The 115343-nt window shown below is 39.0% G+C and carries 96 protein-coding genes and 1 tRNA gene (1 of these 97 only partly in view); 49 read left to right on the forward strand and 48 right to left on the reverse strand.

Going from position 1 to position 115343, the window contains the following annotated elements; all coding sequences use genetic code 11:
• The 14 genes from ACOQO1_RS02780 to ACOQO1_RS02845 form a co-directional block, all read left to right on the forward strand.
• Nucleotides 1–183, forward strand: the final stretch of a protein-coding gene (locus tag ACOQO1_RS02780) for a carboxymuconolactone decarboxylase family protein (RefSeq protein ID WP_420601337.1). It extends 423 nt beyond the left edge of the window; only the last 183 of its 606 coding nucleotides appear in the window; its start codon lies beyond the left edge, outside the window; its stop codon occupies nt 181–183.
• 5 nt (nt 184–188) lie between these two features.
• A complete protein-coding gene (locus ACOQO1_RS02785; RefSeq protein ID WP_420601338.1) occupies nt 189–1358 on the forward strand; it encodes a heparan-alpha-glucosaminide N-acetyltransferase domain-containing protein in 1170 nt (389 codons plus the stop codon).
• Between the two features lie 136 nt (nt 1359–1494).
• Nucleotides 1495–4857 (forward strand): glycoside hydrolase family 2 TIM barrel-domain containing protein, encoded by a 3363-nt coding sequence (locus ACOQO1_RS02790; RefSeq protein WP_420601339.1) that lies wholly within the window; start codon nt 1495–1497, stop codon nt 4855–4857.
• A gap of 18 nt (nt 4858–4875) precedes the next feature.
• Complete coding sequence (locus tag ACOQO1_RS02795) at nt 4876–5457, forward strand: hypothetical protein (protein WP_420601340.1); 582 nt, start codon at nt 4876–4878, stop codon at nt 5455–5457.
• 1 nt (nt 5458) lies between these two features.
• The gene (locus tag ACOQO1_RS02800; protein ID WP_420601341.1) at nt 5459–6559 is read left to right on the forward strand and encodes a family 20 glycosylhydrolase; all 1101 of its coding nucleotides are present in this window, start codon (nt 5459–5461) and stop codon (nt 6557–6559) included.
• 41 nt (nt 6560–6600) lie between these two features.
• Complete coding sequence (locus ACOQO1_RS02805; protein ID WP_420601342.1) at nt 6601–7284, forward strand: SGNH/GDSL hydrolase family protein; 684 nt, start codon at nt 6601–6603, stop codon at nt 7282–7284.
• An 86-nt stretch (nt 7285–7370) separates the two neighbouring features.
• A complete protein-coding gene (locus tag ACOQO1_RS02810) occupies nt 7371–9155 on the forward strand; it encodes a tetratricopeptide repeat protein (protein WP_420601343.1) in 1785 nt (594 codons plus the stop codon).
• Nucleotides 9156–9240: 85 nt separating this feature from the next.
• Entirely contained in the window at nt 9241–10020 is a 780-nt protein-coding gene (locus tag ACOQO1_RS02815; protein ID WP_420601344.1) for a sterol desaturase family protein, read from the forward strand.
• 14 nt (nt 10021–10034) lie between these two features.
• Nucleotides 10035–10487, forward strand: coding sequence for a hypothetical protein (locus tag ACOQO1_RS02820; RefSeq protein WP_420601345.1), 453 nt, complete (start codon nt 10035–10037; stop codon nt 10485–10487).
• A 38-nt stretch (nt 10488–10525) separates the two neighbouring features.
• Complete coding sequence (locus tag ACOQO1_RS02825) at nt 10526–11533, forward strand: glycosyltransferase family 2 protein (RefSeq protein ID WP_420601346.1); 1008 nt, start codon at nt 10526–10528, stop codon at nt 11531–11533.
• A 117-nt stretch (nt 11534–11650) separates the two neighbouring features.
• The gene (locus tag ACOQO1_RS02830; protein WP_420601347.1) at nt 11651–13573 is read left to right on the forward strand and encodes a BatA domain-containing protein; all 1923 of its coding nucleotides are present in this window, start codon (nt 11651–11653) and stop codon (nt 13571–13573) included.
• On the forward strand, nt 13570–14823 hold the full coding sequence (locus ACOQO1_RS02835) for a dihydroorotase (RefSeq protein ID WP_420601348.1): 1254 nt from the start codon (nt 13570–13572) through the stop codon (nt 14821–14823). Before ACOQO1_RS02830 ends, ACOQO1_RS02835 begins: the two co-directional genes overlap by 4 nt.
• A 3-nt stretch (nt 14824–14826) precedes the next feature.
• Nucleotides 14827–15150: a hypothetical protein gene (locus tag ACOQO1_RS02840; RefSeq protein WP_420601349.1), complete on the forward strand. Its 324-nt coding sequence runs from the start codon at nt 14827–14829 to the stop codon at nt 15148–15150.
• Nucleotides 15151–15159: 9 nt separating this feature from the next.
• Nucleotides 15160–15819 (forward strand): alpha/beta hydrolase, encoded by a 660-nt coding sequence (locus tag ACOQO1_RS02845; RefSeq protein WP_420601350.1) that lies wholly within the window; start codon nt 15160–15162, stop codon nt 15817–15819.
• On the opposite strand, the gene ACOQO1_RS02850 is transcribed toward ACOQO1_RS02845, so the two are convergent.
• Both ACOQO1_RS02850 and ACOQO1_RS02855 read right to left on the reverse strand, forming a co-directional pair.
• The gene (locus ACOQO1_RS02850; protein WP_420601351.1) at nt 15816–16310 is read right to left on the reverse strand and encodes a hydrolase; all 495 of its coding nucleotides are present in this window, start codon (nt 16308–16310) and stop codon (nt 15816–15818) included. The two genes, ACOQO1_RS02845 and ACOQO1_RS02850, sit on opposite strands and share 4 nt — an antisense overlap.
• Before the next feature lie 4 nt (nt 16311–16314).
• Nucleotides 16315–17079, reverse strand: a complete 765-nt coding sequence (locus ACOQO1_RS02855) for an MBL fold metallo-hydrolase (RefSeq protein ID WP_420601476.1) — start codon at nt 17077–17079, stop codon at nt 16315–16317.
• An 87-nt stretch (nt 17080–17166) separates the two neighbouring features.
• Between ACOQO1_RS02855 and ACOQO1_RS02860 the strand changes: the two genes are divergently transcribed.
• Nucleotides 17167–18633 carry a TonB-dependent receptor gene (locus tag ACOQO1_RS02860; RefSeq protein ID WP_420601352.1) on the forward strand — a complete coding sequence of 489 codons (1467 nt, stop codon included), beginning with the start codon at nt 17167–17169 and terminating at the stop codon, nt 18631–18633.
• 28 nt (nt 18634–18661) lie between these two features.
• Here the strand turns inward: ACOQO1_RS02860 and ACOQO1_RS02865 are convergent, their stop codons facing one another.
• Nucleotides 18662–19384 carry a carbohydrate-binding family 9-like protein gene (locus ACOQO1_RS02865; protein WP_420601353.1) on the reverse strand — a complete coding sequence of 241 codons (723 nt, stop codon included), beginning with the start codon at nt 19382–19384 and terminating at the stop codon, nt 18662–18664.
• A 53-nt stretch (nt 19385–19437) separates the two neighbouring features.
• Nucleotides 19438–19896: a thioredoxin-dependent thiol peroxidase gene (bcp, locus tag ACOQO1_RS02870; RefSeq protein WP_420601354.1), complete on the reverse strand. Its 459-nt coding sequence runs from the start codon at nt 19894–19896 to the stop codon at nt 19438–19440.
• A gap of 43 nt (nt 19897–19939) precedes the next feature.
• Between bcp and ACOQO1_RS02875 the strand changes: the two genes are divergently transcribed.
• A complete protein-coding gene (locus tag ACOQO1_RS02875) occupies nt 19940–20605 on the forward strand; it encodes an endonuclease III domain-containing protein (protein ID WP_420601355.1) in 666 nt (221 codons plus the stop codon).
• 29 nt (nt 20606–20634) lie between these two features.
• Here ACOQO1_RS02875 and ACOQO1_RS02880 read toward each other — a convergent pair whose 3' ends face one another.
• Nucleotides 20635–20778 (reverse strand): hypothetical protein, encoded by a 144-nt coding sequence (locus ACOQO1_RS02880; RefSeq protein WP_420601356.1) that lies wholly within the window; start codon nt 20776–20778, stop codon nt 20635–20637.
• Nucleotides 20779–20850: 72 nt separating this feature from the next.
• Nucleotides 20851–21432 carry an RNA polymerase sigma factor gene (locus ACOQO1_RS02885; protein ID WP_420601357.1) on the reverse strand — a complete coding sequence of 194 codons (582 nt, stop codon included), beginning with the start codon at nt 21430–21432 and terminating at the stop codon, nt 20851–20853.
• A gap of 247 nt (nt 21433–21679) precedes the next feature.
• On the opposite strand from ACOQO1_RS02885, the gene uvrA reads away from it, so the two are divergent.
• The 7 genes from uvrA (at nt 21680) to ACOQO1_RS02920 (ending at nt 34550) form a co-directional block, all read left to right on the forward strand.
• Nucleotides 21680–24457, forward strand: a complete 2778-nt coding sequence (gene uvrA / locus ACOQO1_RS02890; protein ID WP_420601358.1) for an excinuclease ABC subunit UvrA — start codon at nt 21680–21682, stop codon at nt 24455–24457.
• Between the two features lie 196 nt (nt 24458–24653).
• Nucleotides 24654–26099: a T9SS type A sorting domain-containing protein gene (locus tag ACOQO1_RS02895; protein ID WP_420601359.1), complete on the forward strand. Its 1446-nt coding sequence runs from the start codon at nt 24654–24656 to the stop codon at nt 26097–26099.
• 64 nt (nt 26100–26163) lie between these two features.
• Nucleotides 26164–26334: a hypothetical protein gene (locus tag ACOQO1_RS02900; protein WP_420601360.1), complete on the forward strand. Its 171-nt coding sequence runs from the start codon at nt 26164–26166 to the stop codon at nt 26332–26334.
• 256 nt (nt 26335–26590) lie between these two features.
• Nucleotides 26591–30217 carry a gliding motility-associated C-terminal domain-containing protein gene (locus tag ACOQO1_RS02905; protein WP_420601361.1) on the forward strand — a complete coding sequence of 1209 codons (3627 nt, stop codon included), beginning with the start codon at nt 26591–26593 and terminating at the stop codon, nt 30215–30217.
• Nucleotides 30218–30262: 45 nt separating this feature from the next.
• Nucleotides 30263–31204 carry a type IX secretion system membrane protein PorP/SprF gene (locus ACOQO1_RS02910; RefSeq protein WP_420601362.1) on the forward strand — a complete coding sequence of 314 codons (942 nt, stop codon included), beginning with the start codon at nt 30263–30265 and terminating at the stop codon, nt 31202–31204.
• Between the two features lie 30 nt (nt 31205–31234).
• Nucleotides 31235–33163, forward strand: a complete 1929-nt coding sequence (locus ACOQO1_RS02915; protein WP_420601363.1) for an OmpA family protein — start codon at nt 31235–31237, stop codon at nt 33161–33163.
• A 115-nt stretch (nt 33164–33278) separates the two neighbouring features.
• On the forward strand, nt 33279–34550 hold the full coding sequence (locus tag ACOQO1_RS02920) for a hypothetical protein (RefSeq protein WP_420601364.1): 1272 nt from the start codon (nt 33279–33281) through the stop codon (nt 34548–34550).
• Between the two features lie 112 nt (nt 34551–34662).
• Here ACOQO1_RS02920 and ACOQO1_RS02925 read toward each other — a convergent pair whose 3' ends face one another.
• The 4 genes from ACOQO1_RS02925 to ACOQO1_RS02940 are packed head-to-tail and all read right to left on the reverse strand — an operon-like array spanning nt 34663 to nt 40111.
• A complete protein-coding gene (locus ACOQO1_RS02925; protein WP_420601365.1) occupies nt 34663–36123 on the reverse strand; it encodes a lipopolysaccharide biosynthesis protein in 1461 nt (486 codons plus the stop codon).
• Nucleotides 36108–37391 carry a glycosyltransferase family 4 protein gene (locus tag ACOQO1_RS02930; RefSeq protein ID WP_420601366.1) on the reverse strand — a complete coding sequence of 428 codons (1284 nt, stop codon included), beginning with the start codon at nt 37389–37391 and terminating at the stop codon, nt 36108–36110. The genes ACOQO1_RS02925 and ACOQO1_RS02930 overlap by 16 nt, the downstream gene beginning before the upstream one ends.
• Entirely contained in the window at nt 37391–39826 is a 2436-nt protein-coding gene (locus tag ACOQO1_RS02935) for a YfhO family protein (RefSeq protein ID WP_420601367.1), read from the reverse strand. Before ACOQO1_RS02935 ends, ACOQO1_RS02930 begins: the two co-directional genes overlap by 1 nt.
• A 24-nt stretch (nt 39827–39850) precedes the next feature.
• Entirely contained in the window at nt 39851–40111 is a 261-nt protein-coding gene (locus tag ACOQO1_RS02940) for a DUF4834 family protein (protein WP_420601368.1), read from the reverse strand.
• Between the two features lie 84 nt (nt 40112–40195).
• Between ACOQO1_RS02940 and ACOQO1_RS02945 the strand changes: the two genes are divergently transcribed.
• The gene (locus ACOQO1_RS02945; protein ID WP_420601369.1) at nt 40196–41179 is read left to right on the forward strand and encodes a transporter; all 984 of its coding nucleotides are present in this window, start codon (nt 40196–40198) and stop codon (nt 41177–41179) included.
• Nucleotides 41180–41245: 66 nt separating this feature from the next.
• Nucleotides 41246–42370, forward strand: coding sequence for a GTP cyclohydrolase (locus ACOQO1_RS02950; protein ID WP_420601370.1), 1125 nt, complete (start codon nt 41246–41248; stop codon nt 42368–42370).
• 39 nt (nt 42371–42409) lie between these two features.
• Here ACOQO1_RS02950 and ACOQO1_RS02955 read toward each other — a convergent pair whose 3' ends face one another.
• The 3 genes from ACOQO1_RS02955 to ACOQO1_RS02965 form a co-directional block, all read right to left on the reverse strand.
• The gene (locus ACOQO1_RS02955; RefSeq protein WP_420601371.1) at nt 42410–43669 is read right to left on the reverse strand and encodes an aminotransferase class I/II-fold pyridoxal phosphate-dependent enzyme; all 1260 of its coding nucleotides are present in this window, start codon (nt 43667–43669) and stop codon (nt 42410–42412) included.
• A 127-nt stretch (nt 43670–43796) separates the two neighbouring features.
• Nucleotides 43797–44837: a PLP-dependent cysteine synthase family protein gene (locus ACOQO1_RS02960; protein ID WP_420601372.1), complete on the reverse strand. Its 1041-nt coding sequence runs from the start codon at nt 44835–44837 to the stop codon at nt 43797–43799.
• A 73-nt stretch (nt 44838–44910) separates the two neighbouring features.
• Nucleotides 44911–47049: a S9 family peptidase gene (locus tag ACOQO1_RS02965; RefSeq protein WP_420601373.1), complete on the reverse strand. Its 2139-nt coding sequence runs from the start codon at nt 47047–47049 to the stop codon at nt 44911–44913.
• A 59-nt stretch (nt 47050–47108) separates the two neighbouring features.
• Between ACOQO1_RS02965 and ACOQO1_RS02970 the strand changes: the two genes are divergently transcribed.
• The gene (locus ACOQO1_RS02970) at nt 47109–47435 is read left to right on the forward strand and encodes a YbaB/EbfC family nucleoid-associated protein (RefSeq protein WP_420601477.1); all 327 of its coding nucleotides are present in this window, start codon (nt 47109–47111) and stop codon (nt 47433–47435) included.
• A 1-nt stretch (nt 47436) separates the two neighbouring features.
• On the opposite strand, the gene ACOQO1_RS02975 is transcribed toward ACOQO1_RS02970, so the two are convergent.
• Nucleotides 47437–48462 carry a threonine aldolase family protein gene (locus ACOQO1_RS02975; RefSeq protein ID WP_420601374.1) on the reverse strand — a complete coding sequence of 342 codons (1026 nt, stop codon included), beginning with the start codon at nt 48460–48462 and terminating at the stop codon, nt 47437–47439.
• Between the two features lie 86 nt (nt 48463–48548).
• Nucleotides 48549–50951, reverse strand: coding sequence for a zinc-dependent metalloprotease (locus ACOQO1_RS02980; RefSeq protein ID WP_420601375.1), 2403 nt, complete (start codon nt 50949–50951; stop codon nt 48549–48551).
• 82 nt (nt 50952–51033) lie between these two features.
• Between ACOQO1_RS02980 and prfB the strand changes: the two genes are divergently transcribed.
• The 6 genes from prfB to ACOQO1_RS03010 all read left to right on the forward strand — a co-directional run bounded on the left by prfB (nt 51034) and on the right by ACOQO1_RS03010 (nt 57869).
• Nucleotides 51034–52129, forward strand: a protein-coding gene (gene prfB / locus ACOQO1_RS02985) for a peptide chain release factor 2 (RefSeq protein ID WP_420601376.1) whose coding sequence is annotated in 2 segments (ribosomal slippage) — nt 51034–51096 and nt 51098–52129 — 1095 coding nt in all. Because the reading frame shifts where the segments join, the coding sequence is not laid out codon by codon here.
• Between the two features lie 114 nt (nt 52130–52243).
• A complete protein-coding gene (arsC, locus tag ACOQO1_RS02990; RefSeq protein ID WP_420601377.1) occupies nt 52244–52585 on the forward strand; it encodes an arsenate reductase (glutaredoxin) in 342 nt (113 codons plus the stop codon).
• A gap of 118 nt (nt 52586–52703) precedes the next feature.
• Complete coding sequence (locus ACOQO1_RS02995; protein WP_420601378.1) at nt 52704–53174, forward strand: hypothetical protein; 471 nt, start codon at nt 52704–52706, stop codon at nt 53172–53174.
• Nucleotides 53175–53519: 345 nt separating this feature from the next.
• Complete coding sequence (fumC, locus tag ACOQO1_RS03000) at nt 53520–54917, forward strand: class II fumarate hydratase (protein WP_420601379.1); 1398 nt, start codon at nt 53520–53522, stop codon at nt 54915–54917.
• A gap of 243 nt (nt 54918–55160) precedes the next feature.
• Complete coding sequence (locus ACOQO1_RS03005) at nt 55161–56084, forward strand: helix-turn-helix domain-containing protein (RefSeq protein ID WP_420601380.1); 924 nt, start codon at nt 55161–55163, stop codon at nt 56082–56084.
• Nucleotides 56085–56168: 84 nt separating this feature from the next.
• Nucleotides 56169–57869 carry a S41 family peptidase gene (locus tag ACOQO1_RS03010; protein WP_420601381.1) on the forward strand — a complete coding sequence of 567 codons (1701 nt, stop codon included), beginning with the start codon at nt 56169–56171 and terminating at the stop codon, nt 57867–57869.
• 71 nt (nt 57870–57940) lie between these two features.
• Here the strand turns inward: ACOQO1_RS03010 and ACOQO1_RS03015 are convergent, their stop codons facing one another.
• Complete coding sequence (locus ACOQO1_RS03015; RefSeq protein WP_420601382.1) at nt 57941–58828, reverse strand: hypothetical protein; 888 nt, start codon at nt 58826–58828, stop codon at nt 57941–57943.
• A gap of 169 nt (nt 58829–58997) precedes the next feature.
• Here ACOQO1_RS03015 and ACOQO1_RS03020 point away from each other — a divergent pair, with 169 nt between their 5' ends.
• Nucleotides 58998–59774 (forward strand): MBL fold metallo-hydrolase, encoded by a 777-nt coding sequence (locus tag ACOQO1_RS03020; RefSeq protein WP_420601383.1) that lies wholly within the window; start codon nt 58998–59000, stop codon nt 59772–59774.
• 65 nt (nt 59775–59839) lie between these two features.
• Entirely contained in the window at nt 59840–60523 is a 684-nt protein-coding gene (locus ACOQO1_RS03025; RefSeq protein WP_420601384.1) for a hypothetical protein, read from the forward strand.
• A 10-nt stretch (nt 60524–60533) separates the two neighbouring features.
• Here the strand turns inward: ACOQO1_RS03025 and ettA are convergent, their stop codons facing one another.
• From ettA to ACOQO1_RS03040, 3 genes are all read right to left on the reverse strand, one after another.
• Nucleotides 60534–62225: an energy-dependent translational throttle protein EttA gene (gene ettA / locus ACOQO1_RS03030; protein ID WP_420601385.1), complete on the reverse strand. Its 1692-nt coding sequence runs from the start codon at nt 62223–62225 to the stop codon at nt 60534–60536.
• 30 nt (nt 62226–62255) lie between these two features.
• On the reverse strand, nt 62256–62432 hold the full coding sequence (locus tag ACOQO1_RS03035; protein ID WP_168796318.1) for a CAL67264 family membrane protein: 177 nt from the start codon (nt 62430–62432) through the stop codon (nt 62256–62258).
• A gap of 76 nt (nt 62433–62508) precedes the next feature.
• Entirely contained in the window at nt 62509–63492 is a 984-nt protein-coding gene (locus tag ACOQO1_RS03040) for a Gfo/Idh/MocA family protein (RefSeq protein ID WP_420601386.1), read from the reverse strand.
• Nucleotides 63493–63559: 67 nt separating this feature from the next.
• On the opposite strand from ACOQO1_RS03040, the gene ACOQO1_RS03045 reads away from it, so the two are divergent.
• Nucleotides 63560–65188, forward strand: a complete 1629-nt coding sequence (locus tag ACOQO1_RS03045) for an acyl-CoA carboxylase subunit beta (protein WP_420601387.1) — start codon at nt 63560–63562, stop codon at nt 65186–65188.
• Here ACOQO1_RS03045 and ACOQO1_RS03050 read toward each other — a convergent pair whose 3' ends face one another.
• The 15 genes from ACOQO1_RS03050 to ACOQO1_RS03120 all read right to left on the reverse strand — a co-directional run bounded on the left by ACOQO1_RS03050 (nt 65189) and on the right by ACOQO1_RS03120 (nt 83143).
• A complete protein-coding gene (locus ACOQO1_RS03050) occupies nt 65189–67357 on the reverse strand; it encodes a TonB-dependent receptor plug domain-containing protein (protein WP_420601388.1) in 2169 nt (722 codons plus the stop codon).
• 1 nt (nt 67358) lies between these two features.
• Nucleotides 67359–69107, reverse strand: coding sequence for a hypothetical protein (locus ACOQO1_RS03055; protein WP_420601389.1), 1749 nt, complete (start codon nt 69105–69107; stop codon nt 67359–67361).
• An 87-nt stretch (nt 69108–69194) separates the two neighbouring features.
• Nucleotides 69195–70541: a M24 family metallopeptidase gene (locus ACOQO1_RS03060; protein ID WP_420601390.1), complete on the reverse strand. Its 1347-nt coding sequence runs from the start codon at nt 70539–70541 to the stop codon at nt 69195–69197.
• A gap of 22 nt (nt 70542–70563) precedes the next feature.
• Entirely contained in the window at nt 70564–71649 is a 1086-nt protein-coding gene (locus tag ACOQO1_RS03065; protein WP_420601391.1) for an AMP-binding protein, read from the reverse strand.
• Nucleotides 71624–72562 (reverse strand): CPBP family intramembrane glutamic endopeptidase, encoded by a 939-nt coding sequence (locus ACOQO1_RS03070; protein WP_420601392.1) that lies wholly within the window; start codon nt 72560–72562, stop codon nt 71624–71626. Before ACOQO1_RS03070 ends, ACOQO1_RS03065 begins: the two co-directional genes overlap by 26 nt.
• Complete coding sequence (locus ACOQO1_RS03075; RefSeq protein WP_420601393.1) at nt 72553–73605, reverse strand: o-succinylbenzoate synthase; 1053 nt, start codon at nt 73603–73605, stop codon at nt 72553–72555. The genes ACOQO1_RS03070 and ACOQO1_RS03075 overlap by 10 nt, the downstream gene beginning before the upstream one ends.
• A gap of 137 nt (nt 73606–73742) precedes the next feature.
• Nucleotides 73743–75704: a sensor histidine kinase gene (locus tag ACOQO1_RS03080; RefSeq protein ID WP_420601394.1), complete on the reverse strand. Its 1962-nt coding sequence runs from the start codon at nt 75702–75704 to the stop codon at nt 73743–73745.
• A gap of 456 nt (nt 75705–76160) precedes the next feature.
• The gene (locus ACOQO1_RS03085; protein ID WP_420601395.1) at nt 76161–76916 is read right to left on the reverse strand and encodes a LytR/AlgR family response regulator transcription factor; all 756 of its coding nucleotides are present in this window, start codon (nt 76914–76916) and stop codon (nt 76161–76163) included.
• A gap of 33 nt (nt 76917–76949) precedes the next feature.
• A complete protein-coding gene (locus tag ACOQO1_RS03090; protein ID WP_420601396.1) occupies nt 76950–77858 on the reverse strand; it encodes a 1,4-dihydroxy-2-naphthoate polyprenyltransferase in 909 nt (302 codons plus the stop codon).
• Between the two features lies 1 nt (nt 77859).
• Nucleotides 77860–78459, reverse strand: coding sequence for an SPOR domain-containing protein (locus ACOQO1_RS03095; RefSeq protein ID WP_420601397.1), 600 nt, complete (start codon nt 78457–78459; stop codon nt 77860–77862).
• 154 nt (nt 78460–78613) lie between these two features.
• Entirely contained in the window at nt 78614–79444 is an 831-nt protein-coding gene (locus tag ACOQO1_RS03100) for a S1 RNA-binding domain-containing protein (protein ID WP_420601398.1), read from the reverse strand.
• A 76-nt stretch (nt 79445–79520) separates the two neighbouring features.
• Nucleotides 79521–79862, reverse strand: a complete 342-nt coding sequence (locus ACOQO1_RS03105; protein ID WP_420601399.1) for a DUF2853 family protein — start codon at nt 79860–79862, stop codon at nt 79521–79523.
• Nucleotides 79863–79899: 37 nt separating this feature from the next.
• Nucleotides 79900–81624, reverse strand: a complete 1725-nt coding sequence (menD, locus tag ACOQO1_RS03110) for a 2-succinyl-5-enolpyruvyl-6-hydroxy-3-cyclohexene-1-carboxylic-acid synthase (protein WP_420601400.1) — start codon at nt 81622–81624, stop codon at nt 79900–79902.
• A gap of 54 nt (nt 81625–81678) precedes the next feature.
• Nucleotides 81679–82740: a chorismate-binding protein gene (locus ACOQO1_RS03115; protein WP_420601401.1), complete on the reverse strand. Its 1062-nt coding sequence runs from the start codon at nt 82738–82740 to the stop codon at nt 81679–81681.
• Complete coding sequence (locus tag ACOQO1_RS03120; protein ID WP_420601402.1) at nt 82721–83143, reverse strand: PaaI family thioesterase; 423 nt, start codon at nt 83141–83143, stop codon at nt 82721–82723. The genes ACOQO1_RS03115 and ACOQO1_RS03120 overlap by 20 nt, the downstream gene beginning before the upstream one ends.
• Before the next feature lie 47 nt (nt 83144–83190).
• On the opposite strand from ACOQO1_RS03120, the gene ACOQO1_RS03125 reads away from it, so the two are divergent.
• Together ACOQO1_RS03125 and ACOQO1_RS03130 are read left to right on the forward strand one after the other, a co-directional pair.
• Nucleotides 83191–83835: an alpha/beta hydrolase gene (locus ACOQO1_RS03125; protein WP_420601403.1), complete on the forward strand. Its 645-nt coding sequence runs from the start codon at nt 83191–83193 to the stop codon at nt 83833–83835.
• A 3-nt stretch (nt 83836–83838) separates the two neighbouring features.
• Entirely contained in the window at nt 83839–84234 is a 396-nt protein-coding gene (locus ACOQO1_RS03130; protein ID WP_420601404.1) for a VOC family protein, read from the forward strand.
• Nucleotides 84235–84239: 5 nt separating this feature from the next.
• On the opposite strand, the gene ACOQO1_RS03135 is transcribed toward ACOQO1_RS03130, so the two are convergent.
• Genes ACOQO1_RS03135 through ACOQO1_RS03150 form a run of 4 tightly spaced genes read right to left on the reverse strand, consistent with a single transcriptional unit; the run spans nt 84240 to nt 88379 of the window.
• Entirely contained in the window at nt 84240–85160 is a 921-nt protein-coding gene (locus tag ACOQO1_RS03135; RefSeq protein WP_420601405.1) for a hypothetical protein, read from the reverse strand.
• Nucleotides 85161–85204: 44 nt separating this feature from the next.
• Nucleotides 85205–86461 (reverse strand): NAD(P)/FAD-dependent oxidoreductase, encoded by a 1257-nt coding sequence (locus ACOQO1_RS03140; protein ID WP_420601406.1) that lies wholly within the window; start codon nt 86459–86461, stop codon nt 85205–85207.
• Between the two features lies 1 nt (nt 86462).
• The gene (locus ACOQO1_RS03145) at nt 86463–87473 is read right to left on the reverse strand and encodes a 4-hydroxyproline epimerase (RefSeq protein WP_420601407.1); all 1011 of its coding nucleotides are present in this window, start codon (nt 87471–87473) and stop codon (nt 86463–86465) included.
• The gene (locus ACOQO1_RS03150; RefSeq protein ID WP_420601478.1) at nt 87474–88379 is read right to left on the reverse strand and encodes a dihydrodipicolinate synthase family protein; all 906 of its coding nucleotides are present in this window, start codon (nt 88377–88379) and stop codon (nt 87474–87476) included.
• Nucleotides 88380–88510: 131 nt separating this feature from the next.
• On the opposite strand from ACOQO1_RS03150, the gene ACOQO1_RS03155 reads away from it, so the two are divergent.
• Nucleotides 88511–89353, forward strand: coding sequence for an AraC family transcriptional regulator (locus ACOQO1_RS03155; protein WP_420601408.1), 843 nt, complete (start codon nt 88511–88513; stop codon nt 89351–89353).
• A 72-nt stretch (nt 89354–89425) separates the two neighbouring features.
• Nucleotides 89426–90985: a M28 family peptidase gene (locus tag ACOQO1_RS03160; protein WP_420601409.1), complete on the forward strand. Its 1560-nt coding sequence runs from the start codon at nt 89426–89428 to the stop codon at nt 90983–90985.
• A gap of 56 nt (nt 90986–91041) precedes the next feature.
• Here ACOQO1_RS03160 and ACOQO1_RS03165 read toward each other — a convergent pair.
• A tRNA-His gene (locus tag ACOQO1_RS03165) sits at nt 91042–91117 on the reverse strand.
• A 334-nt stretch (nt 91118–91451) separates the two neighbouring features.
• Here ACOQO1_RS03165 and ACOQO1_RS03170 point away from each other — a divergent pair.
• A complete protein-coding gene (locus ACOQO1_RS03170) occupies nt 91452–93527 on the forward strand; it encodes a tetratricopeptide repeat-containing sensor histidine kinase (RefSeq protein ID WP_420601410.1) in 2076 nt (691 codons plus the stop codon).
• On the opposite strand, the gene bshB1 is transcribed toward ACOQO1_RS03170, so the two are convergent.
• The 6 genes from bshB1 to ACOQO1_RS03200 form a co-directional block, all read right to left on the reverse strand.
• A complete protein-coding gene (gene bshB1, locus ACOQO1_RS03175) occupies nt 93524–94246 on the reverse strand; it encodes a bacillithiol biosynthesis deacetylase BshB1 (protein ID WP_420601411.1) in 723 nt (240 codons plus the stop codon). The genes ACOQO1_RS03170 and bshB1 overlap by 4 nt on opposite strands.
• A gap of 10 nt (nt 94247–94256) precedes the next feature.
• Nucleotides 94257–95426: a trans-sulfuration enzyme family protein gene (locus ACOQO1_RS03180; RefSeq protein WP_420601412.1), complete on the reverse strand. Its 1170-nt coding sequence runs from the start codon at nt 95424–95426 to the stop codon at nt 94257–94259.
• Between the two features lie 33 nt (nt 95427–95459).
• Complete coding sequence (locus ACOQO1_RS03185; protein ID WP_420601413.1) at nt 95460–96869, reverse strand: MATE family efflux transporter; 1410 nt, start codon at nt 96867–96869, stop codon at nt 95460–95462.
• 440 nt (nt 96870–97309) lie between these two features.
• Nucleotides 97310–100480: a cytochrome c biogenesis protein CcsA gene (gene ccsA, locus ACOQO1_RS03190; protein ID WP_420601414.1), complete on the reverse strand. Its 3171-nt coding sequence runs from the start codon at nt 100478–100480 to the stop codon at nt 97310–97312.
• Between the two features lie 203 nt (nt 100481–100683).
• On the reverse strand, nt 100684–102009 hold the full coding sequence (locus ACOQO1_RS03195; protein ID WP_420601415.1) for a hypothetical protein: 1326 nt from the start codon (nt 102007–102009) through the stop codon (nt 100684–100686).
• A gap of 151 nt (nt 102010–102160) precedes the next feature.
• Nucleotides 102161–102853: an RNA polymerase sigma factor gene (locus tag ACOQO1_RS03200; RefSeq protein WP_420601416.1), complete on the reverse strand. Its 693-nt coding sequence runs from the start codon at nt 102851–102853 to the stop codon at nt 102161–102163.
• A 105-nt stretch (nt 102854–102958) separates the two neighbouring features.
• Between ACOQO1_RS03200 and ACOQO1_RS03205 the strand changes: the two genes are divergently transcribed.
• The 4 genes from ACOQO1_RS03205 to ACOQO1_RS03220 all read left to right on the forward strand — a co-directional run bounded on the left by ACOQO1_RS03205 (nt 102959) and on the right by ACOQO1_RS03220 (nt 105339).
• The gene (locus tag ACOQO1_RS03205) at nt 102959–103330 is read left to right on the forward strand and encodes a hypothetical protein (RefSeq protein ID WP_420601417.1); all 372 of its coding nucleotides are present in this window, start codon (nt 102959–102961) and stop codon (nt 103328–103330) included.
• Between the two features lie 141 nt (nt 103331–103471).
• Nucleotides 103472–104233 (forward strand): Rossmann-like and DUF2520 domain-containing protein, encoded by a 762-nt coding sequence (locus ACOQO1_RS03210; RefSeq protein ID WP_420601418.1) that lies wholly within the window; start codon nt 103472–103474, stop codon nt 104231–104233.
• On the forward strand, nt 104217–104744 hold the full coding sequence (locus tag ACOQO1_RS03215; RefSeq protein ID WP_420601419.1) for a KdsC family phosphatase: 528 nt from the start codon (nt 104217–104219) through the stop codon (nt 104742–104744). The genes ACOQO1_RS03210 and ACOQO1_RS03215 overlap by 17 nt, the downstream gene beginning before the upstream one ends.
• Nucleotides 104737–105339 (forward strand): Maf family nucleotide pyrophosphatase, encoded by a 603-nt coding sequence (locus ACOQO1_RS03220; RefSeq protein WP_420601420.1) that lies wholly within the window; start codon nt 104737–104739, stop codon nt 105337–105339. The genes ACOQO1_RS03215 and ACOQO1_RS03220 overlap by 8 nt, the downstream gene beginning before the upstream one ends.
• Nucleotides 105340–105352: 13 nt before the next feature.
• On the opposite strand, the gene ACOQO1_RS03225 is transcribed toward ACOQO1_RS03220, so the two are convergent.
• Nucleotides 105353–105583 carry a ferredoxin gene (locus ACOQO1_RS03225; protein WP_420601421.1) on the reverse strand — a complete coding sequence of 77 codons (231 nt, stop codon included), beginning with the start codon at nt 105581–105583 and terminating at the stop codon, nt 105353–105355.
• The gene (locus ACOQO1_RS03230) at nt 105583–106827 is read right to left on the reverse strand and encodes a peptidase U32 family protein (RefSeq protein WP_420601422.1); all 1245 of its coding nucleotides are present in this window, start codon (nt 106825–106827) and stop codon (nt 105583–105585) included. Before ACOQO1_RS03230 ends, ACOQO1_RS03225 begins: the two co-directional genes overlap by 1 nt.
• A gap of 117 nt (nt 106828–106944) precedes the next feature.
• Here ACOQO1_RS03230 and ACOQO1_RS03235 point away from each other — a divergent pair, with 117 nt between their 5' ends.
• The 3 genes from ACOQO1_RS03235 to ACOQO1_RS03245 all read left to right on the forward strand — a co-directional run bounded on the left by ACOQO1_RS03235 (nt 106945) and on the right by ACOQO1_RS03245 (nt 112360).
• Nucleotides 106945–107910: a septum formation inhibitor Maf gene (locus ACOQO1_RS03235; protein WP_420601423.1), complete on the forward strand. Its 966-nt coding sequence runs from the start codon at nt 106945–106947 to the stop codon at nt 107908–107910.
• 101 nt (nt 107911–108011) lie between these two features.
• On the forward strand, nt 108012–110543 hold the full coding sequence (locus ACOQO1_RS03240; RefSeq protein ID WP_420601424.1) for a PIG-L family deacetylase: 2532 nt from the start codon (nt 108012–108014) through the stop codon (nt 110541–110543).
• 110 nt (nt 110544–110653) lie between these two features.
• A complete protein-coding gene (locus tag ACOQO1_RS03245) occupies nt 110654–112360 on the forward strand; it encodes a sodium:solute symporter (protein ID WP_420601425.1) in 1707 nt (568 codons plus the stop codon).
• A 49-nt stretch (nt 112361–112409) separates the two neighbouring features.
• Here ACOQO1_RS03245 and ACOQO1_RS03250 read toward each other — a convergent pair whose 3' ends face one another.
• Nucleotides 112410–113252, reverse strand: coding sequence for a DUF2911 domain-containing protein (locus tag ACOQO1_RS03250; RefSeq protein WP_420601426.1), 843 nt, complete (start codon nt 113250–113252; stop codon nt 112410–112412).
• A 209-nt stretch (nt 113253–113461) separates the two neighbouring features.
• On the opposite strand from ACOQO1_RS03250, the gene ACOQO1_RS03255 reads away from it, so the two are divergent.
• Both ACOQO1_RS03255 and ACOQO1_RS03260 read left to right on the forward strand, forming a co-directional pair.
• A complete protein-coding gene (locus ACOQO1_RS03255) occupies nt 113462–113959 on the forward strand; it encodes an SRPBCC family protein (RefSeq protein ID WP_420601427.1) in 498 nt (165 codons plus the stop codon).
• Nucleotides 113956–115266 (forward strand): cryptochrome/photolyase family protein, encoded by a 1311-nt coding sequence (locus ACOQO1_RS03260; protein WP_420601428.1) that lies wholly within the window; start codon nt 113956–113958, stop codon nt 115264–115266. Before ACOQO1_RS03255 ends, ACOQO1_RS03260 begins: the two co-directional genes overlap by 4 nt.
• Nucleotides 115267–115343: the final 77 nt, after the last annotated feature.

Genomic DNA, 115343 nt, shown 5'->3' on the forward strand with positions numbered 1-115343 from the left:
GATATTGTTCATCTAAAATCCCAAGGTTTTAGTGATGGAGAAATCTTGGAGATAAACCAAGTGGCCAGTTATTTTAACTATGTTAACCGTACAGTTGTTGGACTTGGGGTGAACACGGAAGGAGACATTTTGGGGCTTTCCCCAAACGATAGTGACGACCCCAACAATTGGAACCATAATTGAACGATATGAGAATTGCTTCCATTGATATCCTTCGGGCATTGACCATGGTCTTAATGATCTGGGTAAACGATTTCTGGACTTTGACCAATGTACCCAAATGGCTACAGCATGCGTCTGCAACGGAGGATTATTTGGGCTTTTCCGATGTGATTTTTCCTTTATTCCTTTTTATTGTTGGACTTAGTATTCCATATGCCATACAACATCGACTCAGCAAAAATGAGGGGACCGCTTCCATCGGAAAACACATTTTAATCCGATCCGCATCACTATTGTTGATTGGCTTTTTCATGGTTAATTATGAGACACATAACGAAACATTGGGCCTGGGTAGATATCTATGGTGCTTTTTAATGGCCCTAGCAGTGGTTTTGGTATGGATGAATTGGAAAAAAAGTCCTGTTCCCAAAAAATGGCATATTGTGTTTCAACTTGCTGGACTATTCATTTTTATCTATCTCGCCATTGCATATAAAGGAGGTGATTCCGGGGAAGTAGGTATGAAACCCCAATGGTGGGGCATACTAGGTTTAATTGGGTGGGCTTATCTGGCCAATGCATTGGTGTATTTGTTTACCAAAGGCAATTTATACGCCATGTTGTTTTTATGGCTTCTGTTCAATGTGCTGTCTGTTTTGTCCACATCCACTGGTTTACTACAGTTTGAAGGGGTTTTGAGCCATATTTCACCTTTGTACTCTGGAACGATTCCTGCATTCACGTCAGCTGGTGTTGTGGCAACCTTACTGTTCAAAAGACTGAGCAAATCCAATTTTAAGTGGTCCTATGTTATTCTCATTGTGTTAGGCGTGCTTTGTCTAACCTTTGGTTTTTTAACAAGACCGCTCTGGGGCATTTCAAAAATCCAAGGAACTCCCTCGTGGTTGGCCATATGCACTGGTATGGGCTTTTTATCCTTTGTATTGCTGCATTATGTGACCGATGTTTTAAAACTGACTCGTTGGGCCATTCCGATTGCACCTGCCGGTACAGCTGCCCTGACCTGCTATATGATTCCCTATTTTGTTTATCCACTTCATAATATGACCGAAATTAGGTTTCCACAACTGCTCAATTCGGGAAGTTTAGGGTTGATAACATCTTTTGCCTTCGCACTTTTAGTGGTCTTTTTTGTTGGATGGATGGAACGCAAAGGATTCAAATTAAAACTGTAGACCGTAAAGGTCCCTAAAATCTGTTTTCGCGTATTGTTTGAGTTCTTATAAACGTAAAAATTACGTTTACATGCCGTATATTAGTAGCTCTTTTTCCGTTCACTGAATTTTAATATTGAAACAATACAAATTTCCGATGATTCCCTTAACCACCAAACCAGTTTTACCGACCATTTTTGCCATTATCCTTGCTCCTTTCCTATACGCCCAGGAACTCACCAAAGACATATCCCATTATATTGAAAATCCACAGGTGATTTCTGAAAATAAAGAAGAAGCGCATGCCGGTTTTCATGCATTTACTTCGGATGCATTGGCAATGGAAAACAATATTGAAGCTTCCAAAAACTACCTCTCACTTGATGGGCAATGGAAATTCAAATGGGTTAGAAAACCAGAAGATAGGCCCTTGGATTTTTTCAAGCCTGAAATTGATGTAAATAATTGGGATAATATCAAAGTACCCGCCAACTGGGAAATTGAAGGGTATGGAGTTCCCATTTATGTGAACCATCAGTATGAATTTGCGGATTACAAAGCACCTGTTTCCCCTGAAATGGAATTTGTGGACAGAATCTATCCTAAAAATCCGGGAAAAGTCCCTTATGATTACAACCCTGTGGGTTCGTACCGAAAAGAATTTACCATCGAGGATTCCTGGACTGAAAGAGAAGTGTTCTTGCACATTGGAGCCATGAAATCTGGAGGATTTGTCTGGGTAAACGGAAAATATGTGGGCTATTCCCAAGGAAGTAAACTTCCTGCCGAATTTAACATCTCTGATTATCTTAAACCTGGCAAGAATACCATAGCACTTCAAATTTTCAGGTGGACAGATGGCTCTTATTTGGAATGTCAGGATTTCTGGAGAATAAGCGGAATTGAAAGAAGTGTGTTCCTGTATGCCCAACCCAAAGTCCGCATCAAAGACTTTGAAGTAGTAAGCCTTTTGGATGAATCCTATAAAAACGGAAATCTTGAGGTTTCCGTTCAACTTCAAAACCATACCAACAAAAAGAAAAAATCCAAGGTTTCCTTCCGCCTACTCGATTCCGATGGCCGGGAAGTTGCACAACAAGAAAAGGAAATCTCTCAAACCGATTTGGTATCAAAAAGTACATTTTCAACCCAAGTTCCAAATGTTTTGCCTTGGTCAGCAGAGCACCCCAACCTTTACACACTGCTGATCACTTCCAAAGATCATAAGGGAAATACCTTGGAATCCATATCTCAAAAAATCGGGTTTAGAACCGTGGAGATAAAAAACGGATTGTTGTTGGTCAATGGCCAACGAATCACCCTTAAGGGTGTAAATACCCAAGAGGCCGACCCAGAAACCGGCCATGTTATGAGCGAGGAGCTCATGCTCAAAGATGTCCAACTTTGGAAAGAGAACAACATCAACGCTGTACGGTTAAGCCATTATCCCCGTATAGACCGCTTTTATGAGCTATGTGATGAATATGGAATCTATGTGGTTGACGAAGCCAATATTGAATCGCACGGAATGTATTACGGTAAACACTCGCTTGCCAAAAAACCAGAGTGGGAAAAGGCACATTTGGCTCGTATGACGGAAATGGTGGGTCGCCATAAAAATTATCCCTCAGTAATCATTTGGTCCATGGGGAACGAGGCGGGAAGCGGCGTCAATTTTTATGCGGGCTATAAAGCTATAAAAGCACTGGACAAATCCAAAAGGCCCGTGCAGTATGAGCGTAGCTATAAAGAAACTGACGGAAATCTCCTCGATATGGATTCCAATACGGACATCATTGTTCCGCAATATCCCTCACCAGCAACTTTTGAATGGATCGGGTCCAACAAAACGGACAGACCTTTTATTCCAAGCGAGTATGCACATGCCATGGGGAACAGTACCGGGAATTTTCAGGATTATTGGGATATTATTGAAAAATACGATAATCTTCAAGGAGGCTTTATCTGGGACTGGGTAGACCAATCCGTTTGGAAAACCAATGAAAAAGGAGAGCGCTTTTATGCTTATGGCGGAGATTATGGCGAAAATATGCCTACCGACAACACCTTTCTTAACAACGGGATTGTTTTCCCTGATCGGTCTCCACAGCCTGCCCTTTACGAAGTAAAGAAAGCTCATGAATTCATCAACTTTAAGCCCAAAGGTGTTAACAGGACAAATGAATTACGGGTTTTGGTGGAGAACCTTTACGATTTCACCAATCTTGACCAGTTCACGATCACCGCAAGCATCAAAGCCGATGGAAACTTAATCCAAAAAATGGATGTTGAGGAAATCAGCGTGGAACCCCATACGGGAAAATTGATTCGAATTCCTTTGGACAAAATCACTGTCTCACCCAATACAGAATATTTTGTACAGTTTTCTGCAACCTTGAAAGAAGATTGGGGCATTCTTAAAAAAGGATTTGAAGTGGCGCGTGAGCAAATAAAGCTGAACAACACGGAATGGAAATCAAATCCAATAGAAAGCAAAGGCAAGCTAACATTCAAGGAAACTGTAGGTGGTGTGACCTTTTCCAATGAAAAAATGACCTTGGTGTTTGATAAAAAAGAGGGGCGAATCACATCTTACATTTTTGAAGGCAATGAACTCATAAAGGATGGAAAAGGGCCAAGACCTAATTTTTGGAGACCGCCTACGGACAATGATTTTGGAAATCAGATGCCCAGAAAGAATATTGAATGGAAAAAAGCTTCGCTTTTTGCCAAGGTAAAGTCATTTGATGTGGAAGCACCCAAAGATGGTTGCTTCCAAGTACTCATTGAATATGAACTGCCTGGGGTTGAAACCCAATTTACCTCGGTCTATACTTTATATAATTCAGGCGTAGTCAGAATTGATAACACATTGGGCACCACAACTTATGAAGCTGATATTCCCAGAATTGGAATGCGTATGCAATTGCCCAAAAAGTATGGCAATATGACCTATTTTGGCAAAGGTCCATGGGAAAATTATCAAGATAGAAATGCTTCAACTTTTGTGGATTTATATGAAAGCTCGGTAAAAGATCAGTTCGTTTCTTATATCCGTCCACAGGAAAACGGTTATAAAACTGAAGTGCGTTGGGCAGCATTTTCCGATAAAAATTCGAATGGTCTGTTGGTTGTATCATCCTTGAAAAATGAAAAAAATCTTGGTATTGGTGCACTACACATGCCCAATGAAGATTTTGACGCCACTGCTGGTTTGGCTTACGGAGGTAATCAAAAAGTAGACGACGAATACCAAATAGATGGCATCCCTGAAATCAACATAAGTAAGCATACTACGGACATCAAAGAACAAGATTTGGTACAACTAAATATAGATTTAACCCAACGGGGCGTTGGTGGTGATGACAGCTGGTATGCCAAACCTCAGGAAAAATATATGCTAAAAGGAGATAAGGAACATAAATATACCTTCTGGTTGGTACCTTTTAACAATGCAAATAAAGAATTTTTCATTGAAAACAGTAAATTGTACTATCCCCTTGACCATCAAGGAGATTAAACAAATATCCTTAAGACCATGAAAAAAATAATCGTTCTTAATATCGTCTTGATGTTGGGCTTTCAATCTATGATTTCCCAAGAAGTCCCATCCAAGGAATGGCAGATAAAAACCGCTTTAATGGCTGTTCCCCAAGATTATAAGGAAGGGGCTAAAGTATACGGCTATAACTCCGAAGGAAAATTTACAACTTTAAAAGAAGGTACCAACGATTATATTGCCATCGCATCTGACCCCAAAAGGGAAAAATTTTCAACTGCAGCGTACCACAAAGATTTGGAGCCCTTTATGGCCAGGGGAAGGGAATTGCGAAAGCAAGGAAAAGATGGTCAGGAAATCTTCGATATCCGTGAGGAAGAGGTGAAATCTGGAAAGCTAAAAATGCCGGATAAAACAACCTTATGTGTATTTACCGGAACGGTTGATCCAGAAAGCAAAGAAATTGAAAACCCATATGTTCGCTATGTTTTCTATATTCCTTATGCCACAGGTGAATCCACTGGATTGCCCACAACCCCTACTCCACCAGGTCACGCTTGGATAATGAATCCGGGTACGCACAGAGCTCATATTATGATAACTCCACCAAAAAGTAATTGATATGAAACGGCTAACAAAAATTCTATTCGTTCTCCTATCTACAGTTCAACTGGCCACTTATGCCCAAGAGACCTTTGCGGTCAAGGGCTTTTGCGTAGCGGCTCCCCAACCTGAATCTCTGGATAATTTCATTGATTTTGCCAAGAATCAATTGGCTCCGAATGGCATAAACACTTTAGTCCTGCGCGTAGACTATAGGTATGCCTACGAATCAAGACCTGAACTCCGTGGAGAAAACCCTTTAAGTAAAGCACAGGTAAAGAAACTGGTAAATGCATGTAAAAGTCTGGGTATTGAAATTATTCCCCAGGTGAATCTTTTAGGACATCAAAGCTGGCATAGCAAAGCTACCAAATTGATAGAGGTGTATCCAGAATTTGATGAAACCCCAAATATTCAATTACCCGAAAAATATGAATGGCCCAATGATGATGGGCTTTACTGCAAAAGCTATTGTCCTTTGCATCCAGATGTACATGCCGTTGTATTCGATTTGGTAGATGAAATAACCGAAGTTTTTGAGGCCAAGGCCTTTCACGCGGGAATGGATGAGGTTTTTTACCTTGCCCATGAAGATTGCCCTAGGTGTAACGGTCATGATCCTGCTGTGCTTTTTGCCAACGAAGTCCGTAAAATAAATGACCATCTACAGAAACAGAACAAGCGCCTGTGGATTTGGGGAGACAGGCTTATTGATGGAGCTGAGACTGGTATCGGGATGTGGGAAGCGAGCATGAATAACACCGCTAGAGCAATAGACATGATTCCCAAATCAGTGGTTATCTGTGATTGGCACTATGAAAAAGCATACCCCACCCCGGCGTTATTTGCCATGAAGGGGTTTGACGTAATTGCATGTCCATGGCGCAAACCGGGAGTAGCTCAGGAACAAGTGAGGATGATGGCCGATTTTAAGGTAAATTCCACAAAAAAAATGGCATCCCATTTTTTGGGAACCATGCACACCTACTGGTCTTCAGCTGAAAGATTTATGGAAGAGCTTAAAAACCCTCCCAAAAATGAAGGTGAAGAACACATCAGTGCAGTCGATACCTTTAAGGCAATGTGCAAGTCAATTGCCAAACTAGAACAAAGCAATTAGCTTGGGCTATTCAAAAAACATATCTTCAAAACAAAAACAATATGAGGGTTTTACTAATGGTCATTTTGACATCAGGTATAATGACTACTATTGACATTCAGGCACAGGATTGGCCCAACTTGCAAAAATATCAGGAGTCCAATTCAATGATGGATGCGCCAAAAGATGGTGAAAATAGGGTGGTGTTTATGGGAAACTCCATAACGGAAGGCTGGTCCGTGGCAAATCCAGAGTTTTTTGAAGGTAAACCTTATGTCAATCGAGGGATTAGTGGGCAGACCACACCTCAAATGCTTTTACGGTTTCGCCAGGATGTCATTGACCTACAGCCGAAGGTTGTATTGATTCTAGCCGGTACCAACGACATAGCTGGAAATACAGGTCCTATGTCCCTTGAACAAATCCATGATAATATTCTTTCCATGGTGGATCTTGCCAAAGCCAATGGTATCCACCCAATTATCTGCTCCGTAGTGCCTGCTTTTGACTATCCATGGCGCCCTGGCCTAGAACCCAACCTGAAAATTCCCAAGCTTAATGCCATGCTAAAAAAAACAGCAGAGAAACAAGAAATAGTTTATCTGGATTATTTCTCGGCTATGACAGATGAGCGTAACGGGCTTCCAAAAGAACTGGCAGAAGATGGTGTGCACCCTACCAAAAAAGGATATAAAATTATGGAAAGCCTTGTAGTAAAAGCTATTGCCAAGGCATTGTCAAAATAGTAAGGTACTTTTACCTTGAGAGTGAAATAAGAGCATTTCCGTATATTTGAATACCAAGCATAAAGGTCCCCGCAAAGTGATTCAAAGTGGAGTTGGTAAGCAACAAAGAAACTACAGTTGCTGTTTTGCCTTTTCAAATTTTAGGTGAAGCAGATAAATTAAGCCCTGTTATCCTAGGGTTTACGGAGGACCTTATTGTAAATTTCTCAAAATTTATAGGACTTTCGGTCATCTCTCAATATTCTTCATTGGGCATTTCCAGTATTTCAGATACATCTTCCATTTCCCAATTAGGAACGGACTATATCATAACAGGGAGTTTTAGGTCATTGGAAAAGGGTTTTAGAATTGGGATAAAACTGATTAGAACCCGGGACAATAAAGTCGTTTTTGCGGGTAATCATGATGAAAACCTCGAAACAATCTTACACACACAAGATACTGTTACCCAACAAATAGTAAATGTATTACAACAGCAAATCAATCATGATTTGCTCTCCTATTCCTATAAAAAGGAATCTGTTGATCTTGCGGCGTATGAAAACTGGCTATTGGGCATGAATCTTTTAAAAAAAGGTTCTGTGGAAAGTGATCTTAGGGCCAGAGCACATTTTGAGGCTGCTTTGCGAATAGATCCTCAATATGCTCGAGCCTACTCCGGGATTTCGCTATCCTACTTTAATGAATGGAGCTGTCAACTATGGGACCGTTGGGAAATAAGTCAAAAAGGGGCACATGAATATGCACTTAAGGCCATTGAACTGGATGAAAACGACTATATATCCCTAGCCGTATTAGGAAGAACATTTTTGTATTTGGGAGATTATGATAAATCGGAGCATTTCTTGAGAAAATCGCTTAGAATGAATCCTAACGATGCCGACAATCTTATTCTCATCGCATTTTGTTTGGTTTATTTGGGCCATGCCAAAGAAGCAGAAGCACTCTACCTTAAAGCCAAGAATCTAAACCCCTTGCACCCCGATGTATATTTTCCGCATGCTTCTTTTATTTATTTTGAGTTAGGGGATTATCAAAAATCGGTGGAGTTTGCTGAAAAAGTCTCGGATGCTTCTGTTTGGACGGATTTTTCGGCATATGTAGCTGCTGCCTATTACCATCTTTCCGAACCGGATAAGATGAATAGCTACTGGAAGAAATACTTGGAACTCTTCCAAAGGAATATCAACAAAGGAAAAGAACCCAACAACCAAGAGGCGCTTGAATGGCAAATAACCGTCAACCCCTATAAGGTGAAATCCCATTTGGAACCCTTTTGGGAATATATGGGCAGAAAAAAAACATTATCCCTTGATACAATTACGTCTACAAACGCTTCCATAAGCACTAAGGGAAGTTTTGTGAACACGGGAGAATTATGGGAACTGGATTATTCAGGGGAATCTGCATTACTTAAAGACTCGAAAGGCCTTCATGATATTGCCAAATTATTGGAACAGCCGGAAAAGCAAATTCATTGTGCCGAATTAATGGGTTCAGTTTTGGAAAGTGAGGGTGCCGACGTGATAGATGGTAAGGCCATGAAGGACTATAAATCCAAAATTCAGGCGCTACAATCAGATATTCTTGATGCGGAAGAAATGGGGCATACTTCCAAAGCTGAAGAATTTAGGACAGCATACGAAACGCTGCTCAACCATCTCTCACAGGTTACGGGGATGTCAAATAAAACCAGAAAAACAGGTTCCTCATTGGAAAAAGCCAGATCGGCGGTTACCTGGAGAATACGTAGTTCAATAAAAAAAATTGAGAAAGTACACCCCAAATTGGCCAAACACCTGACAAATTCCATAAAAACAGGGACTTTTTGCAGTTATGTTCCGGAGTCGCCCCATGCGTGGAGCATTTAACAACTTACAAAGCTCCCTCACATTGTAAGGCAAAAACTTTTGCCTATATAAGTGAAAACATGATCTAACATTTTAAAAAGTAAAAATGGAAACTATTTTACAGAATTTACCAAACCCTTGGGAGGTACTTATTGACCCAATATCACTTATTGTATTGGGCATGTACGGGGTATTAATGGTATGGGAGGCCGTTTTTCCGGCCAGAAAGCTCCCAAAAATGAAATTTTGGAAACTAAGAGGACTTACCTCCTTTGCAGTTTTCTTTTATTTATCCACTTATTTCCCACTTATTTGGGATACGTACCTAGTGGAGTACCAAATTTTTGATCTAACCGCCTTGGGTGCCGGATGGGGTGCTTTTGTGGGTGTCATGATCTATGAATTTGGCCTTTACATCTGGCATAGGAGTATGCACAAGAATGATAGACTTTGGAAGATATTCCACCAGATGCACCACAGTGCAGAGCGCATGGACAGTTATGGAGCATTTTATTTTAGCCCCATGGACATGATCGGGTTTACCTTTTTGGGGAGTCTATGTTTGGTTGTTGTTGCCGGTTTCACTCCTGAAGCGAGTACTTTGTTTATCTTGATTACCACTTTTCTGGGAATCTTCCAGCACAGTAACATCAAGACCCCGGCTTGGATCGGATATATTATCCAAAGACCAGAAGCACATACAGTGCATCATGCCAAGGGAGTCCATGCCTACAATTACTCCGATATTCCACTTTTTGATATCATCTTTGGAACCTTTAAAAACCCAAAAGGTTATGAAAATGAGACCGGATTCTATCATGGAGCATCGGCTAAGGTCTGGGATATGCTAACTTTTAAGGATATCAACAAAAAAGAAACTGCATAAAACAAGCTGTACAAATGTCCTGTTCCAATCCAAATCAATGGTATAAAAAACCAATCACCAATCATTCAGAATTGAGCGATGTCCAATTTGAAAACTTGTTTGAAAAAGGAGACCTCCCCCCTTCGCTTTTTGATCATGAAGCGCATTTAAGATTGGCTTGGTTGTATATCACTAAATATGGAGAAAAAGGTGCTGTGGACAAATCTTGTTCAGAAATTAGGCAGTTTGATAAACTACATGGCGATGGAACCAAGTTCAACACAACAGTGACCATAGCCGCGGTCAAAACGGTTCAGCATTTTATGAAAAAATCAAATGCAGATGATTTTTATGGGTTCATCAAAGAATTTCCACGGTTGAAGCATGCGTTTAAGGCGTTATTGGACCAACATTATGCCTTTGACATATTTTCCAACGAAAGGGCAAGAACCAGTTATATGGAACCCGATATCCAGCCTTTTGATTAATTTGGATGTATACCTTGGGATTTTGTTTACTTTGCACAATGCAAAACCCCAAGGTCAGCATCCTTATTCCATTTAAGAACACTGCTCATTTTCTTCCAGAGTGTTTAGATTCCATATTGAATCAGAGTTATGTCCATTGGGAAGTGTTGGCCGTTAATGACCATTCAGATGACGAAAGTTTTGAACTACTTTCAGCGTATTCCCAAAAAGATTCAAGAATAAAAGTGTTCACCAATGAAGGTGAAGGTATCATTCCCGCTCTTCGCACTGCCTATGCCAATTCCACAGGAAATTTTGTTACCCGCATGGATTCTGATGACATAATGGAACCCAATCGATTACAATTCATGTGGGATGTACTTATTAAAAATGGTAAGGGACATGTAGCCGTAGGTCAGGTAAAATATTTTTCGGACAGAGGTATCAGCAATGGATATGAACGATATGAGGCTTGGTTAAATGAATTGACTTCAACCGGTAAAAATTATTCGGAAATCTATAAAGAATGCGTAATCCCCTCTCCATGCTGGATGACCTATCGAGAGGATTTTGAGTTTTGTGGTGCATTTAAGCCAAACAGATATCCTGAAGATTATGATCTTACCTTTCGGTTTTATGAAAAGGGCTTAAAGATAATTCCATGTTCGGAAATCTTGCATTTATGGCGTGATTATGACAGTCGTACTTCACGAACGCATGAGCACTATGCCCAAAATTACTTTTTGGATATAAAACTTCATTATTTTTTAAAATTGGATTATGATGAAAGTCGCCCATTGGTCATTTGGGGAGCTGGATTCAAAGGAAAAACCATTGCTAAAAGTCTTGTTTCCAAGAACATTGATTTCAACTGGCTATGTGATAACCCCCAAAAGATTGGCAAGAAGATATATGGTAAGGAATTGATTCACTTTACTGCATTGGAAAGTATAGAAAATCCGCAGAGTATTGTTACGGTAGCGAATGAAATTGCCCAACAAGAAATCAGAGCTTTCTTTTCTGGATTGGAACAAGAGCCCATGCTGGATTATTTTTTCTTTTGTTGAATTCAATGGACAATAATCAATCCCTAATTGCTGTCAACTAAATTATCAAAGTCTTAACAGCCAAAATCTAATAACAAAACTGTTTTAATCCCTATATTTGTCCAATCAAAGTTGGGAATGCAATTCAAACATCCGGAAATCCTTTGGGCCTTAGCACTTCTTATCATTCCCATTTTAATACATCTTTTTCAACTTCGCAGGTTTAAAAAAACACCGTTCACCAATGTGGCAATGCTACAAAAAGTGATTGCTGAATCCAGAAAAAGCAATACACTTAAAAAATGGCTGTTACTCCTAACAAGATTGGCACTATTGGCCTGCATTATAGTTGCATTTGCTCAGCCTTTTTCTGCTTCAACAACAGCTTTGCAAGAGAAGGAAACCGTTGTATACCTAGATGATTCTTTCAGCATGCAGGCGAAAAGCAATGGATTGTCATTGTTAGAGAAATCTACCCAAGAGCTGATAAAAAATATTGACCCTGAAAGTGTTTTTAGCCTTTTTACCAATGAGAAAACTTTTCTGAACGTAACAATCAAGGATATTCAAAATGATCTATTGTCACTGCCCTATTCCCACAAACAATTGAATCTTGATGAAATTCAATTAAAGGCAGCTTCCCTGTTTTCCAGAACGGGTAATAGCAACAAGAACTTGATCTTAGTTTCTGATTTTCAAGAAAGAATAGCTTCTTCCAATTATGAAAGGGATTCAATAGTCAATACATATTTTGTTCCCCTACATCCTAAGACAGCGGAAAATGTTTCCATTGATTCGGTGAGCCTTCAAGTCAACCCAACGGAACAATCCAAACTTTCCGTGTTTCTTTCAGGTGAAGCTAATGCAGGGAATTTGCCCATATCATTATACAATGATGAAACGCTGATTGCCAAAAGTTCGGCAAGTTTTAAAGTAAGCGGTTCTTCGGAAGTAGTGTTCTCTGTTCCTTCCAATCAAGAAATAAACGGCCGCTTGCATATTGTTGATAATGGTTTGGCGTATGATAACCAGTTCTTTTTCAACATCAACAAAAAGGAAAAAATAAAGGTTTTGGCGGTGAGCGATTCCAACGGTGATTACCTGAAACGCTTGTTTACTCCGGACGAGTTCATTTTCAATAGCTATACCCCGTCACAACTTGATTATAGTGCCCTGGACAAGCAGAATGTCGTGATTCTTAATAATTTGAAATCCATTCCCAACAGCTTGCAAAAAGTGCTTCGCACCTTTAAACAAAATGGAGGGACGGTAATTATTGTTCCGTCCATGGAAAGTGATTTGGTGTCGTACAATCAATTTTTATCAGGATTCTTTGCTTCGGGTTACTTGGAAAAAAGCAGCGTTAGCAAAAAAGTGACCTCTATAGCCTTTCAGCATCCTATATATAGCAATGTTTTTGAAAAAGAGGTTTCCAATTTCCAATATCCAACCGTCAATGAGTACTTCAAAATACGATCAAGAGCACCCATATTACTTTCTTTGGATGGAAATGATCCCTTTTTGTGCGGTATTGATGGGTTTTACTTTTTTACCACATCTCTGGAGACAGAAAACTCCAATTTTAAAAATTCACCTTTGATTGTGCCCACATTCTATAATATGGCGGCTTTCGGTCTTAAGGCATCCGATGCTTATCATATATTGGGCAAACCCACTACTGTTGATATTCCCATTACGCTTGGTAACAATGCTATTCTTAATCTATCCAAAGAAGAGTATGAGTTTATACCATTGCAACAAAATTTTCCGAACAAAGTAAGGCTTACTTTTGATGAAAATCCTACTATGGATGGTATTTATGGTATTAATAATGGTGATGAAAGACTTGGTAATATCAGTTTTAATTTTCCAAGGGACGAGAGCAAACTCAGCTATATGGATATTGAAAATATACCCAATGTCAACTCACAGGATACCATTGCTTTACTTTTTGAACATTTGGAAGAGGAGCGCAGTATTACTGCTTATTGGAAATGGTTTGTTATTTTAGCACTGTTTCTGATTCTTGTGGAAGTAATCATTCAAAAATTCGTTACATGAACATTCTGCTGAAGTCCGCAAAAATAGTATGCTCGGAAAATAAAGCGTTACATCTAAAAAAGCGGGATATTCTCATAAAAAAGGGGATTATTGAAAAGATTGCCTCATCCGTTGACCTACCTTCCAACACTAAATTGGTAAATCATAAAAACCTCCATGTTTCTTTAGGCTGGTTTGATAGTGGCGTGAGTTTTGGGGAGCCTGGATTTGAAGAAAGGGAAACCATTGCCAACGGATTGCATGTAGCCAGTAACAGCGGTTTTACGGATGTTGTTCTAAATCCAAATACCAATCCACTACCTGATACCAGTTCCGATGTTGTCTTTTTAAAGGACAGAGCCAAAGGAAATAGCACCAATTTGCATCCGCTGGGAAGTTTGACCGTGAATTCCGAAGGAAAAGATCTTGCAGAACTTTTCGATATGAAAAATGCAGGAGCCGTAGCTTTCTATGATTTTAAAAAGCAGATTTCCAATCCAAACCTGTTAAAAATAGCATTGTTATATGCTCAAAATTTTGATGGTTTGGTCTTTTCGTATCCTCAAGATGGTCAAATACAGGGGAAAGGTATCGTTCATGAAGGAGAGGTTTCTACTTTAATGGGATTAAAGGGAATACCAGCTTTGGCGGAAGAACTTCAAATATCACGAGATCTGTTCATTTTGGAATATACAGAAGGGAAATTGCATATTCCAACGGTTTCAACAGCTAATTCCGTAAAATTGATTGCCGCCGCCAAAAAGAAAGGACTGAACGTAAGCTGTAGTGTAGCGATACATAATTTAATCTTTACGGATGAAAATTTAAAAGGTTTTGACAGCAACTTTAAGGTTTCGCCGCCTTTGCGTGGCAAATCCGATACCAAGGCCCTTATTAAAGGATTAAAGGATGGAACTGTGGATTTTGTTACAACCGATCATTTGCCCATTGATATTGAAGAAAAAAGGGTTGAATTTGATAATGCCGTTGATGGGACCATCGGATTGGAATCGGCCTTTGGAAGTTTAAACCAGATTTTTGGTTTAGAAGATACCATTGCTTTATTGACCAAGGGTCGTGAACGCTTTGGATTGGAATCTCCTATTTTTAAAGAGGGTGAAAAAGCTTGTTTAACACTATTTGACCCTTCTGAAGAAATGACATTTACTATGGATTCCATTTTATCCACATCCAAGAACAGCATGTTTTTAGAATCCCAATTAAAAGGAAAAGTTTTTGGGATCATCAATAACGATCAAATTTCAATTTAAGTTTTGAGTGAATCAAAATCAGGAAAAACAACCGCAATAGTTTCATACATTACCATTGTTGGATGTTTGATAGCTATTACCATGAATATTGAACCCAAAAGTGCTTTTGCACGTTTTCATATCCGTCAGGCATTTGGAATTCATTTGCTGTACCATTCCTTTGCCTTTTTCCTGAACTATTCAGCAGTAGATTCAGGGTGGATGGTCCTTTATGCGGTATACCTGTTCTGTTTAATATATGGGTTGCAAGGAGCCATCAGGCAAAAAAAGCAATTGCTGCCTATCTTGGGACCTTATTTTCAAAAATGGTTTACCTTTATTCCATAATTTAGAACGATGTCCCCCACCCCATTATCCCTTGAATATTTAATACGTCCGTCTACAATACAATCTGGTAAAAAACCAGTAGTTTTCATGTTCCACGGCTACGGAAGCAATGAGGAAGATTTGTTTTCGTTTGCTTCAGAGCTTCCAGAGGAGTTGGTAGTGATCTCAGTTAGGGCTCCCTATGATTTAGACCCCTTCGGTCATGCGTGGTATGCCATAAATTTTGATGCTGAATATGGAAAATGGAGTGATGATAAACAGGCAATCGAATCCCGGGATAAGATAAAACACTTCATTGGAGAAGCTTGCACGGCACACGATTTGGATGAGGAAAACATAACACTTTTGGGCTTTAGCCAAGGGACCATACTCAGTTATGCCGTAGCACTTTCATTTCCGGAAAAAATAAAAAATGTAATCGCGCTCAGTGGGTATATCAACGAGAACATTCTTCAAAAAGGATATGAAAGTAAGGACTTTGGTCAACTGAGTATTTATACTTCACATGGTCAGGTTGATCAGGTCATTCCCGTGGAATGGGCTCAAAAAACACCCGACTTTCTAAAAAAACTAAATGTCCAACATGTTTATGAGGAGTTTCCCGTTGGGCATGGCGTGTCCCCTCAAAACTTCTATTCTTTTAAAGAATGGTTGATCAAGCATATTTAATTGCTCCGTGTATATAAAAGGTGATCCATTAGGGTGAAATCCACTCCCAAATCATCCTTAAGCTCGTATTTAATGACCAGGTCTCCCCAATATTTGCCATCGGAAAAATCGGCCAACAACCATTTATGGTTTAGTATTTTGATTTTGTTGATTTTAAAATCGCTTTCCATACCATCATAAGGCACCAATGGGTTGTTTCCTTTTTTTTCGTTGGTTTCCAAAAGTTTATCCTCAATATATCTAACCGGGTCCTTTAGATTTAGGTGATCATAATACGCCAAGGCATCATCATTGTTCTCCAGGGAGAAATATTGGATATCCAATATTTTCAATTGCGACTGCTGCAAAGAGTCCTTTAAACCTGTTATCTCTTTTTCTAGTTTTTCAACATTGGTATTCAAACTATTTTGCATATTGTTCGCACTTATAAATTGGTACAAAACAATCAACGCGGCAAAAACAAATAGATAAAGGAAAATTTTACTTTTCATGTTATTAAATTTTCAGTTGCAAATTATCATAGGCCAAAAAGATGTTATCCGGAAGTTCTTTTTCCACTTCTTCATGAAAACCCAACAAATAGCTTATATGTGTAAAATAGGTCTTCTCCGCCCCTATTTTTTGTGCAAAGGTAATGGCTTCTTCCAAATTAAAATGTGATTGGTGCGGTTGCTGACGTAGCGCATTGACCACCAATATCTTTGCTCCCATGATTTTTTTTATCTGGTCTTCATCCACACGTTTTACATCTGTCAGATATACAAAATCACCAAAACGATATCCGAATACCCGTACTTTGTCATGGTGTGCCTCAATGGGAACCACTTCAATATCACCTAGCACAATGGACTTGTCCTTTTCAACTGTATTCACTTCCACAGCAGGAGCACCTGGATATCTATTTTCGTTTGCAAAAACGTAATCAAAGCGTTGTTTAAGGGAATCTATTACTTTTTCACTGGCATATATGGGAATATTGCCCTGCCTAAAGAAAAAGGGACGAATATCATCCAATCCTATGGTATGGTCTGTATGCTCATGCGTGAACAGTATTCCGTCCAATCTTGATATTGGGTTGGCAAGCATTTGCTGCCTAAAATCAGGGCCACAGTCTATGACGTAATTATAATCTTTCCAAGATATTAAAACAGAAACACGAAGCCGCTTATCTTTTGGGTCACTGCTTAAGCAGACTGGATGATCGCTGCCAATTACAGGAATACCCTGTGAGGTTCCGGTTCCCAGAAAAGTAATGGTCATCACATCATCCATTAAATTCAAAATTATAACTTATTTATTTAATAGATTTGATGAAGAGTGTAACTTTGTCTTTATAAAATTCAGGCTATGTCCACTGCATCCAGCAATAAAAATGCTTTTGAAAATATTCCTTCAATAAAGGCAAAAACGCTAAGAATAAATCTTAATCCAAATATCTATGGAACCTTCGCCGAAATAGGTGCAGGTCAAGAAACAGCCAGACAATTTTTTAGAGCTGGTGGTGCTTCTGGCACCATTGCTAAGGCTATGAGCGCCTATGATAAATCCTTTAGTGATGCTATTTATGGTTCTGAAAAAGATGGTAGATATGTAACCCAGGCCAGATTAAAAACCATGTTGGAGCATGAAATGCGCTTGGTGGAGGAGCGGATAAGCCGTAAAAACAATCCTGACTACCTGTTTTTTTCTTATGCCAATACAGTGGCCACGATAGATTTTTCTAAGCGATACAAAGGGCATGGCTGGATTGGTATTCGGTTCCAGTTAGATCCCGAGCAAAAAGAGTATGATGAAATTGTACTCCATGTTCGCTTTAAGCAGAATGAAGCTCGTTTACAGCAGGAAACCCTTGGAACGCTTGGGGTAAACCTTATCTATGGAGCGTTTTTCAAATATCATAAACCAAAAAAGCTCCTAAAATATTTATACGATCACATTGACAAGGATACCATTGAAATTGATATGATCAATTTTACGGGACCTAATTTCAAGGATGTTGATAATAGACTGATGAGCCTTCAGCTTATTAGAAATGACATGACCGATGCGGTGATGTTTGGTCCTGATGGGAACAATCTATTACCAGCCGCAGTGCTTTACAAAAAGAACATTTTGGCATTGCGAGGTAGTTTTAGGCCAGTGACCAAGGTAAACATGGACATGTTCCAAAAATCGTATGACATTTTTATACGGGAACAGACGGTTGAATACGAAAATACCATAGTTGTTTTTGAAATTACGCTCTCCAACTTAAAGGCTGCCGGTGAAATTGATGAGCGGGATTTTATGGATCGGGCTGAACTTCTGTGTTCTCTGGGACATACGGTATTGATTTCCAATTTTCAGGAATATTACAAATTGGTAGAGTATTTCAATAATTACACCAAGGCCAAAATTGGATTGACCATGGGAGTCAACAATTTGGTTGACATTTTTGATGAAAAGTACTACCGGGATTTAAGTGGAGGCATCTTGGAAGCCTTTGGAAAATTGTTCTTCAAGGATTTAAAAGTTTACCTGTACCCAATGAAAGATGCGGCTACTGGACAAATCATGACCAGCAACAATGTGAAGGTGCACCCACGTATGAAGGAATTGTACAAGTTCTTTAAATACAATGGCAAGGTGATGGATATTATTGATTACGATCCAGATGTCATGAACATTTTCTCAAGGGATGTTCTAAAAAAGATTACCAAAGGTGAAGATGGTTGGGAAGAAATGTTGCCTGAAGGGATTGCTGGAATGATCAAAGAAAAACAGTTGTTCGCCAAAAAAGCACAGCCAAAAAAAGAGGAAGAGGTTAAAGGGTAAACCGGTATTCCATTCCTAAAAAACCTGGTTATTCTGCCAATAATAGTTTACCAAAAGATGTTGGGACGTGAAAATCTGGGTCTTCTGTTTTTGGGTCTACCCAGGTAATCCATTTAAAATCCCCATCTGGGTTTTCAGCATCCGGTAACAAATCTGTATCTGCTCGAAAAATTCCTGCTTCCAATACGTTGTTGACAATCAGCCCTAAATCTTCCAAAGATTCTTTACTGATCATCATATCCAATCTATATCCACCATCCAAAATAGTTCCTTTGGTAAACAGGTGGCCCTTAGGCCATGTCCAATCATCATCAAATTGTCTATAATGGGTAGCGGAGAAATCCAATATAGCTCCATTAGGGTCTACCTCCAAGCAATAATAATTTTTAAGGCCAACATCCTTTCTTAAAAAAATTTCAACCCTATCAGATCTAACAATATCCCGTTTTCTCTTATAATCATCGTAAATAATTAGATTGGTGTCCTTTACGTCATATCTCAGGTATAGATATTTATCAGAATGCAAGGCCTTAAAACTTGTTTCCTGCATTGGCTCCGTTCTCCATGGCTGTGAGAAATCTGTTAGCGGAATTGCTTTTTCCCATTGCTCTTCAGTCAAAGGCACTATCGTTTCACCCTCATCCATTTGGGTTTTTAAAACGGTATAGGTTTTCATATCATCACTCATTTTACTTTCAAAAAAACAAAAACTGGAAACTGTTGCTATAATATAAAGAACTATGTTTTTCATGGTAATGCTACAAGTTTATCATACTTCAATATGTTGAGCAAAACCAATACTCATTAAGCTTCGTCCAAAATTTGTTGCGCATGATCTTTGGTCTTTACTTTGTCTATTACCTTCTCCACTACACCATCTTCATCAATAATAAAGGTTTTACGGTGGATGCCATCAAACACGCGACCCATAAATTTCTTTGGTCCCCAAACGCCAAATGTCTCAATAACAGTATGGTCTTCATCGGCCAGTAACGGAAATTGAAAATTATATTTGTTTCTAAAGTTTGTCTGTTTTTTTGGAGAATCGGCGCTCACGCCCAAAAGTTCATATCCCTGCTCTTGCAATACTTCATAATTGTCCCTTAAATTACATGCCTCAACGGTGCAACCGGGCGTATTTGCCCTCGGATAGAAAAAGACCACCAGCTTTTTTCCTTTGTAATCACTAAGATTTATAGCATTCCCATCTTGGTCTATTGAAGAAAATTCAGGTACTTTATCACCTACTTTTAGCGTATTCATGTATTTTCAAGCTTTTAAAAAATTTATTCAAAGCTAACTTAATATGACGAAACAAGACAAGGTAAATTTCACACTGAAGACATTGGATGAAATTTATCCCACAATTCCAATTCCCTTGGACCATAAAGACCCCTATACCTTGTTGATTGCGGTATTATTATCGGCACAAAGTACGGATGTCAGGGTCAACCAAATAACTCCGCTCCTATTTGCAAAGGCTGATAATCCCTATGATATGGTCAAACTCAGTGTGGATGAAATTAGGGAGGTCATAAAGCCCGTTGGTCTATCACCAATGAAATCGAAGGGAATATATGGGCTATCCAAAATTTTGATTGAAAAATATAATGGAGAAGTCCCAAAGGAGATTGAACTGTTGGAAGAATTACCAGCTGTAGGCCATAAAACGGCTAGTGTTGTGGTGTCCCAAGCTTTTGGCATTCCTGCTTTTCCTGTGGACACGCACATCCATAGGCTCATGTACCGTTGGGGATTCAGTAATGGCAAAAATGTGGTTCAGACCGAAAAAGATGCCAAACGTCTTTTCCCAAAAGAGGTTTGGAACAAATTGCATTTACAGATTATTTGGTACGGGAGGGAATATTCACCAGCGAGGGGCTGGAACCTGGAAAAGGACATTATAACCCAAACTATTGGAAGAAAAACAGTTCTGAACGAATATCATAAAAACAAAAAGAGCCGCAATTAGCGGCTCTTTTTCGTGTTTTCTTGAAGCTCTTAATTTAAGGTAACTTCAAATTTGTGTCGTTTGTAATCAACTACTTGAATCGATTTAGAGTAGCTAAGCAAGAAATCAATGGTTTCTCGTCTAGCTTTTACCGTTTTTACGGTTTCTTGTTCTTCAGAGTAAATGTTTTCCATATTCTAGCATTAATGTTACAATTAGATAACGCCGCTAAAATGGAAATATTGCTGTGTTCGATGGAATACCGATTAATTCGTTAAAACGATATTATTACGTTCCACTATTTTTCTAAGGTTAATGAGCGCGTAACGCATTCTTCCCAATGCCGTATTGATGCTAACCCCAGTGTTTTCGGATATTTCCTTAAAACTCATATCCTTATAGATTCGCATGATCAATACTTCTTTTTGATCTTCAGGTAATTCCTCGATCAAAAGTGTTAAATCGCTATCAATCTGATTTTTTATGATCTGTTTTTCAGCATTTAGCTTTTCATCCTTGATAACAGAGAAGATGTTGAAGTCATCGCTACCCTCAAACTTGGGCATCCTCTTGTTTTTACGGAAATGGTCTATAATAAGGTTGTGCGCTATTCGCATTACCCATGGCAAAAACTTGCCTTCCTCACTATAAGAACCCCTTTTTAATGTTTTAATTACTTTAATAAAAGTATCTTGGAAGATGTCCTCTGCAACATCCCTGTCCATTACTTTAGAATAAATAAAACTGGAAATTCTTTGGTTATGCCTGTTGATAAGTGCCTCTAAGGATTTCTCATCTCCGGCAATGTAATTCTTTACTAATATCGAGTCGTCAATCTGTAGTTCCATACAAATTACTTTTTTGGTTAAAATTAGTAGCCATCCTTTACCAAGAAGGGCTAGAGTTGTAAGCTTAATTTTAAAAAAGTAATTATTTCTGTATAGGCCTATCAGCTTTTTAATTACACATCAAATATAGAAAAACAGCATGCCCGTAAAAAAACAATGTTGTGATTTGGGCATTTTCCGATGTTAACTGATACAATATACGTATTAAGTGCGGTGTAGCGTATCTTTGAAACGCAAATTTTAACATATGACCACTATCAAGAACGTAGATCCCAAGCAAAATATTATCATTAAGGGTGCTAAGCTTCACAATCTGAAGAACATAGATGTTGTAATCCCAAGGAATAAGTTGGTGGTCATTACCGGACTTTCCGGTTCTGGGAAGTCAAGTCTTGCTTTTGACACCCTGTATGCAGAAGGTCAAAGGCGATATGTAGAGAGTCTTTCATCTTACGCAAGGCAGTTTTTGGGGAAATTGGACAAACCAAAGGTTGATTATATAAAAGGTATAGCTCCGGCCATTGCCATAGAACAAAAAGTAAATTCAACCAACCCAAGATCAACTGTGGGTACAACAACAGAAATTTATGACTATTTAAAGTTGCTCTACGCGCGCATCGGTAAAACTCTATCCCCTATTTCTGGGAACGAGGTCAAAAAAAATACGGTCACCGATGTCATTAATTATATAAAACCGCTGCAAGAGGGAACCAAGCTTCTGTTATTGGCCCCCATAACCATAAAGGAAGATAGGGATTCCTTAAAATCTTTGGAGCTTTTTTCCAAGCAGGGCTATGCACGAATCAAATATAAAGGAGAAGTCCTCAGAATTGACAAAGCACCTAAAGATATAGGTAAGGAGTTTGATTTGGTCGTGGATAGAATTGTGATAAAAGATGATGAGGATTTTTACAACCGCTTGGCCAATGCGGTGGACAATGCCTTTTTTGAAGGGAAAGGACAGTGCGCCCTTGAGAATTTGGAAAATGAGGAAATCAAGACTTTCAGCAACCAATTTGAGTTGGATGGGCTGAAGTTTTTAGAACCCAATGTACACTTGTTCAGTTTTAATAACCCTTATGGAGCGTGTCCCAAATGTGAGGGCTACGGAGATGTTATAGGTATAGACGAAGATTTGGTGGTTCCAAATACAGCCTTGTCAGTTTTTGAGAATGCTGTTTTTCCTTGGCGGGGAGAAAGTATGGGTTGGTACCGAGATCAACTGGTCAACTCCGCTTACAAATTTGGTTTTCCCATCCACAAACCTTGGTTTGAGCTGACCGATGAGCAAAAGCAATTGGTCTGGGATGGCAATGAACACTTTACTGGTATCCATGCTTTTTTTCAACAGCTGGAAGAAAAGAGCTATAAAATCCAAAATAGGGTCATGCTATCGCGCTACCGCGGAAAAACCAAGTGTACGGTATGTAAAGGAAAACGATTACGAAAAGAAGCCAATTATGTAAAAGTGGGCGGTCATTCCATTTCTGATTTGATTGAACTACCCATCAAAAAACTGATTCCCTTTTTTGAAGAATTGCAATTATCAGAACACGATAACACCATTGCAAAGCGATTGCTAAAAGAAATAACCACACGACTGGATTTTTTGAGCAAGGTTGGGTTGAGCTACCTTACCTTAAATCGAAAATCCAATACCCTTTCTGGTGGGGAAAGTCAGCGCATTAATCTCGCCACTTCTCTGGGGAGTAGTCTCGTGGGCTCCATGTATATTTTGGACGAGCCAAGTATTGGTCTTCACCCCAAGGATACCGAAAACTTGATTGAAGTACTGTTATCCCTTCGGGATTTGGGCAATACCGTGATTGTTGTGGAACATGATGAGGATATTATGAAAGCCGCTGATGAAGTCATCGATATTGGCCCGGAGGCCGGAACCTTGGGCGGGGAAGTGGTCGCAACCGGAAGTTTGGACCAAATATTAAAGGCCAATTCCCTAACAGCCGATTATTTAAATGGAAACAAAGAAATAGCAGTTCCCTCTGAAAGGCGTATTTCCAAAAACCATATTCAGATTATTGGGGCAAGGGAAAATAATCTCAAAAACATCAATGCTACCTTTCCATTGAACATGCTAACCGTGGTAACGGGGGTATCTGGGAGCGGAAAAAGTACCTTGGTCAAAAAAATATTGTATCCTTCCATATTAAAAGAAGTGGGTGGTTATGGTGAAAAAGCCGGACAATTCACTAAAGTAGAGGGCAAATATGCACATATAAAACATGTTGAATTTGTAGACCAGAACCCCATTGGGCGTTCCTCTCGCTCTAACCCCGTTACTTACATTAAGGCTTACGATGACATACGGGCACTTTTTGCCTCACAAAAGTTGAGCAAGCTGCGTGGCTATCAAGCCAAGCACTTTTCCTTTAATGTTGATGGAGGCCGTTGTGAAAAATGCAAAGGAGAAGGTGAGATTACCGTAGAAATGCAGTTTATGGCCGATGTGCATCTGGAATGTGATGTCTGCAATGGTAAACGCTTTAAAAAAGAAATCCTGGAAGTGCAGTTTGAAGGCAAAAGCATTGACGACATCCTCAATTTAACCATTGATGAGGCCATAGATCATTTCAAAAACTTTGATCAAACCAAGGTTGTAAACAAATTACAGCCCCTACAGGATGTGGGTTTGGGCTATGTTACTTTGGGGCAGTCCTCCTCCACCCTTTCCGGCGGAGAGGCACAACGAATAAAGTTAGCTTCATTTCTTGTTAAGGGAAATACCAAGGAAAAAGCATTGTTCATCTTTGATGAACCCACAACCGGACTGCACTTCCATGACATTAAAAAACTATTGAAATCTTTTGATGAACTCATAGCCAAGGGCCACTCTGTAATTGTTATTGAGCACAATATTGAATTGATTAAATGTGCAGACTACATCATAGACCTTGGTCCGGAAGGTGGCGAAAATGGAGGTTATCTGGTTGCTGAGGGTACCCCAGAAGAGTTGGTTCAAAATAAGAAATCATATACAGCTACTTATTTGGCATCAAAATTATAAGTGGGTTCTCTACCATTTCCTTTTTACCTAACACAGCCAAAATTCGTATCTCTTTTGATATCCGTCAACTCAAAGTAGCCATTCATCAATTGACAATCAATCAAATAGGTCCTGACATTTATCTTTAGAGTATTATTATGGAAACGTAGTTATTTCTACTTGACCTGTTTTATAAACGCTCCAAAAAAAATGTCCCATGAAAAAAATTACACTTATTTTACTTGTGCTCTTCTGCAATCTAGCAATTGGTAAATCATGTCCCCTTTCGGAAATTGAGAATGTTCCTGATGAATTAATAATCCCAGATGTAACCATTGATGATCCAGCCTTTTATTTAGACGCAAATTACCTCGTACCAACAAAACTGATATTTCCCAATTTAGTTTCAGTCAGAGCCTCCTTGGATATTCGCAGAAATACAAATCTGATTGTGATAGAGGCTCCATTATTGGAAGATGTAGGTGGCACATTATATATTGATGAAAATCCAGACCTGTTGGAAGTCACATTCCCCAAGTTACGGCACGTTAGCGCAAATGCGGTAATTGTGGAAAATCCACAATTGGAACATATACTTGTACCAGAGTTACAACGCACAGGTGGTGATCTTCATATTTATGCGAATCCTAATTTGATCACTTTGGATACTTCCCAGTTACAAAAAATTTGTGGGGGTTTTGGGTTTCACCTTAATCACTCCATGTTGTCCCTTAACTTGCCCAACTTGATTAGTATTGGTCATTTTTGCAACGAACATGCTGGGGCCTTCCTTCATATTTTCAACAATGATAATTTAGAGATTGTTGATGCTCCAAATCTAGGGAAGGTTGATTTTGTAACTATCACTAATAATCCACAGCTTAAAAAACTAAACTTGTGCAGCCTAGTGGTGGATGAAGATTTAACAGTGAACAATAACAATCCTGGCCTGAACGCAGGGCCACCTTACTGCCTAGAAGAAGATCAATTGAACATTATTGAAATTACCGACCAGTCGCTCGAAAACATCTTCTACCATCAAGAAGATTTCCAAGAGCCTACCAAGTTGGTGTTTACAAACCTAACCTCGGTGGAGGGTTATATTTACTTCCATCAAAACGATAATCTGGTAGAGGTCGATTTTCCACTGCTGGAAACCACCGGAGGTTATGTGTACTTCCACCAGAATCTAGACCTTAAGGCCATAAATGCCCCAAACCTGACAACAGCAGTCGATTATCTATATGTATATGGCCACAGCCTTTTGGAGCAACTTAATGTTTGTAACCTCGAGGAAATATTACCTAGCGAAGACGCCCCACCTCCATATCATTATATAGCCAACAATACTATCCTTATTGATGAAAACCTGTGTTTTGAATTAACAGAAGAGGAAGAGGAGGCTGAAAATTTTATGTCGGAGGAAGGTCCATCCAATAAGATAACCATCTATCCCAACCCTAGTGATACACATTTTCACGTGGTTCAGTCCAAAACGGAGTTAATGGGTATCCATTTATTTGATTTTTCTGGAAATGTTATAAAGGCTTTTCTTCCTGATCAAAATAGATACGATGTCAGTGATGTTCCCACAGGGACTTATCTAATGATGATCTATAATAAAAATGGCACATCGCAGTCCAAAAAAATAATCATACGTTGATGCATTTAAGCTAGAACATACACTCTATCACCTTTATTCCTTAATTGTTCATAGCTCATCAAATATGCAGACTATATTATTAGTCCCGATTCTGCAGGAGGTAAACGGCCATCCAATTGCTGAAGACACCCTAAGGGAGTTGACCCAAAGCAAGAAATCGCATACAGCTTGGTATTTGATGGAAAAAATGCACTTTTTTGGAAAGTACATTACCCCAATTTTTGTTGACGAGTGATTTTCACCAATGGGTAACTTTCTTTTTCCTATTGATCAATTTGTAGGAAATTACCTTGATATTTCCAAGCAATCACCGCTATCTCTGTATTTGAGTTACAATGAACTCATCAATCAGCAAAAAACGTGTGTCAATTCATATCCTACATTCATCAAACCTCTCCCTGTATCTATCAATCACTAACGCATAAATACGCTAAAAGCGCATATTCTTGTGAGAAATTACCAAAACGTAAACCACTCGCAAACTTTAAACCATGTCTTCCTACCCTACTGTCAAAAAAACAAAACAAAAAAGGAATCTCGCTTTACTTTTTCTATGTCTACTGGCGCTTTTTTCATTATGTCATGTATTACTCACCGACACTTCTCAGCAACAAGAGCTTGTTGAAAATTATACCATACCATCTACCATTGCTGAAAATGAAAGAGGTAAAAGTTCCACCAGTAAAATGGGTCTCTACGTTCCCAGTATTGAAATTACAAAGGTCGGAAACCCTAATGGAGAAGAACCTTGTACAAAATTCGATTATGTCTATACCGTATCCAACACGAGTACGGCTGCAGAAGTTTTGTTAAATGTAGTGCTTACCGATCCACAGTTAGGAGGAGTTATTAATGGCCCTGACTCTGGCGACGCGGGAAATGACAACATAATGGGGCCTGGAGAAGTTTGGGAATATTATGAAACATACAATATAACGACTCAGGATAGGATTAATGGTCAAATTCTTAATGAGCAAGTCTTGGTAGAAGCCGATGTTCAAGGACAGGGAATAAGCGTAAACGACTCATCCACAGAAACCACAACTGATTTAATGGATTGCCAACCTCGCATTGGAATGATAAAAACTTCCATGATGTTGGACAATTGTTTGGGCATTGTTTACACTTTTGATGTCCAAAACCGAAGTCCCGGTGGTGATGAACTTGAAAATATTGAGATTATTGATCCTCTTTTGGGGCCAAACCCTATTGCTGTACTACCCGTTGGTGATAATGGTGATGGTCTTATGCAACCATTTATTGAAACATGGACTTATACCGTAGTGTATGATGTAGACGAAACCGAAATATTATCAGGACAGATAATAAACCAAGCTACAGTCACCACCAACGTAGTAGGTTTCCCTAATGAAGAATTCAGTGACCTTTCCGATGATGATAATTATCTGCAGGATGATCCTACGTTGACCGACCTTACTTCTTGCCAACCTTTTATTGCACTGGTGAAAGAAGGGAATTTGATTGATAACTGCGAGGATATTGTTTACAGATTTTATGTTTCCAACCATAATATTTCAGGCTTACCGCTGGAAAACGTGGAGATAGTTGACCCCCTTTTCGGTCCTAATCCAATTATGTTCCCTGCAGTAATAGTGGGTGATGATGGTGATGAACTATTGGAAATTGGGGAAACATGGGAATATGAAATAGTCTATAAAATCACACAATCAGACAGAAATGCCGGAGAAGTCAAAAATCAGGCCACTGTTACCGCCAATCTCCCGGGCTTACCCAATTTAGTGGGCACAGACCTCTCAGATGACAATAGCATCTTAGAGAATGATCCTACCATAACTGATCTTAGTATTTGCCAACCAAGGATTGCCTTAAGGAAAACAGCAATGATAAATGACTTCTGCGATGAGATTACCTATACTTTTGAAGTTCGCAATCAAGGACCACAAGTCTTGACCAATTTGGTGTTGACCGATCCTTTGTTCAACGCCCCAATAGCTGGCCCCGATTCAGGTGATGACAACAACGATGGAAATCTGGATTTAGCCGAGGTCTGGTTCTATGAAGCGGTGTACAACGTCACCCATAATGATTTGAACCAAGGGTTTGTTGAGAACCAAGCCACTATAACCTCAAACGTAGAAGGATTTCCAAACAGTCCGGTTAGTGATCTTTCCGATCATACGGACTTTGTAGAAGATCGTCCAACCGTAACCGATATCAGTTCCTGTCAAAATATTGACATTGGGCTCATTAAAACCGCTGCATTATTCGACCTTGATGGAAACAACTGTGATGATCACATTGAATACACCTTTGTCGTTAAAAATATCGGTAATGTAGATTTGGAAGAAGTAACCCTTGAAGATACCCTTTTGGGTGGTGAGGTGTCCGGGCCATTTTCAGGGGACATTGGGAACGATGGCATTCTGTCTCCAAATGAAGAATGGACCTATATTGCTTTCTATGACATTACCCAACAGGATATTGACAATGGTAATGTCGACAATCAAGCCGAAGTAAAAGCAATCCTAATCAACGATCCCAATACCCAAATAGATGACGAATCGGACGACGATAGTTATTTTGAAGACAATGGCACCACAATTGATTTGGAGGAAGATGTCTGTGATGATTATGAATTACCTTTGGGGCTAGTTAAAACAGCTCAGCTTTTGGACATTGACAACAATGGCTGTGATGATCACATTCACTATACTTTCACCATTAAAAACTTGAGTGATGTAAATCTAACGCAGGTGACCTTTGAAGATAACCTTTTGGGTGGAGCGGTGCCTGGGCCAGATTCCGGTGATTTGGGTAACGATGATGTCCTATCCCCAGATGAGGAATGGATTTACAATGCGCTTTACGATATCACTCAAAATGATATAGATCAGGGGCAAGTACAGAACCAAGCAATTGTAAAAGCTTTCCGACCGAACAACAATCAAATACAAGACTTGTCCGATGATGATAGTTTTTCTGAAAACCAGCCAACCATTACTCCTGTGGATGGAAGCTGTGACAATCATGGTTCACCTATTGGAATCATAAAACAGGGGCAGCTTCTAGATCAAGGAGGAGATGGATGCGATGATACCATACAATACACCTTTACCGTAACAAACGTAGGGCCTATTGACTTGGCTTCTTTAGTATTGACCGATGACCTTTTAGAAAATGATTTGTCCAATCCAACATCTGGGGATACCAATGAAGATGGGATTTTGTCCACGGACGAAGTATGGACATTTGTTGCTTTCTATGGAATTACCCAAAATGATGTTGATGCAGAAGAAGTAGTTAATCAAGCTATGGTAACTGCCAACCTTACAGGGTTCAATATTGAAGTCTCTGACATTTCTGATGATGATAGTTATCTTGAAGATGACCCTACCACAACCATCATTGATTCAGAAACATGTAAGAATGCCTCAAGTGGTTTGGGTCTCATTAAAGAAGGAGAATTGATAGATCAAAATAACGATGGGTGCAATGAGACCATTTCGTATACATTTACCGTAAGGAACACTGGAACATCAAACTTGGATGCCGTTGTACTGAGCGATGAGCTTTTAGACAACATCTCAGGCCCTGGAGATAGTGATGTGGGCAATGACGGTGTGCTTTCCATAGATGAGGAATGGACCTACACTGGTTTTTATACCATAGTTCAAGCTGATTTACAAATTGGTACAGTAGAAAATCAAGCTACGGTAACGGCCGAACCTGTCAATACAGACAATCAGGTTCTTGATTTGTCAGATAATAACAGTTTTAGTGAAGGTCAACCTACCATCACTTCCGTCGTTGGTGCATGTGTAGATGGTTCCAATTTTGAGATTTTTAATGGTATTACTCCCAACGGAGATGGCGTAAATGACTATTTCCATATTGAGGGAATAGAAAACTACCCAAACAACACTGTAAAAATATTCAACAGATGGGGCGTGGAAGTATATAAAGTGGATGGTTACGGACAAGGCACCAATCTTTTCTATGGCATTTCCCAGGCCAGGGCCACCATATCTGAAGAAAGGGAATTACCTAGTGGAACCTACTTCTACATTTTGGAATTCCAAGAAGACAATCCTGGTCAAGCCAATTATTCAGGATACATATATATAAATCGAGATTAGCCAACCTTCAGAAAAACCATTCCAAAACATTCGAATAAACCAATTATGCAAAAAAATAATTTTTTGGCCTTGGCATTCTTTGCCCTCTTTAGCTATGCCTGCTTTGGTCAGCAAGATGCCCAGTACACCCAATACATGTACAATACACAAGTGGTAAACCCTGCTTATGCAGGTTCAAGGGAAACATTGAGTTTTGGAGTGCTAGGGAGAACACAATGGGTAAACTTGGATGGCTCTCCACAAACCGGCACTTTCACCATAAACTCCCCCATAGGATTGTACAACAATATGGGATTGGGCTTGTCCATATTATATGATCAGATTGGGCCGGCAACAGAATCGAATATAGTAGTGGACTACTCCTACTCCATCAATACTGGACTTACAGGAAAGCTATCTTTTGGATTAAAAGCAGGACTTGACATTCTAGATGTGGATTTTGCCCAGTTGAACATATTCGAGCCCAGTGACCCTTTTTTCCAGAACAATGTTGATTCTAAGCTACAACCTCAAGTAGGTACCGGAGTTTATTACAATACAGATAAATTTTATGTAGGACTTTCTGTCCCCAATTTTTTGAATTCCAAACATTTTGATGAAAGTGATGTTCAGAACGTAACTAGTGAAAGTATAGCTGTAGAACGGCTCCATTACTTTCTTATAACCGGGTATGTTTTTGATTTGAATGAAAACCTGAAGTTTAAGCCGGCAACTTTATTGAAAATGGTCAGTGGATCACCATTACAATGGGATTTTTCCACAAACTTCCTTATCAATGAAAAATTTACCGTTGGAGCCTCATACCGTTGGAGTGCCTCATTGAGTGCACTGGCAGGATTCCAAATCACGGATTCTTTTTTTGCAGGAGTGGCCTATGACTATCAATCTACCAATATTGAAAACTATAGCGATGGATCCTATGAAGTGTTTTTACGGTTCGATATTTTCAAAAAATCTGATAAAGTGGTAACTCCAAGATTCTTCTAAACAATGACCAGTCTTATGAAAACAAATCAAATGGCAAAAGTGATATTGGTTCTTTTCACAATTTTAATCGGCGGTAATTGTTTCGCCCAAAAGAACATCATAAAAAAAGCGGATGAAGAATTTGACAGCTATGCCTATATCGATGCAAGAAAAATTTATCTGAAAGTTGTTGCCGACGGTTATGAATCTGCACAAGTATTCAAAAAGTTAGGGGACACCTATTATTTTAACAGTGAGTATAAAGAGGCCGCAAAATGGTATCAAAAGCTAATTACAAACTACCCACAAGAATCAGAACCAGATTATTATTATAGAGCTGCACAATCATTAAAAAGTATTGGGAGCTATAAAGATTCAGATAGGCTTATGAGTTTATACAAACAGGCAAAAGCGAACAGTTCCATTACCAAAAACAATGGAAACAGCTCAATTGTCATGGATAGTCTGTTAAACTTCAATTCCGAAAAACATGTGGTTCATAAAGTTTCCAATAATATGACGGGGTCAGATTTTGGGCCTTCCTTTTTCGGGAACAAATTGGTCTTTGCTTCGTCTTCCATGGTTACAAATGGAGATAAAATCCATAATTGGACAGGCCAACCCTATTTGGACCTATACGAAGCTGAGATAGATGAGCAAGGGCAATTGTCCAATCCTATGCCGCTTAAAGGAGAAATAAACACACCTTACCATGAATCATCTGCGGCATTTACAAAAGATGGTAACACCATTTACTTTACCAGAAACAACTACATCAACGGAAAAAAGAAAAGAGGTAAGGATAAATTGGTTAGCCTAAAAATCTATAAGGCAACAAAAGACACCTATGGAGCTTGGAATAACGTAGTGGAACTTCCCTTTAACAGCGATACTTATTCCACTGCCCACCCTGCATTGAGCAAAGATGAAAACCGCCTGTACTTTTCTTCTAATATGCCAGGTACCATTGGTATGTCGGATATCTGGTACGTAGATATTCTTGAAAATGGGTATGGAAAGCCCATTAACCTAGGAACCAAGGTTAACACTGAGGCACGGGAAACCTTTCCATACATAAGTAAAAGCAACAATCTCTACTTTTCAAGTGATGGGCATCTTGGACTCGGAGGGTTGGATATTTTTATGACTTCTTTGGATAAAAACGGTGGGATTGGCATGATAATTAATTTAAAACAACCTATAAATACAAATCAAGATGATTTTGGTTTCATTATTCATGAGAGTAAAAAAATGGGGTATTTATCTTCGAACCGAGATGGAACTGAAGGAAGTTTATCAGACGACATTTATCTGGTAAGAGAAAGTTGCAATATTGTAATCAATGGTCTTATTACCGATAGAGAAACAGGAGATGTATTATCCGGTGCACAGGTTTTATTGTTGGATGAAGAAAACAAAATTGTATCACAGGCCACAATTGATTCGGACGGCACCTATAGCTTTGAAGGTATTGCAACTTGCGATAATAGCTACACTATTAGAGGGACTTACGATCAAAAAGAATATCAGCCAAACGAAAAAATCACTACTACACCATACGGAAATGTGTCTCTTACTGTTGATCTATCCCTGGTTCCACCAGATTGCCCGGTTGACGACCTTGGTTGCAGAGTAGGTCTTGAACCTATTTATTTTGATTTTGACAAATCTAATATCAGACCTGATGCGGCATTGGAATTGGCAAAAATTGAAATGGCCATGAAAGAGTACCCACAGATGAAAATCCACATTGAAACACATACCGATTCAAGAGGTAATGATGCCTACAATGAAGCTTTGTCCGATAGACGAGCAAAATCTACCATGGAATGGCTTGTGAACCAAGGAATCGATCGTGGTAGACTTTCTGCTAAAGGATACGGAGAAACACAACTGTTGAACAAGTGTTCAAATGGTGAAGAGTGTTCTGAAGACGAGCACCAACTTAACCGAAGGTCAATGTTCATAATCAAAGATTAATATTTTAATTCATTGATAAACAGACATCTATACTGATTTAGCTTTTTTTGGCACGCTGTTTGGTATTTAGTTTTCGGAATGTAAATAGTTGCATTCAGAATTTAAATCGAATAGTATGAAAAAGTTAGTACTCATTATAGCAGCAGTTCTGTTGGGTGTTCCAAGCATCCATGCAGCCAAAATAGAGGATAAGTCATTTGTTACTAATGCTTATCGATATGGGAACTCATTCATTTTTGTAGAAAATGGGGTAACTTTTTCGGTATACCCAGATGGAGAGTTCGATTTTTACATTGACAATCAAGTAAATGTTGGTATCGGAGCCCGAATTGGTAACGTTGGAATTACTTTCAACTCAGGATACAACTATAACCCTTATGTACAGTATGATGATTACGGGGCCATAATCCAAGTGGAAAATATTCCCGTATACTACGACTATTATGGACGTGTTTCTCAAATAGGGGGTGTTGACGTTTGGTACAGAAATGGTCGTGTGCGTAGAGTTGGTGGACTAAATGTCTATTATAACGGTGGGATTTTTAGTCACTGTACGGGATATATCAATATTTATAACAGACACTATGTATACAGACCTTTCCACAGGTATTTTGTAAGACCTGCAATATCATATTGTAATGTATATACGAGACCATACAGGAGGTATTACAGACCTATTAGATATACCTACTATAGACCTTACAGAAACAATTATAGAAGAAGTTATGCTTCTGTTGGCAAAACATATAGAAACGACAGACACTATAGAAGGGACAATATTTATAGAAATGACAAAAGAGTAACCAGACGTAACCATAGTGTTAGAAGAGATGGTAGCGATTATGGAAGAAGTAACAGAAGTGTTGGACATAACGATTATAGAAAAGGAAATGCAGTAAGTCGTTCCAACAACAAAGTGAGGAGAAATAATGGAACGAGTAGAACTGTAAAACAAAGTGATTACAGAAGAGGAAGTACAGCTTCCCGAAGTAATAACAGTGGTAGAGCGGTTACGCGTAAACCAAACAGTAGAACAGTTAAACAAAGTGATTATAGAAGGGGAAGTACAGCTTCGCGAAGTAACAATAAAGGTAGGACCGTTACCCAAAGACAGGTGACCAAAAGACCAAATAGTCGTACGGTTACTAAACGAGAGGTAACTTCTACTCCAAGAAGTAGAACGGTTACCAGAAGTACCACCAGTACCTACAGAAAGCCACAGGCTAGAAAAAGTACAGGTAGGTCGGTAGCAAGCAGAAGCAGTGCCCCAAAAAGAACAGTTTCCAGAAGCTCAAAAACAACGGTTAAGAGAAGCTCAGGAAACACGAATTATAGAAGAAGTAGCAACTCGGGTACTAGATCAAGAAGCTCTAGACGAGTGCAATAAAGATAGTTTTTAGGTTGGTTAGTTGTTTACCCCGTAGTTGGATTTATCCGCTACGGGGTTTCTTTTTTAATTCAATTTTGTCGTGCTGAGTTCGCCATGCGCCGTTGATGAACTACTCTTCCCTCCTTTTCAACCATTTTGACAATACCCCGGAAACATCTTCTGAAATTTCAAAACGAAACAATATGCCCAAATACATGGCTCCTATTAAAATCGATTTTAGAACGATGTTAATAATGGGATGAAATGGAAATTGCAACATATAAAACAATGCCCCTATCAATAGCAAAGTTGCAAAAACCTTAAAGGTAGCTCCGGAAAAAGGCAAAAATCCAAATTTGAGCTTCACAAAAATTAATTTGGAAAGATTGAACAGAAAAATAGCCATAAAACTGGCCAGTGCAGCACCTTCTATACCGTAAAGTGGAATCAACCAAAGGTTGAGGACAATGGTCACAACAGCAAAACAAATACCCATTACCAATACCCATCTGTAATATTCAGAATAATACAAAATGGCGTTGATGTTGCCCAAGAGTGAATCAAATACCTTAGCCAGACCAATTAAAGCTATAATGCTAAAACCTCCTCGATATTCCTCTGGAAGCATCAGAAACAAATCATCGATGTTCATAATAATCAACACAAACAAAATACCCGATGCTATAAAAGAAGTAAGGGAAGTTTTTTTATACAGACTTTCCAATTCAAAAAAATTACCCTCATTCAAATAGTTGGCCGTCATGGGGTAGGTAATTTGGTGCATGGCCCGTGCAGGAACAATGATACTGGTGGCTATATAAATTGCAACGCCATAAAAAGCCACATTATCCAATGCCATAAACTGATTGATCATGAATTTATCGATCTCCAAAAGGATAAGGGCAACAGAACCACCAAGGACCATTAGCATCCCATAACCCACAATAGGTTTTGTGTTTTTTGGAAACTTAAAACTCAAAACAGGTCTATGAAGACTGTACGCATATAACGTCATCAATAGGGTTCGAAGCACGTATACCCCAACAATTGCCTTCAAAAAGAAATCCAAGTCAAGCACTTCAAAGTACAATAGCGCCAATAATACAGAGGCGCAGATTCTGGCAAAAACCTCTTTTAAAAAATTACCAAAAACCGATTTAAGGTGGACCTTGCTCCAAGCATAAAACACTTCAAAATAGGCCATAGCAATACCAACCAAAAACAAATACCATAAATAATTTTTGACCAATACATTTTTTATGGATAGAAATTCTCCAATAGCATCATATCCCAACCAAACAAGTAATGTTAAAGGCAAAATGATCAAAAGTGGAGAAATCATCATCAAGGTTAAAAAACCATTCTTTGAATCTTCTTTTTGTGCACTATAATATTTTACCAAGCTATTATGTGCTCCTGCAGACATTACCGGCATTAAAATAGCTCCGGTTGCCAATATAAAAGTGACCAACCCATAGTAGGTTGGTTCCATGATATTGGTATAAAGAAAGAGGGTGTTTAGGGCGCCAAATCCAAACCCAATAAAAGTGACAATAGTGTTTTTAAAGGATTGCTTTAAGATGATTCCCATGAGATAAAATTAGCCAATTGTTGGGTCAGTTCCCTTCTATGATATTGTTCAATGCCTTTAGAGTGGCATGTAAGGCTACCATTTTGATAAGCCCCAAACCAATCTAAAAGTACATTTTTAAGTTCCGATTTGGTTTTCTTAGCACAAAATACACCCGCCTTACTGGCTTCTACAATTTGTCCAGCCTCCCATCCTTCTGGGCCTACTGCCAAAATTGGTCTTCTGGCATTGAGGTATTCAAACAATTTTCCTGGGATTATCCCCTTGGTTTCTTCCGAATCAATCTCCAACAACAAAAGAACTTGTGATTTCTGCTGCACTTCCAACACTTGATCATGCGAAAGGTAGCCCAAGCTTGACACATAAGGCTCCAATTGATTCTCACGAATAGATTCCAACACTTCTTCCCCCACTACTCCAGCCAACTGGATTTGCAAACTCTTTCTGAACGATTCGTTTTCATTCACCAATTCTTTTAAAGCTTCCCACAAAACTCTTGGATTTCTGCCAGTTAACAACGATCCAATATGTGAAATGGTAAACTCAGAATCCGATTCCTTGGCGACATAGGCATCGTCAAACCCATTCGTAATGGTTTTGATGGGTTTGTTGGTGAGCTGGCCGAATTCTTCTTTTGTGGTATTACTGGTAACCACAATCTTATCGGCATTGTTCAGTACTTCCAATTCCATCCGCTCGTGCTTTTTTTGTGAAGCACTGGTCAAACGTAATTTTTTATGGTAACCAATGGAGGTCCATGGGTCACGGAAATCGGTGATCCACTGAAGGGAAAATTTCTTTTTAAGCCCAAGCCCTATCAAATGCACACTGTGTGGCGGTCCCGTAGTGATGATAGTATCTATATTTTCCTCTTCAATAATTTTAGAAAGAAATTTCAAAGAAGGTTTTACCCAGAGCTTGCGGGCATCAGGTATAAAAAAGTTACCGCGAACCCACAACAATAACTTCTCCAAAACCGAAGGGTCCTTTTCCTGAATAATTCCCGAACTGATGGTCTTGGTTTTCTTTTTGGAAAGCAATCCTGCCCAGGCATACGGTTCTTTAATGGGCTGTTTCAAGATTTTGATTTCCTCGTAAACCTCTTTGCCCAGGTTTTCATCAATAATGGGATAGGTCGGATTTTCAGGGATGTATACCCACGGTTCAATATCAAAGTCTGGAAGGTATTTTACAAATTTTAGCCAACGCTGTACACCCGGCCCTCCAGCAGGAGGCCAATAGTATGTTATGACCAAAACCTTGCGCATTATTCCTCTTTGGATTTTTTGGGTCGGGCGGCATAGGCAATTCCCCCAAGAATAATAAGGCCAAGCAAAATGTTGCTGCCCAAAGCTATTTGACTTCCGGTTTTTACCACTTCAGGCTCAAACTTAAACTCAATTTCGTGGTCTCCAGCCGGAACCTTCATCCCCCGGAGTGCATAATTTACTTTGTATTGTTGCTCAGGCTTCCCATCAATATAAGCTTGCCAACCAAAGGGATAGTGCATTTCTGAGAATACGGCAAAACCTGCATTCGCATTGCTGGATTGATATTTCAAGTAATTGGGTCTATAATCGACCAAATTAATGGAAGCCAAAGAATCTACTTCATAACCTAATTTGGTGACTGTTGGATATGCCTTGGTATTAACCACTGCTCCAAACTTCGAATCAAATTCCTTAAGTGCTTGAATCTCTTCATTTGCGGATGTAACTGGTACAATCTCTTTTACAAACCATGCATTTCCATTGGCATCGTCGTTTACCGCCGGAAAACTGTTGCCCTCATCATCTTGTTGAATAATATACTTTACATTCAACATGTTGAGGACCTCCAAATTATTTTGATACAGATGATGTTCAACCAAATCTTGTAATTGTCTAGGTTTAGCGGCGTGATAGCCCCCTATTGACTTATGAAAATAAGATGTCCTGGCTCCATTCAAGCCCTCTTGCGGATCAAAAACCCTAAAAATGGAATCGTCTTGTTGAATTAACTGATCTATTTGACTTGCCTGAAACGGGGTGTTTACATTTCGTTGACGAACAAAATCATCTTTATTCACATATCGAAGGGCCACTCCCACCAAATCAAACAAAATCAATATGCCCAGTGCAATGGCAACAAGATTTTTTCCAATCTTATCTTTAATAAAAAACCAAAGTGCAACAGCTGCCAAAGTAACATAAATCAACGAACGAATGGTATCATTAATGTAAACCGCCTCACGGTCGCGTCTAAGAATATCCAAAACCGCGTCTCCAAAATATTGGCGGTAGGTATCATCATTTGCACCCTCAAAATCAAAAAAGCCTTTGATTAAAAAGATAAAAATCCCTAGTCCAAGGGTTACAAAAAAACTTAGCTTTAATGCCTTAAGTTTTTTAGACTTTTTCAAGTTGGACTTAAAAAGCTCTCGAACACCTAAAATTCCCAAAACTGGTATACACAGTTCCAACACTACTTGAATGGAGGAAACGGCACGGAATTTATTATAAAGTGGAAAATAATCAATCATAAAATTGGTCAGCGCCGGAAAGTTTTTCCCCCATGATAGCAGCAATGCCAATAAAGCTCCTCCCAACAGCCACCATTTTCTTCTTCCATCCACCAAAAACAACCCAATCACAAACAGAAAAATAACTATTGCCCCAATGTACGCAGGACCAGCAGGTCCAGACATTGGATGCGGTCCCCAATACAAATAGAGTCCTGAGACTTCTTTAGCTCTGGTGGGAGATAATCCCTGCCCTGTCAAATATTCATAAACTTTAGAGCTTTTTCCCAAATCTTCCTTGCCAGAACCGCCAAACATCCTTGGAACAAACAAATCCAAGGATTCTGCTATACCATAACTATAATATGTGATATAATCCCTATCCAGTCCTGTTTGAACAGCTTTGGGCGTTCCATCCGGGTTGATTGTCAATTCCGATTTACCACGTGTACTCCAATCAGCATATTGCTTGGTTGCCAAAAGTCCAGTGGCATTGGTTGCAATGGAAAGCGCCACGGCCAAGACCAAGATACCAACAGAGGCAAAAAAATGTTTCAGTTCTTTCTCCTTTATCGCATAAACAAGGCGTACCAGACCCAAAATCAACACCAAAAGCATAAAGTAATAGGTCATTTGATAATGGTTGGCACTGATTTCCAATGCCATCGCCAGAGCGGTCAATACAAATCCCAGCAAATACTTTTTTCGGAATACCAGGACAATTCCACCTAAAACCATAGGGATATAGCCCAAAGCATGTGCTTTTGCATTATGTCCTACCCCCAGAATGATGATAAGATAGGTTGAAAATCCAAACGCCAATGCTCCCAAAATACCCAAACGATAATCGACCCTCAAGCAGAGCATCAAAATGTAGAACCCAATAAAATAAAGAAAAAGATAATCCGCTGGTCTTGGTAAAAAACGAATCAACCTATCCAGTTTTTTTATATAATCGTGCGGATAATTAGCGCCCAATTGATAAGTGGGCATTCCCCCAAAGGCACTATTGGTCCAGTATGATTCCTCCCCAGTTAATTCCTTGTAATCATTACGCTCCTTGGCCATTCCCTTATACTGGGCAATATCCGATTGATAAATAGCCTTACCCTGAAGGACAGGATAAAAGTATAATAGTGAGGCAACAATGAAGAAAGCAATTACACAAACACTGGTGATAACGGCTTTTAGGGAAAGTTTCATGGATTGATTTTGAAAAGACAAATATTAGTCAATTTCTTCAAAATCTATATATTCTCCAACTTTTTTTGATGGATTGGATTTTCTAAAAGGTTTTTTGGAAACTGTAGTTTCTCCTTCATTAGGTGTATTGCTCCTAAAATCCTGATAATTGCCAAATTGCTGTCCAAACCGTTCTTGGGTTTTCTTGACGGCATAGTTCATTAGCTTGGGCGCCAACCATTTTAGTAGCAATTTAAGCCCATAGTATACTAATATGACTATTAAAATCGTTTGTAATAAAACCATATAACAGAGTTATTGAGTCAAAATTACATTGTAAGTCTCTTATTAGACCCTAAAGTATCATAAAATAGTATTAAAATAAGTTATATGGATCTCCGCTTTTTTAAAAAGACGCTTTTTTCACTCTGTTTAGTTCCTTTTTTATCCAATGCACAATATACCGATGTCATTAATTCTAATAGACCAGGTAGAGCAGTAAGTGCCTACGCTGTGGGTAAGAATGTAGCACAGATGGAAATGGGTTTGCTTTATGAGCAACAAGACAATGCTACATTGAATACCGATTCCAATATTTTTGGGGTCGATTTTGCTTTTAGATACGGATTACTTTTTGAATCTCTGGAAGTTAACGTGGAGGGATCCTATATAAGTCAGGGCATAACATATACCCAGACAGGAACGGATGATAGACTAACCGATTTTTCAAGAAGCAGGGCCGGTCTTAAATACTTGGTTTTTGATCCCTTTAAAAATCCTGAAAACAATAAGCCAAATCTGTATAGTTGGAGGGCCAACAATGTTTTTCAATGGAAAAACCTGATTCCGGCGGTATCGCTTTATGCGGGAGCCACTTTTAATTTGGGGGAGAATCCATTTTACGTGGGCGACCCCACCATTTCGTATCGCGGAGCTGTTGCCACCCAGAGCAGGCTTTCCCCAAGGTTTGTCCTAATTTCCAATATTGCCTATGACCGTATTGGCACCGATTTTCCCGAATGGAGCTACGCTGTTTCTGTCACCCATGCGTTTAGAGACCCTAAATGGAGTGTTTTTATAGAGAATCAGGGCATAAAGAGTGATCGATATTCCGATATTTTGCTTCGCACAGGTGTTGCTTACCTAATCAGTCCGGATTTCCAGGCCGATTTTCATTTAGGCTCAGGGTTTAAAAACTCGCCATCACGTATTTTTGCCGTTCTCGGTTTTTCGTACCGTTTGGATTTTCATAAAGATACACTTGTACCCATCGATAGTCAGAAATCTGGTCAAAACGGAAAAATCAAGAAAAACGCAGCAAAGAAAAAGCGAAAGAAAAAAGGCAAAAAGAAAAAGGATAAACTAGATTTCTAAGTTTCACAAATAACATTTTTCTGCTGTAGAGAATATTGCTAATATTGACCTTGCAAAAAATCATGTATGGTCACTATAAAGCAGGTTCAATCCAAGACCGATTTAAAAAAATTCGTAAAATTCCCTTTCAGCCTATATAAAGATTCCCCGTATTGGGTTCCTCCCATTATCAAAGACGAACTGGAATCCTTTAATCCTGAGAAGAATCCGGTATTTAAAAGTGCGGAGGCCACTTTCTTTTTGGCATATAAAGAAGGGCAAATAGTTGGGCGCATTGCCGCTATTATAAATTGGATTGAAGTTAACGAACAGCAGTTGCAAAAAATGAGGTTTGGCTGGTTCGATTTTATTGATGATCTCGAAGTTTCCAAAGCTTTATTGGATAAAGTTTCTGAAATTGGCCAACAACATCAGTTGCAATATATGGAAGGTCCTGTAGGTTTTTCCAATTTGGATAAAGTTGGGGTTCTTACCGAAGGTTTTGACCATACCGGCAATATGATTACCTGGTACAATCATCCGTATTACCAGTCGCATTATGAGCAACACGGTTTTAAAAAGGAAAAAGAGTACTTGGAGAACAAATTTTTGTTTGCCAATGCTGATCCTAAGATATTTTATAAGGCCAATCTTCTTATAAAAAAGAGATATGGTTTAAAAGCGCTTAATTTCACCAGTAGTAAGGACATAATGCCATGGGTTGATAAAATGTTTGATTTGTTCAACGAAACCTACTCTGCACTTTCCTCTTTTGTAAAGATCACCGACATACAAAAGGAATATTTTAAAAAGAAGTATATCAGCTTCATAAATCCGGAGTATATCAAGTTTGTTGTTGACTCCAAAGATGAATTGGTGGCCTTTGCCATTGTGATGCCCTCTTTTTCAAAGGCGCTACAAAAGGCAAAAGGAAAATTGTTTCCAACCGGTGTATTTCATCTTCTAAAAGCCAAAAAGAGCAGTAAAGACGTTATTTTTTATTTGATAGGTATTCATCCCGAGTATCAAAACAAAGGAGTCACCGCAATCATATTTAACGAATATTACAAGACTTTTCAAGAGAAGGAAATTGTAAACTGTATTCGCACCCCTGAATTGGAGGAAAATGTGGCCATTAGACAACTATGGAAACATTTTGACCCCGTTATCTACAAAAGACGTAGAACCTACCGGAAAAATCTAGAATCTTAAGGTCGGAAATTTATAAAAATAGGTTGGTAGAAAGACTTTTTATTCTCCCATTGCTGCCGCTACTGCCGCAGATAACCTTTTATAAGTTCCATTTTGCAATCGCTCTCTAATAGCAGAGAAAGCATCCAAAGTTTCCACGATATCCTGCATGGTATGTGTGGCGGTTGGAATCATTCGAAGTAAAATCAATCCTTTAGGTATTACCGGGTAAACTACTATGGAACAGAAGATTCCATAATTTTCTCGAAGATCTTTTACCAAGGCCATGGCTTCGGGGATACTACCGTTTAAATAAACCGGAGTAACACAGCTTGAAGTGGTTCCTATATCAAATCCACGCTCTTTAAGTCCGTTTTGAAGTGCATTTACATTCTCCCAAAGCTTCGCTTTGAGTTCTGGCATGGTACGCAACATATCCAAACGCTTCAATGCGCCTTTTACATACACCATAGGTAACGACTTCGCGAACATTTGTGATCGTAAATTATATTTCAAGTACTCGATAATCTCTTGATCAGCTGCTACAAAGGCTCCAATTCCAGCCATAGACTTGGCAAAGGTGGCCAAGTATACATCAATATCGTCTTGAATTCCTTGCTCCTCACCCGCTCCAGCACCGGTTTTTCCCAAGGTACCAAAGCCATGGGCATCATCAACAAGCAATCTAAACTTGAATTTTTGTTTAAGCTCAACTATTTCCTTCAAGATACCTTGCTCACCACGCATTCCAAAAACACCTTCCGAAATCACCAATATCCCTCCACCTGTTTCGGTGGCCAATTTGGTAGCACGTTCCAAGTTTTTCTCCAGACTTTCTACATTATTGTGTTTGAAAGTGAATCGTTTGCCCATATGTAAACGAACGCCATCAATAATACAAGCATGGCAGTCCACATCGTACACAATAATATCATCCTTGGAGACCAAGGCGTCTATAACAGACATGAAGCCCTGATATCCAAAATTCAGTAAATAGGAAGCCTCCTTATTCACAAATGCAGCCAGTTCCTGCTCCAATTGCTCATGATAATCGGTATGGCCACTCATCATACGAGCTCCCATTGGGAAAGCTGCACCATGTTCATATGCAGCATCTCCATCAACTTTTTTGATTTCCGGTAGATTGGCCAACCCCAAGTAATCATTGATACTCCATGTAATGACTTCCTTTCCCTGGAACTTCATTCTGTTGGAGATAGGACCTTCCAATTTTGGGAACACAAAATAACCTTCCGCCTGCGACGCCCATTTTCCCAACGGCCCCTTGTTCTCAATGATTCTATCAAATAAATCTCTCATCTACCTTAAAATTGATTCAACTGCAAAAATATATATTTTTGCCAAGCTCACATAACTAATATCCCTATATAAAAAAACGACAACGTAAACCGCTGTCGTTCTGATATATATAAAAAGAGTTAGTAGTTTACTTTATATATTCTATTTTTTCTGGTGCCTCAGCATTCTGAATATCAAAAAACCCTTGGTTTTCCATCCACTCATTACTATATACCTTGCTCATATACCTTGAACCATGGTCAGGAAAAATAACCACAACATTGCTGTCCTTGGAAAATTCGCCTTCGGTATTCAACTGATATAGAGCCTGCATTGCCGCACCACTGGTATAACCAACAAACATACCCTCGGTATGGGCTATTTTTCTGGCCATATGGGCACTCTCCCCATCGGTTACCTTTACATAGCGATCTATGCAATTGAAATCGGTGGCATCTGGAATCAGGTTCTTTCCTAATCCTTCAATTCTGTATGGGTATACCTCGTTATGGTCAAACTCTCCAGTTTCATGGTATTTTTTGAGCACGGAGCCATAGGCGTCCACTCCCAGTACCTTAACTTCTGGATTTTGTTCCTTTAAATAGCGAGCAATACCAGAAATGGTTCCACCTGTGCCGCTACATGCTACCAAATGAGTAATGGCGCCATTTGTCTGCTTCCAAATTTCCGGACCTGTAGTATGGTAATGTGCTTCAATATTTAGCTCATTGAAATACTGGTTGATATAAATGGAATCCTTGGTTTCTTTATGCAAACGTTTGGCCACTTCGTAGTATGATCTTGGATCATCAGCGCTAACATGGGCCGGGCATACATATACCTTGGCACCCATGGAACGAAGCATGTCTATTTTATCTGGAGATGATTTTGAGCTTACCGCCAAAATGCATTTATAACCTTTAACAATGCTCACCATAGCCAAACTGAATCCTGTATTACCAGAGGTAGTCTCTATGATTGTGCTTCCAGGCTTAAGTAGTCCTTTACGTTCGGCTTCTTCTATAATATAAACCGCAATCCTATCCTTAGACGAATGTCCAGGATTAAACGCTTCAACTTTTGCATAAAAGTTTCCGGTAAGGGGGGCGGCTATTTCATTAAGCTTAACAAGGGGAGTATTTCCAATTAAATCAAGAATATTGCTGTGCGCATCTATCTGTTTTCTCATAACTGGGTTTAGGTAAGGGACAAATCTTGAATTTCTTCTCGATTTATCAGGGACAAAAATAGTATTTTTTATTTTAAGGAGCTTTTCCTTCCAAATCAAGTATAAAAGCATATTCTTTCGCAGTCTCCTTTAAGGATTCAAATCGACCTGAAGCTCCTCCATGTCCTGCATCCATATTGGTATCCAGAAATAGCAGGTTATGATCAGTTTTGTGCTCCCGAAGCTTTGCCACCCATTTGGCGGGTTCCCAATACTGTACTTGGGAATCGTGCAAACCTGTGGAGACATACATATTTGGGTAATTCATCGCTTCTACGTTATCATATGGTGAATACGACTTCATATAATCGTAAAACTCTTTTTCATTGGGATTGCCCCACTCATCATATTCACCAGTAGTCAAGGGGATGGATGAATCCAGCATTGTGGTGACCACATCCACAAAAGGAACCGCAGCAATCACTCCTTTGTAGAGCTCTGGTGCCATATTGACCACTGCCCCCATTAAAAGTCCACCCGCAGAGCCACCACTGGCATACAAATGCTCAGCGCTGGTATACTTCTTTTCTATTAAAAATTTAGAGCAATCAATGAAATCGGTAAAAGTATTTTTCTTTTTTAGAAGTTTTCCATCTTCGTACCAAGGTCTTCCCAAATATTCCCCACCACGAATATGGGCAATGGCATATATAAAGCCCCTGTCCAACAAACTCAATCTAATTGATGAGAAGTAAGGGTCAATTGTACTCCCATAGGAACCATAGGCATATTGCAACAATGGGCTGGTACCATCAAACTTTGTGTCCTTATGATAAACCAATGAGATGGGAACTTTTGCCCCATCCCTGGCAGTGGCCCATAACCGTTCTGTGCGATAGTTTGCTTTATCGAACTTACCCCCCAAAACTTCTTGCTCCTTCAGGGTTTTTTTGGTCTTTTTTGCCATATTAAAATCGATAACGGCATAGGGAGCGCCCATTTCGTTATAGTAGTAGCGGAGCTCCTGGGTATCAAAATCAAGGTTTACGGACGTCCCTGCCACATAGGTTTCACTCTCAAAGGGCAAATAATAATTATCCGACCCGTCCCAACGAACGATTTTAAGCTTGTTCAACCCATTTTCTCGCTCTGAAAGCACATAATAGTCCTTAAAAATGTCGACATCCTCCAAAAGCACATCATCCCGATGCGGAATAAATTCCTCCCAAAATTTTGCATCGGTTTTTTCATCCGTAGCTCGCATCAGTTTAAAATTGGTAGCGGAATCCTTGTTTGTAAGTACAAAAAAGTTACCATTATAATGTGCAATGGAGTATTCCACTCCCCTTTCCCGTGGAGAAAATATCTTAAAATCGCCCTCAGGGTCATTTGCATCCAAAATCTGATATTCCGAAGTCAATGTACTTACAGAGCCGATAACCAAGTACTTTCTGGATTTGGTTTTGTAAACAAAGGTGTTGAAGGTAGAATCTTTTTCATGAAAGACCAGAACATCCTCCTCTGCAGAGGTCCCCAAGGTATGCCTGTATATTTTATCGGAACGCAAAGTAACTGGGTCTTTTTTGGCATAGAACAAGGTTTTTCCATCATTCCCCCAAACCGAACTTCCGGTAGTGTTTTCTACCTTATCGTCATATATTTTTCCCGTTTCCAAATTCTTTACCTGAATGGTGTACTGCCTTCTAGAAACAGTATCTGTGGCAAAAGAGGCTAATGTATTATCTGGAGTAATTGCAATTCCCCTTAATTTGAAGTATTCGTGGTCTTTTGCCATTTGGTTGCAATCAAACATGGGTTCATCCTTTGATTCCATGCTATCTTTCCGCCTCAAGTAAATGGGGTATTCTTGACCTGTTTCATACTTGGTAATGTACCAATAGCCATTGTATTTATAGGGAACCGAAGAATCATCCTCCTTAATTCGTGATTTCATCTCCTGGAAAAGTGAATCTTGGAATTCCTTGGTATGGGAGGTCATCTCCTGATAGTAGGCATTCTCTGCATTTAGATAATCCAAAACTTCTTGGTCCTCCCTATCATTCATCCAATAGTAGTCGTCTACCCTTATATCTCCATGTTTTTCAAGCTTGGTGGGTTTCTTTTTTGCAATAGGAGGTGTGATACGCATCGGCTTTTCTTTACTGTTTTGACAAGAGCCTGCAAAAATAAGGCATAATATGAAAAAACAATTTCTAAGAACGAGTAGTTTCATGGATTTTGATTTGTGCCAAATTATTACTTTTGAACCTGAAAAACATAATAAATAGGGACATGTTTGGAGATTTAATGGGAATGATGGGCAAATTGAAGGAGACCCAGGAAAAAGTTAAGGCCACCAAAGAGCGATTGAATTCGGTTTTGATTGATGAAAGCTCTTCGGATGGGCAAATTAAAGTGACGATAACCGCAAACAGGGAAATTAAATCCATAGCCATAGATGATGCGCTTTTACAGGATAAGGAACAGCTTGAGGATTATCTGGTTTTGACCTTGAACAAGGCCATTGAAAAAGCAACCAATGTCAATGAGACAGAACTGGCGGCTGTGGCCAAAGAGGGTATGCCCAATATTCCTGGAATGGATTCATTGTTTAAGTAGTCTAACCAATCCCCTTCAGTACTTTTAAAAGGTGCGAATGCATTTCTTGCGTATAATCCAAATGCGTAACAATACGCAGTTTGCCTTGCCCCATGCCTATAATGGAAATGTTGTTTTCTTCCAATATTTTCAAGAAGTTATCAGAGGATATTTTAGCTTCATCCAATTCAAAAATGATGATGTTGGTCTCAATGGGTTCCACTTTTTGAATGAACTCTAACCCCATTAAAACTTTCCCAATATCTTTTGCACGTTGATGGTCTTCGGAAAGTCTATCAATATGATAGTCCATGGCATAGATTCCAGCTGCCGCCAAAAATCCCGATTGCCGCATTCCCCCTCCCAATACTTTGCGAACACGGAGAGCATTGTCAATAAGCTCTTTGTCGCCCACCAAAACGGAACCCACCGGGCAACCAAGGCCCTTGCTCAAACACACACTAATGGAATCGAAAAGTTTTCCATAATCCTTAGGGTTTTCTTGCTTAGCAACCAAGGCGTTCCATAAACGCGCTCCATCCAAATGGTATTTAAGGTTATTATTTGTGCAAATCTTTTTGATTTTTTGGAGCTCTGCAAAATCCCAACAAGCACCTCCGCCTTTATTGGTCGTATTTTCAATACAAACCAGCGAGGTCAACGGACTATGGTAAAAATCAGGGGGATTTATGGATTCCTCAACCTGTTTCGCTGTCATCATACCCCTATTTCCATCCACCAACTTGCACGACACCCCACTATTAAAACTTACCCCGCCACCTTCGTAATTGTACACATGTGCATATTTATCACATATTAACTGCTCACCAGGGTTGGTATGTAATTTAATGGCGGTTTGGTTGGCCATGGTACCACTAGGAAAAAACAAGGCCGCCTCCATGCCAAAGTAATCGCTCACTTTTTCTTCCAAGCCATTGACACTGGGGTCATTTTTAAACACATCGTCTCCCACTTTCGCAGTCGTAATAGCCTCCATCATGCCAGGCGTGGGTTTGGTAACAGTATCGCTAATCAGGTTTATTTCCATTTAGAAAATTGGATTGTTGGATAATTCGATTATTGGAATTTGGATGATGCTATATTGTTCATTGCTAATTGCCCTTTGTAAATTGTCTAATGAAAACAGTCCATTCCAATAGGAGATCCATCAGGTATTTTTGGAGCTGGAATCACCTTGAAATTGTTTGGAGCTTTGGCAAAAGCATCTATTCTACGGACCATCTCAGCAGCAATTGGATTCCTGCCGTTACTCAACAGCGAAACTTTAAGTGATCTCAAGGTTTCGTTGGCAATCGCATTCACCTGCGGATGAACATCCTTATGGGCTGCCAAATTCATGATATGATAAAGCGTCCTAAAATTGATGGTATTCTGAACTTCATTCACATAATCATCCCTATGGCTCATTTCTATTGTGTTTTTTATCAATTCGTCCAATAATTGTTTTAGACCCATTTGGTCTTTGTCCAAGCTTTTTTGTTGAATCAACCGTGAGGCACGTTCTGGGTGAAGTAAAAGTCCCAAGGTCATGTCCGCAGCAGTTTCCGAAGCTGATAATGCATCAAAAGCTACTCCTATCCTTCCATTAAAAGACTCCCTGGATTTTCCATAACCAATAGCTCTGGGAGGAAAAAGCTCCAATTTCTCTTTGGGAATGGCAATGGTGCTAGCATCCAATGTCTTTAAAATAGTTTTTAGTGCATTTTCCTGGCTTGCCAAACTAATAGGATACACTGTTCGCTGTCCATCACCTTTTACACTATAATTATAATCCAATCCACCAATAAGTTTGGAAACCGCTTCGGTTTGGTATCTGTGGAAAAAATATAAAGGCGCAAATACATCTTCCAATACCGAATTAGGCTCTCCAGCCCTAATATTGTCCATAGAAAAATTATCAATAGCCGTTTTTCTGATTTTCAAGACATTTTCAAGCTCCTGGGAGGCATTTCTACCATTGTCCCACAAATGTGCCAGTACATGAGCTCCTCCCCTTGGTCTTGCATCCTGATCCGAAATGTATCGCAGACCGTCTGTTTGGGCTTGTTGTAGAATAGCATTCAGGCTTTCCTTTTCATTGGCTCCCTTCGGGAAATCTGAATAGGAATAAGCTACCGTAACTTTATCCCATTCACCAATTCCAGTATCATAGGCATTGGAAAAATCAATGACACCACCATTCAATTCAAATTGAGGGTGCGGATAATCCATTACCGATGCTCTGCCATTTGTGCTTGCCGCAAAATTGTGGGCAAAACCTAGGGTATGTCCAATTTCATGGGCAGAAAGCTGACGGATTCTAGCCAGGGCCATTTCCAACATGGGTTGATAGTTATCATCGCGTTCGGCAAAAGGTTTGTTCATCAAGGCCTGGGCTATCAAAAAGTCCTGACGGATACGTAGGCTCCCCAGACTCACATGTCCCTTAATGATTTCTCCCGTTCGTGGGTCTTTGATGCTCATTCCGTAACTCCAGCCACGCGTTGACCTGTGTACCCATTGAATCACATTGTACCGAACATCCATTGGGTCGGCATTGTCAGGTAAAATCTTAAGCTGAAAAGCATCTTTATATCCAATGGACTCAAACGCCTGGTTCCACCATCTCCCACCTTCCAGTAAAGCTGAACGCACAGGTTCAGGAGTCCCATTGTCCAGATAATAGATTATGGGTTCAACTGCTTCGCTTACTTCCGCATTTGGATTTTTCTTCTTTAGGCGGTGTCTTGTGATATATCGTTTTAGAATGGGTTCTTGAACCGGAGTGGCATAATCGTAGTAAGAGAAAACATTGGAGCCACTACGTGGGTCGAACACTCTTTTTTCATAACCGTCATCGGGTAGTGCTATCAAAGAGTGGTGTTGGGCTACCGTCACCAGGGAAGGATCAGGAGTCACTGAACGAATCCAGCCGCCCTCAGGGTTACCTTTAAAGGTAAGGGTAACATCAAATTCCACATTTTTTGGAAAAGCTTTGGTACGCTCAAAAGCCAAGGCGCTCTTGGATACATCCAAACTGTAAGATCCTTGTTTTGTATTCTTCAACCTAGCCGACACTCCATGGGCATCGCGCATTAAAAATTCCGTGATATCTATTAAATAATTCCCTTTGGATTCTTCTTCAATCTTGAAACCATGTAAGACCGATTTTGCAAAAGCTTGTTCAACTGACTTTTTTTCCAATTCATTTTGGGTAATTGCCCTAAATTTCAAATTGGGTTGAATCAACAATAATTTGTTCCCGGCCTTCTTAAAAAAAACCACCTGTTCATTGCCCAGCTGTCCCCTATCCAATCCAATATCATTGCTACCAATACCGCTACTCAAAGAATACACATATAGGAATTCTTTTTCCAGTTCATCCACCTCTAAAAAAATCTTGTCAGTGGCATCATCAAAATAAAAATTATAAAAGCCATTGAATTTTTGGAAGTTCTTGGTCTTATCAAAATTTTGGGCGTTTAAAAATGTGATTGAGCCCACAATTGCAAGCAAATAGGAAAGAAGGTTTTTCATGTTACATAGAGTTCTTGCTAAAATTATATAATTTTCGTTGCCCGACTATACTGAAATAGTATTTTTGCCTGAAATAATTTTTATGGTTACCACAGATCAACATAAAGATCTTATTGAGCGCCTTGGTGCGTTAAGGAGGTATCTTTGACATTGATGCCAAACTTATAGAAATAGAGAACGAAGAGGAGAAAACTGCTGCTCCGGGCTTTTGGGACGATCCCCAAAAGGCCCAAGTTCAAATGCAAACGTTAAAATCGAAGAAAAAGTGGGTTGAAGAATACAACTCCGCCGAATCTTTGGTGGGTGACCTTGAAGTTTTGTTGGAATTCCAACAAGCTGGTGAAGTGCCTGAGGACGAAGTGAATTCGCATTTTGAAAACTCCAAATTGGCCATAGAAAATTTGGAATTCAAAAACATGCTTTCCGAGGAAGGGGATGAACTTACGGCCGTACTCCAAATAACTGCGGGTGCCGGAGGCACGGAAAGTTGTGACTGGGCTTCCATGCTTATGCGTATGTATTTGATGTGGAGTGAAAAGAACGGTTACAAAGTCAAAGAGCTTAATTATCAGGAGGGTGATGTCGCTGGAATTAAAACCGTAACCCTTCAAATTGAGGGCGAATTTGCCTTTGGCTGGTTGAAGGGAGAAAACGGGGTACATCGTTTGGTGCGTATTTCTCCATTTGACAGTAATGCTAAGCGGCACACTTCTTTTGCCTCGGTCTATGTTTATCCTCTGGTTGATGATACGATTGAAATTGAGGTGAACCCTGCTGATATTGAAATTACCACAGCGCGTTCCAGCGGTGCTGGCGGACAAAATGTGAACAAGGTGGAAACCAAAGTGCAATTGGTGCACAAACCTACTGGTATACAAATTTCCTGTTCAGATTCTAGATCGCAGCACGATAATAGGGCCACGGCCATGAAAATGTTGAAATCACAGCTCTATGAAATAGAGCTTCGGAAAAAACAGGAAGCTAGGGCAGAAATTGAATCCTCAAAAATGAAGATTGAATGGGGTTCCCAAATTCGAAATTATGTGATGCATCCTTATAAATTGGTCAAGGATGTAAGAACAGCGGAAGAGACGGGTAATGTTGATGCGGTAATGGATGGGGAAATCAACCAATTTTTGAAGGCATTTTTGATGATGATGGGACAAAAGGAAGAATGAGGAGATTAGAGGTTAGAAACTATGCAATTGAAAATCATTAACTACTCACTGATAATTGTGCATTACTAACTGTCCATCGATTATTGTACATTGACAACTGATAATTGAATATTTATGATTAAAATTTATCACAATCCAAGATGTAGTAAGTCCAGACAAGGGGTAGAATATCTTGAAAAATCAGGTGCTGAGTTTGAAGTGGTACGGTATTTGGATAACGTTCCCACGAAAGAAGAACTGAAAAACATTATCTCATACCTTGGCATTACTCCTGCGGAATTGGTTCGTAAAAATGAAGCGGTTTGGAAAGAAAATTATAAGGGAAAGGAGTTATCGGATGATGAGATTATTAGCGCCATGGTTGAAAACCCTAAACTAATAGAAAGGCCTATTATTATTAAAGACAATAAAGCAGTTATAGGTCGACCAGCCGATAACATAGCATCATTATTATAGTTTATGGCCAATTAAAGCGGTTTTTAAGTGCCTTTTTTCCTTAGCAAAGCCGTGTTTGATGGCTATTTGTCAACGCTTTGCCAATAAATTTTAATTTTGAAATTGTACTTTTAACGTTATGAAGAAGATACGGACAATTTTATTTGTGCTGCTTGCCATATTTGCCACGGATTCCTTGATTGCACAATACGGTTATGGAAATCCTTATGGATATGGCAATAGATATGGAAGACAGCGAAGTTCAATACCACAGGCCCAGGCACCACCAAAGGAGCCAGAGAAGTTAACAGCCGAACAAATTGTTGATGAACAATTGCCTTCAATAACCGAAGCCTTGGGGTTGGATGCCTTTGAAGAGGCCGTTGTACGCACCACGCTTATAAAATCAGTACAACAACGTATCGAGCTTCAAATACTTGAATTGGAAGCTACCAAAATGCAAGAAGCTGTTGAAAAAATACGGAACCGACAGAATGAAGAATTAAAAGCGGGACTTCCTGAGGATAAGTACGAGGCTTTCCAGGAGCTTCAGAAAAACAGGTTCAAAACCAAGAAGAAAAAGAAGAAGAAAAAGAAATCCAAAGAATAAAAAAAGAGGCTTAAAGCCTCTTTTTTCTTTTATTCGTTTCGCTTAGCTCGTTTAGCTTCGCGTCTTTCTTTGTACATCTCCATTAAGTTACCAAACAACCAGTAAGGCACTACAAAAGTCAGTAGAAAAATCATTAACCAGAAACCTATGGTAAGGATGGTCAAAAAAGCTAAAAAACCTAAATATTGGTCAAAGTCGAACATGATTTATTCCTTTTGTTGTGCAAAGATACCTTCATTTGGTCAAAAAAAACAAATCTCCTTGCAAAAAATCTTTAATTGCTGACATCTTTCATTAAATATGAAAGTCCGAAGACCTAAATTTGCATATCAAAAAAAATAAGAAATGGGTTTTAGAATAGAAAAAGACACCATGGGCGAGGTTAAGGTACCCGCTGATAAATATTGGGGAGCACAAACTGAACGATCCCGTAACAATTTTAAAATTGGGGCACCCGCATCAATGCCTTTGGATGTGGTTTATGGATTTGCCTATTTAAAAAAAGCTGCTGCATATACCAACCATGAGTTGGGTGTTCTGCCTGTTGAAAAAAGAGATTTAATCGCTAAAGTATGTGATGAGATACTTTCAGGCCAGCATGATAACCAATTCCCTCTGGTGATTTGGCAGACCGGTTCCGGTACCCAAAGCAATATGAATGTAAATGAAGTTATTGCCAATAGGGCCCATGAAATAGCTGGAAACAAGATTGGAGAGGGTGAAAAAACCATTCAACCCAACGATGATGTAAATAAAAGTCAATCTTCCAATGATACCTTTCCAACGGGAATGCACATTGCTGCATATAAAAAGATTGTAGAGGTCACCATTCCCGGGGTTGAGCAATTACGTGACACCCTGGATAAGAAATCCAAGGAGTTTAGAGATGTGGTAAAGATTGGTCGTACCCATCTTATGGATGCCACTCCCCTAACCTTGGGACAGGAATTCTCTGGGTATGTTTCCCAGTTAAACCATGGTCTTAAGGCCTTAAAAAATACCTTACCTCATTTGAGTGAATTGGCTTTGGGTGGCACCGCAGTAGGTACCGGATTGAACACTCCAAAAGGCTATGATGTGTCGGTTGCCAAGCATATTGCTGAATTTACCGGTTTGCCTTTTATTACCGCGGAGAATAAGTTTGAGGCCCTTGCTGCACATGATGCCATTGTGGAAAGTCATGGAGCATTAAAGCAATTGGCGGTTTCTCTGAACAAAATTGCCAATGATATTCGGATGATGGCCTCCGGACCACGTTCTGGAATAGGAGAGATCATTATTCCGGCCAATGAACCTGGAAGTTCCATAATGCCCGGAAAAGTAAACCCTACCCAGTGTGAAGCTATGACCATGGTTTGCGCACAGGTCATGGGTAATGACGTGGCAATTTCAGTGGGAGGTACGCAAGGACATTATGAGCTCAACGTTTTTAAGCCCGTTATGGCGGCAAACATTCTACAATCCGCCCAGCTTATTGGAGATGCCTGCGTAAGTTTTGATGTGAACTGTGCTGTTGGTATAGAGCCTAATCATGAGGTAATTAAAACGTTGCTGAACAATTCCTTGATGCTCGTCACAGCCTTGAACACAAAAATTGGCTATTATAAAGCTGCGGAAATTGCGAACACAGCACATAAAAATGGAACTACCCTTAGAGAAGAGGCTATTAATTTAGGCTATGTTACCCCTGAAGAATATGATGAATGGGTAAAACCTGAGGATATGGTGGGGAGTTTGAAATAAACGCTTATTTATAACCACAATAGCCTATTCAAAAAAGACATGTGCTTTTATCTATATTTCAAAATGGGTTAATTTGTATTATCAAAGAACCTAATAGATAAAGGCACATTTATGTCCTATTCTTCAGTTTTTTTATTCTTTTTTGGGGCTATTGGGGTATTCAATAGTTTTTTGCTAGGCTTATATTTTATTCTATCTAAAAAGTCGAAACAGATGCCAAATATTTTGTTTGGGCTGTTTCTTTTGTTTTTAAGTGAGCGAGCTTTACGGGGATTAATTTATTTTTTCAGTGATGTAGCTCCAAATGCTTATACCAAATTTGGGCCGGTTACCTTCTTGTTTATTGGCCCATTTCTATTTTTATATACACTATCTGTTGTTGCACCTCACCACAAAGCTCTTTCTTCTTGGAAGTATCATATTCTATTTTGGGTGATTGCTGCCGTTGTATTACATTTTGTATTCCCTTTTAAAATTGACCCTATATTTTATAAGGCATATATTATGAAAGGAATCAATTTTCAATGGTTGATATATATTTTGATGTCTGTCTGGGTATCTTTTACTTGTTTAAAAAGCGATTCCACAAAAAAGACAAGTTATATACCGAAAATTACATGGATAAACGCTTTGTTGACAGCGACCTTGGCTCTATGGTTAATTTACTTCTTTGTTAGCTTTACCTATTTTGTGATTGGGTCTATTATTTTTTCGCTGGTATTTTACGCTTTCTACATCTACTTTTTACTTAATAAGAAAGTTCGTTTTCAGATTTTCGGACTTGAAGAAAAGTATCAAAGTAAAAAAATGGATAGTTATGAAATTGCTCCGCTGGTACAGCAGCTACGTGCCATAATGTTAAGGCAAAAACTCCATAGAAACCCTAAACTAAAATTAACCGACTTGGCACAGGAGTTGGGAATACCTTCACATCAATTTTCACAATTACTGAACGATAATTTGGGAAAAAGTTTTTCGACTTTTGTAAATGAATATAGAATTGACGAAGCAAAACAACTAATTCAATCCAATACCAAATATACATTGGATGCCATTGGCAAAGAATCCGGTTTTAACTCTAAATCATCATTTTATACTTCCTTTAAACAACTTGTTGGGGTAACACCATCAAAATACAGAGAACAAGTTTTAAGTTTGAAATTATAATTTCGGACAAAAATGAATTGATAACACCCCTTGTTTTCCGCAGAATCACTGTTTTTTTGTTTCATAATTTTTAAAATCATGAAAGTGAAAGACTTAATAAAAGGGTTGCTTCCATTACTAATTTTGGCATGTGTAATTAGTTGTAAATACCAAAACAAGAAGGAAGTAAACAATAGTGCCAAGAAATCAATAGCTCAAGCCATTTCCGTTTTACCAAATGCTTCTATTGAAGAGACCATATCCTATTATCACAAACTCAAGAAAGAACAGCCCATCAGTTATAATTTTGAAGACGAAAACGAGCTTAACACACTAGGCTATCAATATTTGACCAATGGAAAGGTAAAAGAGGCCATTGAAATATTTAAACTTTTGGTAGATGAGTTTCCAGATTCTTATAATCCTTATGATAGTTTAGGTGAGGCATATTACAAGAATGGAAATTACGAATTGTCTTTAATCAATTATAGAAATTCTTTAGCATTAAATCCCAAGAACACTAATGCGGAAAGGATGATTTTCAATATAAACTATGATCAGCGAGATAGGCCAAAGTTCCATCAGGTCTTTAGCAAACAGGAATATTTAGAAGATATGGATGAAATGGCTAAACGAATCGCAGAAAAACATCCAAACCCTTTTGAGTTTATTACCAGGGAAGATTTTGGGGAATTGGTTGAAAACCAAAAAGCAAAAGTTAAAGAAGGGATGACATATGGTGAGTTTATTTGGGAATTGAGTCCCATTATTGCAAGTGTTGGCTGCGAGCATACCCGTTTGGGTGGTTTCAATCAAGAAGATGAAATGTTACCGGTATCGTTACGGTTTCCCCTTGAAGCAGATTTATTGGATTCCGAATTATTGGTCACCAATCCAAGAATTAACCGTAATAAGGTTACCGCGGGAAGCTCAATCAAAACCATAAATGGGAAGGCTATCAATGAAATTACAAAAGATGTTTTTAAACATATTTCATCAAATGGACATAGTAAGGGGTTGAAGAAAAGCATATTTAGTGCATATTTCACCTCCTATATAGCCTACTATTTTGGGTTTCCAGAGTCATATGAGATTACCTTGGAAGGGCAAAATCAAACTATAAAACTTACACAACTTAAAGAGTTTGAATACCCATATATACAAGATGATATTGGCCTTGAAATATTTGAAACTCAAAATTATGGCACTTTGAGGATTCCATATTTTGGTGCGTATGGTGGCGATAAACTAAAAAAGTACCAAAAATTTATACGTTCAAGTTTTGAGGAACTCAAACAAGCAAAGGTTGGGAATCTAATTATAGATTTGAGAGGCAATGGCGGGGGATGTTCCTGTGGTGCTATTTATTTGTTACAACATATAGCAAAACAACCATTTACTTATTTTGACGAGCTATCCCCATTACCCGGCGATCCTAACGAAGGGGAAGAAAAAAAGCCTTTAAAAAATAGTTTCACTGGAAATACATATATTTTGATAGATGGGTTAAATGCTTCGACTTCTGGACATCTTTTATCCGTGGTCAAGGAAAATAATATGGCAATTTTAGTAGGTGAAGAAGCTGGTTCCAGTTATTATTCAAATGGAGGAATGGTAAGTCATATGGGAACTCATACAGCTGTCACATATATGATAGCCAGCGAAACATATTTTACCTCTGCAACAAATTTGCCAAGGGACAGAGGGGTTCTACCCGATCATTATGTTTATAAAAGTGCACTGGATATCTTAAATAATAAGGATGCACAATTGAACTATGTACTAAATATTATAAAAGAAAAATAAAAACTTGTGAAAGAAAAAAAGCCCGACTCATAATGAATCGGGCTTTTTTATTAAATATGGATAGTGTTATACTATTTTAAAGCGAACTTGGAAGTTCCCAATAATTTTAGTTTGTTGTCATAAACATTTACCATGTAGTTTCCTTTTTGGAAATCGGAGGCAGGCTTGTTTATGTAGTCGCAAACATCCAAAGAGCTGTTCTCATAGTAAAAGTTTGTTCCTTTGCTATAAGTGATTGAAGCACCTTCCTCAGTAGATTTAGAGAAACTATCTCCCAATACATTACCTTGAGGGTCTAAAACCTCAATAAAGAACTCTCTATCTCCAGCATCTGCAATTACGTTATCAGCAACGGTAAAACAAACTTTGAATTTGTCAGTTGCTTTAGCTCTTGAAGTAGATACCAATTTTCCGCTACTTCTTTCTTTAACTGCATCAACAGTAAAGGTAGAAAGGCTTAGTGCAGAACCTCTTTCAACAGCATCGGCCAATTGTGTGTTCTGAACAACCAAAGAGTCGTTGAAAACAGTTTGTTTTTCCAACTCAACAAATGTGCTGTCCCTTTGCATGGCCAACAAAGTGTTTGAACTTGTCAAAGAATCAACTTGCTTTAATAATTTTTCTCTTTCGGCTTTAAGAACGCTTACTTGTCTTCTATATCTTGATAATGAAGCAATATCTGCTTTCATTCCCTGTACAGAATCAATATACTTTGCGATGTTGTCTCTTGCAGCAACCAATTCTTCATTTGTAGCGTTGCTTTCCAAAATAGCTTTGTCGTACTCAGACTTCAAGTTGTTCAAATCCTCAACAACCAACTCTTTTTCTTGAGTAAGTGCGGTAGTGGTCTTTTTCTTATCTTGGTAAAGGCTTACGGTGTAGATAATTGTTCCTAAAAGAACTACCCCAAGCAAACCAGCTATTACCTTTAATCCGTTGTTACTTTTTGTTTCAGTCATAACTTTTTAATTAATTGATCTTCGTTTAAAGTGTATTTAATCAATTGTGTTCTGTTTATATACGCTCAACTTTTTGATTTGGATTATTGTGGATTAAATAATGTTAAAAAAATAGCGGACAATATACTTTAGGGCTTAATTTTATTGATAGTTTCAAAGCCTCTTAATTATGAAAAAAAAATATACTGCGTTTATTTTCAGCCTATTTCTTATCCTCGGATGTAAAGAAAACAAAGGGCAAAAGGATGTTAGCTCAACAACTTCGGAAGAAACAGGAGCCCTAAAAATTATCCCCATTGAACATGCCACAGCCGTATTGGAATGGAAAGACATTACCATATATATAGATCCCATAGGTGGAAAAAAAGCTTTTAAGAATCAAAAACAGCCTGACCTCATCTTAATAACCGATATTCACGGAGATCATTTCAGTTTAGAAACATTACAAGAATTAAATACCCAGAAAGCTAAAATAATGGTGCCCCAGGCCGTAGCTAATGGTATTCCGGAGGAATTCACTCCTCAAATTGACATACTGAACAATGGCGATTCCAAAGAACGCTATGGAATTACCGTTGAGGCCGTTCCCATGTATAATTTAAGGGAAGAAGCTTTAAAGTTTCATAAAAAAGGGAGAGGAAACGGATATATTTTAAATATGGATGGAGAACGGATTTATTTTTCGGGTGACACTGAGGATATACCGGAGATGAGGGCTTTAAAGAACATTGATAAAGCATTTGTATGTATGAATCTACCCTACACCATGACGGTTGAGAGTGCCGCTGATGCCGTTTTGGAGTTTAAACCCAAGGAAATCTATCCTTATCACTATAGAGGTAGACCAAACGTTGGTGATGTAAACAAATTTAAAATGCTAATCCACCAAGGGAACTCTGATATAAAAGTGGTCCAATTGGATTGGTACCCCAATGATGATTTTTAGAAAAGTAAAATAATATCAGGTTATCAACGTTAAACATAGAGACTTAACCAAATCGATACCGAACCATGGCTCCCAAATCCTACGTTTTGTTTGCTTTTGCATTCACTCTTGCCATCAACCTTTCTTTTTCCAATCAATGTGATAATTTCTATGCCAAAGTGACTTATGGTCTAAGTCATTCTAAAAAAGCATTGAGCGCGACCAATTTTGAACATCAAATGTATTACGCGGAAAGGGCTTTGACAGCTCTGGAAAAATCAAAATCCTTTATGGCGGAATGTGGTTGTGCCAAATCCGAGGATAAAACCTTGGATGCTATTGAGAGTTTAAACAAGGCGATTGATCCTGTAGATTGGGACGCGGGTCGCTATTTCTCAAAAAAGTCAATTGGCATCATCAACGAACTCATTACCGTTTTGGATGAATGCACTTTGGGAGTATCTGCAACAGTTGTGGTAGAAGATAGCGCCGAGACCACTTTGGAAAATGAAGCGTACACCGATGTGGAAAACGAGCAAGAATCCATGGAGATGGAAATGATAAAAGTTTTTGAAAAGCACTCCACCGAGCGATTGAAATCGACCGAAAAAGCAATTACACAGCTCATTTTACTCTCAAAATCTTTTAATCACGGGACTTCTGAAAAGGAAAATGACCCAGACAGCCTGGAATCTCACCAAAAAGCATATTTGCAAGAAGCAAAGAAACTTCTTGAAGAAGGTTTGGAGGCGTTAAATCAACAAGAGTAACGCTCCTTTATTAACGTATCAACTTCTTGTACTTAATACGTTTGGGCATAATATCAGCTCCCAATCGTTTCTTCTTGTTTTCCTCATAGTCAGAGAAAGAACCTTCAAAGAAATATACTTGCGAATCCCCCTCAAAAGCTAAAATATGGGTGCAAATTCGGTCAAGGAACCATCTATCGTGTGAAATGATTACGGCACAGCCGGCAAAATTCTCCAGACCTTCTTCCAGTGCTCGAAGCGTGTTCACGTCCAAATCATTGGTCGGTTCATCCAAGAGCAAAACATTTCCTTCTTCCTTTAAGGTCATTGCTAAATGAAGACGGTTACGCTCACCTCCTGAAAGCATGTTCACTTTCTTGTTCTGCTCACTCCCAGAAAAATTAAAACGACTTAGGTATGCTCTTGAATTGACTTGCTTTCCTCCCATCATCACCAATTCTTGTCCATCACTAAAATTTTCCCAAATGGTTTTGTTTGGATCAATATTGGAATGACTTTGGTCTACATAAGCCAATTTTGCCGTATCACCTACAACAAATTCTCCTTTATCGGGGGTCTCCTCTCCCATGATCATTCTAAAAATAGTGGTCTTACCAGCTCCGTTTGGACCTATAATGCCAACAATACCGGCCTGCGGAAGATTAAAGTTTAAATCCTCATACAAAAGTTTGTCTCCATAAGCTTTGCTTACCCCTTTGGATTCAATGACATTGGTTCCCAATCGTGGTCCATTGGGAATATATATTTCCAGTTTCTCCTCCAGTTGTTTCTGGTCTTGGCTTAAGAGTTTATCGTAATTTTTTAAACGGGCTTTTTGTTTGGTCTGTCTTCCTTTTGCTCCTTGTCTGACCCATTCCAGCTCTCGCTCCAATGTCTTTTGACGTTTAGAGGCCTGCTTGCTTTCTTGTGCCAATCGTTTGGATTTTTGATCCAACCAACTAGAGTAATTGCCCTTCCAAGGGATGCCTTCTCCCCTATCCAATTCCAAAATCCATCCAGCCACATTATCCAAGAAATAACGGTCGTGCGTTACGGCGATTACTGTTCCTTTGTATTGGGCCAAATGATGTTCCAGCCAATGTACTGATTCCGCATCCAAATGGTTTGTAGGCTCATCCAAAAGCAAAACATCGGGCTCTTGGAGCAATAATCTGCATAGCGCAACCCTTCTTCGTTCTCCCCCGGACAATACTCCTATTTTCTTATCCGATTCCGGAGTACGGAGTGCGTCCATGGCTATTTCAAGTTTGGTATCCAATTCCCAGGCATTGGAAGCATCAATTTTGTCCTGTAACGCAGCTTGTTTGTCCATCAACTTCTGCATCTTGTCCGCATCCTCATATACTTCGGGCAAGCCAAACATGTCATTGATTTTGTTGTACTCATCTAAAATGGCTACTGTCTCGGCCACTCCCTCCTTTACCACTTCAAGCACTGTTTTTTCTTCATCCAGTTGGGGCTCTTGCTCCAGATAGCCCACAGAATAGCCGGGAGAGAAAACCACATCGCCCTGATAATTTTTATCCACCCCTGCGATAATCTTCAGCAAGGTGGATTTACCAGAACCATTAAGGCCTAAAATCCCAATTTTAGCTCCGTAAAAAAAGCTTAGGTAAATATTTTTAAGGACTGGAGTGTTGGCAGTTTTAAACGTTTTCGTCACCCCAGACATAGAAAAAATGACTTTCTTATCGTCTGACATTTGTTAGTTTTAAGTTATGTAAATGGAAAATTAAACGCGGCCTTTCAATGCGTTGAAGACCCAGGCAATTGCAAAGAAACCAATACCTACTGCAGCAAACCCATATCCGGCCACTTCATCATATTTAAAAGCTCCAAGCGCAATCATTCCCAGTCCCACAAAAATCATGATCCATGTGGCCCAGGCGAGCACCGTATTTTTATTCATTCCCATATTAGTTGTTGGTTTGGTAAGAAATCAAATATCGTAAAAATTGATAAAACCGTAATAGCTTTCCCGTGGTTTATATTTCAAATGGAAATTTTATCCCTGCCTTTTCACGAATGGTGTCCAACAATTCAGCTAAATCCAAGCTATTTTGATGTGACCATAAATCGCTTTCCAATTTATTGGACATAAGGCATTTATGCACTTCTTCTATTTCGTATACAAAACCGTTTCCCTGTATTGGGAGTGCAAAATTTTGAGTCTCTCCATCTTTCATCAAAGAATACCCTCTAGCCTCGTGCCATCTGGGTTCAAAGAACAACTCACCTTTTGTTCCAGAGATTTCAGCATGCATCTTTGAATTGCTTGTGATTCCGCTATACAATATGGCCTGAGCCGAGGGATATTGAAAAATCATTGAGGTTTGCAATTCCGTTCCGTTGGAATGAAAATTGGAATGTGCACTTATCTCCTCAGGTTTACCCAACAGCAAATAGGCCAAAAATACCGGATAGATTCCTATATCCAACAAGGAACCGGATGCAAGATTGAGGTTCAGCACACGAGATTCTTCATCCCTATCCAAACCGTAAAAGGCAAAATCGGCATGTATATAAGAGACCTTTCCAATAACATCTTGTTCAATTAATTGTTTTGCCTTTTGGATAGATGGGTTGAACCTTGACCAAAGCCCTTCCATCATAAAGACCTTATTTTGTTTTGCAACTTTGACAAGTTCTTCTACTTCGGTTCTGTTTATCCCCAATGGTTTTTCGCAAAGTACATGCTTACCTGCTTGCATGGCCGTAATGGCCAAATCCTTATGAAAATTATGAGGTGTAGCTATGTAAACAATATCCGTGGTGTCCGCTGCAAAAAGTTCATCGTAACTCCCGTATACGTGTTCAGCTCCGTACTCGTCCGCAAAACGCTTTGCCTTGTCCAATGACCTTGATGCCACTGCCGAAATCTGTGCTTCTTCAATAAGCTGGAGGTCTGATGTAAACTTCCGGGCTATATTCCCTGGGCCAATGATGCCCCATTTAATTTTACTTTTCATATGGAGTCAAAAGTAATGATTATAACTCCTTATCTTTAGCCAACAAGACGAAATAGGATCATAAACTATGGATATTAACTTCAATAAAAACGAAGATCATAATAAATTAAAGCTTGCAGAACTCCGCAAAAGATTGAACGAAGTAAAGTTGGGTGGAGGTAAAAAACGGATAGAAAAACATCATGCAAAGGGCAAAATGACCGCTCGAGAACGTATCGATTATCTTCTGGATTCCAATTCCGATTCCATTGAAATAGGAGCCTTTGCAGGGGATGGTATGTACAAAGAACATGGCGGATGTCCTTCTGCTGGAGTAGTGGTTAAAATAGGTTATATACAAGGCAAACAATGCGTTGTGGTTGCTAACGATGCCACGGTAAAAGCTGGGGCATGGTTTCCCATCACTGGAAAAAAGAATTTACGGGCACAGGAGATTTCCATTGAAAACAAACTGCCCATTATCTATTTAGTGGATAGTGCTGGGGTGTATTTGCCCATGCAGGATGAAATCTTTCCCGATAAGGAGCATTTTGGTCGGATTTTTAGAAATAATGCGGTAATGAGCAGTATGGGCATTACCCAAATTTCTGCTGTTATGGGAAGTTGTGTTGCCGGAGGGGCGTATTTACCTATCATGAGTGACGAAGCACTGATCGTTGATAAAACCGGAAGCATTTTTTTGGCTGGAAGCTATCTGGTAAAAGCGGCCATTGGAGAAAGTATTGATAATGAAACCCTGGGCGGAGCTACTACGCATTCAGAAATCAGTGGGGTGACAGACTACAAGGCGAAAAATGACAAAGATGCCCTTGATAAAATAAAGAAAATTATTGGTAAAATCGGAGATTTTGACAAAGCAGGTTTTAATCGAATCGAACCCAAAAGTCCAACAGAGAATCCAGAAGATATTTACGGAATCCTTCCCGCTTCTAGAGGAGACCAGTATGATATGCTAGAAATCATCAAACGATTGGTGGACAATTCAGATTTTGAACAGTACAAGGAAGGCTATGGAAAAACAATCCTAACCGGATATGCCCGAATTGATGGTTGGGCCGTGGGCATTGTGGCCAATCAACGTAAAGTGGTAAAAACCAAAAAAGGTGAAATGCAATTTGGCGGGGTCATTTATTCTGATTCTGCGGATAAAGCCACTCGTTTCATTGCCAACTGCAATCAAAAGAAAATACCACTAGTGTTTTTACAGGATGTAACCGGATTTATGGTGGGCAGCAAAAGTGAACATGGTGGAATCATTAAGGATGGAGCCAAAATGGTGAATGCCGTAAGCAATTCTGTAGTGCCCAAATTCACAATAGTTGTCGGAAACAGCTATGGTGCAGGCAATTATGCCATGTGCGGTAAGGCATATGACCCAAGGCTCATTGCTGCCTGGCCCAGTGCGGAACTTGCCGTTATGAGCGGGAATTCTGCTGCAAAAGTCTTACTGCAGATTGAAAAAGCCTCTTTGGAGAAAAGTGGTGAGGCCTTGAATGCCGAAAAAGAGAAAGCGCTATTTGATAAAATAAAGAAACGATACGATCATCAGATTTCGCCCTATTATGCTGCATCTCGACTATGGACCGATGCCATTATAAACCCAATGGACACTCGAAAATGGATTTCCATGGGCATAGAGGCGGCAAATCACTCTCCTTTGGAAAAGCAATTCAATATGGGAGTATTACAGGTATAGTTACTGCACCGTGAATTTTGCCAATTGTTGCTCTTCATCCACTTCTTGAAGGCGTATTGCATGCTCTTCACTTCGTTGGTTTGGCTTTCCAAAATTATATTGTACCGTACATTTTAAGAATGTAGGGGCTTTGTTGCCTTGGGTACGATTGCCCAGATAGGTAACATTCAATATCCAATCGCCCTTTGTATCTGCACCTACAATTTCAAACTGTTCCGTGCTAAATCCATGCTGTAACTCCTCCAAAATTCTTTTTCTATCACCAACATCCGTATGTTCCCAGTTAAAGAACCGTTTTTGTGGATTTACAAATTGCACCACAAACTCGGCATCTTGATTGTTCCAGTCCATTACCAATCTAGCATTGTAGGTAAGGTTGTTCTGGTATTTTTTATCCACTTTTGAGATGTCCAAATTCCTGCGCTCCTTATTGACCAAATTCCTGATTTCTGCACCCACTACTTTTTCCATGCCAGTAAAATTCAACTGCTCATTGGCAGAGCCATTCACCATAGCATTGAACATATTCAAAGCTTCTTGAAAATTTCCTCCTTTTTTATGAGCCATGCCCACATCAAAATACGACTGAATCTTATTAGGGAAAGTTTCTAAAATTCTGTTTGCCGTCAAAAGGGCCAGTTTGGTATTATTATTCTCTAGACACTTGAGGTACATACCCCTCAATTCTTCATACCCTGCTCTTTCTTTTTCGAGAATATTGGACAGGATTTGCTCGGCTATATCTACATTTGCGCCATAAAAGAAGTTGTAGATATCTATCAGATATTCAGAATTATCCCAGTACTTCTCTCGCTGCGACAGATAAATGTTATAAGCTTCTTGAAGGTTCTTTCCTTTTTTAAGCTCTTTGAGATAAGGGGTTACCAAAGTTTTGTTGTTCACCTTTATTTTCCCTTCATAAATATTGTTCTTTAGTCTGGCTAAATCCCTTTTTTCACCACCAACCGCTTTATCTACTGTGGCTGTTTTGGTTGTAATTAAGAGAACTCCGTTGGCTCCCATACTCCCAAAACGATTGGTAGCCGCCAAACCTTTCAACACCGTGATATCTGCAATATTTTGTGGATCGATAAAACCAGTGCTTGCAATTTCCCCAGTAAAAGAATTGGACCTTTCCATGGGCACACCGTCAATAACAATTAATCCGTAGTTATTCCCAAGAACCGAATTGCTAGGTCGCATTTTTACCTCGCTTAAATCTTCATTTTGTCCAAGGCTAACCCCAGAGAACTTTCCCTGTACAGCATTGTTGACCGTTGTAGAGACAGGAGCAATGTCCTCATCGGATATGGATTGCACCGCGTACCCTACTTTATCCTTATTTTCTTTGCCGTATGCTGTGGTTATTTCTTCCGATTGTTCAATGCCTTGTTCACTTACAACAACTTCCTGAAGTTGTATACTGTCCTCCGTAAACAAAAAGTCAATTGTTTGGTTATCATCCAGGACATGCTCCGCCTTTCTATTTCCATAAACAATGACCAATGTGTCTCCTTTCATACCTTCCACTGCAAAAGCTCCCTTTTCATCTGATTTAATACGCCTTTCTTCAAATCCTTTCACGTACACATCAGCAGCGGCCAGACCGCTGGTTCCATTATATATGGTTCCCTTATATTCTTTGAGATTAGTTTTAGATGTATTTGGATCTTCCTTTTCCAAAAGGTTTACAAGATTTCCATTATTAATAATGGAAAGAAGATTAATGCTGGCTCTATCAAAATCCTTACTGCTATTTACAATGTACAGCTCTCCATCAAAATTTGGGGTACCCGTACTTATGTTTTGCTTTCCATCCGTAAACATGAGAATATCTCCCTTCTCGGCATAATCGTCAAGTGCTTTAAAATTGGTCGCGCCATCATAGCTGAATGTTCCAAGCTTTGTTTTTATTTCTGACCAATTTCCTTTGGTCACTGTAAAATCGTTCTTTGAAATAATCCTGTTACTGAATGCGAGTAAACTTACCTGCGCCTTCTGGACCGTTTTAAAATAAGCATCTAGAAAATAATATTCTTTTTCTATGTCTCTATCCATCATTGAAAGCGATACATCCCAACAAATGGTAACATTTTTCTGTTCTTGTGTAAATCCTGTATGATAAAGACATACCACAAACAGAAAACACAGTAATCTCAGGTTTTTCATTTTAATTTAATGGCGTCGACGCTCTCTTACTGATATGAAACAGCGTTTGGTTTACGTTTTTGGTTCCCAATTTAAAGACTTTTACCTCTTTTCGTTGGGATTTTGAACCATAATTATGATATACTACGGCCTTCAAGTAAGTTGGAGTTAAGCTTTTATTTCCCAAATATTTTATATTGACTCTCCAATGACCTGAAAACGAATCATCTATCAAATATTCTACACAGGAATATCCAAAATCTTTTTCTCGACGAATGGAATCTGCATTTTCCTTGAGGCTGTGTTTCCATGTATAATATTGATTCTCCGGATTTACAAATTGTAGTTCAAACTCAGCTTCGCCATCATTCCATTCCAGTTTTAATCTGGTATTGTTGAAATCATCCTCGTCCACCGATATACTTGAAGTGGTATTCGTCATTCCCGTTTTCTCCAAAGCAACTAGGTTACTGAACTCTCTATTGATAATTTTTGAAAAATTACTTGAATCCATCTGCATCAAGCCTTTATCCACTAAATGAAAATAACGCGCATACAAGACCGCCGCTCTTTTCGAATTTTTAAGATTTCTATTGCTATTGGCCAAATCCAAATAAGATTGTCTGTATTGAGGTCTTAGCATAAAAGCTTCTCTGAATGCCTCGTGGGCCATATCATATCTTCCCTGTGATTCATAAATATAGGCCAACGCCTTTAGAAGAACGGCATTGTTTTGAAAAAGCCCATATCCATTTTCAATGATTTCATTCGCATACTCCTTTTGATTCCATTTTTCGTAGAAATATTGGTAGGAATCCAATAAAAAATAAGGCGAACTTGCATATTTTTTTGAGTGGGTTTCAAACAATTTTTTGGCATTTTCAAAACTGTTGGAACCTTCTAATTCTTGTAAATAGATAGGTGCATTTTTCATTACCTCTCCTGAAGCAAGTGCTGTACCATCATAATGGTTATTACGAAGTCTCATTCTATCCAAATACAAACCATTTTTATCCTTTGGAATCCTTGTTCCTGTCTTGGTGTTAATAATCATCACTCCTCCCTTGGCTAAATTACCATAACGCACCGTTCCAACTGCGGAAGGAATTACGGCAATGCGGTCAATGTTTTGAACATCAATAAAATCTGGGAAATCAGTAAATACTTGTCCGTCAATATCGAATACTACGGGCCAATTGCTTCTAAAAAAAACTGCCCTAGTCCCTATTGTATTACCTCTGCCAAACCCACTTCCCGCGGACACTCTAACCCCTGCAAATCTTCCTCTTATTATATTTTCCAAATTGTACTCCCCAGGTAAAAAGTCATCTGCCAACAACATTCTTACAGAATAGGAAGTTCTTGTTTTGTCCAAAAACCCAAAAGCAGTTTTTATAATATTTGGATTGTAAGGATAATCCATTTCCAATTCTTTCTGTCCATTACGCTTGTTTCTGGTAACTGTTACATTTTCCAACTTCTCCACTCTTGGAAACATTACAACATTTAAAGTTTTTGTAACATCTTCAACACGTATTTGTAGTGGTTCCATCCCATCGGCATTGTAAAACAACATGTCTCCAGTACTTGCAACAATATTATAACTTCCATCTGTATTTGAACTGGACGTAACACCTTGGTTGACCACCTGAATCCTAACATTCGCCATGGGTGTTTCCCCATTTGTAACCTTTCCTTTGATTAAGCGTTCTTTTGCAAAACCAGAGAAAATCATTAAAAAAGATGCAATAAAAATGAGATTACTTTTCATGGCCTTTAATTTAAGAACTACATCAATTAGCTGATATAGTGACTATTACTCCCTGTAAATTACTGAAAGAAAAATTGAGCAGCAATTTTAGTCTCCTAAATATTCCTTAATTCTGGGAATAAGCAGAAGCTCCGTTTGCCTCCCATTTACATATCTAAAACCATCCTCTCCATAAAATCCAGCTTCTTCCAACATGATCCGGATATCCCGTTTCCATTCCGGAATATTTACGGTTGTGTTCAATTCTATTGCATAAACGGTATTGGGGTTTAACGGATAGTTTTCTCCATCATCCTTCATTACACCACCCTGAGAATCCCACATACCAATAGTGGTACCGGCGGAATGACCATATGTGCCCAGAGGATGTGTATAGATAGCTGGGCGCAAACCTGCCACCTTCGCTTCTTGTAATGATTTGGCCAAAATTTCATTTCCCGTTCTACCAGTAATCATATTTTTTGTCAAAAAATCCTGAACCCTGTTCCCATCTTTTAGCGCTTCTCTCAAAAACTTGGGAGCTTTCTCTTCATTTGGCTTTAGCACATATGCCAATTCCTGGCAATCTGTATTTAGTCTCAAATAGGTAATCCCAAAATCGCAATGCAACAAATTACCAGGTTGAATGACCAAATCGTCCGGCCTTCCTGAAAACGAATACAAATGACCCACCAGTTCCTCGCTCGTCCGCTGTACATCCACGGTAGGGTGAAACCATGTTTCCAATCCCAAATCGGTTACCTTTTGCCGCATCCACCATTCAACTTCTGTGGTTGTGGTAACTCCAGGAGTTATGACTTTTTCAGAAAAGGCTTCAGCAATAATATCATGGGTAATATCAACCAGTTGGTTGTAGATGAACATCTCTCTTGGGGTACGAGTCTCTATCCAGCGTACAGCCAATTGCTCTGCTGAACTTACCCTGGAATGGTATTTTTTGGGTAGATTGGTCATAAACTCATCATAATCTGTTTTGTCCAATCCATCCGCAATGTTATGGTCCTTTGAAAAATTCAGGGCGATGGTATTCGGGTTTCGCTCCTCAATGAGCTCAACAAGTCTTTTCCACTGGTCAGGCTCTTTTTCTTTGTCCCAAGCCGATTGAATACTTTTACCGACATTGTACCTTGCAACAGCCAATTTTTCTATGGTCCCTTTCGCTTGGCTTCTGTAGAAAAGAAGAATGGTTCTTCGTCTTGCATTCAACCAGGTTGCCGGTAGCATTGTTTTTAGTACCGGGTCTTCATTGTATTCCCTTGAAATCAATACCCACATATCGATTCCTGTTTTGTCCATTAGTTCCGGAAGGAGAGTATTGAAGCGTTCTTCTAAAATTTCGTCAACGACTTTAGCCCGCTCCACTTCCGGTAGAACCTGCTGCGCATGCATAAAAGTCGAGAAAATAAGAAATAGGAAAAACGAAATTCTTTTCATGGGTGTTATTTATCCCCTGAATTTACAAAACTCCGCTTAGTTGTTGTAAAGTTTTTTTTCGTTGGATTTTGCCCGTTTCGGTTTGGGTGAAAGATTCCAAGGTATAGATTGCCTTCGGGACTTCATATTTATGCAAATCCTCCAAGTTTTTGATTTGTTCCAAAAGTTCTTCAGTGGAAATTCGGGAACCTTCAACAATCAATATCAACTTTTGCCCAAGGGACTCATCTGGAATACCCGTCACAAAAAAACGGGAATGGAGTATTGCAGACAATTTTTGTTCTATTTGCTCTGGAATCAATTTTACCCCTCCAGAATTTATAATCGAATCATACCTCCCCAGCCATTTAAACTTGCCTTCTCCCAAAAGTTCTACAATATCATTGGTGATTACTTTACCATCCGAAACCTTAGGAGCGGTTATGACCAAGCAATTTCTGTTATCTACGGAAATTTTGATATTGGGCAATATTTCAAAATGATCATTCCCTTTTTTGCCAATTTTCTTTACCGCTATATGGGTGATGGTTTCTGTCATCCCATAGGTCTCAAACATCTGAGTTGGAACTGAACCCAACTTTTCCCGTAAGCCCTTTGGTATAGAAGCTCCACCAATCAACAATGTTTTAATTTGATGCAGTTGTTCCAAAGAGTTCTTAACCTGAAGCGGTACCATGGCAACAAAATCAAATGTAGCAGCAGTATCTTTCAAGGGTGTGGATGATGGGTCCACATAATCCAAAGCCAATCCCAGTACCATAGCTCGTACCAACATCATCTTACCTGCTATACCGGAACAGGGAAGACAAAGTAATGCTTTGTTCCCTGAATGTAATTGGAAATATTCTCCTGTAGCTATGGCTGAATTCACCATATGCTCCTTTTTAAGACTGATGTTTTTTGGTTTTCCGGTAGAGCCTGAAGTCTGAACTTCCAGTAAGGGTTTAGAATTGACCCAATCCAAAAGGAATACTCCCATAGAAGCTTCAAAGGGCGTTCCTTCCCTTACAAAGCTATAGCCCAACTCTTCCAACTCATTAAAATTATAATGAGTGCCATTCAGCTTAAACTGAGGATGAATCTTATGCCACGTTGGATTCGCTTTCATTCAGGGCTACAAATTCTTCCTTGGTCAGTACCTTTCCAAATAATTTCTCCTTCCAGTTTTTCCATCCATACTTTTTCCCGAAGATGAACAGTAAAATGGGAAATATCACAAAAACTGGAATCAAAACATCCCATCCAAGTACAGGTTCGGAAACATCTCTATAAATGGAATCAGTTTGAAAAGCGGTCCAATCAGCAGTAACCAAAAGTGCCGTAATCAAATTATTGGCGGCATGGAATCCAAGAGCCAGCTCCAATCCTTCATCCATTAGGGTCAATATCCCCAAGAAAAATCCGGTTCCTATATAATAGATCATAATCCCAATGCCCAGTTTTTCCACTTCAGGGTTTGCGATATGCATCACACCAAATAAAACAGAGGTTACTACCAATGGTACCCAACGATTTTTTGCAAGAATACCCAATCCCTGCATCATATGTCCCCTAAACAAATATTCTTCAAAACTGGTTTGTAAAGGAATCAAAAGAATGGCAATAATGGCCAGAGGTATAAATTTGGACATATTGAAGTTCAGCACATAGTCGTCAGGTGAAAGGTAAATATCAATAGCCGTAAGCAATACCGTTAGACCACCCCAGAGAGCAAAGGCATAAAAAATACGTCTCCAATCAATCTTCTTTCTGGAAGTGGTCAAAGAAGTAATGGACTGCCTGTGCACCAGATATGTCCACCCCAATACCACAAACAAGCCTGCGGCCAAAGGTGCCAAAAGGATAATCAAAACTACATTGGAACCCAATTGGTCAATCATTTGTTGCATGGCATCTTCAACACTAATAGGTGAAGTAACTGTTGCCAAATAATTCAGCCCCATAAAACCAATAAACATCAAAGGGATGATAAAATACTTCCAAAGTCCAATATCACCTTTATATCCTTCTTCTATATACATAAATGTTCAATTAAATTTGTCTTCCAAGTTTTCGTGTTTCTATAAAAAAGCTTGCCTTCTGCAACCTCCAATGGACTTTCAAAATTATTGGTGAACAGGCTTCCGGTTCCCAGGCCTTGCAGCATTTTAGTGTTCAGGGAATAGGTCCACTGTGCAATGGCATTAAGTCCGATATTGCTCTCCAATGCACTGGTAATCCACCAACCTATGTTATTTTGTTCTGCCAAATCTATCCATTCTTTGCACCCTCCAAAACCACCTACCAAACTTGGTTTTAAAATAATGTACTGTGGTTTTATGGTTTGTAGCAATCTTTGTTTTTCCGTTACATCAAAAATGCCAATTAATTCTTCATCCAATGCAATGGGCAACGGAGTTTTTTTGCATAACGTTGCCATAGTGTTCCATTGATTGGGTTTAATGGGCTGTTCTATGGAATGGATTTGATATTCTGATAAGTGTTCCAGTTTTTCCATGGCATTCTCTTTAGAGAATGCACCATTGGCATCTACACGTAATTCTATCTGATCAACAGAGAATCTTTTCCGGATAGCTTTTAGAATGGAGAGTTCCTTATCAAAATCTATGGCCCCGATTTTCATTTTGATGCATTGAAAACCCCCTTTTAGTTTTTGTTCCAGTTGGGTTAACATAAAGCTTTCATCCCCCATCCATATTAAACCATTAATTGAAATTGGAGCTTCACTTTTTGTGAAAGCGGAAGGGAACAGTTCAAAAGGGTTTTTGGATTGAATGGATAGGAATGCCTGTTCCAAACCAAACTGAATGGAAGGAAATTCTACCAACTGTTTCAATAATGTATCCTGCCCCAAATGGATATTCTCGCAGGACCATTTAAGTTTTGACTCATAATCCGGAACATCATCAATACTCAACCCTCTTAAAATTCCACATTCTCCAATACCGTACTTTCCATCGTTTTCTAGGATGATGAACCATGTTTCCTTTTCCGTTAAAACCCCTCGTGATGTACCACCTGGAATTTTAAAATTGAGTATGTACTTTTTGTAGGTAGCTTTCATGCAGTTGCTCCAAATTTAGTCATATTTTAAATCTAAAATGACTCATTATTGGATGGTACTACTAGAAATAGATATAATTACACTTCGACAGGCTCAGTGTGACATTGCCTAACCTAAAATATAGGGAACAAAGAGAATCAATTAAAGTTGAACCAGAATCTGACCCCTTCATCGGCCTTGTCTATGTTCAATTTGGATTGCAACTGGTTGACTAACCTGTTCATTAACCTAATCCCCATAGAAGAATGGGTGCGTTCTTCGGTGTCTTCTGGTAAACCTACACCATTGTCGGTGTATTCAAAATAGCCCTGCTCACCATTTTTACGTAAGTGAATATAGATTTTCCCATTTTCATCGTTTTCAGGAAACGCATATTTAAAGGAGTTGGATACCAGTTCGTTCAAGATCAAACCAAATGGAATGGCCCGGTCAATATCAAGTTCTGTGCCTTCGGCATCAATGGTAATACTAATATTGTGTCCACCTTTTTTATAAACGGATTGTACACTGTTGATCAGGCTTTCAATGTAACCCTGCATTTCTATGACCGAAAGATCATCGTTTTGATAGAGTTTTTGATGAATCAATGCCATGGCCTTCACCCTGCTCTTTCCCTCTTCCAAAGCTTCTATGGCAGATTTGCTTCTTGTATTCTTGGTCTGTAGACTCAACAGACTGGAAACCATTTGTAGGTTGTTCTTTACCCTGTGATGGATTTCTTTCAGCAAAGAATCCTTTTCTACCAACGCATTTTCAATAATGTGCTTTTGTTCAGCTATCAAACGCTGATTTTTAATACTCTTAAGGTAGGCATACACCAATCCGGCAAAACCAAGAAGTGTAAAAATCAAAGAAATAAATACCAGGTTGATTCGCTCATCCTTTGCCTTCATTTCATCACGAGCTTGCTCGTTTATTCTTTTTTGTTCTTCTATCAAAAGTCGAGAATTTTCCATATCCTCATTGGCTACAATGGTCACCAATTGTTGTTTGATAATTGAAGACTGTTTTTGGGCCAAGGAATCTTTGATTCGTTCGTTTCGCTTGTAATAGGTAGCAGCATTTTTAAAATTCTCTATGCGGTCATAGTAGGCAGCCAACAAGCTATTGCGTTTGATACTTTGCAACATACTTATGCTATCAAAATCAAGGTCTAAATTCTTTTTTGCCGCAGAAAATTTCTCCAATCGTAAATTGGCATCCGCCAAATTAAGTGTATTCTCAATGACCTCGCTCTTATGGTTATTATTGGGTGAGGTTTTCAAGACTTCGATACTACTTTCCAAAAGTGGAATGGCCTCCTCATATTCATGAAGCAGTACGTGGCATTTCCCAATATTACCTTCAATCTCTGCTTTCAGAAAATCACTTTCAAAAAGCTGTTCCTCGGTTTTTTGAACAGAAATATCATTTACAAAAACTACAAGATATCCGTTGGCTTTTTTAAACTCACTAATAGCAGTCGGCGCAGAATTGTCCAACCTTAAGTAGTTGCCCACTTTATTATGGTACTTGGCCAGTTTAAAGTTCTCATTGTCGGCTATGGTAGGTTTGACCTCCATAATGTACTGGTTTCTTGCCTTGGTGTGTAACCCAAGATTACTGTATATATCGTAAAAAGCTATATCATCAGTAAATCCCAATTCCCGTTTTTTCTTTCTTATTTCAATTTGTTTGTCATACAACTGCAAATTGGCATAGTTGTCGTCCAAAACATTCAACACAATTTTTCTTAAATCATAATTCAAAGAATCTTTGGACTCAAAAAGCTCTTTTGCCAAAGCGGTACTTTTGTCGTACTCACCAAGGTCATTGTACAATTGGGTCTGCATAACACTGTACAAGCGTACCGCCACCGTATCATTTGTCTTTTGGGCATTGGACAGATAAACTTTAACGGTATCCAACCAATCGTAGGCAGAATTTTGATTGTATCTATTTATGGAATTAAAGAAAACCTCAAACCTACTTTCAGGTAAATTGGCATCCTGAAATTCTTTCAAAACACTGCGATCTTCATTTTCAATTGATTGTGCCGATACATTCAATAGAAGAACAAAAAACAATCCTGAAAATAACTTTCTGAGGTAATGTGCCATTAATTTAATCCGTAGTGCTTAATGGGAAATTTAAAACTCCCTGTTTGCTTTCCTTATATTTTATATATAAAGAACGTTGATTTATCAGCTAAATTAAATCCAATCTAAAAGACTTGTCCAGTATTGTTGTGAAAGTGTGATTTTCTGTTGTGAAAAGTGTTTGATTGTATGTAAAACTCCGTTTATCGATGTTTTGTGCATTTTATGGAGATAAGAAATACCCCAAACAAAAAAGGCCTTGCCATTTTGGACAAGACCCTTTTACGAGAACACTATATGAAAATGAAAAAATTACTTTTCTGAATTAATAACACTGCTAAAGTATGGGCGTTGCCAACGAATGGAAAACTATTGTTGTGAACACGTCAAAAGTTGTGGTAAGTTGATAAAATTGGATTGTGGCATAAAAAAAGTGCCAAAAGGCACTTTTATATTATCCAACAAAATATTTCTTCCTTAACTGTTCATGGAGGAAATAATGAATTCCTTAAAGTCCTTTGAAATTGGAATAAGGTTGTTGTTTATCATTATATCCTTTGAATTGATGGCATCTATGTGATCCACATTTACAATATAGGATTTGTGCGCTCTATAAAACTTGTTCTTGGGCAACTTCTCTAAATAATCTTTTAAAGGTGAGCGGACCAGAAATTTTTTATCCACAGTATTTACTTCCAAATACACATTATCTGCTTTTATAAACTGAATGTCTCCAAACTGGATTCGGTAGTACAGATGTTGCTTTTTAACAAAGATGGAATCTTTTAAAACTGAATTGGAGGTGAAAGTGTCACCTTCATTACCAGTGATCTCCTTGCTATTTTCCTTTCTTGCATAATTAAAATTGGAAAGTGCTATCTCTATGGATGTATAAAGATCTTGCTGTTCAAAAGGTTTGACCAAATAACCATCTGGCTTAACTGTTTTAGCATTCTCCACAGTAGCCCTGTCCGAGTTGGAGGTAACAAAAATAAACGGAATGTTATATGCATCCCTAATATGCTTTCCTAAATCTATGCCCGTTTTATCAGAAGCCAAAATAATGTCAATCAATACTAAATCAACATGATTGTTCTTTAAAACGTCAACAGCTTGTTCGTAAACTATTACATTGTCAACAATCTCATAGCCGATTTCCTCAAGCATGGATTGCATATCGTCTGCAATAATCACATTGTCCTCTACGATTAGTATTTTAATGGGGTGTTCCAAATTCCTTCAAGTTTAGTGAGTTGTTACTCAAAATTACAAAAAAATATTAACTGCCATGTAGAACAGAACAGAGAGTAAAAATGTGCTTAGAGCCAGTTTTTTTAGTTCTTTATCCAATTTTACGGGTTCCTGTGTCAACATTACTTTACGCAAATGGATAAAAATGGGTAGAAATGCCAGGAGGTAAAATGAATGTAAAACTGCTATTTTTTCCATCCATGTAAAGATCATAATGCATATAAACGCAATAGTGAGCAAAAGTAAATGGTAAATCTTACCATTCTTAAATCCCATTTTAACCACCAAGGTGTTTTTTCCGTGTTTCTGGTCTGATACCACATCCCTTAAATTGTTAAGGTTGAGAACCCCAACACAAAGTAACCCCATCGTAATTGAAGGTAGCACAGATACCCAATTCAACGTTTTTGTATAGAGAAACATGCTTCCCAAAACCCCAAGTAATCCAAAAAATAAAAACACAAAAACGTCTCCCAATCCCATATAACCATAGGGTTTTGACCCCATGGTATATTTAATTGCGGCCCATATGGATAGAACTCCGAGAACAAAAAACAAAAGAATAAGTTGAAGGTTTTCCTTTCCGAATGCTATATAAATCAAGTACATAGCAAGAATCATACTTATTATAACGGAGACAATAATTCCTTTCTTTAGGGAGGATTTTGTAAGTAACCCGCTCTGCAATGCCCTGGCAGGTCCAATTCTATCTTCATTATCGGTACCTTTTACGCCATCGCCATAATCATTCGCAAAATTGGAAGTAACTTGAAAACCTATCGTGGTAAAAAGCGCTAGAATGAAAATGGAAATATCAAAAAAACCTTGCTTGCCCGCCAATGCAGTACCCATTATTATCCCTGATAAGGACAATGGAAGCGTTCTTAACCTAGCAGCTTGTACCCAAGCCTTAACTTTTCCCAAATTAATACGGATCTTCTATTTTAACCCTTTTGCCATCTTGGTATGAAGCAACAAAAGCGTCTTTAAAGCCCATGTTCACCAATTGCTTTCTGAAGGATTGGGCCTCATTTAAGGTTTCAAAATTTCCAAGGGAGTAAGCATAGAATGGGTTTGTCTTTACAAACAATGTATTTGTCAAAGCTTCCGAAGCCAAGGTCACATTATTGTCAACAAAGGATTTTACTTGAACCGAGTAGATTTTCTCTTTATCCAAAAAAGCTTTGGCCAGATAAAATTCCTTAACAAGACTTAATTCTTCATTTTGTTCTTTTAGGTTATCAATCCTTGCCTTGATCACATCCAAACTATCTATGGAAACCAATAGGTTATTCTGATTTTCAAACGAGTTTTTGCTGCTCAGACCTGCCGTAAAAGAAGTTATGGCCAACGTTCCCACGACAAAAAGGGCAGTAAAACCCAATAGAATATTTCGCTGTAACCTAATCTTTTTCAGGTCTTTGTTCTTAAATTTTATCTGATCTAAAAGTCTTTCGTTGATTATTTGGGCCTTATCCAGATCCTTGTGGAGGTCCAACAAATCGCTTTCTTCAATAAAGGGCATATTAGGTGGGTATTATTTCTGAGATTATGCTAAAAGCATAGATGTCAACAAGTTAATCTGTGCTTTTACAAATGTAAAATTTTTGTGTGAAGAAAAAAACTTAACGGTATCTATTTAATTGGGCGGTTTTTCAAGACTTCATGAAAAGGCACATCTACAACAAATAAATTCCGTCTTCCTTAATGTTTATTTTCCTCTCTTTATATAGCGCCCCAATAGCTTTTTTGAATGATTTTTTACTCAGGTGTAGCTGGGCTTTGATCTCCTCCGGCGAAGATTTATCGTGTAGCGCCAGATAGCCTCCATTTTGCTGAAGTTTTTTGAAAATCATTTCTGCGGTCGGTTCCAACATCTGAATACCAATGGGCTGTAGGGAAACATCAATCTTATTGTCTGGCCTTATACTTTTAATATATCCTCTCAATTGATCACCAATGGCAATTGGTTTAAAAACATCGCTCTCAAAAACCAATCCTTTGTATTTGTCCTCAATAATTACCTCCCAGCCAAGAGGAGTTCTTCTGCTGACCAATAGATTTACCTCATTGTTCACCTGCAAATCAAACCCTTCATTAGACAAAAATCTGTTTAACCTACTGGAGCCTGTCAATCGGAACGTTTCTTCATCCAAATAACAGTGTACAACATACTTTTTACCATCTTCCATCTTATTTGCCTGCTCCCTGAACGGAACCAGCAGATGTTTTTCCAATCCCCAATCCAAAAACGCGCCATAGCTCCCAACCTCAACTACTCTTAAATATGCAAAACTATTACGCACTATATCTGGCTTTAAGGTAGTGGCTATGGGTCGCTCATTGTTATCCAGATAACAAAACACTTCCAAATCAGCATCAATCTCAAAATCCTCGGGGACATATTTATTGGGAAGCAATACCTCCGTGCCATCACCATCACCTAAAAAAAGACCAACGCTGGTACTACGAAGCACCTTTAATGTATTGTAATTTCCCAACTCTATCATAGCGCAAAGGTAGATTGAAAAACGGGTATAAAAAAGGCTGCTTTAAAGCAGCCTTTTCTTGGTTGTATATTTTCTATTAATTATAAACAGATTCTTTCCCGAAATGTCTGGCCAACATATAATAAATAACCGCTCTGTACTTGTTCTTATCCGATCTTCCATAAATGTCTATGACCTTATTGACCGCATCCAACAGCTCTGGCCCATCTGCAAGTCCCAGCTTGCCCATTAGAAAGTTGTTTTTAACCGTTTCCAATTCCTTCTCACTTGAACCTGATACTTTGGAAGAATCCAAATTATAGATAGAGGGGCCAAGCCCAACGGTGACTTTGGTGAGCAAATCCATATTCGGGGTTTCGCCAAATTTAGCCTTAATATCAGCTGCGTATTTTTCAATCAATTCGTCTCTTCTACTCATTTGGTTGGTATTATTTTATGTCAAAATTGGTATGGTTCTAAGATATAAAATCAAAGTAATCGAGCAAAATCTTGTTGTTCTCCAAACGAGGTGTGCGTACTTCCAAAATTTTAGGGTTTTCAGACGTTGCATAAAAGTCAGTCAGGCAAGTTTTTAGCTCTTCTTCACTTGTTGCTTTCTGATATGAAAACCCGTACATTTTAGCAAGATGGCCAGCAGTAAATTGATGGGTGGTTTCAAAAAACGCATCAAATTCTTCCGTATTTTCTTTGCCGGGCAGAATCCTGAAGATTCCACCTCCAGAATTATTAATTATGGTTACTCTAAAATCAGGTCTTATATAATTGTTCCAAAGCCCATTACTATCATAGAAGAAACTTAAATCCCCAGTGATCAATAAGGTTGGGGTTTTCGAATAAATGGATCCTCCAAGAGCGGTAGAAGTACTTCCGTCAATTCCACTTGTACCCCTATTGCAATATATTTTTAATGATGGATCCATTGGGAATAATTGGGTGTACCGTACTGTTGAACTATTTGCCAAATGAACCTGATACCCTTTGGGTATACTTTGCTGTACTTGGTCAAAAACTGTAAAATCCGAAAAACCAACCTTCTCTAGGTAAGCTACCCTTTTTTGCTGATAGCTTTCCTTTACCTTGCTCCACTTTGTTAGATAGCCGTTTTCCGAAGGACTTGTTTCAGCAAGTAATGTCCGGAAAAACTTATTTGGCTCCTGTTTGATATGCCTAGAAAGACAGAAAAAAGTATCATACGCCTTTTGGGGATCTATATGCCAATGTTGTTTGGGTTGATATTTTCGTAAAAATGCCTTTATTTTTTTTGAAACGATCAAACCTCCAAAAGTCACCAACAAATCAGGTTGTAAAGCTTTGAAAAGCTCATCGCTGTTGTCTGATTTTTCAATGGGTGCTATAATGCTGTCAATACTTGGGAAAAAATTGGGGTGATGCAGATTGGAAGTTGTCTCCGTAAACACCAAAACACTGTCATCATTTGCAAACCTGTCCAAGATATCATCCGAAACTGTATTTGGTGAATTCACCCCTACCAAAACCATTTTTCGGTTGCTGGCATTCCATATAGATTTCAACTCCTCCAGGTTTTCAATCTCGGCATCTTCCACAACAGGTTTCCTTGCGGATGCTATCTCCACTTTTGGAGTTTCAACAACTCCATATAAAGGTTCTTCAAATGGAATATTGACATGAACCGGTGTTTTTTCCATAATGGCAATATTCAAAGCCAGTTCAATTTCTTTTTCATTGTATTGTTGAATTATGTCTTGTGTATCTCCATTGTTCAAAATAGCATCCCGAGCATGATCAACATCCTGCTTTAAGTTGGCCGAATAGCCAATATGCCTTTTAAAAACATTGTCCTGCCTTATAGTTTGACCATCTCCAATATCAATTTTGTGGCTAGGTCTGTCTGCGGACACCACAATCAGAGGAATGTCGCTGTAGAATGACTCTGCCACGGCCGGATAGTAGTTTAAAAGTGCGCTCCCTGAGGTACAAACTACAGCAACCGGTTCATTTAACTGTTGGGCCATGCCCAAGGCAAAAAAACCAGCGCAACGTTCATCCACAATGCTAAAGCACTTGAAAAAAGGATTTTTTGTAAAGCTCAGGGTTAATGGGGCATTTCTAGAGCCCGGAGAAATCACAATATTTTTGATTCCCACAGATTGAAAATAAAGAACCAGAGTTTGCGCAGAGGGAATATCCGAATATATCATTGGTCACAAAAATACGTTCCAAAAACGTATTCCCTAAATTTCTGCTCCATGAAATTAAATGATATTGAGCATCGTCATGCTTTTGTTCTGTGTTTCAGTCCACTCACTTTCTGGATCGGATGCAGCTGTGATTCCACCGCCCACAAAAATGGTTGCCTTTTCATCTGTAAGCTCCATACATCTGAGATTCACAAAGAGATGGGTTTCTTTGTTATCTCTCATATTTAATTCTCCCAAAAAACCAGTATAATATGTCCGTTTATAATTTTCATTGTCCATGATAAAAGTCTTGGCCGCTTGCATTGGGATTCCACAAACTGCCGGTGTGGGGTGCAAGGCGCCAACAATATCCCCTATCTTGGCTTTAGCCAGTAACTTTCCTTTTATTTCTGATTTTAGGTGCCAAAGATTTCCTGCTCTAACGGATTCAGCTCTACCCAAATTCAATTCTTCCATGCTTCCAGATAATCTTTCCTCGATATAACTTGAAACCATTTCCTGTTCTTCAATTTCCTTAGTTCCCCATTTTGGCTCCACCCCTTCTTTAAAAGGTAGCGTCGCCGCCAAGGACATAGTGCTCAGTATCCCATTTTCGATGCGCATTAAAGTTTCTGGAGTGGCTCCGCACCATGTGCCCACTTTTGGGTGAAAAAACAAATAACAGAAAGCATTGGGGTAACTGTTTAAAAGGGTTATAAAAATTTCGATGGGACTTTTTGACAATTTCACCTTTACCTTTCTAGATAAAACCACCTTTTTCAATGCTCCTTTCCCAATTGCTGCAATTCCTTTTTCAACAAGCTTCAAATGAACATCTTTGTCTTGGCTAAGGGTGAAATTTTCAGATCGGTTTCTTGTTTTTTCCTTTTGAAAAACAACGGAATGAACTTCATCCGGTTTTACCACAATAGCATTATTGTTCAAATCAAAAGGAGCAAAAACAAACCCCTTATCTTCAAAATCTGAAATGGTATGTAAGCTATTGTCAGATTGAAAAATACAGTTTACTTGATTTTCCAATGGTTTGCGATATAAGGAAAAAGGAAGTTCGCCATTAAAACACGAATCCACCTTCTTCAGCAACTCATGGAAATCTTTATTTTCTTGGTAGGGCAATGGTGGTGAGTTTACAGTTGGAAATTAAATCTCCTTCTTCATTGGTAATCTTTATTTCCCATAGCTGGGTGGTCCTGCCTTTGTGAACAATGGTAGCCCTGGCATATACATACCCCTCTCGGATTCCTTTAACATGGTTTGCGGCTATCTCGATGCCGCGCACAAAAAATTCCTGTCCATCTAAAAACACGTAGGAAGCAGCACTACCTACACTCTCTGCCAAAGCTACTGAAGCCCCTCCATGCAGGACACCATCAGGTTGATGGACTTTTGGAGTAACCGGCATTTTTGCCACCAAAAAATTCTCTCCAACATCTACATAGCTAATTTCCAACGTCTCCATCAATGTGTTCTTGCAAATACTGTTGCAAACGGACAGAATTTTCTCTTTATGCTCGTTCATCCTTCTAATTTTTGTAAAATTACGTAAAGCTAAGGCAATATTAGTTTATGGAATCAAAGGAAAAAACGGTAACCTATACTGCTAAAAACACATATGTCTCATTAAATGCACTTACTTCCGAAACAAAAAATGTTTGGATGGTTTTTCACGGCATTGGGTATTTAAGCAAGTATTTTATAAAATACTTTATGGGGTTAGATGCTAAAGAAAATTACATTATTGCACCTCAGGCCCCTTCCAAGTATTATCTAAAAAATGAATATAAATATGTTGGCGCTAGTTGGTTGACCAAGGAAAACACTCTTGCCGAAACAGATAATGTTCTTAACTATATCGATGCTGTTTTTGAGGCTGAACAGATACCCTCTAACATAAACCTAATTCTTCTTGGGTTTTCACAAGGGGTATCGGTTGCCATGCGATGGATGGCAAAAAGAAAACTAAGATGCCATACCTTGATTCTTTACGCTGGAGGCATACCAAAAGAGTTAACACCTGAAGATTTTGAATTCTTGAATCAGGAGTCCATCAAAATAAAGTTGGTTTATGGAGTTCATGATGGATACCTTAATGCAGAACGATTGAACTCTGAAAAGAATAAAATTGACCATCTTTTTGGCAACAGGGTAGAAATCATCCCTTTTGATGGTGGCCACGAAATGAAACCTGAAATCATCCAAAATTTAATTTGACCAATGGAAAACTCAAAGCGGCATATTTCACATGTAACCTTAGTGGTCAGGGATTATGATGAAGCTATAGCATTTTATACCCAAAAGCTTGGTTTTTCGCTTGTTGACGACATTGATTTAGGAAATGGTAAAAGATGGGTGTTGGTTGCACCAAAGAACTCTCAAGCCAGCATCTTATTGGGAAAAGCTGTTGGGAAAGAACAAGAAGCTACTATTGGAAACCAGACTGGAGGTAGGGTCTTTCTCTTTTTGCATACCAATGATTTTTGGAAAGACTACCAATCCATGAAGGAAAAAGGTGTTGTTTTTAAAGAAACTCCAAGAGAAGAAAGTTATGGTACTGTTGTAGTTTTTGAAGACCTCTACGGAAATTTATGGGATTTGTTGCAATTGAAATAACCTTGCTAATTTGGTGTTTCCTCAATTTTCTCTAAAGGGTAATACGTTATTCTGCGCGTGGTATAGGTATTATCTGGAGTGATGATTTGCTTGATCCAATTCCTTTCCGGGCTGCTGTCAAACTGAAAAATATATTCTTTCACAAACTCTGAATTAGATGTTTTGGTTGTGACCTTGCTTAATACTCCATTAAGGTCATAAGCATAGAACAACTTCTTTTCTGAAACAAATTTCTTTTTGGCAACATCATATATGAAAACCTCTTCAGAAGCAAGTTTCCCATCTGAATTAAAAACTTTTTCTACCGCCTCATTGGGTTCTCCATCAATGTATTCTTTGGTCAGTATCTTTTCTCCCGTGTTTTTTCCCTGTTTAATTATGGATTTGCGAATCGATTTTTCCATCACTCCATTTACCAAAACGCTTGTGGTGACTTCATCTTTATATGTGGCATATTCCAATGTGGTTTCATCTACACCACCTTCATTTGAAGTTGTTATTTTAGTCAGTTTATTTTCGGCGTCAAATGTATATTCCTGTTGCTCCAGGAATTCTTTGTCATAAGAAATGATCTTTTCAATAATCTTTCTTTGCGGTACGGTGTCCATCGTATAAAAATTGGCCATTGAGGTGGCTTCATCGAGCAGATTATCCTTATAGCTTTCCATTCTTTTTTCCACAAGCTCTCCACCATCATATTTATAATAGGTAATATCCTGGTCGGTTTCGTTGTATTGGGTAATGGTCTTGGTCAAAAAACCTTCTTCATTAAACTCATAAAGCTCTCTGCCATAATCCGTGATTACCAAGCATGATTTAACCTTGCCCTTCAAATCAAAATCTTGGACGTTAAATATCTGAATCTCTTGGGACCATGAGTTTAAAGTGAACAACAAGAGAAAAAATAGAGCGTAGTTTTTCTTCATGCCATAAAATTAAACAAAAGGAGTGCCAAAGGCTGCGTAATCAATCAAAATTTACGCTCGGGAGCAAAAGGATTAATATTCATGGACAACTTTTTATCCGAGATCAATTCTGTCACCAATTTACCAGTTGCCGGTCCCAAACTCCATCCCATCATAGCATGCCCTGTAGCCAGAGTCAAATTCCCAAATTGTTTGGATGCACCAATGTAAGGCAGTCCATCAGGAGTAACAGGACGTAATCCACATTGGGCATTGCTTTTATCCTCTTCAGAGATTTTAAGGCCTTCATAGTAGCGCTCTGCACCTCTTGCAATTGCCTCAACACGTTCCCTCCTGATGTCATGGTTGATTCCGGAAAATTCCATGGTGCCGGCAAAACGGGTGTATCCCTGCATGGGCGTAACGGCCATCTTTGCCTCCATTAAAATAGCTGGCATAGAAATATTTGTTGGGCTTTCAACATTTATCCGATAGCCTTTTCCTGCTTGCAATGGCATATTTAAATTTAGTTTTTTGGAAAGTTGTGAGGTCCATGAGCCAGCTGCAAAAACAACTTCATCCGCTTTATAATTGTCTTTATTTGTTTTTACCTCTGTAATCTTATCGCCGCTGACCACAACATCCAAAACCTCTTCGTTTTTATTGATTTTCACACCACACTTGGGCAAATAATCAATCATACGTTCCATAAACTGGGTAGGTGTGGTATGACCATCACATTCGTAGTGCACGGCCCCCAAGGCATTAAGTTTGATATTTGGCTCTACCTTGCCCAATCCTTCACTGTCCAGAGTGTTTACTTCCAGCCCCATATCACCAGCTATTCTGGCAACTTCCATTTCATGGTCTCCTTCTTTTTGGGTTTGGTATACCATCAAAAGTCCTTTGCGCTCTAAATGAAAGTCTCCCAAATCACCAGAGGCTTTTATTCCCTCAAAAAGCTCCCGACTCAACAAATTTATATCCTTGATGATCGGCATTGCTTGTTTTACCTTGCTTGTCGTTGAGGATTTTTTAAAGTACCATGCCCATTTCATGAAGTCCATGTCCAATCTAGGTTTCATGTAAAATGGACTAGCAGAGTTGAACATGTATTTGATTCCTTTGGAAATCATCCCAGGAGAAGCCAAGGGAATAATATGGCTTGGGGTAATATAACCGGCATTGACGTGGGATGCGCCTCCATCCATATTGGATTTATCCAGGACGGTTACGTTATGACCTTCTTTTTGTAAAAAATAAGCAGAGGAAAGACCAATGATCCCTCCTCCTACTATAATCACATTTTTGTTTCTGCTCATGCTATATCACTTGGAATCCATGTGCATAGGGATCATCTTCGGTATCAATTGTAATTGTATTTCTACCATAAATTTTTGCCCATCCCTGAACACTGGGAACAATCGCCTTTTTGCCGTTAAGCGTGGTCTCTTGTTCTATCTTTCCCACAAATTTAGATCCTATATAGCTTTCATGCACGTATTCTTCACCTAATTTTAGCATTCCTTTTGCATGTAATTGTGCCATTCGGGCAGAAGTGCCTGTTCCACATGGTGAACGATCTATTGCCTTATCCCCATAAAAGACTGCATTTCTTCCCGAAGAACCTTCATGGATGGGATTTCCCGTCCAAAGCATATGGGATACCCCATCAATATTTGAGTTTTCTGGATGGATAAACGTTGAAGGGTATTTGTCATTGATTCGTTTTCTGATTTCCTGGGAAAATTGAACCAATTGACTTGCGATAAAATCATGGACCCCAGAAAAATTCTGTTGAGGATCTACAATGGCATAAAAATTTCCACCAAAGGCAACATCAAAGCTTAACTCACCCAACGCAGAACTTTCCACTGTCAGGTTTTCGGAAGCTAAATAACTTTTAACGTTCGTAAGCTTCACCCATTCTACCTTTTCATTAGGTTGGTGATAATCAATTTCCACTAATCCGGCCGGGGCCTCCATCCTAACTTTTCCGGGCACTTTGGGTTTGATCAGCCCTTCTTCCAATGCTATGGTCATGGTTCCAATTGTTCCATGACCACACATGGGTAGACATCCACTTGTTTCAATAAAAAGGACGGCTACGTCATTTTCAGGATTATGCGGAGGATAGAGAATGCTCCCACTCATCATGTCGTGGCCCCGTGGTTCAAACATAAGCCCTGTCCGAATCCAATCGAACTCTTTCATGAAATGCTGGCGTTTCTCCTCCATAGAAGCCCCTTTTAACTTGGGACCACCTTCCATTACCAGTCTAACGGGGTTTCCGCAGGTATGTGCATCAATACATTTAAACGTATGTATACTCATTTACAAAGCTGGGATTTCTGGTCTTGTTTTTACACCTTCTTCAATAATTGACAATACTCTTTTACGCTCTTCTCCTTGCAGGGGAAGTCTAGGCAAACGGACATTTTCTGTACCAATTCCAGTGGCAACTTCGGCTAATTTAATATTCTGTACCAATTGAGGGTTGATATCAAGCTCCAAAAGTGGCATAAACCAGCGATAAATTGCAGTTGCCTCTGCTACTCTACCCGCCTTTACCAATTCGCAAATGGCTACGGTCTCTCTTGGAAAAGCGCATACCAAGCCAGCAACCCAGCCATCTGCACCCATCAAAAGGCTTTCCATGGCCAGCGTATCGACCCCACTCAATATTTTTAGTCGGTCACCAAATCTGTTTCTTATCCTGGTGATATTTGTTATATCTCGTGTAGATTCTTTTACCGCCTGTATATTATCGTTCTTCAACAACTCTTCAAACATGTCCAAAGTAACTTCTATCTTGTAATCTACAGGGTTGTTGTAAACCATAATTGGAAGTGATGTACTCTTGGCCACCGCTTCAAAATAGGCCATAGTTTCATAATCTGTGGAGTTATATCGCATGGGTGGAAGCATCATCAATCCGCTTGCACCATACTTTTCCGCGTTTTCAGCTGCCTTGATGGCTCTTTTAGTGGTCTGTTCCGCTATATTCATAACCACGGGAACTTTTCCATCAACCAAGTCAACCGTACATTCAATGAGTGTCTTTTTTTCATCTTCTTCCAATGTGCTGGCCTCTCCCAAGGTGCCTCCCAAAATAATACCACTAACACCAGCATCTAACTGCGCATTAATGTTTGTGGAAAACATTTCTAGGTCCAATGTATCTTCATTGGTGAATTTTGTGGTAACCGCGGGCATCACACCCTTCCAATCAAATTGCATCATAATATTTTTACTTTGGTCCAAAAGTAAAGCATCCTTTTCGGTAGAAATTCCTGAAAATTATCCAATAACGATACTATTTTACCTTATTAATAACATTATACATTATTTTTTGGGTAATTTTGAACCATATGAAGGTATATGCTTTTAAAATCCCCAAAAAGCCAAAGGAAAATATTGTTGTGCAACGTGACAAGGGGCCTGTGTTTTTTGACAAACTCCATCAGCATGAAGAAATACAGATAAGCCAGATAATAAATGGAAAGGGTAAATTAATTGTGGGCGATAGTATTCATTCTTTTGAAAATGGAGATTTTTTTGTCATTGGAGGAGGAATTCCCCATCTGTTCAAAAGTATAGAAGGAGACGGGGATTCTCATATGGTCTCTCTCTTTTTCACCAAAAACTCCTTTGGCCCATCTTTTTTTGAAAATCAGGAAATGTACGAGCTCAGAAGTTTTTTTACCCTTTCAGAAGCTGGGTTCAAATTGGTATCTAAAAATAGTATGGTACAGAATTATATGGAAGACATTATTTCCATGGATGATTTTTCAAAATTCATCTGTTTTTTGCAACTACTGAAAGAAGTTAACACTCTCAAGAAAATTAAGCTTTCCAATTTTGTACATCCAAAAGAAATATCAAATGATCATGGAGAAAGACTTCGTTCAGTATTTGATTTTGTTATGAAAAACTTCAGTCAAAAAATAGAGTTGGATACGGTTTCCGAACTGGCCCATATGACTCCTAATGCATTTTGCCGCTTTTTTAAACAACGAACAAACAAGACCTTTTTTAAATTTTTGATTGAAGTACGTGTGGAGCATTCCTGTCAATTGCTTCTACATAATAAAGATTTATCGGTAGTGGATGTTGCAAATCTCTCTGGGTTTAATTCCATTTCAAATTTCAACAGGAAGTTTAAAGAAATAAAAGGGATAAATCCCTTGAAGTTTGCAAAACAACTAAATTAAATGGTTGATAAAGAGCATACCAATAATAATTGTTTCGCTATTTTTGGCAAATTATCGAACAAATAAACATAAATGAAAAAAATACTCCTCATTGTTGCAGCATTCGCATTTTCATGCAACTCTTCACAAAAAACCGTAAATGGGCAATCAACCACTTCAAAAAGTTCTGTTGATCCTGTCACCTACGCGCAAACCATTACACAGGATGAGCTAAAAGAACATCTCTATGTTTATGCTTCAGATGAGTTTGAAGGAAGGGAAACGGGAAAACCTGGACAGAAAAAGGCGGTGGAGTATTTAAAATCCCAGTATGAAGCGCTGAAAATTCCTGCAGCAAAAAAAGATGGTGATTATTTTCAAAAAGTTCCCTTGGAAATAGCAAATGTTCCAAGTGGGAACATAGTACTTAACGGTTCTGAATTTGAGCTTGGGGTGGATGCATTGACATTTGCTTCGGCCATGGGTAATTATGATGATTTTGTATATGTGGGTTATGGTGTTGAGGAAGGAGAGTATTCCGATTACAATGGTTTGGATGTAAATGGAAAACTCGTTTTAATGAAAGCGGGAGAGCCCACAAATCAAGATGGAACCTATGTTCTTTCTGGAACCGACAAAAAATCCGTTTGGAGCAATATGTCAGAAGCCATGGGCAAGAAGACAAGTTTGGCTGCGGAAAAAGGAGTCAAGGGCATTTTGTACTTTGATGCTCAAAACTTTCCAAGGTATAAGAACTATTTCGAGTTCATGAAAAACAACAACGGAGGTAAAATGTCGCTCAAAGAAGAGGTTTCAGACAATTTTGTTGTTTTACTTAATGAAAAGTCTGCCACAGCCTTATTAACGGATATAGCAAATAATTCTACGCCAAAAGTTGTTACCTCAAATGTTGGCCTCAATGTAAAAAGTGGGAACGAGCCGGTAAATTCTGAAAATGTTGTAGCCGTTCTTAAGGGGTCTGAAAAACCAAACGAGTATGTAGTTGTGTCCTCACACTTAGATCATATTGGAGTTACGGCTGACGGCCAAATAAACAATGGTGCCGATGATGATGGTTCTGGAAGCGTGGCCTTATTGGAAATAGCGGAAGCTTTTAAAAAAGCTGCTGAGGATGGTCATGGCCCAAAACGTTCCATCGTGTTTTTGCATGTTACTGGGGAGGAAAAAGGTCTTTTAGGATCCAAATATTATACAGATTATGATCCCATTTTACCCTTGTCACAAACTGTGGCCAACTTAAATATTGATATGATCGGTAGAATTGATCCAAAAAGAAAGGGAGATAGAAATTACATTTATCTTATTGGTTCTGACAAGTTGAGCACGGAATTGCACAATCTTTCGGAGGAAATAAATGAAAAATATGCCAATATTGAATTGGACTACAAATACAATGATGAAAATGATCCCAATAGATTTTATTATAGGAGTGATCATTACAATTTTGCCAAAAACAACATTCCCATAATATTTTATTTCAATGGTACCCATGCCGATTACCATAGACCAGGGGATACACCGGACAAAATCAATTATGATCTACTGGAAAATAGGACCCGACTTGTATTCCATACTGCTTGGGAAGTTGCCAACAGGGAAAATAAGGTGGTCGTTGACAAAGTATCTAAATAGGATTTAGATTCCTTACTAAAAACAAAAAAGCCCCCTTTAAAAAGGGGGCTTTTTTTGGGTGGAAGACCGGGTTCGAACCGGCGACCTCTGGAACCACAATCCAGCGCTCTAACCAGCTGAGCTACAACCACCATTTAAAGCGGAGGCAAAAATACCTTTTTTTATCAATTCAGTCAAAATAATTTGGGTATAACATTCAAAGAAAAAACACTTCTCTATGAAAATCAATAGGGCAAACAAACCTAACAACTTGTCCTAAATGCAATATTCTTTTATAACATATTGTTGTTTAGGATGGCAGGGGTTTCATTTATCAAAGCACATTTTTCCATCAAAAACTCGACGAAATGCACGCTTTGTAAGTCAAAACACACATTTTTTGGCCTTTCACAACATTTAATTCCTTAAAACGAGGTGTGAGCATATTTTTACTTCTATAGATTTCAGAAATCTCATGTCCCAAAAAATGCACCCCTTGAAACTCCAAAATCTACTTGGAAAAGTAGTAATGGTCTTCTGTTTTCTCTTTTTTGTTCAATCGATACAGTCACAGGTCAACAAAAGGGACAGTATTTTATATAAAATCAAGCGATTGGAATCCACCAATCGGTTTAATCCAAAGGATACCACCCATATAGATTTGCTTGCTAATCTGGCATCTTCCTATAGGTTCATCAATAATGACAGTTTATTTTCCATTTCCCAAAGAACGTTGGCTCTCAGTAAAGCCGTTAATTTTGATCATGGTGAAATAAACTCGCTCATAAACTTAGGTAGGTTCTACGCTGATGAGGGAAATATTGAAAAATCAGTTCAGGTATTAAAAAAAGCCCTTAAGCAAGCTAGAAAAACTGAGGACAAAGAATGCGAATTAAATATCATTAATAGCCTGGCACTTGGGTATAGCTATAATGGCAATCATGCAGAAGCGCTAAATCTTTACCTTAAAGGAATAGATGTTGCCAAGCAAGTTGGCAGCAAACAAATGTTGTCTATTTTGAATGAGAACATTGCTACTTTATATGCAGATCAAAAGGACTTTGACAATGCTCTCATTTTTTATGACACGGTCCAAGCTATAAACCGGGAATTAGGAAATGAGATTATAAATGCCGAAACACAAAGTAATATGGCTTCGTTGTACAAGGATGCCAAAAACTTTGAGTATGCCATGTTCAATATCAATAAAAGTATTACCGCTTTTGAAAAGCATAAAATATATGAATGGCTGGCATACGCTTATGAAGTAAAGGGAAGTATTTATTTAGAACAAAAAAAATATCAATGGGCTTTATATTGGTATGATCAGAGTATAATGCTACATAACCAAGAATTGGATGATGACAGGGAAAAAATCCAATTACTTAATGGTATGGCCAAAGTGTATCTTGGACTGGACCGAGATAGTATTTCAATGAACTATGCCAACGAAGGTCTCAGTCTGTCAAAAAAAATCAAATCATTACAAGGCCAAATAGATTGTTCTGAAACCTTATACGAACTTCACAAAAAAAAGGAAAACCATATAGCTGCGCTTGGTTATCTTGAAACCTTTAAGAAACTTTCAGACTCCCTTTTTAAGGATAAGAACAAACAAAGTTTGTCCTTGCTAAAAACAAAACTTCAATACGAGCAAGAGAAAACAGAGCTCATAAAAAATAATGAAGCCGCTTTAGCGAAACAACGTAACTACATCTATTTTGCCATAATAATCTTGTTGATTTTAAGTGTCATTACATTTTTAGTGCGTCGCAGTGGCCAAATTCAGAAAAAACTGAATAAGGAATTACATGAAAAGTCTGTGGTAGTTATTGAACGGGAAGCCCAATTGAACGAAATCAATAAAACCAAAACAAAACTATTCTCCATTATTGGACATGACTTAAGAGGGCCGATAGGAGCTTTGCAAGGCATCCTAAAGTTGTTCACTGATGGCGAAATAGGAAAAGATGAATTCCTGTCATTCATTCCCAAATTAAAATCTGATGTCGAGAATATTTCGTTCGCTCTTAACAATCTATTGTCTTGGGGGCAATCCCAGCTCAATGGTGTTGTTACCAAACCCAAAAGGGTTTCCTTGGATAAGATAGTGAGCGTTAACGTAAAATTATTGTCGGAAGTTGCCTCTGGAAAGTCCATCAAAATAATTAACCAGCTTCCTGAAAATCCTTTGATCTGGGCAGACCAGAACCAAATAGATATTGTGGTCAGAAATTTGCTGAGCAATGCCATCAAATTTACTCCAGAAAATGGACTCATCACCATTGAAGCCGAGGAGAAAAGGAACATGTGGCAAATTATGATTCGTGATACCGGTATTGGAATGAACACGGAAATCCAGAAAAAAATCTTTGAAGATGCCTCCAATATTACCACTTACGGCACGAACAACGAGCGTGGAACCGGATTAGGTCTCTCGCTCTGCAAGGAAATGGTCTTGAAAAACAAAGGTGAAATTTGGGTAGAAAGTGTTCTCCGCAAAGGGACTTCCTTTTATTTTACCGTTCCCAAGGCGGAAAAAAGGTACCAAAAAGCAAGTTAGATTAAATTATCCAAGTTGTCAACGGCAACAAATCTTTCCACAGTAAATCCTTCAGCATGCTCCACTCCGACAAGTCTTCCTAAATCCCTAGCCCTATAAATTACACTATCAATAAAGTTTTTGCTACTAATAGGTGTCTCTGGCTCGTCACTATTGGGATCAAAAAATTGTGAACCGTAAGCAAGAATAGCTTCGGTCTTTTTCTCTACAAATCCAGAAACATCGACCACAAAATCGGGTTCAAGATTTTTCCATTGTATAAAATGGTATACCACTTTGGGCCTCCAGGGGTCTTGCCAATAACCGTCTTCATCCATTTTGGTGTCAATTTTAACCAATCCACTCAAAAAGCAGGCATCACTTACGAGCTTACTTCCCTTTGGATGATCAATATGCCGGTCATCAATGGCGTTGCAGAGTACAATCTCCGGTCTATATTTTCTAATGATTTTGATAAGTTCAAGTTGATGAGTCTTGTCGTTTACAAAAAAACCATCGGCAAATTCCATATTCTCCCGGACCGCTATGCCCAAAATTTTGGCAGCCTTTGCAGCTTCCTTATCTCGAATTTCTGCAGAGCCCCTTGTACCAAGTTCGCCACGGGTTAAATCTATTATCCCAACTTTTTTTCCTCTGGAAACTTCTTTGGCTATTGTGCCACCCGCACCTAATTCGGCATCGTCAGGATGGGCCCCAAATACTAAAATGTCTAATTTCATTTACTATTTTTTATACAGGCACTTCCATGGATTTAACTTGATTGATGGCCTGTTCAATATCCTGAACCAAATCATCCATTTCCTCAATTCCCAATGAGAATCTGATCAGGGAGTCTTTAATCCCTTGTTTTTCCCTATCCTCAGGACTCATTAAGGCGTGCGATGTCTTTGTAGGCGAAAGTACTGTACTTTCTATTCCTGCAAGACTCATGGATGGTTTTATAAGTTTTAGATGCTTAAAAAAATGAGAAGCATCAATATTCGGATTTAATTCAAAAGAAAGCATTCCCCCAAAACCTTTCATTTGGGATTTGGCCACATCATGATCAGGATGTGTTTCCAATCCAGGGTAATATACATTTTCCACATCATCACTTTTGGATAGATATTTTGCCATTTTCAACGCATTCTCATTTTGGGCCTTTACCCTGATTCCCATGGTTTTGATACTACGTTCCAAAAGCCAAACAGTATAATCGCTTAAACTACCTCCAAAACAGATGGCCGTTTGATAAACCTTCTCCATGTTCTCTTTAGAAGTAGCAATAACTCCCGCACAGATATCAGAATGTCCACCCATATATTTGGTAGCGCTATGGAGCACCACATCAATTCCAAAATTGCCGGGGTTTTGATTTATGGGGCTTGCAAAGGTATTATCAATCATTGTCAAAAGTCCATGTGACTTGGCCAACCGGGCAATACCCTTCAAATCCGTAATGGTCAACAAAGGGTTGGATGGAGTTTCAATGAAAATAATCTTTGTATTTGATCTTATCTCTTTTTCAAAATCCGCAACGCTCCACCCATCGGTAAATGAAAAGGAGATTCCATATTTTTCCAACTGGGTAACCGCAAAATTATAGGTTCCGCCATATAGTGTTTGCTGAAACACAATGTGATCACCAGCCTGAAGAAAAGCCATTAGTGCTGTACTGATTGCAGCCATTCCACTTCCAAAAATCATGGCAGCCTCGGTATTTTCCAAAGCTGCCAGTTTTTTACCCAATGCTTCTTGATTGGGCGTATTAAAGTATCTTGGGTAGCGTTTAACGTCAACATCCTCAAATTCATAGGAAGTACTCATGTACAAAGGTGAAACTGTACCTTTGAACTCTTTGTCCTTTAATTCGCCAACGTGCGTACAAATAGTATTCACGCCTTTTTTAGAGGTTTTCATAACAAAAAATTTAGCCTAAAGATACGAAACCACTTATACTTGAACTTGCTTCCAGTTTCCTTTTTTGAACCAGATTATCGCCATTACCGCCAATAGAACTTCTGCTGCTGTAATTGCAATAAAAACCCCTTTGGCTCCCCAGTCCAAAACCAATGCCGCTACATATGCTATAGGTAGTTGAAACATCCAAAAAGAGAAGAAGTTGATCTTAGTTGGTGTTTTGGTATCTCCAGCTCCGTTAAAAGCTTGGGTAACTACCATTCCATAAGCATAAAACACATACCCCACTGCAATAATCTGCAGGCAAAGCGCTCCGTTTTCAACAACACTTGGCGTGGCATTGAACAGGGAAATGATGTCCTTAGCGAATATTAAATAAACCAGAGAAACCAAACCCATAAAATAAGCGTTGTACTTTCCGGTTTTCCATACAGATGTTTCTGCTCTATCCGGTTTTTGTGCGCCCAAATTCTGGCCAACCAATGTTGCAGCGGCATTGCTCATACCCCAGGAGGGCATCAAAGTGAACATAATAACCCTAATGGCTATGGTATAACCGGCCAATACTTCGCTGCCAAACTCCGACATGATTCGCATTAAAAACACCCAGCTTGAGGTTCCAATTAAAAATTGGGCAATTCCACCCAAGGATACCCTTACCAAATTGAGCATGACCTTTAGGTCAACCACCAAATTCTTGGCAGTCAGTTTTATCTTGCTCCAACCAAAGAATAGAATTCCCAATTGAAACAACACTGCTGTTCCACGCCCAATATTGGTGGCAATGGCTGCTCCCATAACCCCGTATTCTGGAATTGGACCCCAACCAAATATAAAAATGGGATCAAGGATAATATTTAACCCATTGGACAGCACCAATGCCCACATTGCGATAGAAGCATCTCCTGCGCCACGGAAAATAGCATTAATCAGGAATAACAGCATGATGGTGATATTGCCTCCAATCAAAAGCTTGGTATAGCCATATCCTTCGGCAATCAAATCAGGTTCACCGCCCATTAAAGCCAATATTTCTTTGGCATAAAGAATTCCAACTATTCCAAGGAGAATGGAAATCAATATTCCCAAACCTATGGCTTGTACGGCAGCGATTCTAGCTCCATCAACATCCTTCTCCCCTATTCTACGTGCTACTACCGCAGTTGCCGCCATACTTAAACCAATGGCCAAGGCATATATTAAGGTAATAACCGATTCTGTTAACCCTATGGTTGCCACAGCATTAACACTGACCTGTGAAACATAGGCAATATCCACTAGGGCAAAAATGGATTCCATCAGCATTTCCAATATCATGGGAATGGAAAGCATGAAAATCGCTTTGCGGATGCTGCCAGAAGTAAACTCAGTTTCTTTGCCAGTAACAGCTATCCAGAAATAATTAAGTAATTGTTTAAAAGAAGGTATATTGAAATTCGTCATTTTATAAAAATTATGTGTGAAAAAAGAGTGTAAATGTCACAGAACCGAAAAAGTATTTCGGTTACATTTTTGGCTTAAAGCCAATGGTGACATCTATTGCGTACATAATTCTTATAACTTCATGATGGCACAAATATGGGACTTTTTTTTGAAGTATTCTTGACAGAAGTAAATTATTTAACATATAGTTTGACATAAACATATATCATCTGTCATCCATAAACTAAATTCCCGTCCTTGGATTCACTATTCATTTCTTTTGCTTGTCCAAAAGAAATGAACCAAAGAAAAGGACACTTTTTCGATAGGAATTTTTCAGCTTTGCTGAAAACCATTTGACAAACTCCGCGTTGCTCCGCTACTGAATTTCGGAGCTTTGCCTACATTATTCTTACGAAAAAGAAGGATTCAAAACTCGTTATTGAATTGGCATCAATGCTTTATTTGCTATAGTTGACCCGATATCTCCATAAACTGATACCTCCCAGAATAAAGACGCCAAGTACCGTGTACCATATAAAATTGGGAGTTATTACTTGATCACCACTGGCATAGCTATGCAGTCCTACCAAATAAAAATTCACTCCAAAATAAGTCATCATAATACTGGCGAAGGCAATGACACTGGCAAAACTAAATGTCCATTTACCCCTTAGTCCGGGAACCAAACGCATGTGCAAAACAAAAGCATACACCATAATGGAAATCAACGCCCAGGTTTCCTTGGGATCCCAACCCCAATAACGACCCCAACTTTCATTGGCCCATTGACCCCCAAGAAAATTACCGATGGTCAACATCACTAGACCCGCAGTCAAGGCCAATTCATTGATGATTGTCAACTCCCTCAAGTTAATTTCCATCCGTTGTTTGTTCTTTTCTGTTGTCAAAATGATGAGAAGTAAAGAGATTACACCTAGAATCATCCCGACGGTCAAGGGTCCATAACTGCCCACAATGACTGCAACATGAATCATCAACCAATAACTGTCCAAAACAGGAACAAGATTTGCCACCGCTGGGTCTACCCAGCTTTGGTGAGCCACCGCTAAAAGTAACGAAGCCCCAAAGGCCCCACAGGCAACCGCAAACTCGCTTTTCTTCACAAAGGCCAAACTAATGCCAACGGTAGCCCAAGCAACATATAAAATACTTTCATAAGCATCACTCCATGGGGCATGACCGGAAATATACCATCTCATAATCAAACCTGCCGTGTGCCATATAAACAATAATATTATGGTTCCTTTCAAGAGATAGACCGCTGCATCCAATAGCCTTCTTTCTTTAAATATTTGGAGTATTAGAATAAAAAATAACAGTAACCCAACCAAACCGTAGTACCGATACAAACGGTTAAAAATGTCAAGTTTGTTGTACAAAATTTCTGCTTGTATCTTGTGTTCCTCCGGAAGAACCTCCGCTCCGTGATTTTTTTGATTTTGTTTGAAAGCTTCCAACAATTTATCGGGCTGTGAATAATCATTGGATGTAATCGCACTTTTCAAGGTTCCCAAATAATAGGGCATTGCATTTTTGATGAAATTGGAATACAATGAATCTGAAACCTGATACTGTCCAGAACGGTACTCAACGGCTGATATCCATTTGTTGTTTTCATCATTTAATAATGGAAAAATCTTTATGATCTGTCCGCTCAAAGCAATATCCAACAAATTCAGTCGCTCAAAAACCTTTTTAAAATCCTTTTCAAAGTTGGATGGGTTGTTAGTAGAAGTAGCCTTCTCTATATAAGACCTCAACTTAAAATTACCCTGCGCATCAAAAAAATCGGTTGCCTTTACAAATTCTGTTCTTTTAGGGACACCAATAATTTTGCGAATACTGTCATTCTCTTTTTTAGCCAGTTTAATGAACTCCGTATTGTACCAAACCCCAGGGTTCATCATCATAGAAAGAAATACTTGATTTGCAGTTAAGCCTTCATAGTTATTTTCTCCACTCAGTTTCCTAAGAACTTCAGAAGCAAAGGTGTGAATAGGTTTCATCCTACCTCCTTCATCCTGAATGACAAGTGCACCAAACTTTTCAGCATGTTCCTCCGCAACAATGGTAGACCTAATGATAGAATCTACCTGTTGTTGAGTTGGTAGATTTGCATGTTCATGACCATCAGTATCATTTTGTTGTGCTGTAACCAATGAGGTTGCCATTAAAAATGCCATTACTCCTAAGGCTGCCTTTTTCTTCTTCACTTTTTCCAGGGCCTGCTGTAGATCCCTAAATCGTGTTTTTCCAAAAAACATGATGCCCATCAGCCCCAAATACAGTAAAAAATATCCAATATAGGTTATCCATGTCCCCCAAAAATCATGGTTAACAGATAACACGGTTCCTTTCTCGTCTGGATGAAAACTGGATTGGAAAAAGCGATATCCTCTGTGATCCAGAATATGGTTCATGTAAATGTCATAATCAAACGGACGTTCATCTTCAATGGTCACTTTGCTCATAAACGATTTATATCCCGATTCTGTTCCAGGGTATTTTTCAGCTATAAAATCATTTAATTTGATGGAAAATGGAAGTTCGTACACTTTGGATCCATAACTAAGGGAAAAGTCCAGTCCGCCAACTTTAATCTTATCAGAGAAATTGGAAGTACCTTTACTTCCCAATAATTTTTGCTCCACAGTTTCGCCATTTGCCGATATGGAAACCACTAACGCATCCTGGGTCACGTCGGTAACCTGATTTTCAGGTACTTTTACAATTCCGTAACTGCCTTTGATTAATGGCTCAGGAATCACAAACTGCATTCCCGCCATATTGTAAAGTGAGCGTAATTGCAATGTTTGTATACTATCGCTGACGACTTCTCCCTGAAATTGGTCAGCCATACGCATAAAATTACCTTCAAAGGGTGATTTTATCTGATAGTTGTCTCCATCAGAAAATATATTAATGGCGCCGTTGGTTTCTTTGTTCAATGAAAACAGAACGTTATGGATGCTTGCTACCTTGCCATTCTCCAAATAGTGTTCATGGCGTTGTCCATCCCCTGCTTCAACAATCTTCAAATATTCTTGCCCGTTCTCATCAGGAATCAATCCTTCTTCTGCCCCGCCGATAAAATCTACATAAGAAATGGTAAAGGGTTGACCATTAAAATCGGATTTCCATGGTAAGGTAGATTTCATTCCCTCAGGAGTAACGATCAAATCGTCTTCCAGGACCTTGCGTTTTACCTCTCCATTAATTTCACCATCAACAAAGGCGGTCAAATAAGTTTTATCAGAAAAAAAACGGTTCTCCGAAGTTCCCTCTCGAATAGGCATTATGCCTTCATAGCTGATATATCTTGTTACAAAAGCTCCCAAAATAATCAGGATCCAAGACAGGTGTAGCAAAAGAACCGGCCACTTTTTCCAACTCAACAGGTTGTACCTAAAAACATTTCCTATAAAATTGATCATAAAAAAGACCATTATGGCTTCAAACCAAGTGGCATTGTAAATATAAATTCGAGCCGTTTCCGTGCTGTACCAGCTTTCCACAAAAGTTCCCATGGCCATTGCAGCTGCAAAAACCAAAAAAAGGACGGCCATAAGTCTTGTAGAAAAAAGGGTCTTTTTAAGGGTGTCTATCATCTAGGTTGAAGATGTGTTTTCAGCTTGCAAAAATAAGCTATTTAAAGAGAAAAAAATCTTAAAACTCTATAAGCTTTGAAGAACGCACATGAAAAATTTTGCCCATATAACAACTACCTCAACTTTTATATTGTGATAATCAAATATGGGCAAATTGGGATATTGCATTTTCTACTTCATAGCCATACTGTTCCCAATAAAATTTACAATGCTTTTAGATATTCCTTTAAATCTCTTTGTTGCCTATCATTTAGATGTAGTTCAAAATGATTATTGTAATGATCAATTACAGCGTCCAAATCCTCAAATCGTCCATCATGGTAGAACCCTCCTTTAGATTTCGCAAACAATCCACGAAGTGGAGGCGTCCTATATTTTCCAGTAGGAGATCTGTTGGCCTCAAAGCCATCAATACCGATGTCTTCAGGTGAGTGTAATTTGTCATCACTATAAACAGGGGCAGGATGGCAAGTAGCACATTTGGCCTTGTATTTGAAAATTTTCTTGCCTCTAATGGCAGCTTTTACATTAAAACTTCCCGCTTCCGGTTCCGGTGCCAAAAGGGATAATTGATATTCACGTAAAGCTTCCAATTTTGGTCCCACCAAATCCTCATCGACCATTACGTTAAAGGCTCCCCTTTTTACCGCTATTGGAAACTTGACAGGATCGTTCAATCTTGGATCAACAAAATTTCCTTGGCCTCCCATTTCCAAAACTGCCACAAATCTGTTCCAGTATGATATGTCTCCCCAACCTGTATAGGTGGCTTTTTCCAATCCTTGAAGCCCATGGGCAGGTGGAATCAGGTTGGCAACAATAGAGCCATCTGGTTTGGTAGCTTTCCCATCTATTAAAAGAGCTGCTGGAAACCGCCCTGGCTCCCATGCATTCAATACAGTGTTCAATGTAGCCACATCTACCTCCAAGAGTTCCGCTATTGGGGCATTGTCGGTAATCCCAATGATCGCTCCTACATTAAGGTCTCTATTGGGCCATCCATCCAATCTTTTCCCAATTCCCTGAGTAAACGAATCATCCACGGTGGAATGGCAAAGTGCACAGGTAATTCCCATGGACTCCAGGTTACCATCCCTATCAAAATTTCCTTTTACCCCCACCACGGCGTCCAAGCTCAAAAGTGCCAAGGTTACAGCCGGGTCATCCAAATCCACATTTCCCGCGGCAATGGCATCAATGATTTCTTGGGGCAAAGCATCAATATCTACTTTCAATCCAACAGTCAATGCAGTATTTGGGCTCACACCTGGTCCAAACCCACCATTATTTTCTCCTAAAACCGCCTTATCGAGTTTTAATGCCCCACTCCAGAAAGATTCATCACCAAAGGTGTCAAACCTGAAAATCGCTTTTCCCTCTTCAACCAATACAGGGTTTAAATCCAGTACAACTGGTGGTGGGATGATCAATTCCCGTATATCCGGGCCGTCGTCTCCTTTAAAACAGCGAACAAATAGGAATAAAACAATCAACGATAGGAATAACGGTAATACTTTTTTCGATTTCATAACAGATAGCTTTTGAGGTTTTGGAGTATATCATGTCGAACCTTTTAACTAGGTATGGACACGTAAAGAACTAAAGTTCTTTGCTATTATCTTTTGATGAAAAATTCGAAAAAAGGTTACAAGAATTAAATGATTTTGATGTAAGGGAAGATTAATTTGTTTGTTCCATTAGAATACGCATTACACTATCTGTAATATTATCACACCTGCTAAACCCAAACCCAAATACATCTTCCTTATTGGTGGTTAGCTCATAAAGCCTCTCCTTGAGCATGTTTTTAGCCCTATGCAGACGCACTTTAACATTGGATTTGGAAACATCCAGGCACTCGGAGATTTCACTGATACTCATTTCCTCAATTTCCCTGAGCATATACACTGTGCGATATTTAATGTTCAAAGAATCAATGGCATCTTCCAAAAGTTGTTTTGCTTCATTCCTGATGATTCTTTTTTCAGGATTCAACTGATTTTTATCCGGTATTTCCAAAATAATATTCTGTTTTACTTCTGATGTCCTTTGATACAAGTTAACTACTTTATCCTTCTCCCTCAATCGTGCCAAAACCTCATTGATCCCTATTCTGATAAGCCATGTCCCATATGACGAGGAGTGCTTGAACTGATACAGTTTTTCAAACGCCTTGAGATAGGTGTTCTGCATGATATCCTCAATCTCAGAACCATCCTTAATATAACTACGGATTACCCGAAACAACTTTTGATTGTTTCTTCTCAAGAGTATTTCATATAGCTCCTTCTCTCCAGAAAGAATGCGTTTTACGATTTCAGATTCTGACAGTTTTTGGTAGTTTAAATCGTTGATCTTGATTGTTTCCATCATTCCACCCTTTGCCTTTAGATGCTTTTTTAATTAAATAGTTACAAAATTTTGTAACCATTTTGGCCATCCCCTATCTAAAGCTAAAAATACTAAACCAAAAGTAAGATGGATTCAAACATTCAATTAGTAAAATCAGTATTAAGGTATACCTATGGTATAGTACCCATTGTAGCAGGTCTGGACAAGTTTACCAACCTATTGACAGACTGGAGCCAGTATGTCTCTTCAGGGTTGTCAGATATGATTCCATTAGAGGCCGGAAGTTTTATGATGGTGGTAGGGGTCATAGAAATCGTAGCTGGGGTTCTTGTGTTGCTCAAACCAAAAATTGGTGCTTTAATAGTAATGGGCTGGTTGACAGCAATTGCGGTTGTTCTGGTGCTTAGTGGCAATTATGTTGACGTTGCGGTAAGAGACCTTGTAATGGCCGTGGGCGCATTTTCATTGGCCAAATTATACCAAATTGAGCCTGCTTGATTATTTAGGAGCCCATAACCAAAAGTTTTTAAGAACTTACAAAGACCGGTGCTGGATTTAAATTATATCTTGAGAAAAAGCCGTCCATACTTGGCGGCTTTTTTATTGTTCATATTATAGGGCATTCGTTATTTTTGCAGCATGCAGGATGTCATCATATTAGGGACTGGAAATGTTGCGGAACATTTATGCAAAGCCTTTTCTTTCAAAAATTCAGTCAATGTGACACAGGTGTATGGAAGAAATGTTGAATCCCTAAAAAAGTTCAATGCGTACACCGAGACATGCTCTGACCCAAAAGCAATCAAAGAGGCCACTATTTATATTATTGCAGTAACTGATATGGCAATAGCGGATGTTTCTAAATTGCTATCCAATAAAAAAGGAATTGTCACACATACATCGGGAGCCATGGGCATTGATACCCTAACTTTTGAAAATGCTGGAGTTTTTTACCCACTGCAAACCTTTACCGAAGGTAAAACCCTTGATTTCAAATCCATACCCATTTGCATTGAGGCCAAACAAAAGTCCGCACTTAATGAGCTTGATAAATTGGCACAAAGTATTTCAAACAATGTTCATGAAATTACCTCTGACCAAAGAAAAAAGCTTCATCTAGCTGCTGTCTTTGCCAATAATTTTACCAATCATCTATATCAGATAAGTGAAGACCTTTGCAAAGATTCTGAACTCCCCTTTTCCCTTTTACATCCGTTGATCAAGGAAACCGCGGAGAAAATACAATCCATGTCTCCAAAAGATGCCCAAACCGGTCCGGCTAGAAGAGGGGATAAAAAAAGTATGGAAAATCATTTGAAGTTATTAAAAACCAAAAAACAAACCGACCTTTACACCTTGTTCAGTGAAGCCATAACCAAAACCTATGAAGAAGAACTATAAAGAGCTGTTAGCCAACATTACCACATTTGTATTTGATGTGGATGGTGTATTTACAGATGGTTCAATTTTGATAACCACTCAAGGAGAAATGCTCCGCAAAATGAATGTAAAGGATGGGTATGCCCTTAAAACCGCTCTACAAAAGGGGTATAATGTCTGTATTATTTCTGGGGGCACCAATGAAGGCGTAAAAGAACGTCTAAAAGGACTTGGGGTTACAGATATTTATTTGGGAGCCCATCATAAACAAGATCCACTGGAAGAGTATTTGGATATCTATAATATTGACCCTGAAAATGTACTTTACATGGGTGATGACCTTCCTGATATTCCTCCAATGAAAATGGTAGCATTGGCCACATCCCCACAAAATGCAGTGGCAGAAGTAAAAGCCATTTCCGACTATGTTTCCCACAAAAATGGCGGAGATGGATGTGTCAGGGATATTATTGAGCAAGTGTTGAAAGTTCGTGGAGATTGGAACGATAATTTCAGTGCTAAGAATGATTAAGAGTCCTCTCTATCAAAAGCTTAAAGGGTATAAACTCATTTTAGGCTCAGGTTCACCACGGCGCAAAATGTTCTTGGAAGAAATGGGGTTGGATTTTGAGGTTAGACCAAAATCTGTAGAAGAAATCTATCCAGAAAACTTAAAAGGAGAGGAAATTTCAAGTTATCTGGCCAAATTGAAGGCCGAACCTTTCAAAGAAGAATTGCAGGAAAATGAAATCGTGCTTACTTCCGACACCGTAGTTTGGTACAAAGAAACTTCATTGGCAAAGGCCTCAAATAAGGAAGAAGCTTTTGAAATGCTACGCACCCTATCTGGTGATTGGCATGAAGTGATTACATCAGTCTGTTTGACTTCAACAAAAACTCAAAAAACGGTCAGCTCCGTTACCCGTGTCAAATTCAAGGATTTCACAGATGAGGAAATCAACTTTTATATCGATCAATGCCAACCGTTTGACAAAGCCGGTGCCTATGGCATTCAGGAATGGATTGGGATGATAGGTATTTCCGAAATACAGGGTTCATACACTAATGTTGTGGGGCTACCTACCCATTTGGTCTACCAGACTTTAACGGAACTGGTGTCAGATTGATAATTGCATCGTGTTATACCTGTTTCACATCAATAATCTTTACCGGGCAGGCTTTTGAGGCTTTTTCACAATTATCATAAATAACATCATCATGAGATTTGATTGTATGGAACCCCTTTTTGTCCTGTGACCTCAATAAAACGGATTTCCCATCTTTTTTGGACATGGCGAACTGCTCAGGTGCCATTTCTACGCAATAATTGCATCCAATACACTTGTCGCGCTGTAAGGTAACCACTACCATTACGCTTCGACCTTGTTTTCCACTATTTTGTACAGCTTGTCAGAGGGTCGTATTCTAAATTCCAAAGGAATGGTGACCGAATCTCCTTTTTGTCCTTTGGGCAATTTGTCATCATTTACCAGCATTTCAGTAACCTCCATCTCCTTTGCACCAGTTGTGGGGCCAGTAATTAAAATATTGTCGCCCAGGGAAATATCGTAAGCCTCAATTTTAAACTCTCCAATATTCGCCTTTGGAAAATAATGTACGCCCTTTCCAATATAAATTTTCTTTTGCGTAGCCGATGATCCAGGAATAGTGCTCCATTCCCCTAATTTCTGGCCTAAATAATATCCGCTCCAAAAACCACGATTGTATACTTTTTCCAACTCTTGCATCCAGGAAATTACTTTTTCCTTGTCATAAGTCCCCTCATAAAGGCTATCAATAGCCTCTCGATAGCATTTAATGACCTTTGCCACATATTCCGGAGCCCTTCCCCTGCCCTCAATCTTCAACACCTTGATTCCCGCATCTGCCACTTGGTCCAAAAAGTCTATGGTACACAAATCTTTGGGCGACATGATGTATTCATTGTCCAGTTCCATTTCAAAACCGGTCTCCTGATCTATAACGGTGTATTTTTTTCTGCAATTTTGTTTACAAGCCCCTCTATTGGCTGATGAGTTGTATGAATGTAAGCTCATATAACACTTGCCCGAAACGGCCATGCATAAAGCTCCATGACCAAAAACCTCAATCTCCACCAATTTTCCAGACGGTCCTTTCACCTGTTCCTTCTCAATCTGTTCAGTGATTTTTTTGACCTGTCTTAAACTTAGTTCGCGACTCAATACCATGGTATCCGCAAACATGGTATAAAACTTTACAGTTTCAATATTGGTCACATTGATCTGTGTGGAAATATGCACTTCCAATCCCAATTCCCGAGCTGCGGCAATAACGGCCTGATCCATGGCAATAACCGCCGTAAGACCGACTTCCTTTGCTTTTTTCAAGAGCGTTTTGACAATTGAAAGGTCATGATCATATATTATGGTATTCAATGTAAGATAGGTTCTTACATTTTTGGCATTACACCTTTTGGCAATCTCCGGTAAATCATCCAGGGTGAAGTTCATGGTAGCCCTTGCCCTCATATTCAATTGCTCCACTCCAAAATAAATGGAGTCAGCCCCACTATCCAACGCTGCCTGTAAGGATTCAAAATTCCCTGCAGGAGCCATTAACTCTATTCGCTGCATACCTAACTTTTACTTCAACAAATTTTCTGCAAAACTACGCAATTACCTTGCTTTACAAAATGTTAAGGTCTATTGTCGTTCCTATTTACTTGATTAACTTTAACTAAAATTGTTAAGATGAAGACTTTCCTTACCAAAATTTTATTGTTCCCTTGCCTTGTTTCCACCGCTTTGTTTTTTGGATGTAAAGAGAACTCAGCTGAGCAGAACTCCAAAGAACTGGCAATAAATACGCTAGATACGTCAAATACCATAAAAGAAAAACCCTCCAAGAAACCACTATCTGAGGATTTCAAAAAATATTGGTACAACGGTAAGGCCGAAATAACTTCATATACATTGGAACAAGCCAGATATGGACAGCTAAGGGAAGGACATTCCGTACTTATTTATGTTACAGAGCCATTTTTGCCCAAAAAGCAGGTAAAAGCGGATGGTAAAAATGCTGATAATGTGAATGTTCTAAAATTAAACGCAACAAAGAAGTTTTTGACTGGGATATACCCTTACTCTGTTATGAGCAGTACTTTTTATCCCGTTTATGACAACCAACATGCCATAAAAACCAGTCTGTCTATGCAAGAATGGTGTGGGCATGTGTATTCCCAAATTAACAACAGGGACCAGTTTGAATTTACCTCACATTCCTATTTTGAAAGTGAGGCAGACCAAAACTTGTCATTGGAAAAAGATTTACTTGAAAATGAAATCTGGACTAAAATCAGAATAGACCCTTCTGACCTACCCACGGGAAACCTCAAAATAATTCCTTCGCTGGAGTATATTCGATTGCGTCATAAAGAGCTTAAAGCATATAACGCGACAGCAAATTTTTCCACTCACAATGGGGTAAGTAGTTACACCATAACCTATCCAAACCTTGAAAGAACCTTGACCATTAATTTTACTTCTGAATTTCCATATACCATCGAAAATTGGACAGAGGAGTTTAAAAGTGGTTTTGGACCTAAGGCAAAAATGTTGACCACAAAAGCTACCAAGTTGAAGTCGCTGAAAACTGCATATTGGGGGCAGAATGGAAACGAAGATATGATCCTTCGTGACAGTTTAGGGTTAAAATAGGTCGGGAGTTACGATTAACTTATCCTGTTAAAGATGTTCTAAAAAACATCCTGCCTGGTTTGAATCTTTCTATATTTGGTGCAACCACTAAAAATCGTTGTATGCGAAACTTTTGGGTCAGTATTCTGACTATAGCTACAGTTGTTTCAAATTCCTTAGCCCAAAGGCCAAATAAACCTTCGTCCACTGAAATTCATCACAACCTACAAAAATTAAACTTTTTGGGCACTGCACTTTATATTGCGGCCCACCCTGATGATGAAAATACAAGATTGATTTCGTACTTGTCTAACCACGACAAGGCAAGAACGGCATATTTATCCATTACCAGAGGTGATGGGGGGCAAAATTTAATCGGTTCGGAACTAAGAGAACTGTTAGGTGTACTTCGTACACAGGAACTCTTAGCGGCCCGAAGGGTAGATGGAGGTGAACAATGGTTTACCCGAGCCAACGATTTTGGGTATTCCAAGCATCCAAAGGAAACTCTTAAAATTTGGGACAAGGAAAAAGTTTTGGGAGATGTGGTCTGGGCCATCCGAAACCTAAAGCCTGATGTGATCATTAATCGGTTTGATCACAGGACTCCAGGCTCTACCCACGGTCATCATACCTCATCGGCTATGTTGAGCGTAGAAGCCTTTGATATGGCCAATAATCCCAATGCATATCCACAGCAATTACAACTTACGGATACTTGGCAACCTAGAAGGGTCTTTTTCAATACATCATGGTGGTTTTATGGAAGCCGTGAGAATTTTGAGAAAGCAGATAAGTCTAAAATGTTGAAGTTGGATGTTGGTGTTTATTATCCGGAGTTGGGACTTTCCAATAATGAGATAGCATCTATAGCGAGCAGTCAGCATTTATGTCAAGGTTTTGGACGTATAACAACCCGGGGGTCACAGGATGAATATGTGGAATTATTAAAAGGTGACCTTCCTTCCAGTAATAATCTATTTGATGGCATAGACACCACATGGTCCCGTGTTAAACGCGGAAAAGCTGTTGGTGATATTTTATATCGAATAGAGAAGAATTTTGACTTCACCAACCCATCCACACATATTCCTGACTTGGTAAAAGCCTATCAATTGCTTCAAAATATTGAAGATGAGCATTGGAAAACCTTAAAATCCAAGGAACTCCAGTCAATTATTATGGATTGTGCCGGTCTTTATCTTGAGGCCAATGCCGATGCTTCTTCAACAACTGCAGGGGGAAGTGTCAAAATAAATGTCGAGGCCTTAAATAGAAGTTCGCAGTCCATTACTCTAAAAGAAATAAATTTAATTGGGGGCAATACGAAACTTAGTCCAAACAAAGTATTGGGCAACAATGGCAAAGAAAATATCGAATTAGAATTTACCGTGCCACAGTCAACTTCAAACTCTGGCCCATATTGGCTGAACCGTACTGGAAGTCTGGGCATGTATACTGTGGATAATCAGAATATGATTGGTAAACCGGAAACGCCAAGCGCTTTTTTTGCTGAATTCATCCTGAGTTTTAATGGAATTGAAATTGGATTTGAAAAACCAGTAATCCGTCGCCATTCAAAACCAGATAAAGGAGAGTTGTACGAACCCTTTGTTGTACTACCCGAGGTAACATCCTCAATTTCTGAAAAAGTACTGATTTTCTCGGATTCAAATACCAAGGAAGTATTGGTAAATGTGAAAGCTGGGAAAAATGATGTCTCAGGAGAAGTTGCATTGGTACATCCAGCAGGGTGGACTGTTTCACCTGCAAAAATTCCCTTTTCCATTGCACAAAAAGGACAGGAACAATCAGTGACCTTTATGGTCACTCCCCCTGAACATGATAGCGAAGGTAAAATTTCCGTCTCAATTCATATTGGTAATGAAACCCATGATAAAGAGTTGGTTGAAATTGCCTATGATCATATTCCCAAACAGTCCATTTTACTTCCGTCGGAAGCTAAGGTTGTTCGAATGAACATTCAAAAATCCGGAGAACATATTGGATATATCATGGGTGCTGGTGACAAAGTTCCTGAAAGCTTAAAACAAATTGGATATCAAGTGCATACCATTGATCCCGCTGATATTAAAGCTGGTTCCTTGGACAAGTATGATGCCATTGTGGTTGGAATAAGAGCCTACAATGTAGTGGAAGATTTGAAGTTTAAGCAACCTGTTTTATTTGACTATGTTGAAAATGGCGGAAACATGATCGTACAGTACAATACTTCTGGGAGATGGGCCAAGCAATTTGAAAATATTGCTCCATATGACCTTACTTTGTCCCGGGATCGTGTAACAGATGAAACTGCCAAAGTGAGCATTGTTGCCAATGATCATTCCCTGGTCAATTTTCCAAATACTATAAAAGAATCTGATTTTGATGGATGGGTGCAGGAAAGAGGACTCTACTTTCCCAAAGAATGGAGTCCAGAGTTTACACCCATACTCTCCATGGGAGATGAAGGGGAAGCACAAACAGAGGGAAGTCTGCTGGTAGCACCTTACGGTGATGGCCATTACATTTATACAGGTTTGAGTTTTTTCAGAGAATTGCCTGCTGGAGTATCGGGAGCCTACAAACTATTCGCCAACATGCTTTCCGTAGGAAAGAGTGAGGTAAAATCAGAAAGCAATGTCAAAGGATAATATGGAAAATAAGATGGTCTGGAAGAAGGAATACACTATTGTCCTCCTCTTGAATATCATTTATATTCTGATTTTCTACTTCATAATGACACAAAATAACTAATGATTTAATGGGTACATTAGATTGGATTGTTTTGAGCAGTACGCTGCTCTTTATAGTTGGTTTCGGGGTATGGAAAACTCGCGGAAGTAAAAATGTTACTGATTATGTAATGGGCGGCAATGATGCCAAATGGTGGACCATTGGTTTGTCGGTTATGGCAACACAGGCCAGTGCCATTACTTTTTTATCCACTCCAGGGCAGGCTTTTCATGATGGAATGGGGTTTGTCCAATTCTACTTTGGATTGCCGTTGGCCATGATTTTCATTTGTTTGGTTTTCATCCCTATTTACAGAAAACTTAAAGTTTTCACGGCATATGAGATGTTAGAAGGTCGATTTGATTTAAAAACCCGCAGCCTGACCGCAATTTTATTCCTGATTCAACGTGGATTGGCAGCTGGAATTACCATTTTTGCACCTTCCATTATCCTTTCTGCAGTCTTGGGATGGGATTTGCGCACTTTGAACATCATCATAGGTATTTTGGTTATCATTTATACGGTTTCTGGAGGCACCAAAGCAGTAAGTGTTACCCAAAAACAACAAATGTTCATTATAATGGTGGGCATGTTCTTTGCATTCTTTTTTATTTTGGGTTCTCTTCCTACAGGAGTATCCTTTGGAGAAGCTCTCAAGATAGCTGGTGCCAACAACAAACTGCAAATTTTGGATTTCAGCTTTGACACCAATAACCGATATACGTTTTGGAGCGGTATTACCGGTGGTTTCTTTCTTGCCCTGGCATATTTTGGTACGGACCAAAGTCAGGTGCAACGTTACTTGTCGGGGAAATCTGTAAGGGAAAGTCAACTTGGATTGATTTTCAATGGAATCTTTAAAATTCCCATGCAATTTTTCATTTTGTTGGTAGGAGCTATGGTTTTTGTTTTTTACCAGTACAACCCGTCTCCTCTTAATTTCAACCCGGCGGCTACCCAAGCTGTGATGGAATCGGAATATGTGGAAGACTATAAAGCTTTGGAACAGGGCCATTTGGAATTGGAGCAAGAAAAGAAAATGGCGCAAAGTTCATTTTCCGCTGCTCTGGCGTTGAAAGAATATAACGCAATTCAACAAGCCAAACAGGACATTATCAAAATCAACGAAAAGGAAAAAGCAAATAGGGATACGGCTAAAACTTTGATTGCCCAAGCCAATGACACTGTAGAGACCAATGATAAGGACTATGTCTTCATTCATTTTATTCTGAACAATTTGCCGACCGGACTCATTGGACTGCTTTTGGCCGTAATTCTTTCTGCGGCCATGTCCTCTACCGCTTCGGAACTAAATGCATTGGGAACCATTACCGCTCTTGACCTTTACAAAAGAAACCAGAAGAAGGAAAAGGATGAGAAGCACTATGTTATGGCAACAAAGGGTTTCACTCTACTTTGGGGCATTATTGCAATTCTCATTGCTTGTGTGGCAAATCTTTTTGACAACCTCATTCAACTGGTCAACATCATAGGCTCCATCTTTTATGGCAATGTTTTGGGTATTTTCCTTTTGGCGTTCTTCTTTAAGTTTGTAAAGGGCAATGCTGTGTTTATCGCTGCGCTGGTGACTCAGGTAATTGTGATAATTGGCTGGTATATGGATTGGATGTCCTATTTGTGGTTGAACGCCTTTGGCTGCCTATTGGTGATTTTCCTTGCGATGCTAATAGAAAGTTTTGATAGTTTCCTTCGAAAACCTCCGTTAAAAGCATAAAAAAGCCCACGGTTAAGTGGGCTCAATTAATTCTTATGGGATTAAAGACTTATTGTCCTCCCCATTCTTTTATGGAATCCTTGTTCAATTTCACATAATCAGCGTTCCCCGCTTTTTCTGCAACTTCCATGGATTTTTTGGCAGCTGTAATAGCTCCTTTCTTATCCCCAAGTTTTGCATAGATAAGTGATTGTCTGCGCATTACCCAATAAGCATCAGGGCGCATTTCAACAGCTTTGTCAATCCACTCTTTGGCCTTGTTTAAATCTTTACCTTCCTCGTAGTAGTAAGAAGCAGCAGAGTAATAGTCTCCAGCACCTGGGCCAGCCATAACAGTTTCAATACTCTTTTGTGCCTTGGTCAATGTTGGTACTTCAAACTTCACCCCCACATATGCCTTTTCCCACATAATTCCAAGGGAAGCGCCATTGTTATGAAGATCATCAATGGTTATGGTAAAGGTCTCAATATCCACAGGCAATGGATATACCTGAGCTGTAGTTTTAGCAGCTACTTTACTATCATCCCATTCTTGAGGAGTTCCCCAATTATTGGTGTCAGCATAGAAAATAACTTCCCAATTAGACTGTCCAGGTTTGGTGAAAATGGCATAAGAACCCGCTTTAACCTCTTGTCCATCTATGGTCACATTATCACTAAAGGTAATTGTGGTGTTTTTGTTCGCTCCCGTTCTCCATAGTTTGTCATAAGGAACCAGATTTCCAAAAATTGCTCTTTCCCGCATGGAAGGTCTTGAATATTCAACCTCTACGTCTGTAAGGCCAACTGTTTGTTTCAACATGGCAGAGGGACTGGGTTGTGGCGTCTGCATCTGTGCTTCAACAGATACTGCTAGTAAAGCGGCAAACGCAAATAGTGCTAGTTTTTTCATTTGTAAGAATTTTAGATTTGTTAGTGAAACAAAGCTAAATATAAAGCTAGGGTTGGCTTGTTAACAAACCCTTAAAAGAAGGCTTAAAAATCAATATGTACCTGCACCTGAGTGTGGCTTTATTATCATAAAAAAGGATAAATTGATTTTTGTTTAACATTTTAAGATAAATATTAAACACTTTTGGGTTATTTTTGTAAAAACACCTTATGCGCTTATATCAACTCCATGCTGTGCAGACTCTGCCAATATCAAAACAAGAGGCTTGGGATTTTTTAAAAAATCCCAAAAACTTAAAGCAGATAACACCAGATCATATGGGGTTTCATATCTTATCGGAAGTTGATAAACCGATATTTCCAGGTCAGATTATCCAATATAAAGTCAACCCATTTCCCGGTGTTAGTACAAAATGGGTTACCGAAATTACACATGTGTTGGAAGGACGCTACTTTGTTGACGAGCAACGCTTTGGTCCTTATACTTTATGGCATCATAAACATTTTATTGAAGCCGTTGATGGGGGTGTTCAAATGGAAGACATAATTGATTATAAATTACCTTTTGGTATCTTGGGTAGAATGGTTCACCCCATCCTGGTAAAAAAACAATTGATAAAAATATTCAAGTACCGTGAGCAAAAATTGGTCGAGCTTTTTGGCAAAGTCGAAGGAATTCACAGCTTCTTGGAAATAAAAGCAATATGAAGGACCCAATATCCATTTTTTGGTTTCGCCGGGATCTTCGGCTAGATGACAATGTTGGTCTATATCATGCCCTTCAAAGTGGCCACCCTGTGCTTCCCATATTTATTTTCGATAGCGAAATTCTTGAAAAACTTCCGATTAATGATGCTAGGGTGTCTTTTATTCATACGAAGCTTCTAAGAATGAATGGTGAATTACAATCTCAGTTCCAAAGTGGCATAGCAATGTATTTGGGTAATCCCATTTCAGTTTTCGCTCGATTATTGAATCAATATAAAATCCATTCTGTTTTTACCAATCACGATTATGAGCCGTATGCAAGCAAGCGCGATGCAGAAATTGAACAACTTTTGGCCAAGAATGGTATACCCTTTAAGTCCTTCAAAGATCAGGTGGTTTTTGAAAAGGATGAAGTGGTCAAAGATGATGGCAATCCTTACGTAGTTTATACCCCCTACAAAAAAAGGTGGAAAGCAAAATTTGACCCACGCACCCATCTTCACTATTTCGATACACATTCCTACCTTCAAAACTTGCATAAATCCAGGGATATTCCATACCTCGGCCTTGGCGATATTGGTTTTACGCGCTCTTCTATTTCGGTTTCTGAATATAACCTCACTTCCAATTTAATCGAAAACTATGAGGAAACCCGAAACTTTCCTGAAAAAGAATCAGGTACCTCGCGTTTGGGCCCTCATCTTCGATTTGGTACTGTTTCCATCAGAAAAATTATGAAGAAGGCCATTGCAGAAAAAAATGAAGTTTTTTGGAACGAACTCATCTGGAGAGAATTCTTCATGCAGATTCTATGGCATTTTCCACATACTATCAACAAGTCCTTTAAACCCAAATATGACCGTATAGCTTGGCGAAACAATGAAAAGGAATTTGAACTCTGGAAGAAAGGAAAAACCGGATATCCATTTGTGGATGCCGGAATGCGTGAACTCAATGCAGCTGGACATATGCACAATCGTGTTAGAATGATCGTGGCCAGCTTTCTTTGCAAGCACCTTCTTATTGATTGGCGATGGGGCGAGGCATATTTTGCAGAAAAATTATTGGATTTTGAACTGGCAAGCAACATCGGTAATTGGCAATGGGCGGCCGGTAGTGGTGTTGATGCCGCTCCATACTTTAGGATTTTCAATCCCACCACCCAACTAAATAAATTTGATACTCAAAAAGCATATATTCATAAATGGGTGCCTGAACTTCAAGGGCTTACCTATCCATTGCCAATGGTGGATCATAAAATGGCCCGTGAGCGCTGCCTAAAAGTTTATAAAGCCGCCGTTGGTTGATGCTTTTTCAGTATTTTTAATACTCGGTTTTATTTTTAGGGCAGTTTGGAGAACTAATGAAGTTAGAGCCTAAAAGA

Source organism: Flagellimonas sp. (genome assembly GCF_965222555.1).
Classification (GTDB): Bacteria; Bacteroidota; Bacteroidia; order Flavobacteriales; family Flavobacteriaceae; genus Flagellimonas.

Excerpts from the sequence above, each read along its gene's own strand:
- ACOQO1_RS03260 (WP_420601428.1), top strand. The coding sequence starts at position 113,956 with ATGAAGGACCCAATATCCATTTTTTGGTTTCGCCGGGATCTTCGGCTA.
- ACOQO1_RS02935 (WP_420601367.1), bottom strand. The coding sequence starts at position 39,826 with ATGAAACTTTCCCTAAAAGCCGTTATCACCAGTGTTTGTGTAATTGCT.
- ACOQO1_RS02915 (WP_420601363.1), top strand. The coding sequence starts at position 31,235 with ATGGCAAAAGTGATATTGGTTCTTTTCACAATTTTAATCGGCGGTAAT.
- ACOQO1_RS02785 (WP_420601338.1), top strand. The coding sequence starts at position 189 with ATGAGAATTGCTTCCATTGATATCCTTCGGGCATTGACCATGGTCTTA.
- arsC (WP_420601377.1), top strand. The coding sequence starts at position 52,244 with ATGATTAAAATTTATCACAATCCAAGATGTAGTAAGTCCAGACAAGGG.
- ACOQO1_RS03135 (WP_420601405.1), bottom strand. The coding sequence starts at position 85,160 with ATGAAGAAAAACTACGCTCTATTTTTTCTCTTGTTGTTCACTTTAAAC.
- ACOQO1_RS03020 (WP_420601383.1), top strand. The coding sequence starts at position 58,998 with ATGAAAAAAAAATATACTGCGTTTATTTTCAGCCTATTTCTTATCCTC.
- ACOQO1_RS03080 (WP_420601394.1), bottom strand. The coding sequence starts at position 75,704 with ATGGCACATTACCTCAGAAAGTTATTTTCAGGATTGTTTTTTGTTCTT.
- ACOQO1_RS03230 (WP_420601422.1), bottom strand. The coding sequence starts at position 106,827 with ATGCAGCGAATAGAGTTAATGGCTCCTGCAGGGAATTTTGAATCCTTA.
- ACOQO1_RS03035 (WP_168796318.1), bottom strand. The coding sequence starts at position 62,432 with ATGAATAAAAATACGGTGCTCGCCTGGGCCACATGGATCATGATTTTT.
- ACOQO1_RS02860 (WP_420601352.1), top strand. The coding sequence starts at position 17,167 with ATGTCCACTGCATCCAGCAATAAAAATGCTTTTGAAAATATTCCTTCA.
- ACOQO1_RS02835 (WP_420601348.1), top strand. The coding sequence starts at position 13,570 with ATGAACATTCTGCTGAAGTCCGCAAAAATAGTATGCTCGGAAAATAAA.
- ACOQO1_RS02905 (WP_420601361.1), top strand. The coding sequence starts at position 26,591 with ATGTCTTCCTACCCTACTGTCAAAAAAACAAAACAAAAAAGGAATCTC.
- ACOQO1_RS03100 (WP_420601398.1), bottom strand. The coding sequence starts at position 79,444 with ATGATAGAGTTGGGAAATTACAATACATTAAAGGTGCTTCGTAGTACC.
- ACOQO1_RS03245 (WP_420601425.1), top strand. The coding sequence starts at position 110,654 with ATGGGTACATTAGATTGGATTGTTTTGAGCAGTACGCTGCTCTTTATA.
- ACOQO1_RS02920 (WP_420601364.1), top strand. The coding sequence starts at position 33,279 with ATGAAAAAGTTAGTACTCATTATAGCAGCAGTTCTGTTGGGTGTTCCA.
- ACOQO1_RS02795 (WP_420601340.1), top strand. The coding sequence starts at position 4,876 with ATGAAAAAAATAATCGTTCTTAATATCGTCTTGATGTTGGGCTTTCAA.
- ACOQO1_RS03195 (WP_420601415.1), bottom strand. The coding sequence starts at position 102,009 with ATGAAATCGAAAAAAGTATTACCGTTATTCCTATCGTTGATTGTTTTA.
- ACOQO1_RS03255 (WP_420601427.1), top strand. The coding sequence starts at position 113,462 with ATGCGCTTATATCAACTCCATGCTGTGCAGACTCTGCCAATATCAAAA.
- ACOQO1_RS03015 (WP_420601382.1), bottom strand. The coding sequence starts at position 58,828 with ATGACTGAAACAAAAAGTAACAACGGATTAAAGGTAATAGCTGGTTTG.
- ACOQO1_RS03235 (WP_420601423.1), top strand. The coding sequence starts at position 106,945 with ATGAAGACTTTCCTTACCAAAATTTTATTGTTCCCTTGCCTTGTTTCC.
- ACOQO1_RS02875 (WP_420601355.1), top strand. The coding sequence starts at position 19,940 with ATGACGAAACAAGACAAGGTAAATTTCACACTGAAGACATTGGATGAA.
- ACOQO1_RS03105 (WP_420601399.1), bottom strand. The coding sequence starts at position 79,862 with ATGAGTAGAAGAGACGAATTGATTGAAAAATACGCAGCTGATATTAAG.
- bshB1 (WP_420601411.1), bottom strand. The coding sequence starts at position 94,246 with ATGAAATTAGACATTTTAGTATTTGGGGCCCATCCTGACGATGCCGAA.
- ACOQO1_RS02975 (WP_420601374.1), bottom strand. The coding sequence starts at position 48,462 with ATGGAAATAAACCTGATTAGCGATACTGTTACCAAACCCACGCCTGGC.
- ACOQO1_RS03045 (WP_420601387.1), top strand. The coding sequence starts at position 63,560 with ATGGATATTAACTTCAATAAAAACGAAGATCATAATAAATTAAAGCTT.
- ettA (WP_420601385.1), bottom strand. The coding sequence starts at position 62,225 with ATGTCAGACGATAAGAAAGTCATTTTTTCTATGTCTGGGGTGACGAAA.
- ACOQO1_RS02815 (WP_420601344.1), top strand. The coding sequence starts at position 9,241 with ATGGAAACTATTTTACAGAATTTACCAAACCCTTGGGAGGTACTTATT.
- ACOQO1_RS02950 (WP_420601370.1), top strand. The coding sequence starts at position 41,246 with ATGGTCACTATAAAGCAGGTTCAATCCAAGACCGATTTAAAAAAATTC.
- ACOQO1_RS03125 (WP_420601403.1), top strand. The coding sequence starts at position 83,191 with ATGGAATCAAAGGAAAAAACGGTAACCTATACTGCTAAAAACACATAT.
- ACOQO1_RS03180 (WP_420601412.1), bottom strand. The coding sequence starts at position 95,426 with ATGAAAACCTCTAAAAAAGGCGTGAATACTATTTGTACGCACGTTGGC.
- ACOQO1_RS03160 (WP_420601409.1), top strand. The coding sequence starts at position 89,426 with ATGAAAAAAATACTCCTCATTGTTGCAGCATTCGCATTTTCATGCAAC.
- ACOQO1_RS03055 (WP_420601389.1), bottom strand. The coding sequence starts at position 69,107 with ATGAAAAGTAATCTCATTTTTATTGCATCTTTTTTAATGATTTTCTCT.
- ACOQO1_RS03025 (WP_420601384.1), top strand. The coding sequence starts at position 59,840 with ATGGCTCCCAAATCCTACGTTTTGTTTGCTTTTGCATTCACTCTTGCC.
- ACOQO1_RS03145 (WP_420601407.1), bottom strand. The coding sequence starts at position 87,473 with ATGAGTATACATACGTTTAAATGTATTGATGCACATACCTGCGGAAAC.
- ACOQO1_RS03050 (WP_420601388.1), bottom strand. The coding sequence starts at position 67,357 with ATGAAAAACCTGAGATTACTGTGTTTTCTGTTTGTGGTATGTCTTTAT.
- ACOQO1_RS02865 (WP_420601353.1), bottom strand. The coding sequence starts at position 19,384 with ATGAAAAACATAGTTCTTTATATTATAGCAACAGTTTCCAGTTTTTGT.
- ACOQO1_RS03075 (WP_420601393.1), bottom strand. The coding sequence starts at position 73,605 with ATGAAAGCTACCTACAAAAAGTACATACTCAATTTTAAAATTCCAGGT.
- ACOQO1_RS03070 (WP_420601392.1), bottom strand. The coding sequence starts at position 72,562 with ATGTATATAGAAGAAGGATATAAAGGTGATATTGGACTTTGGAAGTAT.
- ACOQO1_RS02855 (WP_420601476.1), bottom strand. The coding sequence starts at position 17,079 with ATGACCATTACTTTTCTGGGAACCGGAACCTCACAGGGTATTCCTGTA.
- ACOQO1_RS03140 (WP_420601406.1), bottom strand. The coding sequence starts at position 86,461 with ATGAGCAGAAACAAAAATGTGATTATAGTAGGAGGAGGGATCATTGGT.
- ACOQO1_RS02970 (WP_420601477.1), top strand. The coding sequence starts at position 47,109 with ATGTTTGGAGATTTAATGGGAATGATGGGCAAATTGAAGGAGACCCAG.
- ACOQO1_RS02930 (WP_420601366.1), bottom strand. The coding sequence starts at position 37,391 with ATGCGCAAGGTTTTGGTCATAACATACTATTGGCCTCCTGCTGGAGGG.
- ACOQO1_RS02830 (WP_420601347.1), top strand. The coding sequence starts at position 11,651 with ATGCAATTCAAACATCCGGAAATCCTTTGGGCCTTAGCACTTCTTATC.
- ACOQO1_RS03215 (WP_420601419.1), top strand. The coding sequence starts at position 104,217 with ATGAAGAAGAACTATAAAGAGCTGTTAGCCAACATTACCACATTTGTA.
- ACOQO1_RS02850 (WP_420601351.1), bottom strand. The coding sequence starts at position 16,310 with ATGAAAAGTAAAATTTTCCTTTATCTATTTGTTTTTGCCGCGTTGATT.
- ACOQO1_RS02805 (WP_420601342.1), top strand. The coding sequence starts at position 6,601 with ATGAGGGTTTTACTAATGGTCATTTTGACATCAGGTATAATGACTACT.
- ACOQO1_RS02820 (WP_420601345.1), top strand. The coding sequence starts at position 10,035 with ATGTCCTGTTCCAATCCAAATCAATGGTATAAAAAACCAATCACCAAT.
- ACOQO1_RS02945 (WP_420601369.1), top strand. The coding sequence starts at position 40,196 with ATGGATCTCCGCTTTTTTAAAAAGACGCTTTTTTCACTCTGTTTAGTT.
- ACOQO1_RS03150 (WP_420601478.1), bottom strand. The coding sequence starts at position 88,379 with ATGCAATTTGATTGGAAGGGTGTGATGCCCGCGGTTACCACAAAATTC.
- ACOQO1_RS02910 (WP_420601362.1), top strand. The coding sequence starts at position 30,263 with ATGCAAAAAAATAATTTTTTGGCCTTGGCATTCTTTGCCCTCTTTAGC.
- ACOQO1_RS02940 (WP_420601368.1), bottom strand. The coding sequence starts at position 40,111 with ATGGTTTTATTACAAACGATTTTAATAGTCATATTAGTATACTATGGG.
- ACOQO1_RS02825 (WP_420601346.1), top strand. The coding sequence starts at position 10,526 with ATGCAAAACCCCAAGGTCAGCATCCTTATTCCATTTAAGAACACTGCT.
- ACOQO1_RS03185 (WP_420601413.1), bottom strand. The coding sequence starts at position 96,869 with ATGACGAATTTCAATATACCTTCTTTTAAACAATTACTTAATTATTTC.
- ACOQO1_RS03205 (WP_420601417.1), top strand. The coding sequence starts at position 102,959 with ATGGATTCAAACATTCAATTAGTAAAATCAGTATTAAGGTATACCTAT.
- fumC (WP_420601379.1), top strand. The coding sequence starts at position 53,520 with ATGGGTTTTAGAATAGAAAAAGACACCATGGGCGAGGTTAAGGTACCC.
- ACOQO1_RS02960 (WP_420601372.1), bottom strand. The coding sequence starts at position 44,837 with ATGAGAAAACAGATAGATGCGCACAGCAATATTCTTGATTTAATTGGA.
- ACOQO1_RS03155 (WP_420601408.1), top strand. The coding sequence starts at position 88,511 with ATGAAGGTATATGCTTTTAAAATCCCCAAAAAGCCAAAGGAAAATATT.
- ACOQO1_RS03040 (WP_420601386.1), bottom strand. The coding sequence starts at position 63,492 with ATGAAAAGTAAAATTAAATGGGGCATCATTGGCCCAGGGAATATAGCC.
- ACOQO1_RS02980 (WP_420601375.1), bottom strand. The coding sequence starts at position 50,951 with ATGAAAAACCTTCTTTCCTATTTGCTTGCAATTGTGGGCTCAATCACA.
- ACOQO1_RS03065 (WP_420601391.1), bottom strand. The coding sequence starts at position 71,649 with ATGAAAGCGAATCCAACGTGGCATAAGATTCATCCTCAGTTTAAGCTG.
- ACOQO1_RS02885 (WP_420601357.1), bottom strand. The coding sequence starts at position 21,432 with ATGGAACTACAGATTGACGACTCGATATTAGTAAAGAATTACATTGCC.
- ACOQO1_RS03060 (WP_420601390.1), bottom strand. The coding sequence starts at position 70,541 with ATGAAAAGAATTTCGTTTTTCCTATTTCTTATTTTCTCGACTTTTATG.
- ACOQO1_RS02895 (WP_420601359.1), top strand. The coding sequence starts at position 24,654 with ATGAAAAAAATTACACTTATTTTACTTGTGCTCTTCTGCAATCTAGCA.
- ACOQO1_RS03210 (WP_420601418.1), top strand. The coding sequence starts at position 103,472 with ATGCAGGATGTCATCATATTAGGGACTGGAAATGTTGCGGAACATTTA.
- ACOQO1_RS02845 (WP_420601350.1), top strand. The coding sequence starts at position 15,160 with ATGTCCCCCACCCCATTATCCCTTGAATATTTAATACGTCCGTCTACA.
- ACOQO1_RS02925 (WP_420601365.1), bottom strand. The coding sequence starts at position 36,123 with ATGGGAATCATCTTAAAGCAATCCTTTAAAAACACTATTGTCACTTTT.
- ACOQO1_RS03170 (WP_420601410.1), top strand. The coding sequence starts at position 91,452 with ATGCACCCCTTGAAACTCCAAAATCTACTTGGAAAAGTAGTAATGGTC.
- ACOQO1_RS03250 (WP_420601426.1), bottom strand. The coding sequence starts at position 113,252 with ATGAAAAAACTAGCACTATTTGCGTTTGCCGCTTTACTAGCAGTATCT.
- bcp (WP_420601354.1), bottom strand. The coding sequence starts at position 19,896 with ATGAATACGCTAAAAGTAGGTGATAAAGTACCTGAATTTTCTTCAATA.
- ccsA (WP_420601414.1), bottom strand. The coding sequence starts at position 100,480 with ATGATAGACACCCTTAAAAAGACCCTTTTTTCTACAAGACTTATGGCC.
- ACOQO1_RS03220 (WP_420601420.1), top strand. The coding sequence starts at position 104,737 with ATGATTAAGAGTCCTCTCTATCAAAAGCTTAAAGGGTATAAACTCATT.
- ACOQO1_RS03240 (WP_420601424.1), top strand. The coding sequence starts at position 108,012 with ATGCGAAACTTTTGGGTCAGTATTCTGACTATAGCTACAGTTGTTTCA.
- ACOQO1_RS03130 (WP_420601404.1), top strand. The coding sequence starts at position 83,839 with ATGGAAAACTCAAAGCGGCATATTTCACATGTAACCTTAGTGGTCAGG.
- ACOQO1_RS02955 (WP_420601371.1), bottom strand. The coding sequence starts at position 43,669 with ATGAGAGATTTATTTGATAGAATCATTGAGAACAAGGGGCCGTTGGGA.
- ACOQO1_RS02995 (WP_420601378.1), top strand. The coding sequence starts at position 52,704 with ATGAAGAAGATACGGACAATTTTATTTGTGCTGCTTGCCATATTTGCC.
- ACOQO1_RS03120 (WP_420601402.1), bottom strand. The coding sequence starts at position 83,143 with ATGAACGAGCATAAAGAGAAAATTCTGTCCGTTTGCAACAGTATTTGC.
- ACOQO1_RS02900 (WP_420601360.1), top strand. The coding sequence starts at position 26,164 with ATGCAGACTATATTATTAGTCCCGATTCTGCAGGAGGTAAACGGCCAT.
- ACOQO1_RS02965 (WP_420601373.1), bottom strand. The coding sequence starts at position 47,049 with ATGAAACTACTCGTTCTTAGAAATTGTTTTTTCATATTATGCCTTATT.
- ACOQO1_RS02790 (WP_420601339.1), top strand. The coding sequence starts at position 1,495 with ATGATTCCCTTAACCACCAAACCAGTTTTACCGACCATTTTTGCCATT.
- menD (WP_420601400.1), bottom strand. The coding sequence starts at position 81,624 with ATGATATATTCGGATATTCCCTCTGCGCAAACTCTGGTTCTTTATTTT.
- ACOQO1_RS02880 (WP_420601356.1), bottom strand. The coding sequence starts at position 20,778 with ATGGAAAACATTTACTCTGAAGAACAAGAAACCGTAAAAACGGTAAAA.
- uvrA (WP_420601358.1), top strand. The coding sequence starts at position 21,680 with ATGACCACTATCAAGAACGTAGATCCCAAGCAAAATATTATCATTAAG.
- ACOQO1_RS03200 (WP_420601416.1), bottom strand. The coding sequence starts at position 102,853 with ATGATGGAAACAATCAAGATCAACGATTTAAACTACCAAAAACTGTCA.
- ACOQO1_RS03095 (WP_420601397.1), bottom strand. The coding sequence starts at position 78,459 with ATGCCCTTTATTGAAGAAAGCGATTTGTTGGACCTCCACAAGGATCTG.
- ACOQO1_RS02800 (WP_420601341.1), top strand. The coding sequence starts at position 5,459 with ATGAAACGGCTAACAAAAATTCTATTCGTTCTCCTATCTACAGTTCAA.
- ACOQO1_RS03225 (WP_420601421.1), bottom strand. The coding sequence starts at position 105,583 with ATGGTAGTGGTTACCTTACAGCGCGACAAGTGTATTGGATGCAATTAT.